The 115,343-nt window shown below is 42.7% G+C and carries 116 protein-coding genes, 1 tRNA gene and 1 riboswitch (1 of these 118 only partly in view); of the genes, 92 read left to right on the top strand and 25 right to left on the bottom strand.

Annotation, left to right across the window (positions count from 1 at the left end; genetic code table 11):
• Positions 1-480, top strand: partial view of an STAS domain-containing protein gene (locus tag ACQKFG_RS16355; RefSeq protein ID WP_427560664.1) — the 3' portion only. Its footprint begins 375 nt before the window's first position; only the last 480 of its 855 coding nucleotides appear in the window; its start codon lies off the left edge, out of view; it ends in the stop codon at positions 478-480.
• A gap of 62 nt (positions 481-542) precedes the next feature.
• On the opposite strand, the gene ACQKFG_RS16350 is transcribed toward ACQKFG_RS16355, so the two are convergent.
• The 4 genes from ACQKFG_RS16350 to ACQKFG_RS16335 form a co-directional block, all read right to left on the bottom strand.
• The gene (locus tag ACQKFG_RS16350; protein ID WP_427560661.1) at positions 543-2,195 is read right to left on the bottom strand and encodes a glutamine--tRNA ligase/YqeY domain fusion protein; all 1,653 of its coding nucleotides are present in this window, start codon (positions 2,193-2,195) and stop codon (positions 543-545) included.
• Between the two features lie 307 nt (positions 2,196-2,502).
• Positions 2,503-3,240: an amino acid ABC transporter ATP-binding protein gene (locus ACQKFG_RS16345; protein ID WP_286182402.1), complete on the bottom strand. Its 738-nt coding sequence runs from the start codon at positions 3,238-3,240 to the stop codon at positions 2,503-2,505.
• 11 nt (positions 3,241-3,251) lie between these two features.
• The gene (locus ACQKFG_RS16340) at positions 3,252-3,917 is read right to left on the bottom strand and encodes an amino acid ABC transporter permease (RefSeq protein WP_076368450.1); all 666 of its coding nucleotides are present in this window, start codon (positions 3,915-3,917) and stop codon (positions 3,252-3,254) included.
• 26 nt (positions 3,918-3,943) lie between these two features.
• Positions 3,944-4,723 carry a transporter substrate-binding domain-containing protein gene (locus tag ACQKFG_RS16335; protein WP_098370270.1) on the bottom strand — a complete coding sequence of 260 codons (780 nt, stop codon included), beginning with the start codon at positions 4,721-4,723 and terminating at the stop codon, positions 3,944-3,946.
• Positions 4,724-5,161: 438 nt separating this feature from the next.
• Here ACQKFG_RS16335 and purU point away from each other — a divergent pair, with 438 nt between their 5' ends.
• Positions 5,162-6,064 (top strand): formyltetrahydrofolate deformylase, encoded by a 903-nt coding sequence (gene purU, locus ACQKFG_RS16330; protein WP_192207324.1) that lies wholly within the window; start codon positions 5,162-5,164, stop codon positions 6,062-6,064.
• A 54-nt stretch (positions 6,065-6,118) separates the two neighbouring features.
• Here the strand turns inward: purU and ACQKFG_RS16325 are convergent, their stop codons facing one another.
• From ACQKFG_RS16325 to ACQKFG_RS16315, 3 genes are all read right to left on the bottom strand, one after another.
• Positions 6,119-6,775, bottom strand: coding sequence for an SIMPL domain-containing protein (locus ACQKFG_RS16325; RefSeq protein ID WP_192207323.1), 657 nt, complete (start codon positions 6,773-6,775; stop codon positions 6,119-6,121).
• Between the two features lie 141 nt (positions 6,776-6,916).
• On the bottom strand, positions 6,917-7,111 hold the full coding sequence (locus tag ACQKFG_RS16320; protein WP_076368446.1) for a YwbE family protein: 195 nt from the start codon (positions 7,109-7,111) through the stop codon (positions 6,917-6,919).
• 109 nt (positions 7,112-7,220) lie between these two features.
• Positions 7,221-8,741: an FAD-dependent oxidoreductase gene (locus tag ACQKFG_RS16315; protein ID WP_427560653.1), complete on the bottom strand. Its 1,521-nt coding sequence runs from the start codon at positions 8,739-8,741 to the stop codon at positions 7,221-7,223.
• Between the two features lie 1,198 nt (positions 8,742-9,939).
• Between ACQKFG_RS16315 and ACQKFG_RS16310 the strand changes: the two genes are divergently transcribed.
• Positions 9,940-11,136 carry a ParM/StbA family protein gene (locus tag ACQKFG_RS16310; RefSeq protein WP_057278235.1) on the top strand — a complete coding sequence of 399 codons (1,197 nt, stop codon included), beginning with the start codon at positions 9,940-9,942 and terminating at the stop codon, positions 11,134-11,136.
• Positions 11,137-11,144: 8 nt separating this feature from the next.
• Positions 11,145-11,687 carry a hypothetical protein gene (locus ACQKFG_RS16305; protein WP_427560650.1) on the top strand — a complete coding sequence of 181 codons (543 nt, stop codon included), beginning with the start codon at positions 11,145-11,147 and terminating at the stop codon, positions 11,685-11,687.
• Between the two features lie 95 nt (positions 11,688-11,782).
• On the opposite strand, the gene ACQKFG_RS16300 is transcribed toward ACQKFG_RS16305, so the two are convergent.
• Positions 11,783-13,075, bottom strand: a complete 1,293-nt coding sequence (locus tag ACQKFG_RS16300) for an NCS2 family permease (RefSeq protein ID WP_427560647.1) — start codon at positions 13,073-13,075, stop codon at positions 11,783-11,785.
• 296 nt (positions 13,076-13,371) lie between these two features.
• Here ACQKFG_RS16300 and ACQKFG_RS16295 point away from each other — a divergent pair, with 296 nt between their 5' ends.
• Genes ACQKFG_RS16295 through ACQKFG_RS16285 form a run of 3 tightly spaced genes read left to right on the top strand, consistent with a single transcriptional unit; the run spans position 13,372 to position 17,106 of the window.
• Positions 13,372-14,961 (top strand): DEAD/DEAH box helicase, encoded by a 1,590-nt coding sequence (locus tag ACQKFG_RS16295; RefSeq protein ID WP_427560644.1) that lies wholly within the window; start codon positions 13,372-13,374, stop codon positions 14,959-14,961.
• A 15-nt stretch (positions 14,962-14,976) separates the two neighbouring features.
• Positions 14,977-15,885, top strand: a complete 909-nt coding sequence (locus ACQKFG_RS16290) for a phosphotransferase (RefSeq protein WP_427560641.1) — start codon at positions 14,977-14,979, stop codon at positions 15,883-15,885.
• A gap of 33 nt (positions 15,886-15,918) precedes the next feature.
• Positions 15,919-17,106, top strand: a complete 1,188-nt coding sequence (locus ACQKFG_RS16285) for a class I SAM-dependent methyltransferase (protein ID WP_427560638.1) — start codon at positions 15,919-15,921, stop codon at positions 17,104-17,106.
• A 106-nt stretch (positions 17,107-17,212) separates the two neighbouring features.
• On the opposite strand, the gene ACQKFG_RS16280 is transcribed toward ACQKFG_RS16285, so the two are convergent.
• The gene (locus ACQKFG_RS16280) at positions 17,213-18,763 is read right to left on the bottom strand and encodes an ABC-F family ATP-binding cassette domain-containing protein (protein ID WP_192207317.1); all 1,551 of its coding nucleotides are present in this window, start codon (positions 18,761-18,763) and stop codon (positions 17,213-17,215) included.
• A 214-nt stretch (positions 18,764-18,977) separates the two neighbouring features.
• Between ACQKFG_RS16280 and ACQKFG_RS16275 the strand changes: the two genes are divergently transcribed.
• Positions 18,978-21,170: a DNA topoisomerase III gene (locus ACQKFG_RS16275; RefSeq protein WP_349728628.1), complete on the top strand. Its 2,193-nt coding sequence runs from the start codon at positions 18,978-18,980 to the stop codon at positions 21,168-21,170.
• Between the two features lie 146 nt (positions 21,171-21,316).
• On the opposite strand, the gene ACQKFG_RS16270 is transcribed toward ACQKFG_RS16275, so the two are convergent.
• Positions 21,317-21,481: a hypothetical protein gene (locus tag ACQKFG_RS16270; RefSeq protein ID WP_427560634.1), complete on the bottom strand. Its 165-nt coding sequence runs from the start codon at positions 21,479-21,481 to the stop codon at positions 21,317-21,319.
• Positions 21,482-22,102: 621 nt separating this feature from the next.
• Between ACQKFG_RS16270 and ACQKFG_RS16265 the strand changes: the two genes are divergently transcribed.
• The gene (locus tag ACQKFG_RS16265) at positions 22,103-24,091 is read left to right on the top strand and encodes an acyltransferase family protein (protein WP_192207314.1); all 1,989 of its coding nucleotides are present in this window, start codon (positions 22,103-22,105) and stop codon (positions 24,089-24,091) included.
• Positions 24,092-24,299: 208 nt separating this feature from the next.
• On the opposite strand, the gene ACQKFG_RS16260 is transcribed toward ACQKFG_RS16265, so the two are convergent.
• Positions 24,300-24,373 (bottom strand) — tRNA-Arg (locus tag ACQKFG_RS16260).
• Positions 24,374-24,577: 204 nt separating this feature from the next.
• Between ACQKFG_RS16260 and ACQKFG_RS16255 the strand changes: the two genes are divergently transcribed.
• The 21 genes from ACQKFG_RS16255 (at position 24,578) to ACQKFG_RS16155 (ending at position 41,772) form a co-directional block, all read left to right on the top strand.
• Positions 24,578-25,450 (top strand): polysaccharide deacetylase family protein, encoded by an 873-nt coding sequence (locus ACQKFG_RS16255; protein ID WP_427560630.1) that lies wholly within the window; start codon positions 24,578-24,580, stop codon positions 25,448-25,450.
• An 88-nt stretch (positions 25,451-25,538) separates the two neighbouring features.
• Positions 25,539-25,711: riboswitch (cobalamin riboswitch) on the top strand.
• Positions 25,712-25,870: 159 nt separating this feature from the next.
• Complete coding sequence (locus ACQKFG_RS16250; protein WP_427560627.1) at positions 25,871-26,842, top strand: ABC transporter substrate-binding protein; 972 nt, start codon at positions 25,871-25,873, stop codon at positions 26,840-26,842.
• Positions 26,805-27,860, top strand: a complete 1,056-nt coding sequence (locus tag ACQKFG_RS16245; RefSeq protein WP_076368413.1) for a FecCD family ABC transporter permease — start codon at positions 26,805-26,807, stop codon at positions 27,858-27,860. The genes ACQKFG_RS16250 and ACQKFG_RS16245 overlap by 38 nt, the downstream gene beginning before the upstream one ends.
• Before the next feature lie 6 nt (positions 27,861-27,866).
• Positions 27,867-29,339 (top strand): heme ABC transporter ATP-binding protein, encoded by a 1,473-nt coding sequence (locus ACQKFG_RS16240; protein WP_349728633.1) that lies wholly within the window; start codon positions 27,867-27,869, stop codon positions 29,337-29,339.
• Positions 29,336-30,301, top strand: coding sequence for an adenosylcobinamide-phosphate synthase CbiB (gene cbiB, locus ACQKFG_RS16235; RefSeq protein ID WP_427560622.1), 966 nt, complete (start codon positions 29,336-29,338; stop codon positions 30,299-30,301). Before ACQKFG_RS16240 ends, cbiB begins: the two co-directional genes overlap by 4 nt.
• The gene (cobD, locus tag ACQKFG_RS16230) at positions 30,276-31,349 is read left to right on the top strand and encodes a threonine-phosphate decarboxylase CobD (protein ID WP_427560619.1); all 1,074 of its coding nucleotides are present in this window, start codon (positions 30,276-30,278) and stop codon (positions 31,347-31,349) included. Before cbiB ends, cobD begins: the two co-directional genes overlap by 26 nt.
• A complete protein-coding gene (locus ACQKFG_RS16225; protein ID WP_427560616.1) occupies positions 31,322-31,897 on the top strand; it encodes a bifunctional adenosylcobinamide kinase/adenosylcobinamide-phosphate guanylyltransferase in 576 nt (191 codons plus the stop codon). The genes cobD and ACQKFG_RS16225 overlap by 28 nt, the downstream gene beginning before the upstream one ends.
• Complete coding sequence (cobS, locus tag ACQKFG_RS16220) at positions 31,894-32,685, top strand: adenosylcobinamide-GDP ribazoletransferase (protein ID WP_427560613.1); 792 nt, start codon at positions 31,894-31,896, stop codon at positions 32,683-32,685. The genes ACQKFG_RS16225 and cobS overlap by 4 nt, the downstream gene beginning before the upstream one ends.
• Positions 32,643-33,260, top strand: coding sequence for a histidine phosphatase family protein (locus ACQKFG_RS16215; RefSeq protein ID WP_427560610.1), 618 nt, complete (start codon positions 32,643-32,645; stop codon positions 33,258-33,260). Before cobS ends, ACQKFG_RS16215 begins: the two co-directional genes overlap by 43 nt.
• 5 nt (positions 33,261-33,265) lie before the next feature.
• A complete protein-coding gene (locus tag ACQKFG_RS16210) occupies positions 33,266-33,640 on the top strand; it encodes a bifunctional adenosylcobinamide kinase/adenosylcobinamide-phosphate guanylyltransferase (RefSeq protein ID WP_427560607.1) in 375 nt (124 codons plus the stop codon).
• Between the two features lie 14 nt (positions 33,641-33,654).
• The gene (locus ACQKFG_RS16205; protein ID WP_063234218.1) at positions 33,655-34,239 is read left to right on the top strand and encodes a cob(I)yrinic acid a,c-diamide adenosyltransferase; all 585 of its coding nucleotides are present in this window, start codon (positions 33,655-33,657) and stop codon (positions 34,237-34,239) included.
• A gap of 2 nt (positions 34,240-34,241) precedes the next feature.
• On the top strand, positions 34,242-34,736 hold the full coding sequence (locus ACQKFG_RS16200) for an ECF transporter S component (protein ID WP_192207307.1): 495 nt from the start codon (positions 34,242-34,244) through the stop codon (positions 34,734-34,736).
• Positions 34,733-35,431, top strand: coding sequence for an ATP-binding protein (locus ACQKFG_RS16195; RefSeq protein WP_369619694.1), 699 nt, complete (start codon positions 34,733-34,735; stop codon positions 35,429-35,431). Before ACQKFG_RS16200 ends, ACQKFG_RS16195 begins: the two co-directional genes overlap by 4 nt.
• Before the next feature lie 51 nt (positions 35,432-35,482).
• On the top strand, positions 35,483-35,695 hold the full coding sequence (locus ACQKFG_RS16190) for a hypothetical protein (RefSeq protein WP_427560602.1): 213 nt from the start codon (positions 35,483-35,485) through the stop codon (positions 35,693-35,695).
• Between the two features lie 52 nt (positions 35,696-35,747).
• On the top strand, positions 35,748-36,023 hold the full coding sequence (locus ACQKFG_RS16185) for a hypothetical protein (RefSeq protein WP_427560599.1): 276 nt from the start codon (positions 35,748-35,750) through the stop codon (positions 36,021-36,023).
• Positions 36,024-36,131: 108 nt separating this feature from the next.
• Complete coding sequence (locus ACQKFG_RS16180; protein WP_342614846.1) at positions 36,132-36,272, top strand: hypothetical protein; 141 nt, start codon at positions 36,132-36,134, stop codon at positions 36,270-36,272.
• A 22-nt stretch (positions 36,273-36,294) separates the two neighbouring features.
• On the top strand, positions 36,295-37,839 hold the full coding sequence (gntK, locus tag ACQKFG_RS16175; RefSeq protein WP_427560596.1) for a gluconokinase: 1,545 nt from the start codon (positions 36,295-36,297) through the stop codon (positions 37,837-37,839).
• 97 nt (positions 37,840-37,936) lie between these two features.
• Positions 37,937-38,413 (top strand): Cys-tRNA(Pro) deacylase, encoded by a 477-nt coding sequence (gene ybaK, locus ACQKFG_RS16170; protein ID WP_063234213.1) that lies wholly within the window; start codon positions 37,937-37,939, stop codon positions 38,411-38,413.
• Between the two features lie 86 nt (positions 38,414-38,499).
• The gene (locus ACQKFG_RS16165) at positions 38,500-39,618 is read left to right on the top strand and encodes a PRK06851 family protein (RefSeq protein ID WP_427560592.1); all 1,119 of its coding nucleotides are present in this window, start codon (positions 38,500-38,502) and stop codon (positions 39,616-39,618) included.
• 166 nt (positions 39,619-39,784) lie between these two features.
• Entirely contained in the window at positions 39,785-40,651 is an 867-nt protein-coding gene (locus ACQKFG_RS16160) for a Cof-type HAD-IIB family hydrolase (RefSeq protein ID WP_192207303.1), read from the top strand.
• 26 nt (positions 40,652-40,677) lie between these two features.
• On the top strand, positions 40,678-41,772 hold the full coding sequence (locus tag ACQKFG_RS16155) for a PQQ-dependent sugar dehydrogenase (protein WP_427560589.1): 1,095 nt from the start codon (positions 40,678-40,680) through the stop codon (positions 41,770-41,772).
• Positions 41,773-41,777: 5 nt separating this feature from the next.
• Here ACQKFG_RS16155 and ACQKFG_RS16150 read toward each other — a convergent pair whose 3' ends face one another.
• On the bottom strand, positions 41,778-42,104 hold the full coding sequence (locus tag ACQKFG_RS16150; protein WP_427560586.1) for a hypothetical protein: 327 nt from the start codon (positions 42,102-42,104) through the stop codon (positions 41,778-41,780).
• A 151-nt stretch (positions 42,105-42,255) separates the two neighbouring features.
• On the opposite strand from ACQKFG_RS16150, the gene ACQKFG_RS16145 reads away from it, so the two are divergent.
• The gene (locus ACQKFG_RS16145) at positions 42,256-42,675 is read left to right on the top strand and encodes a MarR family winged helix-turn-helix transcriptional regulator (RefSeq protein WP_228467576.1); all 420 of its coding nucleotides are present in this window, start codon (positions 42,256-42,258) and stop codon (positions 42,673-42,675) included.
• An 18-nt stretch (positions 42,676-42,693) separates the two neighbouring features.
• On the top strand, positions 42,694-43,899 hold the full coding sequence (locus tag ACQKFG_RS16140) for an MFS transporter (RefSeq protein WP_427560583.1): 1,206 nt from the start codon (positions 42,694-42,696) through the stop codon (positions 43,897-43,899).
• A 145-nt stretch (positions 43,900-44,044) separates the two neighbouring features.
• Here the strand turns inward: ACQKFG_RS16140 and bshB2 are convergent, their stop codons facing one another.
• From bshB2 to pdxK, 3 genes are all read right to left on the bottom strand, one after another.
• A complete protein-coding gene (gene bshB2, locus ACQKFG_RS16135) occupies positions 44,045-44,710 on the bottom strand; it encodes a bacillithiol biosynthesis deacetylase BshB2 (protein WP_098370231.1) in 666 nt (221 codons plus the stop codon).
• Positions 44,711-44,807: 97 nt separating this feature from the next.
• The gene (locus tag ACQKFG_RS16130; RefSeq protein ID WP_076368396.1) at positions 44,808-45,155 is read right to left on the bottom strand and encodes a YojF family protein; all 348 of its coding nucleotides are present in this window, start codon (positions 45,153-45,155) and stop codon (positions 44,808-44,810) included.
• 124 nt (positions 45,156-45,279) lie between these two features.
• Positions 45,280-46,107 carry a pyridoxine/pyridoxal/pyridoxamine kinase gene (pdxK, locus tag ACQKFG_RS16125; protein ID WP_427560578.1) on the bottom strand — a complete coding sequence of 276 codons (828 nt, stop codon included), beginning with the start codon at positions 46,105-46,107 and terminating at the stop codon, positions 45,280-45,282.
• A gap of 365 nt (positions 46,108-46,472) precedes the next feature.
• Between pdxK and mobA the strand changes: the two genes are divergently transcribed.
• The 4 genes from mobA to ACQKFG_RS16105 are packed head-to-tail and all read left to right on the top strand — an operon-like array spanning position 46,473 to position 48,832.
• The gene (mobA, locus tag ACQKFG_RS16120; RefSeq protein ID WP_427560575.1) at positions 46,473-47,108 is read left to right on the top strand and encodes a molybdenum cofactor guanylyltransferase; all 636 of its coding nucleotides are present in this window, start codon (positions 46,473-46,475) and stop codon (positions 47,106-47,108) included.
• Positions 47,098-47,562 carry a molybdenum cofactor biosynthesis protein MoaE gene (locus ACQKFG_RS16115; protein ID WP_192207297.1) on the top strand — a complete coding sequence of 155 codons (465 nt, stop codon included), beginning with the start codon at positions 47,098-47,100 and terminating at the stop codon, positions 47,560-47,562. Before mobA ends, ACQKFG_RS16115 begins: the two co-directional genes overlap by 11 nt.
• Positions 47,555-47,788 (top strand): molybdopterin converting factor subunit 1, encoded by a 234-nt coding sequence (gene moaD, locus ACQKFG_RS16110; protein WP_098370228.1) that lies wholly within the window; start codon positions 47,555-47,557, stop codon positions 47,786-47,788. The genes ACQKFG_RS16115 and moaD overlap by 8 nt, the downstream gene beginning before the upstream one ends.
• Before the next feature lie 24 nt (positions 47,789-47,812).
• Positions 47,813-48,832: a MoeB/ThiF family adenylyltransferase gene (locus ACQKFG_RS16105; protein ID WP_427560570.1), complete on the top strand. Its 1,020-nt coding sequence runs from the start codon at positions 47,813-47,815 to the stop codon at positions 48,830-48,832.
• A 77-nt stretch (positions 48,833-48,909) separates the two neighbouring features.
• On the opposite strand, the gene ACQKFG_RS16100 is transcribed toward ACQKFG_RS16105, so the two are convergent.
• The gene (locus ACQKFG_RS16100; RefSeq protein WP_192207294.1) at positions 48,910-49,257 is read right to left on the bottom strand and encodes a general stress protein; all 348 of its coding nucleotides are present in this window, start codon (positions 49,255-49,257) and stop codon (positions 48,910-48,912) included.
• Positions 49,258-49,392: 135 nt separating this feature from the next.
• A complete protein-coding gene (locus ACQKFG_RS16095) occupies positions 49,393-50,826 on the bottom strand; it encodes a phospholipase D family protein (RefSeq protein WP_192207293.1) in 1,434 nt (477 codons plus the stop codon).
• Between the two features lie 152 nt (positions 50,827-50,978).
• Between ACQKFG_RS16095 and ACQKFG_RS16090 the strand changes: the two genes are divergently transcribed.
• The 3 genes from ACQKFG_RS16090 (at position 50,979) to ACQKFG_RS16080 (ending at position 52,579) form a co-directional block, all read left to right on the top strand.
• A complete protein-coding gene (locus tag ACQKFG_RS16090; protein ID WP_427560565.1) occupies positions 50,979-51,659 on the top strand; it encodes a uracil-DNA glycosylase in 681 nt (226 codons plus the stop codon).
• A 192-nt stretch (positions 51,660-51,851) separates the two neighbouring features.
• Positions 51,852-52,187 carry a YwdI family protein gene (locus ACQKFG_RS16085; RefSeq protein ID WP_427560562.1) on the top strand — a complete coding sequence of 112 codons (336 nt, stop codon included), beginning with the start codon at positions 51,852-51,854 and terminating at the stop codon, positions 52,185-52,187.
• A 23-nt stretch (positions 52,188-52,210) separates the two neighbouring features.
• On the top strand, positions 52,211-52,579 hold the full coding sequence (locus ACQKFG_RS16080) for a DUF423 domain-containing protein (RefSeq protein ID WP_076368389.1): 369 nt from the start codon (positions 52,211-52,213) through the stop codon (positions 52,577-52,579).
• Positions 52,580-52,655: 76 nt separating this feature from the next.
• Here the strand turns inward: ACQKFG_RS16080 and gerQ are convergent, their stop codons facing one another.
• Together gerQ and hemQ are read right to left on the bottom strand one after the other, a co-directional pair.
• Positions 52,656-53,171, bottom strand: a complete 516-nt coding sequence (gerQ, locus tag ACQKFG_RS16075) for a spore coat protein GerQ (protein WP_192207290.1) — start codon at positions 53,169-53,171, stop codon at positions 52,656-52,658.
• Positions 53,172-53,585: 414 nt separating this feature from the next.
• A complete protein-coding gene (hemQ, locus tag ACQKFG_RS16070) occupies positions 53,586-54,335 on the bottom strand; it encodes a hydrogen peroxide-dependent heme synthase (protein WP_309519622.1) in 750 nt (249 codons plus the stop codon).
• Between the two features lie 262 nt (positions 54,336-54,597).
• Here hemQ and pta point away from each other — a divergent pair, with 262 nt between their 5' ends.
• The gene (pta, locus tag ACQKFG_RS16065) at positions 54,598-55,584 is read left to right on the top strand and encodes a phosphate acetyltransferase (protein WP_427560557.1); all 987 of its coding nucleotides are present in this window, start codon (positions 54,598-54,600) and stop codon (positions 55,582-55,584) included.
• 34 nt (positions 55,585-55,618) lie between these two features.
• Entirely contained in the window at positions 55,619-56,467 is an 849-nt protein-coding gene (locus ACQKFG_RS16060) for a lipoate--protein ligase family protein (protein WP_342614837.1), read from the top strand.
• Between the two features lie 213 nt (positions 56,468-56,680).
• Here the strand turns inward: ACQKFG_RS16060 and ACQKFG_RS16055 are convergent, their stop codons facing one another.
• On the bottom strand, positions 56,681-57,427 hold the full coding sequence (locus ACQKFG_RS16055) for an RsfA family transcriptional regulator (RefSeq protein ID WP_427560553.1): 747 nt from the start codon (positions 57,425-57,427) through the stop codon (positions 56,681-56,683).
• Between the two features lie 291 nt (positions 57,428-57,718).
• Between ACQKFG_RS16055 and ACQKFG_RS16050 the strand changes: the two genes are divergently transcribed.
• From ACQKFG_RS16050 to ACQKFG_RS16040, 3 genes are all read left to right on the top strand, one after another.
• On the top strand, positions 57,719-57,940 hold the full coding sequence (locus tag ACQKFG_RS16050; RefSeq protein WP_192207286.1) for a DUF1450 domain-containing protein: 222 nt from the start codon (positions 57,719-57,721) through the stop codon (positions 57,938-57,940).
• Positions 57,941-58,177: 237 nt separating this feature from the next.
• A complete protein-coding gene (locus tag ACQKFG_RS16045; protein ID WP_349728653.1) occupies positions 58,178-59,485 on the top strand; it encodes an HD domain-containing protein in 1,308 nt (435 codons plus the stop codon).
• A 32-nt stretch (positions 59,486-59,517) separates the two neighbouring features.
• Entirely contained in the window at positions 59,518-60,027 is a 510-nt protein-coding gene (locus ACQKFG_RS16040; protein WP_076368383.1) for a YwgA family protein, read from the top strand.
• A gap of 29 nt (positions 60,028-60,056) precedes the next feature.
• On the opposite strand, the gene ACQKFG_RS16035 is transcribed toward ACQKFG_RS16040, so the two are convergent.
• Complete coding sequence (locus tag ACQKFG_RS16035; protein WP_034315897.1) at positions 60,057-60,242, bottom strand: 2-hydroxymuconate tautomerase; 186 nt, start codon at positions 60,240-60,242, stop codon at positions 60,057-60,059.
• Between the two features lie 139 nt (positions 60,243-60,381).
• On the opposite strand from ACQKFG_RS16035, the gene ACQKFG_RS16030 reads away from it, so the two are divergent.
• Together ACQKFG_RS16030 and ACQKFG_RS16025 are read left to right on the top strand one after the other, a co-directional pair.
• A complete protein-coding gene (locus ACQKFG_RS16030; RefSeq protein ID WP_427560548.1) occupies positions 60,382-61,056 on the top strand; it encodes a site-2 protease family protein in 675 nt (224 codons plus the stop codon).
• A gap of 41 nt (positions 61,057-61,097) precedes the next feature.
• Positions 61,098-61,607, top strand: a complete 510-nt coding sequence (locus ACQKFG_RS16025; RefSeq protein WP_063589657.1) for a YwhD family protein — start codon at positions 61,098-61,100, stop codon at positions 61,605-61,607.
• 150 nt (positions 61,608-61,757) lie between these two features.
• On the opposite strand, the gene ACQKFG_RS16020 is transcribed toward ACQKFG_RS16025, so the two are convergent.
• A complete protein-coding gene (locus ACQKFG_RS16020; protein WP_427560544.1) occupies positions 61,758-63,824 on the bottom strand; it encodes a transglycosylase domain-containing protein in 2,067 nt (688 codons plus the stop codon).
• 207 nt (positions 63,825-64,031) lie between these two features.
• Between ACQKFG_RS16020 and speE the strand changes: the two genes are divergently transcribed.
• From speE to argS, 4 genes are all read left to right on the top strand, one after another.
• A complete protein-coding gene (gene speE, locus ACQKFG_RS16015) occupies positions 64,032-64,859 on the top strand; it encodes a spermidine synthase (RefSeq protein WP_192207283.1) in 828 nt (275 codons plus the stop codon).
• 14 nt (positions 64,860-64,873) lie between these two features.
• Positions 64,874-65,752, top strand: a complete 879-nt coding sequence (gene speB / locus ACQKFG_RS16010) for an agmatinase (RefSeq protein ID WP_192207282.1) — start codon at positions 64,874-64,876, stop codon at positions 65,750-65,752.
• A gap of 275 nt (positions 65,753-66,027) precedes the next feature.
• Positions 66,028-66,468 (top strand): DUF1934 domain-containing protein, encoded by a 441-nt coding sequence (locus ACQKFG_RS16005; protein WP_192207281.1) that lies wholly within the window; start codon positions 66,028-66,030, stop codon positions 66,466-66,468.
• Between the two features lie 3 nt (positions 66,469-66,471).
• Complete coding sequence (gene argS / locus ACQKFG_RS16000; RefSeq protein ID WP_342614836.1) at positions 66,472-68,142, top strand: arginine--tRNA ligase; 1,671 nt, start codon at positions 66,472-66,474, stop codon at positions 68,140-68,142.
• A gap of 50 nt (positions 68,143-68,192) precedes the next feature.
• Here argS and uvsE read toward each other — a convergent pair whose 3' ends face one another.
• Positions 68,193-69,146 carry a UV DNA damage repair endonuclease UvsE gene (gene uvsE, locus ACQKFG_RS15995; protein ID WP_427560539.1) on the bottom strand — a complete coding sequence of 318 codons (954 nt, stop codon included), beginning with the start codon at positions 69,144-69,146 and terminating at the stop codon, positions 68,193-68,195.
• Between the two features lie 28 nt (positions 69,147-69,174).
• Positions 69,175-70,377 carry a cardiolipin synthase gene (gene cls, locus ACQKFG_RS15990; protein ID WP_427560536.1) on the bottom strand — a complete coding sequence of 401 codons (1,203 nt, stop codon included), beginning with the start codon at positions 70,375-70,377 and terminating at the stop codon, positions 69,175-69,177.
• A 291-nt stretch (positions 70,378-70,668) separates the two neighbouring features.
• Between cls and ACQKFG_RS15985 the strand changes: the two genes are divergently transcribed.
• The 10 genes from ACQKFG_RS15985 (at position 70,669) to ACQKFG_RS15940 (ending at position 84,565) form a co-directional block, all read left to right on the top strand.
• Positions 70,669-72,798, top strand: coding sequence for a heterodisulfide reductase-related iron-sulfur binding cluster (locus ACQKFG_RS15985; RefSeq protein WP_192208094.1), 2,130 nt, complete (start codon positions 70,669-70,671; stop codon positions 72,796-72,798).
• Positions 72,799-72,999: 201 nt separating this feature from the next.
• Positions 73,000-74,190: an acetyl-CoA C-acetyltransferase gene (locus ACQKFG_RS15980; RefSeq protein WP_349728659.1), complete on the top strand. Its 1,191-nt coding sequence runs from the start codon at positions 73,000-73,002 to the stop codon at positions 74,188-74,190.
• 31 nt (positions 74,191-74,221) lie between these two features.
• Positions 74,222-75,073: a 3-hydroxybutyryl-CoA dehydrogenase gene (locus tag ACQKFG_RS15975; protein ID WP_427560532.1), complete on the top strand. Its 852-nt coding sequence runs from the start codon at positions 74,222-74,224 to the stop codon at positions 75,071-75,073.
• Between the two features lie 35 nt (positions 75,074-75,108).
• Positions 75,109-76,245, top strand: coding sequence for an acyl-CoA dehydrogenase (locus ACQKFG_RS15970; RefSeq protein ID WP_192207275.1), 1,137 nt, complete (start codon positions 75,109-75,111; stop codon positions 76,243-76,245).
• Between the two features lie 26 nt (positions 76,246-76,271).
• Entirely contained in the window at positions 76,272-77,411 is a 1,140-nt protein-coding gene (locus ACQKFG_RS15965) for an acyl-CoA dehydrogenase (protein WP_192207274.1), read from the top strand.
• A gap of 111 nt (positions 77,412-77,522) precedes the next feature.
• On the top strand, positions 77,523-78,155 hold the full coding sequence (locus ACQKFG_RS15960; protein ID WP_098370208.1) for a TetR/AcrR family transcriptional regulator: 633 nt from the start codon (positions 77,523-77,525) through the stop codon (positions 78,153-78,155).
• A gap of 30 nt (positions 78,156-78,185) precedes the next feature.
• On the top strand, positions 78,186-81,452 hold the full coding sequence (gene icmF / locus ACQKFG_RS15955; RefSeq protein WP_427560527.1) for a fused isobutyryl-CoA mutase/GTPase IcmF: 3,267 nt from the start codon (positions 78,186-78,188) through the stop codon (positions 81,450-81,452).
• A gap of 136 nt (positions 81,453-81,588) precedes the next feature.
• Positions 81,589-81,750 carry a hypothetical protein gene (locus tag ACQKFG_RS15950; protein ID WP_427560524.1) on the top strand — a complete coding sequence of 54 codons (162 nt, stop codon included), beginning with the start codon at positions 81,589-81,591 and terminating at the stop codon, positions 81,748-81,750.
• Positions 81,751-81,963: 213 nt separating this feature from the next.
• The gene (rpoE, locus tag ACQKFG_RS15945) at positions 81,964-82,545 is read left to right on the top strand and encodes a DNA-directed RNA polymerase subunit delta (RefSeq protein ID WP_260285886.1); all 582 of its coding nucleotides are present in this window, start codon (positions 81,964-81,966) and stop codon (positions 82,543-82,545) included.
• Positions 82,546-82,957: 412 nt separating this feature from the next.
• Positions 82,958-84,565 (top strand): CTP synthase, encoded by a 1,608-nt coding sequence (locus tag ACQKFG_RS15940; protein WP_192207270.1) that lies wholly within the window; start codon positions 82,958-82,960, stop codon positions 84,563-84,565.
• Positions 84,566-84,619: 54 nt separating this feature from the next.
• Here ACQKFG_RS15940 and ACQKFG_RS15935 read toward each other — a convergent pair whose 3' ends face one another.
• Complete coding sequence (locus tag ACQKFG_RS15935; RefSeq protein ID WP_192207269.1) at positions 84,620-85,150, bottom strand: DUF2529 domain-containing protein; 531 nt, start codon at positions 85,148-85,150, stop codon at positions 84,620-84,622.
• A 315-nt stretch (positions 85,151-85,465) separates the two neighbouring features.
• Here ACQKFG_RS15935 and ACQKFG_RS15930 point away from each other — a divergent pair, with 315 nt between their 5' ends.
• The 32 genes from ACQKFG_RS15930 to ACQKFG_RS15775 all read left to right on the top strand — a co-directional run bounded on the left by ACQKFG_RS15930 (position 85,466) and on the right by ACQKFG_RS15775 (position 115,300).
• Positions 85,466-85,837, top strand: a complete 372-nt coding sequence (locus ACQKFG_RS15930) for a response regulator (RefSeq protein ID WP_034315860.1) — start codon at positions 85,466-85,468, stop codon at positions 85,835-85,837.
• A gap of 248 nt (positions 85,838-86,085) precedes the next feature.
• Complete coding sequence (locus tag ACQKFG_RS15925; RefSeq protein WP_192207268.1) at positions 86,086-86,943, top strand: class II fructose-bisphosphate aldolase; 858 nt, start codon at positions 86,086-86,088, stop codon at positions 86,941-86,943.
• 189 nt (positions 86,944-87,132) lie between these two features.
• On the top strand, positions 87,133-87,783 hold the full coding sequence (gene fsa / locus ACQKFG_RS15920) for a fructose-6-phosphate aldolase (protein WP_034315855.1): 651 nt from the start codon (positions 87,133-87,135) through the stop codon (positions 87,781-87,783).
• 208 nt (positions 87,784-87,991) lie between these two features.
• Positions 87,992-89,275, top strand: coding sequence for a UDP-N-acetylglucosamine 1-carboxyvinyltransferase (locus ACQKFG_RS15915; RefSeq protein WP_192207267.1), 1,284 nt, complete (start codon positions 87,992-87,994; stop codon positions 89,273-89,275).
• Between the two features lie 99 nt (positions 89,276-89,374).
• Positions 89,375-90,337 carry a class II fructose-bisphosphatase gene (gene glpX, locus ACQKFG_RS15910; RefSeq protein WP_192207266.1) on the top strand — a complete coding sequence of 321 codons (963 nt, stop codon included), beginning with the start codon at positions 89,375-89,377 and terminating at the stop codon, positions 90,335-90,337.
• Positions 90,338-90,656: 319 nt separating this feature from the next.
• Complete coding sequence (gene rho, locus ACQKFG_RS15905; RefSeq protein ID WP_228467574.1) at positions 90,657-91,946, top strand: transcription termination factor Rho; 1,290 nt, start codon at positions 90,657-90,659, stop codon at positions 91,944-91,946.
• Between the two features lie 149 nt (positions 91,947-92,095).
• Entirely contained in the window at positions 92,096-92,296 is a 201-nt protein-coding gene (rpmE, locus tag ACQKFG_RS15900; protein WP_034315847.1) for a 50S ribosomal protein L31, read from the top strand.
• A gap of 138 nt (positions 92,297-92,434) precedes the next feature.
• A complete protein-coding gene (locus ACQKFG_RS15895; protein ID WP_034315845.1) occupies positions 92,435-93,040 on the top strand; it encodes a thymidine kinase in 606 nt (201 codons plus the stop codon).
• A gap of 201 nt (positions 93,041-93,241) precedes the next feature.
• Complete coding sequence (locus ACQKFG_RS15890; RefSeq protein ID WP_192207265.1) at positions 93,242-93,697, top strand: hypothetical protein; 456 nt, start codon at positions 93,242-93,244, stop codon at positions 93,695-93,697.
• Positions 93,698-93,856: 159 nt separating this feature from the next.
• Positions 93,857-94,927 carry a peptide chain release factor 1 gene (gene prfA / locus ACQKFG_RS15885; RefSeq protein ID WP_192207264.1) on the top strand — a complete coding sequence of 357 codons (1,071 nt, stop codon included), beginning with the start codon at positions 93,857-93,859 and terminating at the stop codon, positions 94,925-94,927.
• Positions 94,928-94,934: 7 nt separating this feature from the next.
• The gene (gene prmC / locus ACQKFG_RS15880; RefSeq protein WP_427560515.1) at positions 94,935-95,789 is read left to right on the top strand and encodes a peptide chain release factor N(5)-glutamine methyltransferase; all 855 of its coding nucleotides are present in this window, start codon (positions 94,935-94,937) and stop codon (positions 95,787-95,789) included.
• 152 nt (positions 95,790-95,941) lie between these two features.
• Positions 95,942-96,874, top strand: coding sequence for a stage II sporulation protein R (gene spoIIR, locus ACQKFG_RS15875; protein ID WP_427560513.1), 933 nt, complete (start codon positions 95,942-95,944; stop codon positions 96,872-96,874).
• 289 nt (positions 96,875-97,163) lie between these two features.
• The gene (locus ACQKFG_RS15870) at positions 97,164-98,213 is read left to right on the top strand and encodes an L-threonylcarbamoyladenylate synthase (RefSeq protein WP_427560510.1); all 1,050 of its coding nucleotides are present in this window, start codon (positions 97,164-97,166) and stop codon (positions 98,211-98,213) included.
• Positions 98,214-98,287: 74 nt separating this feature from the next.
• Entirely contained in the window at positions 98,288-98,854 is a 567-nt protein-coding gene (locus ACQKFG_RS15865) for a manganese efflux pump MntP family protein (RefSeq protein ID WP_427560507.1), read from the top strand.
• A 143-nt stretch (positions 98,855-98,997) separates the two neighbouring features.
• On the top strand, positions 98,998-99,441 hold the full coding sequence (locus ACQKFG_RS15860; RefSeq protein ID WP_427560504.1) for a low molecular weight protein arginine phosphatase: 444 nt from the start codon (positions 98,998-99,000) through the stop codon (positions 99,439-99,441).
• Between the two features lie 374 nt (positions 99,442-99,815).
• A complete protein-coding gene (rpiB, locus tag ACQKFG_RS15855) occupies positions 99,816-100,262 on the top strand; it encodes a ribose 5-phosphate isomerase B (protein ID WP_191930440.1) in 447 nt (148 codons plus the stop codon).
• Between the two features lie 70 nt (positions 100,263-100,332).
• Positions 100,333-100,926, top strand: coding sequence for a TIGR01440 family protein (locus ACQKFG_RS15850; RefSeq protein ID WP_427560501.1), 594 nt, complete (start codon positions 100,333-100,335; stop codon positions 100,924-100,926).
• Positions 100,927-101,269: 343 nt separating this feature from the next.
• Positions 101,270-102,511 (top strand): serine hydroxymethyltransferase, encoded by a 1,242-nt coding sequence (gene glyA, locus ACQKFG_RS15845; protein ID WP_192207256.1) that lies wholly within the window; start codon positions 101,270-101,272, stop codon positions 102,509-102,511.
• Positions 102,512-102,745: 234 nt separating this feature from the next.
• Positions 102,746-103,375: a uracil phosphoribosyltransferase gene (gene upp, locus ACQKFG_RS15840; protein WP_034315825.1), complete on the top strand. Its 630-nt coding sequence runs from the start codon at positions 102,746-102,748 to the stop codon at positions 103,373-103,375.
• 23 nt (positions 103,376-103,398) lie between these two features.
• Entirely contained in the window at positions 103,399-104,541 is a 1,143-nt protein-coding gene (wecB, locus tag ACQKFG_RS15835) for a non-hydrolyzing UDP-N-acetylglucosamine 2-epimerase (RefSeq protein WP_349728672.1), read from the top strand.
• Between the two features lie 86 nt (positions 104,542-104,627).
• Entirely contained in the window at positions 104,628-106,853 is a 2,226-nt protein-coding gene (locus ACQKFG_RS15830; RefSeq protein ID WP_427560497.1) for a S8 family serine peptidase, read from the top strand.
• A 285-nt stretch (positions 106,854-107,138) separates the two neighbouring features.
• Positions 107,139-107,507, top strand: coding sequence for an ATP synthase subunit I (locus ACQKFG_RS15825; RefSeq protein WP_192207254.1), 369 nt, complete (start codon positions 107,139-107,141; stop codon positions 107,505-107,507).
• 22 nt (positions 107,508-107,529) lie between these two features.
• On the top strand, positions 107,530-108,246 hold the full coding sequence (gene atpB / locus ACQKFG_RS15820; protein WP_192207253.1) for a F0F1 ATP synthase subunit A: 717 nt from the start codon (positions 107,530-107,532) through the stop codon (positions 108,244-108,246).
• A 72-nt stretch (positions 108,247-108,318) separates the two neighbouring features.
• Positions 108,319-108,543 (top strand): F0F1 ATP synthase subunit C, encoded by a 225-nt coding sequence (gene atpE, locus ACQKFG_RS15815; RefSeq protein ID WP_034315818.1) that lies wholly within the window; start codon positions 108,319-108,321, stop codon positions 108,541-108,543.
• 148 nt (positions 108,544-108,691) lie between these two features.
• Complete coding sequence (atpF, locus tag ACQKFG_RS15810; RefSeq protein WP_192207252.1) at positions 108,692-109,204, top strand: F0F1 ATP synthase subunit B; 513 nt, start codon at positions 108,692-108,694, stop codon at positions 109,202-109,204.
• A complete protein-coding gene (locus ACQKFG_RS15805; protein WP_192207251.1) occupies positions 109,201-109,737 on the top strand; it encodes a F0F1 ATP synthase subunit delta in 537 nt (178 codons plus the stop codon). The genes atpF and ACQKFG_RS15805 overlap by 4 nt, the downstream gene beginning before the upstream one ends.
• 24 nt (positions 109,738-109,761) lie before the next feature.
• Complete coding sequence (gene atpA, locus ACQKFG_RS15800; protein ID WP_034315812.1) at positions 109,762-111,270, top strand: F0F1 ATP synthase subunit alpha; 1,509 nt, start codon at positions 109,762-109,764, stop codon at positions 111,268-111,270.
• 37 nt (positions 111,271-111,307) lie between these two features.
• Entirely contained in the window at positions 111,308-112,168 is an 861-nt protein-coding gene (locus tag ACQKFG_RS15795; RefSeq protein ID WP_192207250.1) for a F0F1 ATP synthase subunit gamma, read from the top strand.
• An 88-nt stretch (positions 112,169-112,256) separates the two neighbouring features.
• Complete coding sequence (gene atpD, locus ACQKFG_RS15790) at positions 112,257-113,654, top strand: F0F1 ATP synthase subunit beta (protein WP_192207249.1); 1,398 nt, start codon at positions 112,257-112,259, stop codon at positions 113,652-113,654.
• A gap of 25 nt (positions 113,655-113,679) precedes the next feature.
• On the top strand, positions 113,680-114,081 hold the full coding sequence (locus ACQKFG_RS15785; RefSeq protein WP_034315803.1) for a F0F1 ATP synthase subunit epsilon: 402 nt from the start codon (positions 113,680-113,682) through the stop codon (positions 114,079-114,081).
• A 341-nt stretch (positions 114,082-114,422) separates the two neighbouring features.
• Positions 114,423-114,797 (top strand): NADH-quinone oxidoreductase subunit A, encoded by a 375-nt coding sequence (locus ACQKFG_RS15780; RefSeq protein WP_076368347.1) that lies wholly within the window; start codon positions 114,423-114,425, stop codon positions 114,795-114,797.
• A gap of 26 nt (positions 114,798-114,823) precedes the next feature.
• A complete protein-coding gene (locus ACQKFG_RS15775) occupies positions 114,824-115,300 on the top strand; it encodes a NuoB/complex I 20 kDa subunit family protein (protein WP_179086075.1) in 477 nt (158 codons plus the stop codon).
• The last annotated feature ends 43 nt before the right edge of the window (positions 115,301-115,343 follow it).

Below are 115,343 nucleotides of genomic sequence, written 5' to 3'. Positions count from 1 at the left end.
CGTTGGGGCCGGCTCATTAATGGTGCCTTCGACCAATTGAGCCGTGAGTTCACAGAGCAGTATTACCTTTTGACAAAAGAACGTTTACTAGCTCAACAGGAGCTGATTAATGAACTGGGCGCACCTGTGATTCCCATTGTTGATGCCATTGCGGTATTGCCGTTAATCGGTGATATCGATACCTATCGGGCAAAGGAAATTTTGAATGCGACTCCAAGCAAATGCATTAGCAAAAATGTCACTCACTTATTCATCGATTTATCGGGAGTCTCCCTATTGGATACGATGGTTGCCCAACAGATCTATCAATTGATAAGTACCCTGAACCTGTTGGGCATTCAATCGACCATTTCCGGGATTCGTCCCGAAGTGGCCCAGACATCGATTCAGTTAGGTCTTGATTTTAGTCAGGTTTCGACACATAGTACTCTTAAGCAGGCCCTGTCCAAGCAAGGGATCAAACTTTACGAGAAAAAATGACATAAGGTGCAGAAAATGAAAAAGAACCAGATTCGCTAGGAATCTGGTTCTTTTCTGTGATTCTATAACTTGAATGAACTTTTCAACCCAACGATTTGGTTGAAGACCAAGTGATCGGCCGCAGTGAGTTTTGAATCAACATTATAATAGCCATGCCTGAAGAATTGGAATTTATTCTGAGGCTTAACATCTTTCATGTTAGGCTCGACAAATCCTTGTAAAATTTCTATAGAATCAGGGTTTACCCGGTCCAGGAATGATTTTTCTTCCTCTTCATCATTTTCCTTATCCAAGATTAAAGGCTGGTAGTTGCGGAATTCTGCTGAAACGGCTTGTGAAGCTTCGACCCAGTGCAATGTACCTTTTACTTTACGCCCAGTGAAGCCCGATCCGCTTTTCGTTTCAATGTCGTATGTGCAGCGAAGTTCAATGACGTTACCGGCTTCGTCTTTTATCACTTCTTCACATTTAATGAAATAAGCATGTTTCAAACGGACTTCATTGCCCGGGAAAAGTCGGAAATACTTTTTCGGCGGGTTTTCCATGAAATCGTCCTGTTCGATATATATTTCACGTGAAAACGGGATTTGGCGTGTGCCCATTTCCGGAACTTCCGGATTGACCTCAGCATCCAGCCATTCTACCTCGCCTTCCGGATAGTTGGTGATGACCACTTTAAGCGGATTTAGGATAGCCATAGTCCGTGGAGCCTTCAGCTTTAAGTCTTCCCGCACGAAATGATCAAGCATTTGAGAGTCTACGACACCGCTTGTTTTGGCGACGCCAATCTCTTGGCAGAATGCACGAATTGCTTCGGGTGTATACCCGCGTCTCCGCAAGCCTGAAACGGTAGGCATCCGTGGGTCGTCCCAGCCGTCCACGAAGCCCTCATCGACAAGCTGCTTCAGTTTTCGCTTGCTCATTACTGTATTGGTCAGGTTAAGACGGCCAAATTCATATTGTTTTGGCTTGCTTTCCATTTCACAATTTTCAACGATCCAGTCATAAAGAGGGCGTTGATCCTCGAACTCTAGCGTACAAATGGAGTGTGTGACTCCCTCGATGGCATCTTCAATTGGGTGGGCAAAGGCATACATTGGGTAGATGCACCATTTGTTGCCGGTATTATGGTGTTCAGTATGGGAGATACGGTATATGACGGGATCACGCAAATTGATGTTAGGCGAGCTCATATCGATCTTGGCACGCAATACTTTTGCCCCGTTTTCGAATTCACCGTTGCGCATCTTTTCAAATAGTTCAAGATTTTCCTCGACAGTTCTATTGCGATAGGGGCTATCTTTTCCCGCCTCAGTCAGCGTTCCGCGATATTCACGGATTTGGTCGGCATTAAGGTCGTCCACATATGCGAGACCTTTATTGATGAGCAGCACAGCTCTTTTATACATTTCATCAAAATAGTCGGAAGCGAAGAAAAGGTTATCCCAGTCGTAACCGAGCCATTTTACATCTTCCTTAATGGAGTTGACAAACTCCATATCTTCTTTCAATGGATTCGTATCATCGAAACGAAGGTTAGTTTTCCCATTGAAATCATCAGCCACCCCAAAATTCAAAATGATTGATTTGGCGTGCCCGATATGTAAATATCCGTTCGGCTCAGGAGGGAAGCGGGTGATGACATGATCATGTTTTCCGGACTCTAGATCATCTTTTATAATATTTTTAATAAAATTCGAAGAGTTATTTTCCAACTGAATTCGACCTCTTTCATTTATATACTTCTTTTAATTTTACCTGTATATATACCATAAATACAGATATTTTTCCATGTTCGAGCCGGAATCAGGGTTTATCTGAAACAATTCATCAAGTATTTAGTTTATACAATCAGAGCGAAAATATCCCTGAAACTTGGTTCATGCAACTTAGGGAACGATCCATCCCACGAATATAGAAAACAAATAAGCAATACAGGAAGTCTCGCCTGTATTGCTTATAATGGTGATTTAAGTTCGAGGACGAATTATTCTCGCTAATAGACAGTTTTTAGGGTGGAAATCAAAAGACTGTCGTTTGCAAAAATTCTTTTGTCCGTTCTTCTTTTGGATTGGTGAAGAATTCTTTTGGCGGGCCACTTTCGACAACCTTCCCATTATGCATGAAGACAATCCAATCACCAACTTCACGTGCAAAGCTCATTTCATGTGTAACGACTACCATTGTCATCCCTTCCAAGGCAAGTTCCTTCATCGTGGCAAGAACTTCCCCGACAAGTTCGGGATCCAGAGCCGAGGTAGGCTCATCAAAGAGTAGGATATCAGGCTTCATGGCAAGTGCACGGGCTATGGCGACACGCTGTTTCTGCCCACCTGAGAGTTTGCTTGGATAGACATCCGCTTTATCTGATAAGCCGACTTTAGCAAGCAATTCTTTTGCTTCTTCGATCGCCTGGGCCTTAGGGACTTTTTTGACGTGAGTCGGTGCCTCGATGACATTTTCAAGCACGGTCATATGCGGGAAGAGGTAGAAATGCTGAAAAACCATTCCGACTTTCTCGCGGATTTTATTAATATCAGTACTCGGTTGGATTTCCGTTCCTTCAATGAGGATTTGCCCGCTGTCTTTTTTCTCTAAATAATTCAAACAGCGAAGCAGGGTGCTTTTTCCGGAACCGCTTGGCCCGATCAGACAGACAACATCGCTATCCAGTACCTTCATATCAATATCTTTGAGTACATGCAGGTTTCCATACGATTTATTTAAATTCCTAATGCGAATCATTTCTTTTTGTTCCATTTCAATTCCCCCTATCGATCACTAATGGAAAGTTTCTTTTCGAATAAATTGACGATAATGGTCAGGAATGCCACTAGAATCAAGTAGTAGACCGCTACAATCAGTAAATAAGTCATTTCATCGAAATTATTCGAACCTAACGTAGTCGCCACGTTAAACAGCTCATTCATGGAGATGAAGGCTGCCAGTGATGAATCTTTCAGCCCGATGATGAATTGGTTGCCCAGAGGCGGCAATGCGCGACGGAAGGCTTGAGGTAAGATGATTCTTCTTAATGTAAGCGATTTGCTCATGCCAAGGGAGCGTCCGGCTTCCATTTGGCCTTTATCGATGGATTGGATCGTACCACGTAAAATTTCAGAAATATAAGCTCCATTATGGAAGGCCAAGGCAAGTGACGCCGCCCAGAAGTCCGGCAGTAAGAAGAGATTGCTGATACCGAAATATAGTATGAATATCTGTACGATTAGCGGTGTTCCCCGTACCAGGAATACATATGTATCCGAAATCCAGGCAAGAATTTTTATATTGGAAATTTTTAAAAGTGCAAATAGCAATCCGATGACGATTCCTACCAATATGGAGACTACCGTCAGTTCCAATGTGAGGAGCATGGCTCGGATGAATACGTCCGAGGAGTTAAATAATGTATCAAAAAAATGAGAAAAACTTGGCAATGTAATGACTCCCTTTCTATCAATCTTTATTCAGGCTTGGTTGTGATGTCCTCACCAAAGTATTTTTTGCTGATTTCCGCAAGCGTTCCATCTTCCCGGAGGTTTTCAAGCGCTTCGTTGATACGTGCAAGCAGCTGAGGGTTGTCGTTAGGCAGTACGATGGCTTGCTCGCTTCGTTCGATCAATTGCCTTCCTTCGACGTCGAAACCTTCCTTGGCCGCTTCCTTGCCGGTTACGAAGTCGGTGATGACGGCATCATGGCGTCCTCCGCTCAATGCTTTCAGGGCGGTGATATCACTGTCATAGGTTTTTACATTGGTTGTATACTTTTCTGCTGTGGTTGCGTACGTGGAGCCTTTAGAAGCCGCAACTTCCTTTCCCTTTAAATCTTCGACCGTTTTAATATCACTATCCGAGCGGACGAAAATTTGAGGACCTGAGTAGTAATAAGGGGTCGAAAAGGCAACATGTTTACTTCGTTGTTCATTGATTGTATGACTGGCAACCGCGGCATCTGCCCGACCGGTTTTGACACCTTCCACGATACCTTTGAATTTTATCCGTTTAGGTACTGGCTCCAGGTCCAGTTCCTTTGCTATTGCATCGCCGACCTCAATATCGAATCCGGTTACGGTCATGTCATCATTGACATAACTGAATGGCTTGAATTCGCCTGAGGCAGCGAAAACAAACTGGTCCTTATTGATCAGCTTGCTTCCATCCTCCAGCTGGTCCTTTTCAGCACAGCCGGACAGAAGACCGAGAACAGCCAGAATGGATACAATGAATGTAACTGATGATTTCATGATAATTTCATTTCCCCCTTTGAAAAAAACTAATAGAATGGTCTATACCCTTATGAGGCGGTGAAATAACCTCATTAACTAGGGAATTTAAAACGGAAATAAAAAAGGGTATCCAGATCATGCCGACATTTCATTCAAGAATCCCCTTCACTATGCATTTCATAAAGGTTCTCGGTCTTTGCCTTCATTTCCTTCCAAATTACCGGTAATTTCCTGAAATAATGACAAACATTATATGGTGGAGTAAGAAATTTAGTTAGATTCAGGTCTAGAGATGGATTTGAAAATTCACTCTATCGAAACCAAATCTAATGAATGGGATGGGGTAAAACTGGAGGATTTGTCTGCCAACAAAATTCCGTATTGTATGGACTGACTTTAATTTTGCCCTTGAATTGAAGTATAATATAGCAAAATAGAAGAAGGGCAGTTGGGAAAATGGTTAGCAACTTTGTGCAAGAACAGTTACAGGAGTTTCGCGAAAAGAATCAAGATAGAGGCCGTTTGATTATAAAGTGTCCGGACCGGCCAGGAATTGTTTCGACAGTTACTGCCTTTCTAAAAGAATATGATGCAAATATTGTTGAATTGAGTCAGTATTCGATGAATCCTGAGGGCGGTACCTTTTTCACAAGGATCGAATTCGATTGTCCGGGATTGAAGGATAGGGCAGCGGATATGAAACTGGCATTCCAGGAAGTTTCGACAGCATTCTCGATGCAATGGACATTTAACCATGTGAGTGATCTGAAGCGGACGGCAATCTTCGTTTCCAAGGAACCGCATTGTCTTCTGGAATTGCTATGGGAGTGGCAAAGCGGAGATTTATTAGCTGATATTGCGCTGGTCATCAGTAATCATGAAGATACGAGGCAAATTGTCGAATCGATGGGCATCCCATTTTATTACATTCCTGCAAATAAGGATATACGTAGGGAAGTGGAGACAAAACAGCTTGGACTTCTGGAAGAATTCAAGGTGGACCTTATTATCTTAGCCAGGTATATGCAGATATTGACGCCGGACTTCGTAGCGGCCCATCCAAACAAAATCATCAATATCCATCATTCATTTTTGCCTGCATTCATTGGAGCACGGCCTTATGAAAGAGCTTATGACAGAGGTGTTAAGCTGATTGGTGCGACTTCCCATTATGTGACGAATGATTTGGATGAAGGTCCAATCATCGAGCAGGATATTGAACGTGTGGACCATCGTGATTCTGCTGGGGATATGAAGAAAATCGGTCGTTCAGCTGAACGCAGGGTGCTGGCACGTGCCGTTAAATGGCATTTGGAGGACCGCGTCCTTGTTCATGAAAATAAGACGGTAGTCTTTTAAAGTAACCCCCCATTGTTCACAAGGGGGGGTTTTTAAGATGGAATTTACTGAGTGTTAGTACGTGTACTCCACCCTTACTGAGGCAGTGATGTTCAATTCACCAGGCTGAATCGGGGTAGTCGCCATTTTTGAAAAGGTACTTGTTTGGTAAAGCATCGGTGCTATAGTTTCAGATAGCTCTTCAACCTTATTAGGGACTGGGTTCAATGAGATTCCTAGTGTTCGGGCCATGGAGAGTGCTTTTTCGTATGCATTTTTTAAAGCGAGAGAAAGTGCCTGGTTATAGTATGCATCTGGGTTGGATAAAGAGAAGCGGATGCTGGTGATTGAATTGGCGCCGCTTCTGACAGCTGTGTCGATTATGCTGCCTATTTTCTCGATTTCGGTCGTTTGGGCTTGGATGATGTGCTGGACTTTGTAGTTCTTGAACAATTCCTTTCCATCAATAAAATCATATTGCGGATCGATTCTGTAATCACTCGTTTTCAATTGCTCTTCGGGAATGCCTGCGGATTTAAGTGATGCGATGACATTTGCGATTGCTTGGGAATTGGCTTGCTGGGCCTTTTGGGGATCCTTATCCTCTGTTATGACTCCTAGGGTGATTGTGGCTTGATCCGGAGCGGCAGATAGTGTCCCAGAGCCGGAAACTTTCAATGTATGTTCATCGTTGCGGTAATGAACCCTATCAGGGGCATTGTATTCTTGCATTTTGACACCAGCCTTTTTTTAAAAGAGATAATCTCACCCTTATTGTACGAATTATAAACGGGAAAGATGATTGAAATATCCCATTGTCATTAATTCGGTCGAATGATCACAAAAAAACACTCGGCCTGGACCGAGTGCGCATTACTTATGAATGACTTGAACCCTGCCAACCTGGCCATCAGTCAATCTTACTTTAATTCCATGAGGGTGAGTGCTTGAGTTGGTCAAAATATCCTTTACAGTGCCGCTTGTCAGTTTTCCGCTGCGTTGATCTGCTTTAAGTACAATGTCCACAGAGGCACCTGGGGTAATGTCCTTCCGATTCTTACCGTTCATTTCAATTCAATCCTTTTCAAAGTTATTTGCAACCATTCAACCATGCAGTAACTTCAGTATAAGGAAAACAGCGGACCCAGTCGACTATTAGATAAAATCACTGTGACCATCAGCGTATTTTTTTCAAAGGTTCAACAGCAGGGCCATTCAATACTTCACCAGCGATGGAGTAGCGGGAGCCATGACATGGGCAATCCCAAGTACGGTCGCCGCTATTCCAGGCAACTTCACACCCCATGTGCGTACATGTGGAATCGACAATATGAAGCTGGCCATCATGATCACGGTAACATCCGGCCTTGTCTCCATTCACCTTCACGATTGCTCCTTCATCAATACCTATGTCTTCAGGCGTTTTATGAATGATGGCCAATTTGCTTTTGATTAAATGCTTCGCTACATCAGCATTATCTTGGACTATATTCTTCATGCCTTTTAACCGGGCTGGGTCATACAAGTCCGCATAGCGGTTATCCCTTTGCAAAACCCGGTCAGTTAAGATCTTGGCTGCAATCGATCCATTCGTCATTCCCCATTTCGCATAGCCGGTAGCTATCAAAACATTTGGATTATTGGATGTCACTGGTCCGACGAAGGGGATATTATCCGGTGTCACAATATCTTGTGCCGACCAGCGGTAGGGAATGTCCTTCACATCGAAATATTGGGAACTGAAGTCCTTCAGTGCTTCATAATGCTCGATCATCGAGACTCCCTGTCCTGTTTTATGACCATCGCCGCCGACTAGTATAAGTTTTTCCCCATTGTCCAATTCCGTATAGCGAAGGGAGCGGGTAGGGCTGTCTGCACTGTAATACATCCCACCGGGATATTCCTGTTCAGTCCTGATTCCAAGCACATAGGACCTATCTACATGGACACGGGCAAAGTATAAGCCCTTTTCATCATTAAAAGGGAAGTGGGAGGCAACGATTACCTGATTGCTTTTGATTGTATGTCCATTATCCGTCTGAACGGTTGGTGGATCGCCGTCTTCAATCTTCATTGCCGTTGTCCGTTCATAAATTTCTCCTCCACTTTCGAGAATGGTCGAAATGAGGGCCGTTAAATATTTTAACGGGTGAAATTGTGCTTGATCTTTCATGATCACCGCAGCTTTAGAAGGGATGGAGAAAGGGATACTCTCTGCATAATCCCCACGAATGCCTAGCTTTTGATAGGCTTTCAGTTCATTTTGAATTTTAATTTTATATTCATCTGTATTTGCGTAGACATAGGCATCCTGTGCAGTCAAATTACATTCAATAGAATGTTCTTCTACCAAGTCTTTAATAAGCTTCATTCCATCTGCATTGGCTTCATAATAAAGTTTGGCCTTCTCTTCTCCATGATCAGTTATCAATTGGTCATAAATCAAGCCATGCTGGGCCGTGATTTTTGCTGTAGTGTGTCCTGTCGTTCCAGTTAGGATTTCGCCTGCATCAATCAGTGTGACTTTAACACCTTGTTTGGCTAGTAGATAAGCAGAAGTGATTCCAGTTATTCCGCCGCCTACTATTAAAACATCAGTGTTTATATCTGTTTCTAGTTTAGAAAAAGATGGGAAAGTTAATGCACTGCGCCAATAGGGTTCCGGAAACCGGGGAAGGTCTGTATTTTTTTCAGTCATTTAAATACCTCCATACAGTTCATTAGTAAATTGTCCATTTATTACCATGCCCAATTTCCCCATTTATACGCTTATTTTTGTAAGAAGAAAGAGTGAAAAAAATACATTATTTGGTTTGTTTACAGAAACGTATACATGTAAACAAAAATAGATGCAATGTACACAAATAAGTATACATGTTTACAAATGTGTACACATGTCTATATATCAGCTAATGCGCATTTGCTCCTATTGTGAATTATTCGAATGTTATAGCTGCTATTAATGAAGCAATGACTATCGTGGAAACTTTTTCAGCTTCCAGAATCATGAAGAGGAGGGCCGTTAAATATTTTAAAGGGGTGAAACTGTGCCTTGGTTAATGGAAGATTTACAAGGAATGGAGAAAGGGATTTCTTCTGTATAATCCCCGCGAATGGCTAGTGTCGATAGGCTTTTAGTTCTTTTGGGATTTTACTTTTATAGTTATCAGAATTTGCGTGAATATAGGTATCCATTTCAGTCAAATTACATCAATGGAATATTCTTCAACCAAGTCTTTGGTAAGTCCATTCCTTCTGCATTCGCTACATAATATATATTGGCTTTCCCTTCACCATGTTTTAGAGAACATGCAAATCGTAAATCAGGCCATGCTGTGGGTGTCCCGTTGATTCGTTAAGGATATCGCCAGCCTCTATCAATGTAACTTTGATTCCTTGTTTAGCTGAGTAATCCCTGTAATTCCGCCGCCTGCAATTAAGGCGGCAGTGGTTATATTTGTATCTATTTTAACGAAGGGGAATTTAATGCTTTGCGACAATAGTGTTCTCGAATTTGGGAAGTTTCTGTATTTTTCTCAGCTTTGAATACCTCTATACAGTTCATTAGTGAATCGCCCGTTTAGTAACGTACCCAAATCCGCTAATTATTGTAAGGAGAAAGAGTGAGAAAATACATTATTTGGTTTGTTTACAAGAGCGTGTACATGTAAACAAAAATAGTTGTAATGTACACAAAAAAGTATTCATGTTTACAAACACGTACACGTGGCTATATATAAGGTGTATACATACTTGTTCCTATTGTAAACAATTTGAAAACAATTCGACAAATATAGCTACAACTTATGAAGGATTGACTATCGTGGCAACTTTTTCTATCCTTAAAGGGAATGCTTCACTTAAAATTTTTTTCTATAAAAAGGGGATGTTTTTAGATGAGTTCTAGAATCGCAGCAGTAGACGTAGGAAATGATGCTATCAAGGCTATTTTTGGAAAGCTAGAGTCTGAACTTTATATACCGAACGTCATTGCAAAAGACATAGAAGACCGTCCGGTCATCGGGATTGAGGAACTTGATGAAAAAAACCCATTGGAAGGTATTCATATTAGGGTCCATTCACCGGCTCTGCAAGACAATAATGCGATTTATCGCGTTGGGAACTTGGCGACAAAAAGTGATAATCCTACCGAATTGGATTTAGGAAGCAGTAAATCGGAAGAAGATCAAACATTAGTCATGCTTTTTGCGGCTCTTGCATTGGACGCTGCAAAGTTGGGGGACAATGATACATTCAAAAAAGTGAATAACGTAGTGGAAGCCAACTATACGCTTGGAACAGGGTTGCCACTTCGGGAGGTCAAAGAAGGGAAAGACGTAGGGTACCGCTCGAAATTACTTGGCTCAGTCCACCAGGTGGAATTTTTAATTACCCCTAAATACCAAGGCATGAAGGTTAATATAAAATTTGATGAAGTGAAAGTCTATCCAGAGGGCTTTGCTGCATACATAAATTTGGTCATGGATAAAGATTTGAATATCATTAACCGTGAATTAATAGATAGAAGAATACTCATCCAGGATATCGGTGGATTATCGACGGATATCGCTGTCATTAAAAATCGTAAAGTTGACGATGACAAGGCACAAGGATTTAATTTGGGAGTAGCTGAAGCCCTTGAATCGATCCGTGAAGAAATCAGGAAGAAACATGGTGTCGAGCTGGATAGCAGGCGCGACGTCGTTGAAATCATCACGAAGAAAAATGATCGCAATCATATTATGGTTCGCGGAAGCAGGACAAGCGTCCATGATATCGTCGACCGCATTTTAGGTGAATTGGCCAAAAAGCAATATCGTCACCTGCGCAACGTATGGCAAAAAAATTCCCAAACGGAAATCTGCTATTTTGTAGGCGGGGGATCGATTGTCCTGAAAGATTACTTGAAAACATTGAATCAAAATTTCGATGGCTACAATATAGACTTTTTCGAAGATGAGCGGGAAAGCGTTTGGATGATGGCAAACGCCTATTATAAATTGATTTCGGATTTTAATCGCCGCCGGAATGCAAAGGAACAGAATCAGTCACAGCAAAAGAAGAAAGAACAAAGAACGGGCTCCATTAAATAGGTGAGAGAATGAAAAAAACAGCTTCTTCTGAACTTAAAAGAGGACAAGCCATCACTTTTCGTATCCCTTCGGATGTATCAGATTATACGTTAAGACAGCTGCAGAAATTGAAGGAAACGGAAAGAAGGAATTTTTCCAGTAAAATTGCCGAGTATGTTCTCGATGGAGTCGGGCAATCCTCCCATCAGGATCGGGAAATGATTGTCCTGCCCATGCCGAACAAACTAAGCAAATCTCAGCGTGATTGGCTCAAGCATTCCCACTCAGAAGCTATGCTTGGAACGATTATGTACCACCTTTTATCCGATCCTTTACGCGCTACGGCCCTGCTTGCCTCTTTGAACAATAATGAACTGAACGAGGAACTATATGTGCAGGCCGAGCCAAAAGAAAAGGTAGTGGAGGAGGTCAAGGAAGACTTACCTAAAAAAGATCTGGATGACTTTGATTGGAATTTGAATCAACCGGCACAACAAGAGGAAGAATCTGAACCGGAAGAAGAAAATCTTGACGATCTCCTGGGTGATTTCCTTGATCAAATGAACCAGTGAACATGTAGGAGGATATCTGACGATATGTCGGATATCCTCCTTTTTTTGCAGGAGTTATAAAAAAGAGGAACCACAATGGATCCCTCTTAAAATGATCAAGCCAGGAAAATAAGTTGGTAAAGGAATAAAATGGCAAACATGTACACGAACGGATGCACTTCCCGGAATTTGCCCCTTGCCATTTTTAAAATGGGATAGGAGATGAATCCGAGTGCTATCCCGTTGGCGATGCTTGATGTTAATGGCATGGCTACAATGACCAAAAAGGCTGGGAATGATTCATCAAAGTGTGTCCAGTCAATTTCATTAATGCTTTTAATCATCATGCTTCCGACGATGATCAAGCTAGGTGCCGTGATTGCCGCTACATTTGAGACAGCTCCTATCAGTGGGCTGAAGAAGGCGGTCATTAAGAAAAGGATGGCCACAACCAACGCGGTTAAACCTGTCTTGCCGCCCGCTCCTACACCAGCTGATGATTCAACTGAGGCAGCGGTCGGGCTTGTACCGAACATGGCGCCAACAGTAGTGCCGATGGAATCCGCAAAGAAGGCACTGCCGGATTTTTCAAGCTTATTATCCTTCAGCAATCCAGCTTGCCGGACTATGCCTAATAAAGCACCGGTCGTGTCGAAAAGCATTACAAGCAAAATGGAGAAGACGACGCCATAAAGGCCGTAGTTAATGACATCGGCGATGGATGTGATTGGATTGGCGACTATAATCCCTTCAGGTAATGAAGGGGTGGAAACCAGGCCGTTAATTTCCAATTGGCCTGTAAAGAAAGCGATTATGGCAGTCACGATCATTCCAATGAATATTGCTCCCTGCACATTGCGAACGATCAGCACGATCGTTATGACCAAACCAACCAATGTAAGCGCCACATTAGGATCCCTGAAGCTTCCGAGGGTAACCAGGTTGGATTCATGCTGTGTTACGACCCCTGACAAGCGAAGTCCGATGAAGGTGATGAAAAGACCGATTCCGGCACTGATTGCATGCTTCAAGTTATTTGGGATGGCCTCGATCAATTTTGAGCGGAAAGAGGTCAGGGATAAAAGGATAAAGATGATACCGGTAACAAAGACTGCAGAGAAGGCAACTGTGTATGAAATATCATGGGTTCCCAATACCGAGTATGCAAAATAAGCATTCAATCCCATTGCCGGTGCTATGACAATAGGGTAATTGGCTAAAAGGGCCATGCTTAGGGTACCGATTATTATTGCGATTATGGTTGCCGTGAATGCCTGGTCGAATGGAACGCCGGCATCAGAAAGGATCATTGGGTTTACAACGATGATATAAGCCAGAGTTAAAAAGGTTGTAAGCCCCGCAAGTACTTCCGTCTTAATATTTGAATTCCGTTCTTTTAATTTAAACATGCGGTCACTCCTTTTTTATATACAAAAAATCCTTGCACTAATCTACAAGGATGAGATGCTTACCCTTTAATTTAAAGTAAGTAGCTCGATTAAATAATCTTATAAATTATATTAGAAAAACAACTAAAGTACAATAGGATGAAAAATTTTAAGGTACAGGTTTTCTCGAAAATAGATAATGATATACTAACAATTAGCTTAGACTAAGGAATATGACATTAAGTGAAGGAAGCTGTTACCATTTCAGTGGATTTATCAGTCAATTAAATGAAGAAATTCAGAAAGTAGGCCCAAACATGACAGAATTCATCGACCTTGGCGTCAGCCCGGCGATTAACATGATATTAAAGCAAATAGGAATAACCGCTCCTACCCCGATCCAGGAAAAATCGATACCAGATATCCTTGCTGGAAGGGATGTCATCGCGAAGGCTCAAACGGGGACAGGGAAGACTTTGGCATTTTTGCTGCCAATCCTGGAAAAAGTAGATCCCGCCGCATCCCACATACAATCCCTGATCGTCACGCCAACCAGGGAATTGGCTTTGCAAATCACTGCTGAATTGAAGAAATTCTCTAATGAAATGGAAGGACTCCAAGTGCTTGCAGTATATGGCGGACAGGATGTCGAGCAACAAATGAAAAAGCTGACAAGAAACATCTCCGTGGTGGTCGCCACGCCAGGCAGGCTTTTAGATCATTTACGAAGAGGCACCATCGATCTATCACAAACTGGAACACTCGTGCTGGACGAAGCTGATCAAATGCTACATATTGGGTTCTTACCAGAGGTCGAAGAAATTATGGGACAGCTTCCAGAGGAACGCCAAACGTTGCTCTTTTCAGCGACGATGCCTGAACAGGTGCATCAATTGGCAAAACGCTATATGACTAAACCATTAACTGCCGCGGTGAAGGCCGAGCAAGTAACGGTCGAGAAAATCAGGCAGCTTGTCATCGAGACTACCGATCGTGCCAAACAGTCATCATTAATCAACATGATCAAAGAAGAACAGCCATACCTTGCAATCATATTTTGCCGTACAAAACGTCGCGTTTCGGTTTTGAATGATGCCTTGAAGGCAGCTGGATTCAACTCTGAAGAGCTTCATGGTGACCTTTCACAGGCAAAGCGTGAACGTGTCATGAAAAACTTCAGAGACGCAAAGCTTCAATATTTAGTGGCAACGGACGTTGCTGCACGAGGACTCGATGTAGAAGGTGTGACACATGTTTTTAATTATGATGTTCCCGAGGATGCAGAAAGTTACATCCACCGAATTGGCCGGACAGGCCGAGCGGGTGAGAATGGCTTGGCTGTAACTTTCATAGCAACGAAGGATTTACAGCTTTTAAGCGAGATTGAAAAAGGGATCTCCATGAAGATCGAAAGAAGGACGATTGAAGGAGTGAAAATGTTCCAACCCGATGAGGTGAGGCAAAAGAGGAAACGCTATGAAGACTCTTCTGATGAAGGTACCCGCCGACCGCGTTCGGGAGGGGGAAGGAAACACCGGGAACGGATAGATACGAGAGGACCGAATCGAGGCAGTCACCGTTCTGTAAATCAAGCGGACAATCGTGAAATCGAGAGGGAGAAACCACGGGGAGGCCGGGTGGAAAACGGCCGCGGACCTAGACGTGAGGATACACGGGGAGGCCGGGTGGAAAACGGCCGCGGACCTAGACGTGAGGATACACGGGGAGGCCGGATGGAAAACGGCCGTGGACCTAGACGTGAGGATACACGGGGAGGCAGGTCGGAAGACGGCCGTGGACCAAGGCGTGACAATCCACGAGGAGATCAAAGAGACAGCCGTAGACAAGGGCAAAGTAATCTTAGAGGTGGATCTGGCAGCAGCCCCAATAGAGGGAGAAACCGGTAAAAGGGGGAGACGGGAGTGGAAAAGCCTTGGTTGGCAGAATATCCGGTTTCGCTGGAGCTAGCAGGGAAATTGATCATGATGCAGTTTCCGGAAATCGAGTTGAAAGAGATCAAGCAACTTGGGGAGGGTTTCGATAACACGGTCATACAAATCAATGGGCAATTTGTATTCCGTTTTCCCCGCCGCCCTATTGCAGTTACGCTGATTCAGGTGGAAAATCAGCTTTTGCCTTCCATTGCAGGCACTTTTCCGCTTGCTATCCCTGAACCGATCTTTTTTGGGAAACCAAGTACACTGTATCCGTATCCTTTTACCGGTTATAAAATGGTAAAGGGGCACTTGCCTGTAGCAGGATCAGTGGCAAATAAGGCTGAATCGGCAAAAAGGTTTGCCCATTTTTTGAAGGCTCTTCACAGTTTCCCTGTGGAAAGGGCCATGCGTTTAGGTGTGCAGCCTGATGGGATGATGAGGCTTGATGTATCCTATCGTAAGAAATCGCTAATGGAAAATGTCTCGAATCTATTAAAGCTAGGATTCTTTGAACAGGCGCATGCGGTTAAGGATTTTGTTGAAACCTTAGGTGAATGGGATGTTCAGCATCCGGTTTCACTCGTTCACGGAGACATTCATATCCGGAACGTTATACTTGATGACGAAGGCGTTCTCGCGGGTATCATTGATTGGGGAGATGTTCATGTCGGGAATCCAGCCATTGATTTCTCCTTTTTATACAGTTATTTCCCCAAAGAAGTGCGCAGGGTTTTTTTTGATATCTATGGTGAAATCGAAAAGCAAACAGAGAGTTTAGCCCGGTTCAGAGCGATATATATGCTCGTTACATTACTCGTTTATGGCATAGACCGCCATGATGAAGAACTGATTGCCATTACGAGTACCGGTTTGAAATTTGCTATAGAAGAATAAGTGTCATGTTCTTTTGATGTTTAGGAGGTTCATATGAAGGCAAGTTATTATCATTCAATCACATTAATGGCGAACATGTTGGATCAAGCTAACATCCCATACCAATATACAGGTCGATCCGCTCTGTTCGTGCAAGGAGTGGACATCGGTGAGTATAAGAAAATCAATATTGATGTACAATGGGATGTCTTTAATGAGGCATTAGATCTTTTTTCCGAATACGCACCAACAAAGCCTGAAAGAAGCCCTGAGACTGCCTCCTTTCTAATGGATGTCGAGGGGATTTCTGCCGCTGTGCGCTGCCGGTTTAACACGACCATTAAAACGGACCCTTATCGTTTGTCCATCAAGATGGGGGATATGGAGGTTTGGTGCAGGTCGTTATACAGTTATCTATACGACGAAGAAATGAGAAAGTGCAGTTCCGAGATCCATGCTTACCTATCTGCCGAGCAGAAGGGGTTCACAGCGGAAAATGAACAGGCGTGGAACCAGAATAATTATTTAGCGCTGGTCAATCGTTATGGAGATCCCGTTGAATTGGCATCGAAAATCAAGCAAAACCCAAAATGGAGACTGTACCCTTTTTATAAATATTTGGGAGAAACATCCGGTAAAAAAATCACTCATTTGATGGGGTCGAACGGTATTAAAGCAGTTGCCCTCGCCATATTGGGAGCTGAAGTGAAAGTAGTTGACTTTTCCCAGGAAAATGCAATGTTTGCAAATGAGCTGGCCAGTGGGGCCAATGTCTCCATCGAGTATATCGTTTCGGATGTCCTTTCATTATCATCCGAGCATGAATCAGGAAATCAGGATTTGGTTTTAATGGAGCTCGGCGTACTTCACTACTTAATAGATCTGCAGCCTTTATTTGAAAAAATTAAAAAGATGCTGAAACCTGGAGGCCGATTCGTCCTGCATGAATTTCACCCGATTTCAACAAAGCTCATTACTTCAAATGGTAAAAAACATAAAATAACAGGCAACTATTTCGCTCCGGCAATCGAAAACAATGAGGTCGCCTTTTCGAAGCATATGCCGGATGAGGAAAAAGGGAGCCTTTCAAGAGTTGTACAGCGTAAATGGACAATCGGGGAACTGATAACGTCAATAGGTCAATCAGGGCTTGTTATTAAAGTGCTCGAGGAAGAACCGAATCATAAAGTCCATGATATTGGGCTTCCGAAAACATTTACCTTGGTGGCGGAACGAGTTTAAGCTGCATATTGAGGAAATGAAAGCTGACTGAAGGAGCCTTTTCAGTCAGCTTTTTATTTATTTCATAATAAAGGGGACGCCGCTTCTGCGACATCCCCTGAAAAAATTAATTTTGGGCCGACCATTCCTCTACATCCCATACCTTGGTTACCCAATCTTCATAGAAATCAGGTTCATGGCATACGAGGACAATCGTTCCTTTATACTCTTTCATTGCGCGTTTCAGTTCTTCTTTTGCAACTACATCCAAATGGTTGGTCGGTTCATCGAATAACAGCCAATTGCTTTCGGTAAGCATGAGTTTACATAGGCGCACTTTTGCTTGTTCCCCACCGCTTAAATGGCTCATCGGACGTGTAATATGTTCGTTTTTCAAACCGACACGGGCAAGGATCGCACGTACCTGCGGTTGGTCCAGATGCGGGAATGCATTCCATACTTCATCGATCGGCGTCGTATCGCCTGCTTTCACTTCCTGTTCAAAATAAGAAGAAAAAAGGAAGTCCCCAAGTGATCTTTTACCGCCTAGAGGATCGATTTTACCCAAAATCGTTTTTAAAAGAGTGGATTTACCAACCCCGTTACAGCCGACCACGGCAATTTTTTCTCCCCGTTCGATGGTCATGGATAGCTTTGGAAGCAATGGGCGGTCATATCCGATTTCCAGATCTTCACCTTCAAAGACATAACGGCTGCTCGCACGTGATTCTTTAAAGTCGAAGGTAGGTTTCATTGCAGTTTCTGGACGATCGATGCGTTCCATGCGATTCAATTGCTTTTGACGGCTCTTTGCCCGGCCGGTCGTTGAATAGCGCGCTTTATTTTTTGCAATGAAATCTTCCTGCTTTTTAATGAATTCGCGCTGTTTTTCATATGCGTTAATATGTTGGTTTTTATTCAATTCAGCCAGCTCAAGGAATTTTTCATAAGTTGCCGTGTAACGGGTCAGTTTAGAAAATTCAAGATGGAAGATGACGTCGACGACGCCGTTCATGAACTCGGTATCATGCGATATCAATAGAAATGCATGTGGATATTCCTTTAAGTAGCTGCTCAGCCAGCGGATATGCTCCACATCCAAGTAGTTGGTTGGCTCGTCGAGCAGCAGGACTTGCGGTTGTTCCAATAGTAATTTCGCCAATAATACCTTTGTCCGTTGTCCGCCGCTTAGGGCAGAGACATCACGGTCCAACCCGATTGCATCCAAACCTAAACCGCGTGCCGCTTCTTCAATTTTAATATCGAGATTGTAAAAACCGCCGGCTTCCAGCTTGTCCTGGATTTCACCCATTTGTTCCAAAAGTTCTTCAAGTTCTTCGGGAGTGGCCGTACCCATTTTTTCCGTAACTTCATTCAGTGCTTTTTCCTGCTCGAATAAAGGTAAGTATGCATCCCTTAAGACGTCGCGAATTGATTTACCTTTAGAAAGTATTGTATGTTGATCAAGATAGCCATATTCGACACCAGGTGTCCATTCCACCCGGCCATCATCATGGATGAGTTGTCCTGTAATGATATTCATCATCGTTGACTTCCCGACACCATTCGCCCCTACCAGGCCTACATGTTCACCGGCCATCAGGCGGAAGGATACATCCTTGAATAAGGTACGGTCGCCAAAGCTGTGTGCTAATTTATCTATAGAAAGTAAGCTCATTTTATATTGAACCTCCCAATTAATTTGAAAAAATCCCTACGTTTCATCATACTAAAATCTGCACGGGATTGCTATCTAATCTATTAATTTACATATATGTGGGTGCGGGGAGCCCTGTTCGATCTGTTTATCAATGCCATGCTGTGCATTATCGCCCTGTCATAAATTATATGAGATAATAGAGGAACCAGTTTAAAAGCGAAAGGATGTTATTATGAGTAAAACAGTCGTACTGGCCGAGAAACCTTCGGTCGGAAGAGATATAGCTAAAGTGCTGAATTGCGGGAAAAAGGGTAATGGCTTTTTTGAAGGCGAACAGTATATCGTCACTTGGGCACTAGGTCATTTGGTCACCCATGCAGATCCGGAATCTTATGATGAAAAATATAAAACGTGGCGCCTTGAGGACCTGCCCATGTTGCCGCCTACTTTGAAATTGGTCGTCATCAAGCAATCAGGCAAACAATTTCAATCGGTTAAAACACAATTGAACCGCAAAGATGTCAAGGATGTCATCATTGCAACGGATGCAGGCCGTGAAGGGGAACTTGTTGCACGTTGGATTCTCGAAAAAGCGAATGTGAAGAAGCCCGTCAAACGGCTTTGGATTTCCTCTGTAACGGATAAGGCGATCAAAGATGGATTTAAAAACCTGAAGGATGGCAAGGAGTATGAAAACCTATTTGCCTCTGCTGTAGCAAGGGCGGAAGCGGACTGGATCGTTGGGATGAACGCGACACGTGCCCTGACGACCAAGCACAATGCCCAGTTATCCTGCGGGAGGGTCCAAACGCCGACACTTGCGATGATCGCAAAAAAAGAAGAGGAAATAAAACAATTCCAGCCTAGGAAATATTATGGCGTTTCCGCAATGGCAGAAGCTAATTTGCGCCTGATTTGGCAGGATGCCCAATCAAAAGATATCCGCACATTCGATAAAAACAAGGCAGAAAAGGTTCTTGCAGCCGTGAAGGGGAAAAGTGCAGAAGTCGTTGAAGTTAACAAGTCCCATAAGAAAAGTTTTGCCCCTTCTTTATATGATTTAACTGAACTTCAACGGGACGCCAATAAGAAATTCGGCTATTCGGCGAAAGAGACGCTATCGATCATGCAGCGCTTATATGAAAGTCATAAAGTCCTGACCTATCCAAGGACGGATTCACGCTTTTTATCAACCGATTTGGTTGATACGCTAAAAGAAAGATTACAGGCTGTAAGCATTAAGCCATATGCCCAGTATGCATCGAGGATCCTGCGCAGCCCGATTAAGGTCAATAAATCGTTCGTGGATGATAGCAAGGTTTCCGATCACCATGCAATCATCCCTACTGAGCAAACACCGCTGCCGGGAAAACTGAGCGACAAAGAATCGAAAATCTATGATTTGGTCGTGAAAAGGTTCCTTGCTGTATTGATGCCGCCTTTTGAATATGAACAAACGACCATCACCGCAAAAATGGGGCAGGAGACGTTCATGGCAAAAGGGAAGGTCGTCCTCAAGTCAGGTTGGAAGGAAGTTTATGATCACCAATTCGATGAGGAAGAAGCTAAAGATGGCCTTGCAGAGCAACTGCTTCCGAACGTTCAAAAAGGTGACAATTTAACCATTTCGACAGTGAAACAAACTGAGGGTGAAACGAAACCGCCGGAACCATTCAATGAAGGGTCGCTTCTTTCGGCAATGGAGAATCCTGCACGTTTCATGGCAGGGGAAAGCAAAGAGCTCATCAAGACCTTGGGTGAAACTGGCGGGATCGGAACTGTTGCAACGCGTGCTGACGTTATTGAAAAGCTGTTCAATAGCTTCCTGATTGAGAAGAGGGGAAAGGGCCTTCATGTTACCTCTAAAGGAAAACAACTTCTTCAATTGGCACCAGAAGACCTGAGATCTCCAGCTTTGACAGCTCAATGGGAGCAGAAGCTAACCGCGATTGCAAAAGGGAAGCTGCCAAAACAGACTTTCATCGGCGATATGCGCGCCTACGCCAAAAATATCGTCCATGAAATCAAAAATAGTGACCAAAAATTCAAGCATGATAACGTGTCAGGAACGAAATGTCCTGATTGCGGCAAGCTGATGCTTGAAGTGAATAGTAAAAAGGGAAAAATGCTTGTCTGCCAAGATCGAGAATGTGGCCACAAAAAAAGTGTTTCACGTGTAACAAATGCTAGATGCCCACAATGTCACAAAAAGATGGAAATGCGCGGTCAAGGAGAAGCACAGACATTCACCTGTAAATGCGGTTTTCATGAAAAACTTTCTTCTTACAATAAACGAAGAGGGCAAAATAAAAATCAAAAAGTATCCAAAAATGAAGTCTCCAATTATATGAAAAAGCAAAATAAAGAAGAGCCGATCAATACTGCCTTGGCGGATGCCTTGGCAAAACTGAAATTCGATAAATAAAAGAAAGGAGTCCTTCACCTCTAGCTCCATGGTGATAGGGCTCTTTTTTTATGGGGTTATTTGAAATGGCGAAATTCATATAAATGAAAATGACGGCAGAAAGGGATGGAGCGAGTGCTCCATCCCTTTCCATATATCTGCTTCTGTTAAACTTCATTCAGTACGGTGCCATGTAATTCATATTCAAGTGTTTTGTCAGTGTGTGTGTTTTTATCCGAATCTACTCGTATGAGTGTACTGAATGGTTTCTGATCACCCGGACTGAAAATTGCTTCATCATTCTCTGGATTCCATAGGCTGTAAATACTCATGATCGTATCCTCCTCCTTTGGATGAGAAGACTAGTAATTCCCATACTTGATCATCATCTAACGCTTCCATTGACTCTAACGCTGATCACCGGGACTAAACACCGCTGCGTCATTCTCTTTGTTCCATTGGCTTCTGATTGTACTCATCATGCACATCATCTCCTTTGGTGAGAATGTCTTACAGTATTTTTATACCCGGATGGGACAGGTTAAAACATATATTTTTAAAAAAAGCATGATTTTATCCAGAATTCCATGTAATAAAACAAACCTCCATTTACAATCAAACAGTTTAAATTGTATTGTTCGTTTTTTTGCGGGGATGTTCTTGAATTTGACAGTTTAATAAACCCGGTCAGTTGGAGCATGCCCACGTTTTCGTTAGCCCCTGGTGGACTGACTTTTTTATAAAGTAACGTTCTATTTCAATGAAAGGAAAAGCGAGAGGGCTTCGTATCCAGGTAACGTACATTTTCTGTAAGGGGGCCTGGTTGATAAGTTGGAAGAAGCACCGAACTCGTGAAATTTAAAGAACCTTTTCTACTATATTGACAAATCATTATTGTAAAGTGATATAATTTTAAATTGTATGCATGACGAAAAAGTAGGAGATAGAATCAAATGAAACAACCATTAATTAATATTGAGAGTAAATTCAGACCCGAGATCGAAGGGTTACGCGTTGTTGCGGCACTGCTGGTAGCGGTATATCATATATGGTTAAATCGTGTTTCCGGCGGGGTTGATGTATTCTTTGTAATTTCAGGTTTTCTTATTACCACTTCAATCGTTTCCACAATTAATCGAACAGGGGAATATCGTTTTCTGCCATATGTCACAAAGTTAATGAAAAGATTACTTCCTTCTGTATTTTTTATTCTTGCAATTGTTCTCGTTTTAAGTTGGTTTTTATTACCTAAATCAATTTTAGATAAAACTATACATGAAGTATTTGCCTCCATGTTTTTCTACCAAAACTGGCAATTGGCATTTTCGAGCACGGATTATTTAGATTCTAGCCAAATGAAATCGCCTGTTGAACACTTTTGGGCTTTGTCCATACAAGGACAATTTTATATCATCTGGTTTTTGGTATTCACTTTAATTTTATTTTTAATAAAAAAATATAAATTAACTAAAGTAAAAACATTAATCAATGCTATTTTAGTCATATTATTTGTTTCTTCTTTTATATATTCGATATATTTAACCTCTGTCAATCAGCCATGGGCTTATTTCATTACGATGACACGTGTGTGGGAATTTGCTTTAGGCAGTTTGCTCTGCATCAATTTATCATCAATCAAGGTAAATAAATATATTGCTACAGTGATAGGCTGGCTCGGATTAATCGGATTAATTTTAACTGGAATAGTCTTCAATGTATCTGAAATGTTTCCAGGGTATATTGCCTTATGGCCAATGACCTGCGCATTATTCATTGTTTTGTCTGGTACACGCGATACGAAATATGGTGTCAAACGCTTTTTAGGTTCCCCGGTAATGGTGAAGCTAGGTGGAATAGCCTTTGGAATCTATTTGTGGCATTGGGTATTATTGGAGTTCTACCGTTATAATGTCCAGGAAACTCCAGGATTCATCGTTGGAACTCTTATTATCATTTCATCAATTGCCCTTTCGTTTTTAATGACTCGATTTATAGAAGAACCAATCCGAAGCTCAAAGGACAACAAATTCTCATTCAAGAGAATCGGGTTAATGGGCAGTGTGAATGTACTCTTGATTGCATCTCTTTTAATTGGAGTATATATAGATAAAAATAAGCTAGAAAATAATATAAACGATAAAAATTATCCAGGAGCGTTAGCTGTAAAAAACCCTGACGATATACCTGATCAAGAACCAATTCCGTCATATTCTGAAGTCTTTGATGATTTACCAAAAGCGCATTTGGACGGCAGTAACCAAGGGTTAAAGGAAAGTGACTTGAAAATTGGGGAATATGGCAAAACTGAAAATTACGATGCTACAATTGCCCTGATCGGCAGTTCCCATTCAGAGCATTGGTTAGGTGCCATTTTAGAAGCAACAAAAGATGACAATTATCGTGTATTGAATATGACTCGTTCAGGTACACGTTTTTCAACAGGTTATGCGGATGATGATTTGAAAGGTATCTGGGTCAATAATGTTCTCGATTATCTAAAGGATGCAGATGTAGATCTTGTCATTTCTCACGCCACAGCTTCTGATTCGCCTAATAATAAAATACAACAACAAATGGTCGATCAGCTGCAGTATGTTAAAGATGAATATGGTATTGAAGTGTTAGCGATTCGTGATGATCCAAGATATAGCTTTAACGTGCTGGAATCATTAGAAACAGATGGACTAGAAGAAACTACAAAAAAAATGAATTCAGTAGATAATCAGAAAGACGAAAGCTTTTGGAGACAATTTGAAAAAGAGAATAAATCCTTGCATAAAATTGACTTAACAGATTACTTCAAAGTAAACGGTAAATTCCAGCCCATTATAGGTAATGTTATAATTTACCGTGACAATAGACATTTAACGAATACTTATTCTGAAAGTTTCGGACCTGTTTTTGAAGAAAAAATCAATGAGATAGGTTTAATTGAAAAGTAAGTATAGCTAATTGGAATTTGTAAATATAAACAGTGGTTATCTTCAAAATGAAAAATCTGAGTCCTGTAAAGGGCTCAGATTTTTTGATATTTATATGGCTTGATGAATTTGTGATTAAATTTGTCTAATGTCTAGTGGTCCCATGATTCACAGAAAAAACCCTGCTACGATGCAGAAAACTGCATTGTAACAGGGTTTTTGAAATTAGCGTCCCAGATAGGAATCGAACCTACGACCTACAGCTTAGGAGGCTGTCGCTCTATCCTGCTGAGCTACTGGGACATATATTTAAGTCGACGACTTATTTATTATATTTCTTATAGGCAAACTTTTCAAGCTTATAGCACATACTTATGAAAAAAATCTTCATAAATGCTCAGCAGGTCGCTATGCCCTTTTGTTTTCCTATTAATTCTTTAAATGGAATACTTTATTATCGAATAGTATTCTGATACTATTATACTAGAAAAAATTAGGGGAATGATAGTGAAAAGATATAGAGTTTTATGGATGGTGGCATTGCTGGGGATTTTAATTTTACCTGGTTGTTCACAAAGGATTGTAGAGGGTATAGGCATAAAAACGGCTGCACCGATTGCGGAAGATGACATTGAAGTGGTGGAAGCGGCCGAGAATGGGACCGGTCAGGATTTGGATGGCCAAATCGATACGGGAGACTGGATAATGGCCAAGTCCGCGGTACAGCTTCCAATCTTGATGTATCACAGCATTTCTGAAGGGAATGGACTTCGGGTTCCAATTGAGGAATTCCGAGCACAGATGGTTTGGCTTAGGGAGAATGGTTACTATACATTATCCCCTGAAGAAGCATTCCTCGTTTTAACCGAGAATCGGATGCCAAGTGAGAAGTGCGTCTGGCTTACTTTTGATGATGGCTATACAGATAACTACACGGAGGCTTTCCCGATATTAAAGGAAAATGATATGAAAGCAACTGTCTTCATGATCGGGAAGTCCATTGATAAAGGTCATCACCTGACTGAAAATCAAATGGTGGAGATGAGCAGGAATGGGATTTCGATCGAAAGCCATACTATCAACCATTTGGAGCTGAACCGCATGACGGCAGTGCAGCAAGAAGCGGAAATGGTTCAGTCGAAAGAGCTATTCGACCGTATGCTCGACCAGGACACGACAGTGCTCTCCTATCCGGTTGGCCGGTATAATGAAGAGAGTCTAGCGCTGTCAGAAGAAGCGGGATACAAGATGGCAGTCACCACCGAACCTGGGGGAGCTTCAAGGGACCAAGGGATGCATGCCCTGCATAGAGTTCGGATTTCACCCGGGTTATCAGTCGATGGGTTTGCGTCACTAATTGAAAATTCTTCAAATCATTGAAGGTGGACGGGTCATTTCGAACTTGTTCAGAAAAATCATATAATAATCGATTCTTACATGGTGTATAATGAAGGCAGTGAAAATTATATACATAAGAACGATTTGGTGTCTTAATGACTTAAAAGGGAAGTTGGTGAAATGCCAACGCGGTCCCGCCACTGTAAATGGGAGCTGACGGCTGTGTACCACTGTATGAGATATGGGAAGGTGCCGTTGACGATGACCATGAGCCAGGAGACCTGCCAAAATTCGTACACCTGTAACCTACGCGGATGGGAAGGTGTGTGGCAGACCCTAAAGAAGTCCGTAATGAAATTGTTGCCATGCAAGCACCTTCCGTTTAACGGGAGGTGCTTTTTGTTTTGGGGCATCTTCCGGGATTATTAAGTGGAAAGAAATTAAATAAAAAGATTGTGGGGAATGAAAATGAAGAAAATTTTTGGTCTGATACTGTTGATGTTGCTTGTTGCAGGCATGATGGTCGGCTGCAGTGACACTACTGATGAAGGAAAAGAAAAGCAGCAAACGAATCATGCTCAACACGAAGCTTTCCCGATTACGATTAAAGATGCAACTGGGGAAAAAGTGACGATAGAACAAAAACCGAAGAAAATCGTTTCGTTGATACCAAGTAATACGGAAGTGGTCTTTGCACTTGGTTTGGGTAAAAATGTCGTTGGTGTATCCGATAATGATAATTACCCGGAAGAAACGAAAGAAATTGAAAAAGTTGGCGGAATGGAAATGAACACGGAGCTGATTGTCTCCATGAAACCGGATCTTGTTCTTGCACATGCATCAAGTGCCCATAATTCAAATGAGGGTTTACAGCAACTTAAGGATGCTGGAATAGATGTCCTTGTAGTCAATGATGCACAAAGTTTTGACCAAGTCTATGAGTCTATTGAAATGATTGGACAGGCAACGGGAGAACATGATAAGGCAAAAGAAATCATTACGGATATGAAAACGAAGCTCAAGGACATTCAAGAAAAGGCCAAATCCATAAAGGAAGCGGATAGGAAGACCGTTTTAGTGGAAGTTTCGCCTTCACCAGAAATATACACACCAGGAAAAAATACTTTCATGAATGAGATGCTTAACATTATATCAGCGGATAATGCTGCTGCTGAATTGGACGGGTGGGCAAAAATTGATGAAGAGTCGATGATTGCTGCAAATCCGGATGTCATCATTACAACGTATGGTTACTATACGAAAGATTCAGTGAGTGAAGTGACGGGCCGAAAAGGATGGCAAGGCGTAAATGCTATTAAGAATGGCCAAGTCTTTGATGTCCATTCAGACTTGGTGACCCGTTCCGGTCCACGTTTAATAGAGGGAGTAGAGGAACTTGCCAAATCAGTCTATCCGAACCAATTTGACAACTAAATGGGCGTTTGCTTATTTGATTGCGTTGTTCATTTTGTTATTCGCGATGACGATAGGCATTTCCTTTGGTTCGGTGCCAGTACCGATTCCCGTACTTATACAAATAATCGGCAAGGAGATTTTCCATTTGCCGATTTCTGCTGATCCGGATGTGATGCTTACGAATATCGTGATGAACATCCGCCTGCCGCGCGTATTGCTTGCGGGTTTAGTCGGGGCATCACTTGCGATTGCGGGTGCGGCTTTTCAGGGACTGCTCCGGAACCCGCTCGCTGATCCTTACACATTGGGTATTTCATCAGGAGCATCGGTCGGCGCCGTATTGACAATATTCTTGAATATTTCACTGCCGTTCATCGGTTTATATACTCTTCCGGCATTGAGCATCTTATGCTCAGTGCTCACGATGCTTTGCGTACTTACTTTCGCAAAAAAAATGGATCGATCGATGAAAGTGGAAACGATCATTTTAACGGGAATCATTTTCAGCTCATTTTTAAGTGCCTTCATTTCATTGATGATTGCGCTGACGGGTGATGAATTAAGACAAATCATCGGCTGGCTGATGGGAAGCGTTTCAATGCGAGGTTGGAATTACATTGCAATCATTTTGCCGTTTTTTATCATTGGATCATTGATTTTGATCATGAATACAAGTGAATTGAATGCGATGACTTTCGGGGAAGACCGGGCAAAGCACTTAGGTGTGAATGTTAAGCGGCGGAAAATGTGGATCTTGATAGCCGGTTCGACATTGACAGGGGCAGCCGTTGCCGTTTCAGGGGCGATTGGCTTTGTAGGATTGGTCATTCCTCATTTTGTCCGAAAGATTTGGGGGCCTGACCATAAACATCTACTTCCGTTGTCATTGTTGGTAGGAAGCGGATTCTTAATATTGGCGGATTTTGTGGCACGAACGATCATTGCCCCATCGGAACTGCCGATCGGGGTGATCACCTCACTTATCGGGGCACCTGCATTTGCGCTGATTTTATTAAAGAGACGGAGAGAAGGGTAAAAACGGATGCTTGAAGTAAGAGGGTTAACAGGTGGATATCATAACAAAGCTGTTTTGGACTCTGTCTCTTTTGATGTACATAAAGGGGAATTATTCGGGATTCTTGGTCCAAATGGCAGCGGAAAAACGACGCTTTTAAGCATGCTTAGCGGGGTGCTCGATTATAAAGGCGGAAGCGTACGCATTAGAGGTAGGGATTTGAAGGATTATTCGTCAAAACAACTTGCACAGGTCATTGCTGTGCTCCCTCAACATTCCTCATTAGCTTTCTCCTATACAGTAAAAGAGACGGTCTCACTTGGTCGGTATGCCCATCAATCCGGTTGGTTCCATAGTTGGTCCGCAGAAGATGAATCGATTGTCCAACGAGTTATGGAACAAACGGGAGTAGCTGATTTTCAGGACCTTCATTTTGAACGATTATCAGGGGGGGAGAGACAAAGGGTCTTGCTGGCACAGGCACTTGCCCAAGAGCCGGAAATCCTTTTTTTGGATGAACCTACGAACCACTTGGATCTCTCCTATCAAAAAGATCTTCTGGATTTAATGAGGAAAATGGCAAAAGAGCAGAAGTTGACCGTTATTTCAATTTTTCATGATTTGAATTTGGCTGGATTATATTGTGATCGGCTTATGTTGCTTGAGAAAGGGCAGATTCAGGTTGTTGATGTGCCGAACGAAGTGCTCCAACAGGAACGGATTCAGGATGTATATCATACGACGATCGAAAAACATCCACATCCCGCCCTTCCGAAACCGCAGATGTTCATCGTTCCGGAAAAGCATGGCCATGATTCTATCCCATTGGAAATCGATGTTTCTTATTTGACAGTCGGTCAAGAGATGATTCAATTGGATTCTCCGATTCCGCTTAGAACGATGTCTTCTGGAGTGACTGGTTCAGGGACGGGCTGGCATAAATATTTTGTGAATAGGCACGTCCATCATGGTTATGATTGCGAGGATCATCATGTTGAAATGGCCGACTATTTAAGGACTCATGGTTTTGAACCTCAGGAAACGGTAGGGATGATGACAGCCGTCTTTCTCGACACGGTTGCTTTCAAGCTATTTAGAGCTGAAGATTTCTCGGTTTTCATTATCGTGACGGCTGGTGTAGGCAATGCCATCGACGCTTCCTTAGCAGACCGGCATTCTTGGAGTTCCGCTCCAGGAACGATAAATACTTGGATATTCGTAAATGGCCATTTGGCAGAAGAGGCTTTCATCCACAGCATAGTTACTGCGACCGAGGCAAAGGTAAAGGCACTTCATGATTTGCATGTCATGGATAAGGTGACAAATACATGTGCAACAGGAACATCGACAGACAGCATTTTGATTGCGGCAACTCAAAGAGGGGCAAAGCTTCAATATGCGGGCACCATCACTCCGTTAGGGAAGCTGATCAGCCGCGGTGTTTATGATTGTACAGTGGAAGCAGTAAAGAATACTCGGAAACGGATTGAGGATTTATGATTTATCATCATCTTTTTGCAGTTACGCTGGCGTTTTTCCTTGATCTATTAATTGGTGATCCGCCAAATTGGCCGCATCCAGTCAAATGGATAGGAACGATGATAAGCAAGTTGGACCTGGCATTCAATAAAGGGGCATATAAGAAACGGAATGGATTCTTCATGTTAATCATCGTCGTATCGGCGGTGATATTGATTACTGGTCTTACCGTCTATTTGGCTTATCGGATCCACCCGCTTGCAGGCATCCTTTGGGAAGCTGTTGTCATTTCCACTACGATAGCTCAGAAGGGCTTGAAGCAAGCTGGGATGGATGTTTGCAATCCACTTAATGAACGGGATTTACCTGAAGCGAGGCTAAAGCTTTCCTATATCGTTGGCCGTGATACTGCTGATCTTGATGAATCCGAAATAGTCAGGGGCACCGTGGAAACCGTAGCGGAAAATACCAGTGATGGGATTACGGCACCGATGTTCTGGGCAGCATTTGGCGGTGCGCCGCTCGCGATGATGTACAGGGCGATTAATACCTGCGATTCCATGGTAGGGTACAAAAATGATAAATATGGGCAATTCGGCTGGGCTTCAGCCAAGCTCGATGATATCGTCAACTGGATTCCCAGCCGCCTCACCGGATTCCTGATGTTGCTGAGCTCGAAATCCGTCCATCATGGATTTGGTGCCAGATGGAAGATATTATTCAATGACGCAAAAAAACATCCAAGCCCGAATAGCGGGTGGTGTGAAGCAGGTGTTGCTGCCATTTTGGGAATACAGCTTGGAGGCCGGAATATGTACAAAGGAATTGTTTCCGACCGTGCGAGGATGGGAGTTCCGCTTGTTCGATTGGAAGCAAAACATATACCAAAAACGATTACCATCATGCATCGGTCATCTTTTCTATTTCTGCTGATGCTATGGCTAGGGGGACTTATTCTTGACATTACCTTCTCATGGCTCTAATCCTCATTATCTTTACGAAGCGATGGAAATCGAGATGCCTGAATCGATTATCGACTTCAGTGCCAATATCAACCCATTGGGTCCGCCTTTATGCATAAAGGAACAGTGGTCTGGGTTTTTTGAAGGAATCCTTCAATACCCAGATCCGCATGCCATTGAACTGACAAAAACAATGGCAAAAAAAGAAGCGCTTCCTGAGCAATCCGTTTTGATGGGGAACGGTGGTGCTGAAATCATCATGTTGGTAGCGAACGGATTAGCCAATAAAAGAGTGCTAATCATTCAGCCGGCATTTGTGGAATATGCTGAAGCTTGTTTGGCAGCAGGATGTAAGGTCGATTTTCACCAGCTTGATGCTCCTGAGTGGCAATTGGACTTGGATCGATTGATTCCCCGATTACCCGAATATGATGCAATTTTCTTATGTACGCCTAATAATCCGACGGGTGTTTCATTTGAGCGGGATGCAGTTAGGGAATTGATCATTGAATGCCAAAAGGCGGACTGCCTGGTAGTCCTGGATGAGGCTTTTTATGATTTTACTGAGGATGCCTTTAGTTATGCTTCTTTAATCAATATATTTCCACATTTACTCATTCTAAGATCAATGACTAAAATCTTTGCAATTCCAGGTTTGAGACTGGGCTATTTGCTTGCGGCACCTGACATCATAAAACGGGTAAGAAATTATAAACCGCATTGGAGCGTCAACCATGTGGCACTTGAAGTAGGGAAAATCTGTCTTGCAGAAGAGGCTTATATGAGAAAGACAAGAGACTATATTGCAGGGCAAAAGCAAAAACTATTCCGGTTTTATGAGGAGCAAGGGTTGAATGTCTCTGATAGCACAGTCAATTTTTATTTGGTGAAGGATGAATCCTTATCCCTTTTCCCCTTTTTGCTGAAAAAAGGAATCGTACCGCGCCATACCTATAATTTTCCCGGTTTGGATGGAAGGTGGCTTCGGTTTGCAGTGAAGAGTGAACATGATAACGAAGCATTGATGGAGGGGGTAAGACAGTGGGTAAGGCAAGGCTCTGTTTTATAACCGGGGGTGTCCGTTCCGGTAAAAGCAGCTTCGCAGAAAGAAAAGCCCTGGAGTATGCACTCCAAACGGATGGGAACTTGCATTACCTGGCCTGTGGCCGTAACAGTGATGTGGAGATGGGTGAACGCATCCTTAGGCACCGGAAGGATAGAGAAAGCAGCCCGATTGCTTGGAAAACTTCCGAATACGCAACGGATATTACAAGGATAGGGGAGGACATTGATCAGGATTCCATCATTCTGCTCGATTGTCTGACAACCCTGCTTGATAACGAGCTATTTGGCCCTGGTATTCCGCTTGAAGAAGAATTTTTAGATAGCGTTTTTTCAAAAATAATATCCGGAATCAATGAGATAAGAAAACAATCCAGCTGTTTAATAGTCGTGAGCAATGAATTGGTGCAGGAACCGATTTTCCAGGATGATTTCCTTCATATATACGGAAAAACACTGGGCCAGCTTCATCAAACGATCGTCGGGCAGGCCGATGAAGCCTATCTTGTAGAAGCAGGAATTCCATTGCGGAAGAAAGGGTGCATGCAGGAATGAGCGGAGTGATCGGGTTTTTAATTAACCTGCAGTTCTTTACGGTTTTTCCAATAAAGAAGCAGCTTCCGATGGAGAAGAAATATATTCACCGTGCCATTCAAACCTTTCCATTGGTAGGTCTTTTGCTAGGCTTGATATTGGGCGGTGTTTTGTATGCGCTCGTGGAATGGACCCCATTGTCATCGCTTGCGATTGCCTTTTTCCTTTGGTTTTTGACGATGGCATTAACGGGAGGTTTGCATCTCGATGGCTGGATCGATGCAAGTGATGCTTTTTTTTCCTATCAGGATAAAGAGCGGCGATTGGAAATCATGAAGGATTCCAGGACAGGTGCATTCGGTGTCATCTCCGTCATAGTCCTATTGGCCGCCCGGTTTCTATTTATCTATGAAATTGTCGAAAGGGTAAATGAATGGACATACTTCTTGATCATTGCCCTTCCACTCTTAAGCAAATGCGTGATGGGTTATTTGCTCATCCGGATGCCGCTGGCTAAAAAAGAGGGGCTTGGTGCTTTTTTTCAAAGTGCAGTAAAGAAAAGCAGTTTGCCCATTTATTGGGTGTACCTCCTTGTAAGTCTGGTGGTTGCCTGGATCATCGATTTTAAGCTTGTCACCTTGTTTTTCATCATGTGTCTGGCTGCGGTATTTTTCCTGGTTTATATAAAACGTAAAATCGTCAGTTGGTTCGGTGGGATAACGGGGGATGTACTGGGGGCATCCGTGGAAGGGGTTGAGCTTTGGTTATGGCTGATATTGTGGCTATTACACTACTTCGCCATGGGCTGACGGAAGCAAATGAGCGAAAGGCATACTTAGGCTGGACCGATTCCCCATTAAGCATCAAAGGAGAAAAGGAAATACTGGAATTAAGAGGCTCTTACCCAAAGTATGAAAAAATTCACAGCAGTGATTTGCCCCGCTGTGTGGAAACTGCACGACTGCTGTTTCCACATGCAGTTCCGGTCAAAAATCCTTTGTTCCGTGAAATGAACTTCGGCAGTTGGGAAGGTCGGACATATCAGGAGTTGAAGACAGATCGAGATTATCTTAATTGGCTGGAACATCCCATGGAGGCCCTTGTGCCCGGGGGTGAAAGCTATCCGGCATTTTCCGAGCGTGTGAATAATGGCTGGAACCATTTGATTGCCTGTAAGGAAAACCGAATTGCCCTAATGACACATGGAGGGGTAATTCGTGATTTACTGGTCCGCTATGCCCCGAAGGAAAAGTCCTTTTTTGATTGGGGAATTTCCCATGGCAAGGGTTATGAGCTGATATGGGAAGACCGGGAAAGCTTAAGGAGGGGAGAACGCTGCACTTTGTTACAGGAGGCGCCTATAATGGAAAAACTAAATGGGTAAAGCAATTGTATGGTTTGGAAAATGATGTCCTTTGGCTATCCGGTTATCGAAAAGAACAGCCTGAATTGATTGGTTTTCAAGGCAAGACTGTTGTATTGCAAGGGTTGGATGCATGGATTCAGCAAGATGCAGAAAAGATGGATTCAGATTCGATTCGAAAAAGATGGAAGGAAATCATGGCTGATTGGCGAATATGGGAGAAAGAAAAGGATGAACACAATTGCATTGTGATCGGTTCTGATATCTCCAAAGGCATTGTCCCGATCGAAGCAAAAGATCGCAGATGGCGCGATGCCTGCGGATGGGTCTTTCAAGATGTAGCATCCATATCCAGCCGCGTTGATATCATCTGGTATGGAATGAACCAGCAAATAAAGTAGAGGAGGCAATTGGGATGAAAATCTATACACGTACAGGGGATAAGGGACAAACAAGCGTAATCGGAGGTCGGCTTGATAAGGATGACATCCGTGTTGAATCTTATGGAACGGTCGATGAAGTGAATAGCTATATCGGCCTTGCGGTGACAGAATTGGATTCAGCGATATTTACGGATGTACTGGCCGATCTAGAGAAAATCCAGCATGAGTTGTTTGACTGCGGCGGTGATTTGGCAACCGTTTCCGAGAAGGCCCCACAGAAGCTGACGGAGGAGGCCATTACCTATTTGGAAGAACGAATAGATGCCTTCATACTTGAAGCGCCGGAATTGGAAAAGTTCATCCTGCCTGGCGGCTCAAAAGCGGCTGCAACCATTCACATCGCCCGTACCGTTACAAGAAGGGCGGAACGATTGGTCGTTTCATTGATCAAGTCTGGTGCGGCCGTTTCACCATTATCACTTCAATATTTAAATCGTTTGTCGGATTACTTCTTTGCTGTTGCACGTGTGATCAACTTCCGTCTTGGTGTGAAAGATGTGGAATATATCCGCAGCGCAAATGTATTCCGTGGAGGGAAAAGAAAGGAAAAAGAGTAAACATGGATGTAAGAAAAATTAGTGCAATTGCTATATTCATTGCCTTATCGGCGGTAGGGGCAATGATTAAAATCCCTTCCCCGATCGGGAGTATCGCCTTGGATAGTTTTCCGGCCCTTTTGGCGGCTGTCATACTTGGACCGGTATCGGGGGCTATTGTAGCTGGGCTTGGCCATATCATTTCAGCGTTATTCGGCGGCATGCCACTTGGGCCATTCCATTTTTTGATCATGGTCGAAATGGCGGTCCTGACATGGATGTTTAGCATTTTATATATAAACGGAAAAAAAATAGGCGCATTTTTCCTCTTCTTTATCGGTAATGCCTTCATTCTAGCCCTGCCTTTCGCATTTCTGATCAGCCCTGGTTTTTACACGTTATTGGTTCCGGGATTGACGGCAGCGACGGCGGTAAATGTAGCATTGGCTGGCCTTTTACTGCCACGCTTGGAGCCTGTCTTGAAAAAAATGATTTTTAAAGACGGACTCGCAGAATGAGTGATTCATTGATTTTGCCATTTTCCGAATCAGATTCTTTGATTATTTCAAGTGATAATAGCGGCGGAATCGGCCTGAAGGAAAAAGATCTTGTCCATGTCCCTTATGAGGTCGTTGGATATTATTCCTTTCGGGTTGCCGCTATGGAATGTTTGGGCGCTGGCGGGAGTCCAGTATCCGTCGTTCTAAATAATTTCTGCGGCGATCAGGCCTGGGAGGACTTGACCAGGGGTGTCAGGAAGGGGCTGAATGAATTGGGAATGGAGGATCTCCCCATTACAGGCAGCACTGAAAGTAACATGCCGCTTCTTCAATCAGCACTTGGACTTATGGTGATCGGTAAACGAACGAATGAATCCGTTAAAAAGCAGCATCCTTTACGGAAAATAGCTCTGATCGGCAGGCCGCTCGTTGGAGAAGAAGTAATGGACCAGCAAGATTGGGTCGCGCCGTTATCTTTATATAAAAGCCTTTGTGAAATGGAAGGTGTTCAGGCACTTCCAGTCGGTTCAAAAGGGATAGCATATGAATGGGGGCATCTGGATCAAAGTGGTGAAGGTGTTTCCGTGCATATAAGTAATAAAGTCGATATTGCAAAATCATCAGGACCATCCACATGCTTCCTCATTGCTTATCCTGAACAACTGGAGGAAGAAATCAAGCACCGATCTGGTCCTCTTTTTATTGGTGAATGATATTTCAAGACTGAATCAGGTATCGAGTTTAGTTCACAATGAACTGGTTCGATGCTTTTTTCTTTGAGAGCCCGCTTTTATGGATTCCTTTCCTTTCTTGATTTAAGATGTTTAGTTTTCTTGATCATTATCATGGCCAAAGTAAAATGGCACCCATGTATTGCGTTACTTCTCGCCTCCGTCGTTTTAGGGATTATCGCACGTATGGATATTCCGGATGTTGCAGATGCTGTTCAGACAGGGGCAGGTAATAATTTTGGTTAGATAGTACTCATTGTCGGTTTAGGTACCATGTCTGGAAAGGCGATGGCCAAGTGTGAAAATAGGAATTCCCATGTTAACTGGTCCTGTTTTTGGTTCCTGCATATCTAAAAGAATGGATGGACAAGCACCCGAGGGGTTAGCGGATCAATTCTCCAATATACATAACCGTGAGCACCCAGGTTTCGGCATTACCTTGATCATGATTTTAATGCCGTTCTTACTAATGTTGATCGGAGCTTTCGGTGCTGTGTTTGGTGAAGATTCAATATTGGAAAACCGATCATCCCCTTATGTTTCTGTGGTAGTTTCATTCTTTACATTAGGTTGAGCTAAAGGTTTTAATAAAGAAGAGCTAAGCAGATTCATGGCCGCCCTGCCTCGCCCCAACTCGATCCAACATCTTGATTATTGGAGCCGGCCATGCATTTAAAAATGCATGGGGGTGAAGCTGGGATTTTGGATAATCAAAAAGCTTTTTTTAACAGGCGCGCAAACGTTAAAGTCTTGGACGGTTATGGAAACGATTATATCAGTCGTTTCACTTATCCTAATCTTACTATTGAATTCAATTGTTTAAGAGAAAGGAGCATGATGTAAATATGGGACATTCAGGTTATATGATGGGAATCGATATTGGTACGACGAGTACGAAGGTCGTTCTTTTTTCTAAAGGGGGGGAGGTTGTCCAATCTTGTTCGAGGGGATATCCTCTTCACAGTCCAACTCCTTCCGTTGCGGAACAAGATCCCGAGGAGATTTATAAAGCGGTCATCATTGCAATAGGCGAGGTTATGATTGCAAGCGGAATAGAAAAGCAAGAACTGGGCTTCATATCCTTCAGTTCGGCGATGCATAGCTTGATTGCAATTGGTAAAGACGGTAACCCGCTGACGAATAGCATTACATGGGCAGATAATCGAAGTGTTGCCTATGCGGGGAAATTGAAGGCTTCGGAACAGGGGATGCAATTGTATCACAGAACGGGAACACCCATTCACCCAATGTCGCCAATCACGAAAGTAATGTGGTTAAGAAATGAGCATCCCGGGATTTTTAACGAAACGGAAAAATTTATAGGAATAAAAGAATACATCATCTATAAATTTTTCAATGAGTATGTGATGGATTATTCACTCGCATCTGCAACGGGCATGTTCAACTTGAATGACCTGAAGTGGGATGAAGAGGCACTCACCATCGCTGGAATCGGGGCTGACAAGCTTCCGGCGCTTGTCCCTACGACCCATATCCTCTCAGGCTTAAGTGAGGAATTAGCTGCAAAAATGAACATTCATGCTGGTACCTCGTTTGTGATTGGCGCGAGTGATGGCGTACTTGCCAACTTAGGGCAAAACGCAATCAAGCCAGGTGTTCTGGCAGTGACAATCGGAACGAGCGGTGCGGTAAGGACCGTCAGTGACCGGCCGCTTACCGATCCCAAAGGCAGGACATTCTGCTATGCCCTTACTGAGAATCATTGGGTAATCGGCGGACCGGTCAATAATGGGGGAATCACCTTCCGATGGGCCCGCGATCAATTGGGCCGTATGGAAATCGAAAAAGCGAAGGCTTCGGGACAGGACTCCTATGAGATTCTGACGGATATGGCTTCTAATATTGCACCTGGTTCAGATGGGTTGATATTCCACCCGTATATGGCAGGGGAACGGGCACCATTATGGAGTGCCGATGCAAGGGGCTCCTTCTTTGGGTTGGCGCTTCATCACACTCGTGACCATATGGTCCGGGCAGTGCTGGAGGGTGTCATGTATAATTTGTACAGCGTCCTTATTGCTGTAAAGGAGCTGACTGGTGCTCCCGAGAAGATTCATGCAAGCGGCGGATTTGTCCGGTCGAAGCTCTGGCGCCAAATCATGGCTGACATATTCAATCAAAACGTGACAATTCCTGAAAGCTTTGAGAGTTCGAGCTTAGGTGCCGCCGTTCTTGGATTATATGCTTTAGGCGAAATCGAAGGCCTTGATGAGGTTGAGGGTATGGTTGGTGAAACGAATGAACTTGTCCCAATCGAAGAGAACGTTAAAGTGTATGAAGAGTTAATGTCGATTTATTTATCCGTGAGCAGGCAATTGGAAGGTGACTACAAGAGGATCGCTGATTTCCAAAGACGCCATTTAGAATAATTTGTAGGGAAAGCACAGATGAATAAGCACTGTGCTTTTCTTTTTGCCAGGTCTTTAAAATGGTAAGATGGTAGAAAACGATAAGGGGAATCTTCTTATGGGAGCCAGTAAAACGAATGCAATGCGAATTCTTGATAACAAACGTATAGAGTATGGCATGATGAGTTATGATGCCCGCGATGGAAAAATCGACGGGATCACTGTTGCGGACAAGATCGGAAAAGCGCCGGAAACCGTTTTTAAAACGCTTGTTACCCATAACGGACCGCAGCAGCTGTACGTATTTGTCATCCCTGTAGCAACCGAACTGGACTTGAAAAAGGCAGCGAAGGCCGCAGGTGCAAAAAAAATTGAAATGCTTGCGGTTAAAGATCTGCAAAAATACACAGGGTACATTCGGGGAGGCTGTTCCCCGATCGGAATGAAAAGGCAATACCCGACCTTTATCGATGAAAGTGCAACAAACCTGCCTGAAATCATCGTAAGTGGAGGGAAAATCGGTACACAGATTGTATTAAAACCGTCAGAATTCCTGGAAGTCACCCAAGCGGAATCTGTAGCCCTCATAAAATAAAATGTTTGCCTTTAGGTATTCACCTATTGGGTCTTTTCATCATACGCTGTCTTGAAGTTATCTGTATTGTGAGGGAGAGTGTGAAAGTGACAGGAAAAGTGATGAATTATTTTGCTGGGGGCAATACGGCTAAAGGTTTTTATAGCTTATATGATTCCAATTTAAAAGGTCTGGAAAGATTATTCATATTAAAAGGCGGACCTGGTTCCGGTAAATCGACTATTATGAAAAAAATCGGCCAAGAATGGCTGGATAAAGGCTTTGACATCGAGTATTTACATTGTTCATCCGATAATGATTCCATTGATGGAATCATCATACCGGCTTTGAAAATCGGGATCGTGGATGGGACCGCCCCGCATGTGATTGAACCGAAGGCACCAGGGGCCATTGAGGAATATGTCAATCTAGGAGCAGCCTGGGATTCCCAGCAGCTGGCTTCTGAAAGAGCGGCTATCATAAAGTTGACGAATGCGAGAAGCAAGAGTTTCGATAAGGCATATGCCTTATTCGCTGAAGCATTGAAAATACATGATGAATGGGAAGACATTTATAAGGCAAATATTGATTTCGCAAAATTGAATGGGCTGACCAATAAATTGATAGAAAGCTTTTATAGAGATATCGTCCTTAATAAAAAGTCGGATGTTCGTCACCGATTCTTAGGTGCAGCTACACCAAAGGGTGCAGTTGATTTCATCCCCAATATTACTGAGGGAATACAAAAACGTTACTTTTTAAAGGGACGTCCAGGTTCCGGTAAATCAACGATGCTGAAGAAGATTGCAAAGGCGGCGGAGCAAAGAGGCTTTGATGTAGAAATATATCATTGTGGTTTCGATCCGCATAGCTTGGACATGGTAATCGTCCGGGAGGTTGGAATCGCCATATTTGACAGCACATCGCCGCATGAATATTTCCCGAGTTGTGGAGGGGATGAAATCATTGATATATATAAAACGGCCATCCTGCCAGGAACAGATGAAATATATGCAGAACAGTTAAAGGATGTTTCCACTAGGTACCGGACGAAAATGAATGAAGCGACAGCAAATCTGGCTAAGGCAAAAGAGCTGCATGACGAACTCGAAAAGATTTATGTAAAGGCAATGGATTTTACAGCCATCGACGACATTCAAAAAGACATCCAAGAACAGATTATTGAACGGGCCAAAGATGTCGATAGAAAAACGATACTACATTAAGAAAACAAACTGCACCTATCTTAATTAGGTGCAGTTTATTTATATACATAATCGGATTTTTTAATGACTGAAGTCACACCAAGAATATATACGGGTTTGTTAAACGTGTTTATCCTCGATCTTTCGGTTAAAATAGGGATTATATTGAAAAAAGGGGCCGATTGAATTGATAAAGACGATTGCGATTGATATGGACGGAACATTGCTAAACAAAATGCAAAAGGTCAGTGAGGAAAATAAACATGCCATCCAGAAGGCGCAAAGCGAGGGTGTGGAAGTGATCATTGCTACTGGAAGATCTTATGTGGAAGCTAGGTTCGCCTTGGATGAAGCAGGCATCGTTTGCCCTGTCATCTGTGTAAATGGTGCGGCCATCTTCACGGAGGACGGAAAAATTGCCGCTTCCAATCCAATGTCAGCTGCCACTGCCAAAATGGTCGCTGAATTCCTCGAAGAACAAGGGATTTATTTCGAAATATATACGAGCCAAGGGATTTATTCTAAAGACTATGAAAATGCAATATCTGTTTTGGTTGATGTATTCGTTACAGCGAATCCTGACATTGACCCTGAGGACATGCGGAAATATGCAGAGCAGCGTTTACAGCTTGGACAGGTAACTTCCATTTCCGATTATTCCGAGTTATTCAGCCGTTCGAATGAGGAATATTATAAAATCCTCAGCTTCTCAAAGGACTTAACTTTATTAAATCAAATTGCTTCGAAATTGAAAGGACAGGGAGTTACAGTCACTTCATCGGGACGTGAAAATGTGGAAATCATGAGTGAAACAGCCCAAAAAGGTACGGCATTAGAAACATATGTGAATGGAAAATCCGGCTCGATGCAGGAAACGATGGCTATCGGGGATAATTATAATGATATATCCATGTTTGAACGGGTAGGTTTGTCTGTCGCAATGGGAAATGCCCCGCTCGAAATTAAAAAACTGTGTGATGAAGTAACTGGCAGGAATGATGAAGCCGGTGTCGCGGAGGCCATTTTAAAGGTGCTTAAACAGTCAGCCTATTAAACTCATGAATCAAAGGGGGAAAGATTTTGAAAAAATCGCTCTTTTTTTTCCTTATGGCTACATTGATTTTAACTGGTTGTACCATGAATGATGGCGACAGCAAACCCCAGACGAATCCTGACAATGAAGTGACGGGCACTTTAGGGGAAGACCCGGATGTGCTGGTAACGAACCTGCAGGCCCCATGGTCGATCCAGAAGAATGGCGACACAATGTATGTGTCGGAGCGGGCAGGAACAATCGTTGAATGGGACGAGGATAAGATGATACGGCAAAAGGTCAACCTTAAAAAGACATTGTCAGCTAAAGCGGAAGCCGGGTTGCTTGGATTTTTGCTAGCTCCCGATTTCTCTAAGAGCGGGCAAGCCTTCGCCTATTATACCTATGAAGAAGGCGGGGACTCCATCAATCGAATCGTCATTTTAGAAAAAAATGATGATAAATGGCAGGAGATGGAGACCTTAATCGACGGAATACCAAGCGGGGACTACCACCATGGTGGCAGGATCAAGATTGGACCGGATGATAAGCTATACGCAACAACAGGCGATGCAAGAAAGGCTGAAATCGCACAGGACCTGGATTCTTTAGGCGGGAAAATTCTGCGCATGAACCTGGATGGCACCATTCCGAAAGATAATCCTTTCGGGAATTCATACGTCTATTCAAACGGTCACCGCAATCCACAAGGTCTGGCCTGGGATGCAGCAGGACAGTTATATGAAAGTGAACACGGAAATTCGTCACACGATGAATTAAATAAAATTGATCCAGGTAAGAACTATGGCTGGCCAGATATAGAGGGCGAAGAGCAAAAACCTGATATGGTAACACCATTGATTCATTCCGGTGAGAATACATGGGCTCCATCCGGCATGGCCCATTTTGACGGAAAGCTCTATTTTGCAGCTTTAAGGGGCGAAGCGCTTAAGAGTTATGATGTAAAAAGCGGAAAACTGACTAATATCATTACAGGCTCAGGAAGGATACGTGATGTATTCGTTGATGAGGAATTCCTTTATTTCATAAGCAATAATACAGACGGCCGAGGAAATCCTGATGAAAAGGATGATAAACTTTATCGTTTGCCACTATCTAGCTTAAAAGGAAATATGCCCTGAAGTTATCATGAGAACTCGGAGATGTGGATTTGTTCGAATGAAATCATTCCGCAACGCAAGGATCGAATATCGGAAGCCCCGCTTTTTAATAGCGGGGTTTCCTTTTTGTTTATGGCCTTGAAGCATCGACCACGAAGAGCAGGACATGGCCTAGGTTTGACCCAAACGATTTCGCCAAATTCACGAGTAAAAGCGCGAAACTCACGAGTATTCGCTCCAAATTCACGAGTATTCGACTCCAAATCCACGAGTAAAAGCGCGAAACTCACGAGTAACGTCCAAACCCACGAGTATTTACTCCAAATACACAGTATTTCTCTCCAAACTTCCAATTAAAAGCATGAACCTCCTGAATTTTGTCCTGAAGCAATGGAGAAGCTTAGGAAACAGTGTGCATACGATTATACGTTCAGCCGAAAGCTAGACATTTCTAATGAATGGGTGTATAGTTACCTAGGTAACTACTTTACAGGAGGAATACCTTTGTCCTTTAATAATGGTTTTTTTCATCATAACTTACAATTTTCGAGGTCATTTACCAAAAAGTTAAATGAACAATTGGCCAAGGTTGATCTTTTTCATTCCCAATGGTCGATTGTATATTATCTGAGTCAGTTTGGCTGTTCTACACTTGTTGAAATAAGCACATATCTAGATGTGGAGAAACCGACGGTAACCAGGACGGTAAACCGGTTGGAAGAACTTGATTTGATTGAACAAGTCCCAGGGAAAGATAAGCGGGAACGGAGAATACAGTTAACGGAGTCGGGTTTAAGGACTTATCACGAGGCCAAAAAGGTAGTTGAAGAATTTGAACTTCAATTAATGAGCGGTTTGGCTGAAGAGGATCGAGAGGCAACGTTACGAACGTTGATTTTCCTGAAGGAAAAATTAAAACAATAGTAAGGAAGAAGGATTGAAATGAATCACAAACCGAAACTGTGGACGAAAGACTTCCTGATTGTCTCGTCTGCGAACTTTTTTTTATTTTTAACTTTTTATGTCTTGATGGTGACATTGACCATTTACACGATGGATAACTTTCATGCGTCGCAGGCACAAGCCGGACTTGCTTCAAGTATTTTTGTTCTCGGGGCTGTGCTTGTCAGACCGATTGCAGGGAAAAAAATTGACAAGATTGGCCGCAGAAAGATGTTGCTTGGATCGTTGGTTCTATTCCTGGTCGCATCCATTGGCTATTTCCTGGTGAATGGTTTATCCCTCTTATTGATTGACCGGCTTATTCACGGTTTTGCTTTTGGCCTTGCCACAACGGCGACTGGAACGATTGCTGCAGATATCATTCCGAATGAAAGACGCGGGGAAGGTACAGGTTACTTTGCCATGAGTACAAACTTGGCAATGGCATTCGGTCCATTTATTGGATTGCTGATAACACAGCATTTCAGTTATTCCATCATTTTCTATGCAGCCTCCTTATTTGCCGCATTTTCTTTAGTTGCATCATTATTCATGAATGTGCCTGAAGGGGAAAAGGGTGGAGCCTCAACACAAAAAGGATTTAAAATCAGTGATTACTTTGAGAAAAGGGCACTGCCCATTTCCATTTTTATCGGATTTGCCGGATTTACCTATTCGAGCATTTTGTCCTATTTAACGTCTTTTGCAAAGGAATTGGATTTAATGGATGCGGCAAGCTTTTTCTTCGTCGTATTTGCTGTATTCCTTTTGGCGTCCCGTCCGTTTACAGGACGTATGTTTGATGTGAAGGGGGAAAATGCAGTCATTTACCCATCGCTCTTACTATTTGCCGTCGGTATGGTCATCCTCAGCCAATCCCATCACGGTATCACGCTTCTGATTGCCGGCGCCTTAATCGGAGTCGGGTATGGTACGTTCCAATCAAGCTGTCAAGCGATTTCGATTAAGGAAGCTCCATCAAATCGGATGGGATTAGCCACATCCACGTTTTTTACAATGTATGACTTCGGTATTGGTGTCGGCCCGTTCCTATTGGGATTCCTTATTCCATTTACAGGGTTCAAAGGGTTATTCATGGGAATGTCGATCTTTGCATTCATTCTTATTGGCATTTATTTCTTGGCGCATGGAAAAAAAGCTTCGGCAAGAACGAAAATGCAGCATGAAAAACGCTTGTCCGCCTAATTTTTTTCAATAGGATTGTATAAAATGAAGAATATTGGGGATGCTTATATTATGATTGATTTTCCAAGTATCCCCCTTTTCTCCGCCTGTAATCGACAGGCGTTTTTTTTATGCCATAAAAAAAAACCGCCTATTGGCGGTTTTCTTAAAATTTATAGGTCCATAATCGTTCTTTGCGGATCCAGTCCAGAAAATCTGCATCCTGATTTTCGAATTTCTCTTTCCAATCGATCACCATTGCCTGCGTTTGCGAACGGTGGGCAGTGAATGCAGCTACCTTTTTTTCTTCGACGGCAGAGATATCCTGGATGATGTCAGGCTGTCCCAATTCGTCAATGCAGTTATTCGAGAAAGCGACACAATGAAGTTTAGGTCTCTCTTTCTCTTCCATCCTTTCCACTGCCCGAACCACAGCACGTGCTGTCGCCTCATGGTCTGGATGGACACTGTATCCTGGGTAAAACGTAATGATCAATGAAGGGTTCAATTCATTGATGGCATCGGTAAATAATGAAGTCAGCTTTTCATCATCTTCAAATTCAATCGTCTTATCACGCAATCCAAGCATGCGTAAATCTTGGATGCCAATCGCATTTGCTGCATCGATCAATTCCTTTTTACGAATTTTAGGTAGCGATTCCCTTGTTGCAAATGGAGGGTTTCCTAAATTACGTCCCATTTCTCCTAAAGTTAAGCATAAATAGGTGACAGGAGTGCCCGCTTCTCTATGAAGGGCAAGCGTTCCGGAGACCGAGAAGGCTTCATCATCGGGATGTGGGAATATAACTAATACATGGCGTTCTTTTTCCAAGGTATATTTCTCCTTCCGTTCTACTTACAGTGAGTATGGTTATCGGTGAATGGGAGTTTCCATCGGAATCATATGATATATATCAAGCAAGTTGTCATCATTCAAAGGGAGTGGGACTGAGCTGCATGGAGACAGCGAGCTTTCCGGAAAAATCAAGGCCTGCCAATAGCAATCTCCCCTGTTCATCCAATTCGAAGTGGTTAACGCCTTCTGCATATACCCAGCCAATATTGAGCTTCAAGCCGATGCGGTAGGGTCCATCCCCAACTATCTTCCCATGTTCATACTGTATAAAAGCATTACGAATATAGGCACCTGCCGAAAAGAAAGCTTCATCTACATGAGTGGCATAGGCGCCATTTGTCGTTTCAAGGTGAAGATATACATCTTGTCCTGCGAAAGAATCAATGGCATTTTGCACCTCTGTACGGTCTATAGGTTTCATTCTATAATTTCCTCCTTAACTGGGCGGCTAGATAAGCTTTTCCTTCTTTCCATTTTACTAAATAAAAGCAAAAAAAGCGAAAAAGGCCGCTCGATGAATTTGAGCAGCCATTAAACTTGATGTTTTATTTTTGTGTTTTTTCTGCAATTCCATATTTATGGTATGCACCATGATTGACAGGTCCGACATAGTCATTCATTTTCCAAGAATGGCGAATCGCCTCGGTAATGAAGTCTTTAGCAATGAGGATAGCCTCACGCGGGCTTTTCCCTTCAGCCAATTGGGCTGCAATAGCTGCAGAAGAAGAACAGCCGGCACCATGTGTATTGGTCGTTTCGATTTTTTCTGATTCAAGGATTTCGAATTCTTTTCCATCATATAAAAGGTCGATGGCTTTATCAAGATCCAGCTTATTACCGCCTTTGATCAAGACATATTTTGCACCAAGTGCATGAATCTTCTCAGCTGCAGCCCTCATGTCATCAATCGTCTTGATAGGCGCAGTTCCCGCTAACTGAGCGGCCTCAAACAGGTTTGGCGTGACTACAGTTGCGCGTGGAACAAGCAGTTCCCGCAGAGCTACGGCCGTTTCAGGGTGCAATACTTCATCTTCACCTTTACATACCATAACTGGATCGATTACGACTTTGTCCAGCTTCAGCTCGTCTATTTTACGGGCAACAAGTTCAATGATTTCCACTGATCCAAGCATTCCCGTTTTCATTGCGTCAATGCCGATTGATAAAATCGTTTCGATTTGGGCTTCCAAAACTTCGACCGGTGTAGGGAATACATTATGCGACCAGCCATTCTTCGGATCCATCGTCACGATTGTCGTTAAAGCGGACATACCGTAAACGCCGAATTCTTGGAATGTCTTTAAATCTGCTTGAAGACCAGCACCGCCGCTCGAATCAGATCCGGCAACTGTCATAGCTCTTTTCATAGTCATTATGTGACCTCCTCAGGAGAATTAGTTTTCGATATTATCAGCATACCAGTTAATATCCTATTTTTAGAATATACCAAAATTTCTTATATGTAAAACTTAGTCTTCACCCTATTATGAGTGTCTTAGAGAAAGAAGTGCAATGGTTACGCATAAGTCATTTTTCGGACCTGTAATTCTGGAAACCGGATGGACGGGAAGCCTGCTTTTTGCTTTGGACCCCAATTTCCATCCTTTGATATACAAAGTAAAGTTTGAGAAGGTGTCATTATTTTCAAAGTTGATTTAAAATATTTAAATATAGCGGACACATTTAGTATAGCTTTACCGTTCTATGCTGGATTAAACCCAAAAAGGGAGGGATTCTTGTGGAATGGACAATGTTGCTTTTAGCTGGTGGGAAATCAAGTCGTATGGGAGTGAATAAGGCCCTGTTGACCATAGGTGGCGTTGTGAACATTTCAAGAGTGGCATCCGAATTGAAAAAGGTATCAGAAAACATCATGGTCATTACGAATACTTTTGAAGAATATCATTTTTTGCAACTTCAACTCATTCCGGATTTACATAAAGATCAAGGACCGCTTGGCGGATTGCATGCAGGGTTGACCTCATCGAAAACGGAGCTTCAGTTTCTTGCAGCCTGTGATATGCCGTTTGTGAGTGCAGAAGCCATAAAGGATATCATCTCCCATCATGAACCTGAATTCGATGCTGTCGTCCCAGAAATAAATGGCAGGCTCCAGCCGCTTTTTGCTGTTTACCATAAAAGGTGTCTTCCTGTATTGACGGAGTGTTTATTAAAACATGAATTAAAAATGAGTCTATTTTTGGAAAAGATTTCGGTGAAAGTCATGAAAGAAACCGACTTTAAGTTATATCGCGAGAATCCTGAACATTTTCAATACCTTTTTTTCAATATGAATACGATGGAAGATTATCAAGAGGCAGGTTATATTGATCAAACTGAATTATATATAAAGGATGGTAGACATGAATTATAATATTTCAAAAGAGCCGATTGTCATCCAGGAAGTGATTGATAAAGTAGTCAAGCGAAATGCAGGTGCCGTAACGACCTTTATTGGTACAGTGAGGGAAATGACGAAAGGAAAAAAGACTCTCTTCTTAATTTACGAAGCGTATGAGCCGATGGCCATCAAGAAATTGGAGCAAATCGGATCTGAAATCAAGGAACGTTGGCCTGATGCGGAAACGGCGATCACCCATCGTGTAGGTAAACTTGAAATCACGGATATCGCAGTGGTTATTGCCGTAAGTACGCCACATCGAAATGATGCATATGAGGCGAACAGGTATGCGATTGAAAGAATTAAAGAAATCGTCCCAATCTGGAAAAAAGAACACTGGGAAGATGGGGAGACATGGGTAGGAAACCAGTTGGAAACCGTTCCATATCCATCGGGGAAACCGGAAAAGGGGGATATTGATGATTAATGTACTTTTATTTGCCCAATTGAAAGATGAGCTAGGCAAAGAGACTCTTTCTATAGAAGGAAATGGAATGAGTGTGGCGGAGCTAAAAGGAAAAATGAAGGTGGATTTTCAATTGGAAGGTTTAGAAACCGTGATGACGGCAGTCAATGAAGAATTTGCCGATGATGACACGCTTCTATCTGATGGAGATACAGTTGCTTTCATTCCACCAGTAAGTGGAGGCTAAAGCGTTCGGAAGGGAGGATTCACGGTGAAAGAGCGATATTCAAGGCAGACTTTATTCACCCCCATTAGTGAAGGGGGCCAATTGAAAATTATGAAGAAGCATGTCTTGCTTCTTGGTGCAGGGGCTTTGGGATCAGCTAATGCCGAGGCCCTCACTCGGGCAGGAGTAGGAAAGCTTACCATTGTCGACAGGGATTATGTCGAGACCAGTAATTTACAGCGGCAACAAATGTATACGGAACAGGATGTCGAGGAAAAACTGCCAAAAGCAGAAGCGGCAAAGCGTCATTTATTTGATATCAATCATGAAGTTGAAGTGAATGCCATCATCATGGACGCAACTGCCCAGAACCTCGAACAGTTGCTTGGTGATGTTGATTTGATATTGGATGCAACCGATAACTTTGAGACACGGATGATCATTAATGATTTATCACAAAAGCTTCATATACCGTGGATTTATGGGGCATGTGTGGGGAGTGTTGGCATGACTTTGACGATCCTTCCCGGACAGACTCCATGTTTGCACTGTTTGCTGAAAGCAATCCCCATTCAAGGAATGACCTGTGACACAGGAGGGATCATATCACCAGCTGTAACGATGGTAGTGGCACACCAAACTGCCGAAGCCTTGAAAATCCTTGTTGAAGATTGGGAATCGGTACGTCCTGCACTTGTTTCTTTTGATCTGTGGAGAAATCAATACCAAACCGTTAAATTGACAAAAGCAAAAAAGAAAGATTGTCTCTCATGCGGAGAGCAGAGGACGTACCCCTTTTTAACACTGGAAAATGCAACGAAAACGGCTGTTCTTTGCGGGAGGGATACTGTACAGGTAAGGCCGCCAAAACCTTTGGAACTTCAACTCGAGAAACTGGCCAAAGATCTGGACGGCAGCGGTTATTTGGTGAAATTCAATCCATTTCTTCTCTCTTGTGAAAGAGCTGGGGAGCGTATCGTCATTTTCAAGGATGGCCGGGCGTTGATTCACGGTACGAAGGACATGGTCCATGCAAAGGCCACGTACCAAAGCATCCTGGGATAATGAGTATAAAAAACGAGGCTGCCGGTTAAGGAGCCTCGCTTTTTTATGAATTCATATAGGGTAATGGTTAGCGGGGATTAGTGTGTAACCCCGTCTTTATTATCTTGTTTGGAAGCAACGATGACTACTTTTCCTTCGTCAAGCACTTCCTCGTAACGTTCTGCCTCCATATCACTAAGGCCAAGGTTGCTCATTCGGTTACGAAGTTCATCTCCGCGTGATTTAAAGAGATTTCCGACGGTATCAAGGAAACCTTGTTCCTTCATGCCTACATCTTCTGTATTTGTATTCTCGGTAAGGTGTTTTGAACGGGTTTTATCATGGGCAAACAAATATACATCGTCTTTCGTATAACCTGATGTAACTAATTCATCGATTTTTTCCTTTGCTTGTAAACCGTTTTCCACTACATGTACTTGATACATATAAACTCCTCCTTGAATTTAGTGAGATTCTCTTGAATATAGGTAATTGGAATCTTGTTTATTACAGTTGCTGTGCAGCTATAGTAATATATAACCTCATTTGGGCACTGATAAACATTTATATAAAAGAAAATTTTAGTAAGTGGTGAAGCGGAACACCTTCTGAATGCGGTAGGTCAAGTATTTAAAGACAGGCAGTTTCTTCTGGTATTCACTGTAATCCACCGTGTATGTTCCATTTTGATTTGTCCAGAGTCTTTGAAAATAGCTATCGACGTCCTTGGAGACATCCGCATCATTTGGAGCATGGATTTCAACATTCGCTTCAAGATTATAGTCATCTAGATTGCGTGACGTATAATTAGCCGATCCTCCAAGGATAACCGTTTCATCAGCTCTTTGGATCATCATCAACTTTGTATGGAACTGTTCTTTAGCTGTTTTGTACCAGCGGATCGAGATGTTTTCATCCCCCAGTTTTTCGAATTCGGCGGCAACCGGAAGATTGGGAAGCCCGATTTTTTCACTTCCGAAAGCGTTTTGGTTCGGATCTAGTATCATTTGAACCTTCACACCCCGTTTAGCTGCATCCGTTAATGCCTCGACAACCTCGCGATCGGCAATATAGAACATGGCAAGATGGATGTTGTCCCCCTTTTTTGCATCCTTAATTGCCTTAAGGACATGTTTATTGATTTTTCCTTCCGTTAGCAGTTGTACCGATATCGGTCCTTTATCTGCTGATGTCCCTTTAAATTCAGGAAATGACTTCGGTCCTCCCGAGAATTTCGAAGCGGCTTCTTCGGCTTTAACAAAATCTCCGATGATATTCCCATCCATCTGGAATGCAATATTGGAATGGAATCCACTTGCGTCATGAGGATTGGCAGATGAGATGATGGCCGTTTTTTCAGTAGCGACCACTTTTCGGTGATTGGCTTTGATATTCATCAGTCTAAGATAAGAACGCAAGGTGACCTTTGGTGCGCTTTTAGCCATTGGATTCACAATCCAGCCTTTCCCGCTTTCACCGAACCATTGGAAAAAGGTCCGATATACACCTGAATAGAGAGGATTCGGATCCCGGAGGCGGTCTAAGTTGGTAACAATGACATCAATGCCATTTTTCTTCATCGTTTCCAACGCCTCTAGCTGGTAGGCATTATAGGAAGTATTCACTTCGTCAGTAATGAAAATGACCTGGAGGCCAGGTTTCTTTTTCTTTTGTTCAACGAGATTATCCTTCAGAGTCTCGGTTAGCTTCGGGAAGTTTATCTTTTCATCATAAAAAGCATTAAACAAAAACATGTCGATTACGATATAAGAATCAGCCTCTTCTATGGCTTGATTTATGGTCTTGAAAATTCGCTGCTCATGTTGTAGATCCCCTTGTTCATCGTGATAGGAAAGGTCATAGATGAAATCGATATCCTCGACATGGTGAACCTTTCCTTCATAGGAAATACCATCGGGGAGAGGCTTGTAGCTGTTATAGGCGATTACGAGTGCAAGGACGATCAAAATGCTGATAAGCAGATAAAATCGTTTTCTTTTGTACCATTTTTTCATAGGGAATCCTCCACATGGTTAAATTAGCTTGCTAACTTTCTATTTTCCCAATTTTGGGGTATATAGAAACATAAATCGTAATCTATGGAAAAAGGCAAGGCATGAAAGTTTGATATAATATACTTTCAAAAAGTGGAGAGGGGCTGTGGCAGATGGCAAAGCAGTTATTAACAAATGATTGGTGGCCTCTATTGGAAGAGGAATTCAAAAAAGAATATTACCAGGAGTTAAGGGGATTCATAAAGCAAGAGTACAGTCAGCAGGTCGTTCATCCCGATCAGGACGATATTTTCAATGCACTTCACTATACTTCTTATGAAGACGTAAAGGTTGTCATCCTTGGACAGGACCCTTACCATGGCCCTGGTCAAGCACATGGCCTTAGTTTTTCAGTTAAGTCGGGGGTCCGCATCCCGCCTTCTTTAAGAAATATTTTTAAAGAGTTACACACAGATCTGGGCTATGAGGTTCCGAATAATGGTTACCTAGTCGAATGGGCAAAACAGGGAGTGCTTCTATTGAATACCGTCTTGACTGTCCGTGAGGGAGAGGCCCACTCACACCGCGGAAAAGGATGGGAAATCTTTACGAACCAAGTTATTCGCCTATTGAATGACCGTCCGAAACCTGTTGTATTCATCCTGTGGGGGAAACCTGCACAAACCAAAATCCCATTAATTGATGAGACCCGTCATAAAATCATTAAGTCTGTACATCCGAGTCCGCTGTCGGCATCCCGTGGTTTCTTTGGCACCAAACCTTTTTCCACAACAAATCAAATGCTGGTGGAAATGGGGGAATCCCCAATTGATTGGAAAATCTCGAACCGATGATATGGGCAAGAAAACGAAACGGGTGAATTGTATGGCGTGCCGCCATTTCTATATAACTTGGGATCCCAGTTTTCCAAAGGGCTGCCGTGCTTTTCAATTTAAAACATCAAACCAGCCTTCTCTTGATGTCTTTCATTCTTCAGGACAGCCATGTTTGAAATTTCAAGCCAAGCCAATTAAGAGGTAGGAAATATGCAAGGTGTTTTCTTCTCTAATTTTTGCTATGCTAGTTATGATAGTTTTGACCTGTATATAGACGAGGTGGTAAAGTTGGATATTTCATCAAGACAAATGTTGGATAAAATCGAAGAGCTTGTTTTAAAAGCGAAACAGGCAAATTCAGAGGATAAGGTGCAGGGGTATGTAATCGCCATTAAGTCCCTTTGTGAAGTAATGGTGGATGAAAAAGCGGCGAACATCAGCATGCCGAAGCCAATCACATTGACCCAGCCCGTTATGCCGGCTACACCGAATGTAGAACCGGTTAAAATGGATGAAGCCAATGGGGAGTCCTTGTTCGATTTTTAAATGAGGGAAGGGGAGCGAAATAATTGAAACTGTTCATCATTTTAGGTGCATTGAATGGGTTTATTGCTGTGGCACTAGGTGCATTCGGCGCACATGGACTGGAAGGGAAAATTCCTGATAAATATTTAGAAACCTGGCAAACCGCTGTTCAATATCAAATGTTCCATGCAGTGGGTTTATTGGTAATCGGTTTATTGGCTGGGAAAATCTCAAGTCCGCTGATCAACTGGTCCGGCTGGCTTATGCTAATAGGAATTATCCTGTTTTCCGGAAGCCTATTCGTTCTAAGCGTTACGCAAATCAAAGTCCTTGGGGCCATCACACCGCTTGGCGGGGTTTCATTCTTGGTTGCTTGGGTTTTGATGATCATTGCTGCATATAAATACTTGTAATGAAAAAATTCATTCCAATATAAGAAGAGCCTCAAAATCAAATGGATTCTGAGGCTCTTCTTTTTTTGGATTTTCTTCACCTTGGCGAATAGGTGGCAAGCCCAGCGCCTCCAAATGGATATTCATATTCGATTTCTTCATCAAACGTTATATAATCTAAGTATACCATCGGGATTAAGTATCGTTTTCCCGTTTGAGGGTCGCTTATGATCAAGTGATCGCGTCCTGCAGCCTCGATGATTCCTTTGAAGATCTTAGCATTCCATTCCTTGTTGTTTTCAAATGTTGTATAAACAGTGGCTAATTTCCCTTTATTCAATCGCAAGATGTTCTCGATGTATGACGCTTCGATCGGGAGCATGCCAGGTATCTGTGGTCCGGAAGTGGCTGGACTCACCTGCATCGGCATTTGTTGTGGCGTGCCTGCCATAGTGGGCTGTTGTGGCTGGAATCCTTGCTGTTGATATCCTTGCTGCGGGTAACCTTGTTGCGGGCTAGGATTCTGCTGCCTTAGTTCAGGCTCATTATTCTCATAGGGATAATAGGGGCTTCCCCCGTACGGGTAGTTACCATAAGGATTATTTTGTGACATTGCATTCCCTCCTAAATTCAAGGTTTAGTTGATGCTGTGGAATTTGGACAATCCAAGAGTGTGGACTGGGAGAAACTGTGCGATTTATAGCGACCGGTAGTATTGTATATGTTTTCTGGACAATCCCCGGGTGGCTTAAAAAACCACAATGAAAGTTAAGCGATACATAACGGCTGCCGTTCATGATATAAATCTTATTCTCTTGCCGGCCAATGAATAGAAGTAACGTTCCTTCACCTCGCTGGAGTCAGGAATTGCCTTGATCAATTTTCCTGAAGCTGAATGGGACTGTGAAAAAATAAATTCATCACTATTGAAAATGTATGGGATGTGGATTGGATTTATTCCACAGCCGGGGAAAAATAAAAAGGAGGGGACGCAAAAAAAGCTTCCGGAAACCGGAAGCCCATCGTCTTATACGTATAGGAATGAAGGTACGTTTTCTTCCGGCAGGATATTGCCTACAAAGAAAGAACCAAATGCAGCGTAACGTGCACTCACTTCATCAAAACGCATTTCATAGATTAATTTTTTAAATTGAAGGACATCATCTGCGAAAAGTGTAACGCCCCATTCATAATCGTCAAAACCGACAGAACCCGAAATGATTTGTTTTACTTTACCGGCATAACTGCGGCCAATCAAGCCGTGGGAACGCATTAAGCCTTTGCGATCTTCCATGGAAAGCATATACCAGTTATCATCGCCATCACGACGCTTGTCCATTGGATAGAAGCATACGTGTTTCGCTTTTGGAAGTATCGGATAAAGTCTTGAACGAACATGAGGGTTCTGGTAAGGGTCCTCACCATCTCCTCCAGCTAAGTAATTGCTCAATTCCACGACGGAAACGTATGAATAAGCGGGAACAGTATATTCGGCAAGCTTCGTTTTATTGAATTCGTTTTCAATTGCATTCAATTCTTCCATGGTTGGGCGGGCAAACATAAGCATGAAGTCCGCTTTCTGACCTACGATGGAATATAGGGCATGGCTGCCTTCATTGTCGCTTTGTGTCATATTCCATTTATCCAGTAAACCTTGGAATTCCGAGATGGCCAATTGGCGTTCGTCGCTTGATAACGTTTTCCAAGAAGCCCAGTCGATTAGACGGAAATCATGTAAACAATACCAGCCGTCCAGTGTTTGTGCTGCTTCACTCATTACGATCACTCCTAAGTCTTATTATAACTTTAATATAACATAGTTTCAGTATAAGGAAATTTATATCAACCCGCAAACACCATCACTGTTTTTCGGTGTTCAAACAATTTTCAAATTTGCGGCGGATTGGCTGGGTACCAAAGTGGCTGGAAATTACCTGGCTGCTAGAGTATTCTTAAAAGAAGACGACTATGGATTTTCACCGGATGGTTAAATATTGAAGGAAAGAGGGAAAACGTATCTAAAAAAGGAGGAAGAGCCAATGGGTGATTTATTTGAAATACTGGAAGCGAAAGTTATGGGGCATAATTTAAAGATCGTTTTTCCAGAAGGTCTGGATGAACGGATTTTGGGAGCGGCAGCAAGGCTTGCCAAAGCTAAGTTGGTGACACCGGTATTGATCGGGGATATCGGGTTGATTCAAGAGAAGGCAAAAGATATGAAAATCTCCCTTGATGCAATCGAAATATATGATCCGAAGAATTATATCATGATGGATGAAATGGTTGAAGCGTTCGTGAAGGTCCGTGAGGGTAAAGCGACAGGGGTACAAGCACGTGAAATATTAATGGATGAGAACTACTTTGGAACCATGCTCGTCCATATGAAACTGGCACATGGAATGGTGAGTGGTGCAACGCATTCGACTGCCGATACGGTTCGCCCCGCCTTAAAGATCATAAAAACAAAGCCAGGCGTCCAAAAAACATCGGGAGTATTCATCATGGTCCGGGATGAAGAAAAATATGTGTTCGCGGATTGTGCGATCAATATAAACCCCGATTCCCAAGATTTAGCTGAAATTGCTATCGAAAGTGCGAAGACCGCACAAATGTTCGATATCGAACCGCGTGTTGCGATGCTGAGCTTTTCGACGAAAGGGTCCGCAACATCCCCCGAAACCTTAAAAGTGGCTGATGCTGTCGATTTGGCAAAAGAAAGGGCCCCTGAAGTCATTCTTGATGGGGAATTTCAGTTTGACGCGGCTTTCGTTCCTTCGGTAGCAAGAAAAAAAGCGCCGGACTCCCTTATCCAGGGGGATGCGAATGTTTTTATTTTCCCAAGTCTCGAAGCAGGGAACATTAGCTATAAGATGGTACAGCGCTTGGGTGGCTTCGAAGCGGTCGGTCCGATCCTACAGGGGCTGAACCGTCCGGTGAATGACCTTTCGAGGGGATGCAGTGAAGAGGATGTATATAAACTGGCTGTCATTACAGCGGCACAGGGATTTGTGGCGCAGTATCAATAGGCAGCCTGAGGATTAAATGTAGAGGGAGATTCGTATGAGTGAAACAGATTCATTATTAATGCAGCAAGAGTGGAGGATTATTGATCAATCTTCCGTTGGGCCTCAGTTTCCAGCCCTGGAGTCCTTTGCGATGGATGATACATTTTGTGCTTCCGTAGGGTCAGGTAAATCAGCGGCCGTAGCGAGGGCGTGGGTACATCATCGAACCATCGTCATGGGTATTCAGGATACGAAGTTGCCTTTTCTTAAAAAGGGGTTGGATCATTTAGAAGAACATGGTTTTCAGGCCATCGTGAGGAATTCCGGGGGGCTGGCAGTCGTGCTGGATGAGGGTGTCCTTAATTTGTCGCTCATTTTTCCTGAAAACGAGCAAAAAATTGAAATCAATCGTGGATATGATGCCATGTGGGAGCTTGTCCAATTGATGTTTGCCGATTTCCCGGTCACGATGGAGGCAAGGGAAATCGTCGGTTCCTATTGTCCTGGAAGTTATGATTTAAGTATTAATGGGCAAAAGTTTGCCGGGATATCCCAACGCAGGATCCGCAATGGCGTAGCGGTGCAAATCTATTTGTGTGTCAATGGAAGCGGGGCTGAACGTGCCAGCCTCGTGAAGGGTTTTTATGATGCAGCTAAAGGAAATGCAGAAACCAAATTCGCTTATCCTGATATCGTCCCTTCGGTAATGGCGTCCCTAACGGAATTGTTGGGCGTGCAATTGAGTGTTCAGGACGTTATGCTTAGATTCCTGCATGTATTGAAGGAACATAGTGAAAGGATATTCTCTGACACTCTTTCCGTTCAGGAATGGCCGATGTATGAGGCATACTTGACAAGAGTGGTGGAACGTAATGATAAAGTTTTCGCTGCATTAAAGGATTGATATAAAGAAACCGTTCCAGTAATTCAGGATCGGTTTTTTTCATTAAATACGACTTTAGCATTCACTGAAACTGTAAAAGGCCTGTATGATAGGCGGAGTTCTTGAAACAATGAAAAAAAAGAGCCTTGTCGGCTCCCTTTTTTAAGATAAACATGGGTGAAACGGCCTTTGGCATGTGGTTGATCTATTATAACTGAACCCCACATTATCTTATTATTCGGCCATTTTTTCCAAATTGCCATTCCGGTCCATCTTGAACTTCGTTGCCGGACGTTCCTCTTCCTCTAACAAGACCAGCTTTCTTGCCCGATTCATGATATTCATCAAAGTTTCATAATCTTCCTGCATCAAGCCGCTGTTTTGTTCCAGGTGGCTGATTTTATTCTCCAAATCTTCGTTTCGCTTTTTCAGCCCTTTAATTTCAAGCTTCAATCTTTCATTTTCGGTTTTTAATACTTCAGCTTGAAGCATGCGGACGTTCATGGATTCCAAATAAGCGATGACGGCTTCAAGGCTCATGGCCGTTTCAAGAGTCACTGGCGTGTGCTGTGTCTTAGGAGCGAGGGCTTCGGCCACAACGAATTCCTCTGCTGCTTCATAATTGGTTGTATCGACTTCGGATTTCACCTCTAGTTCCTCTTCTTGTACATGGGGAACCATTATGTCGGAAATCGTTGGGGACGGCGGTGTATAAAGAAGCCGTTTTTTCCCTCCTTGATCTTTTCCAAGGATCCTTTGCCGCTGCTTACGCTGTTTCTTGGCAAGGGAAAGCGCTTTATCATAATTATGGCGGACAACTGCATTCCAGCGGAATCCGCATGCTGCAGAGGTGCGATTCAACTTATCTCCTACTTCTTCAAAAGCATTAAGCTGAGTGCTGCCTTCCCGCACATGGCGCAATACCGTTTCAGCCAAAAGTAAATCATCTTCTTCTGTCCAGGCGTCTTGACGAACCTTCATTTCTACATACTCCCTTTCTGGTAACTTTTAAAATAAGTAACTATATAAAATATCGTGTGGCAGTGATTTATGGAGTGTTCTACTAGCATTTTGGACAAAATCTGGATTTTTTATACAAAAAGGTTAAAAGGATACTAGTTTTTTGTTTAATTACATCCTTTTACAGTGGCTGCCCTTTCCTATTCACATGATCAAGCCCTCTTGATATTCATAAGTAGAAGCGGTAAAATACCCTTTAGTCATATAAATGGATGAAAAATAGTTTGTTATGGAAAGGATGGTGACCGGAGGATGTCCAATGAATTCAGAGTGTGCGATGACTGCTTGGCGGTAAACGTTAAAACATTGATCCCGCGTCTTGAAAAGCTTGATCCCGACGCGAAAATTGAAGTGGGCTGTCAATCCTATTGCGGTCCTGGCAGAAAGAAGTCTTTTGCCTTTGTCAATAACCGTCCAGTTGCTGCACCGACAGAAGACGAGTTACTAGATAAAATCAATAAAAAACTAAAGTAGGATCCATGATATATAGGTAGAGTGGATTGTTTGCTTAAGATAAATGGAACAAGTGATCATCACCCAGAATTCAACACACTGCGGTGATTTTTTATTTTCTTATTTTCAAGACAAAATCAGACTGAAACTTCCGTTTTCTTACAAAGGGACCTCTCTTGCTAGCAAGGTGGATGTTAGGGTTTTTTGTCAAAACACGCTATAATGAGTGCATCGAGATTATGAAAAAGAGGGAAGTTCATGGAATATTCCGGCGAAAAATTACAAGAAGAAAAGGTATTCAAGGACCCGGTGCACCGATATATACATGTTCGTGACCGGGTTATATGGGATTTAATAGGGACGAAGGAATTCCAGCGTCTTAGAAGGATCAAACAGCTGGGAACGACTTATTTGACCTTTCATGGTGCGGAACATAGTCGGCTTAGCCATTCGCTTGGAGTATATGAGATTGTCCGGAGAATCGTGGATGATGTTTTCGAGGGCAGACCGGAATGGAAACCTGAGGAACGGTTACTATCCTTATGCGCAGCACTGCTGCATGATTTGGGACATGGTCCTTTCTCTCATTCTTTTGAAAAAGTGTTTGACCTGGATCATGAGCAATTCACGCGGCAAATAATCCTCGGCGATACGGAAGTGAATAAGATCCTCCTTAGAGTTGGACGTGATTTTCCTAAAAAAGTGGCAGAAGTCATAGCGAAAACCTATAAAGGCAAATTAGTAGTCAGCCTGATTTCAAGTCAGATCGATGCCGATAGAATGGATTATTTACAGCGTGATGCTTACTTCACTGGCGTTAGTTATGGACATTTCGATATGGAAAGGCTTTTGCGTGTAATGAGGCCAAGGGAAGAACATGCCGTCATAAAACAAAGCGGGATGCATGCGGTTGAGGATTACATCATGAGTCGCTACCAAATGTACTGGCAGGTTTATTTCCATCCAGTTACGAGAAGTGCGGAGGTCATACTTACCAAGATTCTACATAGGGCGAAGCATTTATATGAATCCGGTTATGAGTTTGCTCAAGAACCGCACCATTTTTATTCATTGTTCAGGGGAGAAGTGACTTTAACGGACTACTTGAAAATGGATGAAGCGGTGATGCTCTATTATTTCGAAGCATGGGAAGAGGAGAACGATGCGATTTTAAAAGATTTATGCACTCGCTTCGTTAACCGTAAACTATTTAAATATGTGGAATTCCATCCATCGAACAGTCAAATGAACAGGTTGATGGAATTAAGGACGCTATTCAAGAAGGCAGGCATCGATCCGGATTATTATCTTGTCGTCGATTCTTCATCAGATCTGCCGTATGATTTTTACCGGCCAGGTGAGGAAGAGGAGAGACTGCCGATTCACTTGCTGAAAAATAATGGCGAAATTCGTGAATTATCGCGTGAATCCGAAATTGTCGATGCAATTTCAGGGAAAAGAAGAACGGATCATAAGTTGTATTATCCAGCGGATTTATTGCGTGATGAATCTACGAAGAAAAATATAAAAAAACAGATTCGTAAGCTTTTGGAGCTATCGGATTAAAGTGGTACATTTTTGGTGAGGAGTGACGAGCCTTGTTTAAGGATCATGCAAACATTATCAATGCAATTTCTACTGCAGGTGAAATCTCGGGTCGGAAAAAGTTGCAAAAAATCGTTTATATCGCGAAGAAGCTTTCCTTCCCATTTCATGAAAAGTTTCAATTTCACTTTTACGGACCGTATTCGGAGGAGTTGACCTTACGGATTGAAGAGCTCTGCGAAATGGGTTACTTGAATGAAGTGAGGGAAAAAAAAGCAGGCTATTATCAATATTGTTATTCGATAACGGATGCTGGCCAGGATTTCCTATCCATACAGGAAGTGGAGATGCCGGCACTTGAGGCATGCTTATTGGATATGAACGAACAGAATGCCCGGTTTTTGGAGCTGGTTTCAACGGTATTATACTTCGACACGCTTGAAAAAGAGGAAGTCACCGAGAAAATTTTCACGCTGAAAAGCAAACAAAAATATACGCTTGAAGAAATTGATGAGGCATATGAATATATTGAGCAGTTAAAAACAAAAGCTAAGCCGAATTGACGGCTTAGCTTTTCCCCATTATGTAAAGCTTATAAATCGCTTTTACGGACACCGGCTACTGCTAAATGATTTTTTGACATTTCTTCAATGAAAATCGTCACGGCTTCAGCTGGTGCTCCAGTTGTTTCCGTAACGGCTGCAGTCACCTTTTCGACTAAAGCCTTTTTTTGTTCGTCTGTACGGCCTTCAAGCATTTTGACTGTTACATATGGCATCTCTTTTCACCCCTTCCTCTCTTATCTTGTAGTGTTTCACAATGGAAAAAGAATTGCAAGACACGGAAGTCAGAGTTTTTTCACTTCTTGGACTTTTGATGTATACTAACGGTAATAAACAATGGGGGAGAAGCTATCGATGCAATTCTTGGAGCAAATAGAACGGTTTTTGGTTTATCCTTTGGAGCAGCTTCCCTATGTCATTGTGTCACTGTTAATCGCATTTACGGTTCATGAATTTTCCCATGCTTATGTGGCCTATAAGTTCGGTGACCCGACTGCAAAGAATGAAGGAAGAGTCACATTGAATCCGATTTCCCATTTGGATCCGATCGGAACATTGCTGATATTAATAGCCGGATTTGGTTGGGCGAGACCTGTACCGGTTAATCGTTTTCATTTCAAAAATCCAAAATTGGCAGGAGTGCTCGTCTCTTTTGCCGGTCCGTTCAGTAATTTGATTGTTGCAATTTTGGGGTTTTTGATTTTTTACGGATTGCTTGCAGCAGGAGTTGGACCTGATTTACCGTTTTTCGTCGAGCCGTTCTTAAATATACTCATAAATTTAAATGTCCTTTTATTTGTATTTAATCTGATACCGCTGCCGCCGCTCGATGGTTATAGGATCGTACAGGATCTTGTTTCAGCTGACTTGCGGGCAAAAATGACCCAGTATGAACAATATGGCTCCCTTATTTTTTTGATTCTGATCATCACACCGCTGGGCGATTATACAATCAGACCGATTATGGATACTGGTATTAAATTTGTAGGAGGCATCCTGAGTCAATTTTTTTCACTTTTGTTTTTTTAATCAATAATAAGGAATGACAAACGATAAAGGGGGATACAAACATGGAAGAACAACCAAAGAAAAAGGTCGGCTTTAATATTATAAAAAACGACCCTACAGAAGGTCATGGCGGATATGGAGCAGGGGTTTTGACGCTCGATAATATTTCTCCGGTCATCATCGATGTGGATGCAGGTGAAGCAGAGGTCGATATCGGCGCGATGCATGCAAGAAGTGCAGTGGAAAAAGGGATCAAGTTTTTAAAGACTAAAGAGGAAGTCCCGAATGCCAAACCTTACTGGCTTGTTTGGGTGACCATTGAAGCCACTCAAAACGGTCCTCACTATGCAGGTGTGACGGCATGTGAAATGATGGTCGACAGGTCAATTAGACGCGGTTACAAATCGCTTCCGGAGCATGTTAACCGGATGGATAAATCGCTGAAACGAAAAATCATCGTCGAGGACATGGACGATAAATCAAAGCGTGTGCTTGCAGACTTCCTGAAAAACCATGATGCAGGAATGTGGGAGCGTTCTTCAGATCAGCTGAAGGAATCATTGACGGTTTGAATCTTGTTTAATGGATGAAATGTTAAGTTTAGTGAAAAATGCACTTGTAGGAAAGCGATAAAATCAGTAAACTTAAAGACAGCAGTTTAGTCACTGTGGAACTAGGACAGAAAAACCCCCGAAGCCGCTGCCGGCTTCGGGGATTTTTCGTTATCCCCAAGGTTTTAAGACTTTTTTGTACCACGGGGCCTTTTTATGTTCTTCTTTTGGGGCATGTTTCGGATCCTCACCCTTAAAGTGCTCGGCACAGTATTCAACAGGCTCGGTTCCTTTAACATAATAAGTCAATCTTGAGACAGGACAATCCTTTGTGGCCAATTTTCCGCTTACCGGATTCACGTTTACCCCGATCACATTTTTGGTTTCCTTAAACGATTTTGCCGGTTTCCCTTCTAGACCCTTTTCCATATAGGAAGCCCAGATTTTCTTTGCATAGCCTTTTTCAGCAGGGATCTCGATCTTTTTGCCTTGATCATATCCAGTCCATACTCCTGCTACAAGCTCCGGTGTGTAACCGATCATCCAGCTATCCGTCGGGGTGGAGCCTGATTTGCCGGCATATGGGCGGGTCAGCTGGGAACTGATGGTGCTACCGGTCACTTTCGTATAGCCATTTAAGGTTTTATCGAAAACACCTGTTAGCATCTGGGTCATGACAAATGCCTTGTCCTCATCCAAAATCTGTTCCGGTTTCTCATTTTCATCAAAAATCACTTCACCTTTTTGATTTTCAACCTTTTTGATAAACACGGGCTTAACCTTCTTGCCGCCGTTGGCCAGAATGCTATATGCGTTCACCATTTCAATCGCCCTTACACCCGACGTACCAAGTGCCAGGGAAGGAACCGCATCCATCTTTGCCGTGATTCCGAAACGATGCGCCGTATCGACCAATGTCTGTTCCCCAAGGAACAAGTGCGTTTTTACGGCGAAGATATTATCGGAAAGAGCAATGGCTTGGGCCATCGTGATTTCGCCTTCCGCATATTGATGGTTGTAATTATGCGGTGTGTAAGATGAGTGACCATCATCGAAAGAAAATGTAGTTGTCTCACTCTTTAAGGTGGTGGACGGTGTGAACCCGTTCTCCAGCGCTGAATAATATAGCAATGGCTTCATGGTTGAACCAGGCTGGCGAACGGCCTGTGTAGCTCGATTGAATGGCGACTCGGAATAATCTTTACCGCCGACGAGCGCACGGACCTCCCCGGAATCAGGATCCATTGCCACGATCGAGGCTTGAATGCCTGAAGAGTTGGGTATGGTATTGGAAAGAGCCTCTTCGGCGGCATCCTGCTGGGTTTCGTCCAGAGTAGTATAGACCCTAAGCCCGCCGAGCTCGATCGTCCGGTCATCCAAATGAAGCTGGGACTTTAAAGCTTGTTTGACGGCATCTTGGAAATAGGGAGCGGTCTTATTGGTGACCGTTCCGTGCTCGCCCTTTAATGTAAGGGATGTCCGTAACGCTTCCGCAATATTTTTTCCTGAAATGTAGTTTTTGTTTTTCATGGCTTGCAGGACAACTTTCTGCCTGGATTTCGCTTTTTCAAAGTTATCCAATGGTGAATAGTTTGACGGCCCTTTTGGTATTCCGGCCAGCATGCTCGCTTCAGGAAGAGTCAAATCCTTGGCATCCTTGCCAAAGTAATATTGACTTGCAGCTTGGGCTCCATATGCGCCGTGGCCATAGTAAATCGTATTTAAATAGCCTTCTAGAATTTCCTTTTTGGAGTAGTTCATTTCTAAACGTATCGTATAAAAAGCCTCATTAAACTTACGCGACCACGTTTTGTCATGCCCAAGAAACAGGTTCCTGGCATACTGCTGGGTTATAGTGCTTGCACCCTGGACTTTGGACATTGCCTTAATATCAGCAAGGATGGCACCGCCGATCCGCTTTATATCAAATCCATTATGAGTGTAAAACTGGCGGTCCTCAACGGCGACAGTCGCTTGGATGAGCTGTGGTGAAATCGACTCCATTCCGGCCCAATAACGTTTCTGGCCATTATCTGTTTCACCGATCACATTTCCATTATCACTATAATAGAGAGTGGACTGCGGTACGACCAAAGGGGGAGGACCTAATATTTTTGCATAAATCAGTAAGGAGAGAAGCAATACAAAGAGTATCGTGAGCCCGATTGTGGCAAGGATGATGATGGCCCGTACATATTTAGTTGTCCTTTTAAATCGTTCGCTTGGAATCAATTCCATTGCTTTCACCTCTCTTATCAGGTAAGAATCTAGTATCTATTACTATTATGGAAAAAAAAGAAAATTTTAAACATAAGAACTGCATTTATGAAATTTATCTTGCAATTCTGCTAGATTCGTCTATAATTTTTCTAGCTAATGACTATACCGATTTTGGGGAACCTATAAGGTAACTGACAATATGAAATGGAAAAGGAGCGTTAATAAATGAGCATTTGGTTTACTGAAAAACAAACAGAGAATTTTGGTATTACGATGAAAGTGAATCGTACTTTACATACGGAGCAAACTGAGTTTCAAAAGCTTGATATGATTGAAACGGAAGAGTGGGGCAATATGCTATTGCTGGATGACATGGTAATGACTTCACAGCGCGATGAATTCGTTTACCATGAAATGGTAGCCCATGTTCCTTTATTTACCCATCCTAATCCAGAAAACGTTTTGGTTGTAGGCGGAGGGGACGGAGGAGTTATCCGTGAAATCCTAAAACACCCAAGCGTAAAAAAAGCTACATTGGTTGATATCGATGGGAAAGTTATCGAATACTCAAAGAAATTCCTGCCTGAAATTGCAGGCATGCTTGAAGATCCGCGTGTAGACGTACAAGTTGGGGATGGTTTCATGCACATCGCCAAAAGTGAAAATGAATATGACGTGATCATGGTTGACTCGACTGAACCTGTCGGACCTGCTGTCAATTTATTCACAAAAGGTTTTTATGCCGGGATTTCCAAAGCTTTGAAAGAAGACGGGATTTTTGTGGCACAATCCGACAACCCTTGGTTTAAAGCGGACTTAATTCGCGATGTACAACGAGATGTGAAAGAAATATTCCCAATCACTAGCCTGTATTTAGCGAATATCCCGACATATCCAAGCGGCCTTTGGGCATTCACGATCGGGTCGAAAAAATATAATCCATTAGAAGTGACTGAAGATCGTTTCCATGAAATGGAGACTAAATATTATACAAAAGAACTTCATAAAGCAGCATTCGTTCTGCCTAAATTCGTTCAAGATTTAGTGAAATAAGGGAGGCGTGGACCATGAAATTCGATGAAGCTTATTCAGGCAATGTATTCATTAAAAGCCACCCTGTTTTTGAGGAATCAGAAGCTGTACTATACGGCATGCCGATGGACTGGACGGTAAGTTTCCGTCCGGGTTCTCGATTCGGCCCTACCCGGATTCGTGAAGTTTCGATTGGTTTGGAAGAGTACAGTCCATATTTAGATCGTGAATTAGAGGAAGTTAAATTCTTTGATGCCGGGGATATTCCATTACCATTCGGCAATCCGCAGCGCAGTATCGATATGATTGAAAAATTTGTCGACAGCGTGTTGGATGCAGGTAAGTTCCCAATGGGCATGGGAGGGGAACATCTTGTCACATGGCCAGTCATTAAAGCCATGTTCAAAAAGTATCCCGATATGGCCATCATCCATATGGATGCCCATACAGATTTACGTGAGGATTATGAAGGGGAGCCGCTTTCCCATGCGTCCATCATCCGTAAATCCGCAGAACTTATCGGCCCGAAAAATGTATACTCTTTCGGCATTCGTTCCGGTTTGAAGGAAGAATTCCAATGGGCAAAAGAAAATGGCATGCACATCTCTAAATTTGAAGTTCTTGAACCTCTGAAAGAAGTACTGCCGCAGTTAGCTGGTCGTCCTGTATATGTGACGATCGACATCGATGTTCTTGATCCTGCGCACGCGCCAGGGACAGGAACCGTTGATTGTGGAGGCATCACTTCCAAAGAGCTTTTGGCTTCGATTCATGAGATAGCACGGTCCGAGATTAATGTAGTCGGCTGCGATTTAGTAGAAGTGGCACCGATTTATGATCCATCCGAGCAAACTGCGAACACGGCGAGCAAGCTGATTCGCGAAATGATTCTAGGTTGGGTTCAAAAAGGTTAATGATGGAAGACTTGACTGTTCCCGTTTTTTTTGCGGGAATGGTCTTTTTTTATCCATTCAGGAAAAGAATTTTATTCCTGAAGGACCCTTTTTGAATAATTCCGCCCCAATGAGTCATTATTGCGTTAAAATCAAATGAATGGCAACAACATGATTTCGACAGTTTATCCCCACACTTTTGGATTTACACTTTATTTTCCGCTCCAAGTTGAAACTTCCTTGAAGAATATTTATACTTATAAAGTTAAGAACGACATGATGAAGGAAGTGTAGCTTTGACTCTTCATGATATAGATAAGCATGCTATTAAAGTGACTTTACAGACAAAAATCATGCACGGCTCAGAAACGGAAACGTATGAGCTGGTGACATTTGGTACAAAAATGTATAAAGGTGCAGATTTATATTTGCAATATAAAGAGGAAAATGAAGCCGGTCAAACACAAACGACCATCAAGCACAAACCGGATGAAACGATCCTGCTTAGAAATGGCGCCATTAAAATGAGGCAGCTTTTCCGCCTGCAGGAAGCGACAAATGGACATTATGAAAGTATATATGGCAGGTTAGGATTACGGACGACCGCGAAGAAGATACATCATCAATGGGATGAACAGACCAAACAAGGGAAACTTGTCCTTAAATATACGTTACATATGCAGGGAAGCGAACCCGGTCAATATGAGATGACGATTTCCTACAAGGAGGAAGCATAGCGCATGAATATAGTAAAAGAGGTACAGGAAAAACTGAAAGAAGAGATTAAAGCGGCAGTCATTAAAGCTGGGTTGGCAACGGAAGAGCAGATTCCAAATGTTGTATTGGAACTGCCAAGAGATAAGACACACGGAGATTATTCCACGAATATGGCCATGCAATTAACGAAGATTGCAAAGAAAGCGCCAAAGATGATAGCAGAGGCAATCATCGAAAACTTTGACAACTCAAAAGCATCCATCGAAAAAATTGAGATTGCAGGACCTGGTTTCATCAACTTCTACATGAATAATTCCTATTTGACAGAATTGGTTCCTGTCATTTTGAAAGTGGATGAAGCATATGGGGAAAGTGACTTTGGTAAAGGCGAAAAAATCCAAGTGGAGTTCGTTTCCGCGAACCCGACCGGTGATCTTCACCTTGGTCATGCCCGTGGTGCAGCAGTAGGTGATACATTATGTAATGTTCTCTCTAAAGCAGGTTATGATGTTTCACGTGAATACTATATCAATGACGCAGGAAACCAAATTAATAATTTGGCCATTTCTATAGAAGCCCGCTATTTCCAGGCGCTTGGCCTCGAAAAGGATATGCCGGAGGGCGGCTATCATGGCGAAGATATCATTGGCATCGGTAAAACGCTTGCCAGTGAATTTGGGGATAAATATGTAAATGCCGATGAAAAGGAACGTTTTGAATTTTTCCGTGAGTATGGCTTGAAATATGAAATGGAAAAACTGAAAACGGACTTGGCTAATTTCCGTGTCGGATTCGATGTATGGTACTCCGAAACATCTCTATATCAAGACGGTAAAATTGATGAGGCACTCAAAGTGTTGAGGGACAGGGGCCATGTCTACGAGGAAGATGGGGCTACATGGTTCCGCTCTACTGAACTAGGCGATGATAAAGACCGGGTGCTTATTAAGCAGGATGGGTCTTACACATATCTGACACCGGATATTGCCTATCATCGTAATAAATTGGAGCGCGGCTTTGAAACGCTGATCAATATCTGGGGTGCAGACCACCACGGCTATATACCGCGTATGAAAGCGGCAATCGAAGCATTGGGGTACAAACGCGAGCAGCTTGAAGTGGAAATCATCCAGCTTGTTCACCTGTACAAGGATGGCGAGAAAATGAAGATGAGTAAGCGTACCGGTAAAGCGGTTACGATGCGTGATCTTATTGATGAAGTGGGTCTCGATGCAACCCGTTATTTCTTTGCGATGAGAAGTGCGGATACTCATATGGATTTCGATTTGGATCTTGCGGTTTCACAGTCCAATGAAAACCCGGTTTATTATGCACAGTATGCCCATGCCCGGATTTCTAGCATTTTACGCCAAGGTGTGGAACAAGGGATCAGCTATGAGGGCGTCACTGATTTCTCTGCCCTAGCTACTGAAAAAGAAGTGGAGCTTTTGAAGAAATTAGGAGAATTCCCGCAGGCAATTGCGGAAGCAGCCGAAAAACGGATGCCTCACCGCATGACGAATTATATATTCGACCTGGCTTCTACATTCCACAGTTTCTACAATGCAGATAAGGTTTTGGATGTTGAAGAGATGGAAAGAAGTAAGGCGCGTTTAGGACTGGTCAAATCCGTCCAAATTACCTTAAAGAATGCATTAGCCATCATCGGGGTATCGGCACCGGAAAAAATGTAATGGAAAAAGCGGCTGTTTCTAACGAAACAAGCCGCTTTTTTTTAGGTTAATTAGCACTCGACGGCACCGCCGCTCACCCTTTTTACACCACGAACCTTAGCTATATCTTCAATCAGCTGCAACATTGCCCGATCCTTCATCTTGGCCTCGATCATGAAATCGACGTCCTGTCCAAGACCCTTCAGCACTTTAAAAAGGGGCATGATGAAGTCCAAATCGATATAATCTGCATGCGAGCGAAATTCACCTGCCGATTTTGGGGATGAAATATGAATCTTTGGTACCGCTCCTGCTTGTCTCCAAGTGGTGAATACCTCGGTGAGAAGTTCGTTAAGCGGCTCATCTGAAAGATTTGCGAGATGATGGTGATAATCGAATACAAGTGGGATGCCTTCCCCCTTACATACGCTCAGGGTTTCAGATGCTGTATAGGTTTTATCATCATTCTCAAAAGTCATTCTTTCCTTGACGTGCATAGGCAGCGATTTAAGGTTGTCATGAACCCTTACAAGGGCGGACTCTTTATCACCATAGGCCCCACCGACATGGATATTGATGAAAGAGGTGTCCGCAATGCCCATTGCATCAAGCATTTTATAATGGAACTCCATATCTTTTACGGCATTTTGTGTAATCTCGGGTTTTGGGCTGGTAAACAGAGTAAACTGATTGGGATGAAAGCTGATCCTCATCTTGTGTGCAGTGGCCCAATCGCCAAGCTGTTTCCACTCTTTTTTTAAAGGTGTAACGAAATCCCATTCTAGTTCGGGATGTGTGGCTAAAGGAACAATGGAACTGGACATCCGGTATATTTCTATTTGGTGTGCCGTGTTATATTGAAGGACCCTTAAGGTATTTTCAATGTTCTGCCTTGTCACATCCAGTAGTTTTTCCATTCCTTTTTCGGCGCCAAGTGAACTATATCGCTTGTAAGTAAGTGTCTTAGCCGGAGAAGCTTCCCATAAACAGGTGGCATTGGATACGAATCCAAATCTTATTTTCATTATATTTTTCTCCTTGAGGAACGGGATGTCAAAGAAAAGGAGAAAGCATGGCAGCCAGCGATTCTTTTGCTGAACGGACTACATTGATGTTGGAAAGCGCGTCCCCGTTTAGCAGCTTGGATTCGGCTAGGTCCACCGCCAACTCCTTTTCTACATCTTCTATGAATGTCCGGTCAAATACGATGCAATTGATTTCACTATTTAAAAAACAACTGCGTTTATCAAAATTAGCCGTACCGATATCACACATTATATCATCGATCAGAATCACTTTAGAATGGTAGAACCCTCTTTGAAATTGCATGATTTCAGCCCCTTCTTTTATTAGTACCCGGAAATAGGGAAAAGAAGCCTCCTTGACAAGGGCATGGTCTGAAATTTCAGGTACGATGATCGTAACGGAGACATTGCGTGCAAGTGCTTCCCTTAATTCTTGAAATAAAGTTTCACTGGGAATGAAATATGGAGTCCCGATAATGATTTTTTTAGTGGCTTGCCGAATTATGTGTGTAAGTGACTGTTCAAGATCACTGCCATTCGTGACGACAAACTGCTGTGCCTGCGTTCCGGGAGTCAATGTCGGGAAATAAGCAGGCGTTCCTCTGTAATCCTCGTTTGTATCATAGAACCAATCCGAGAGGAAGACTTCCTGAAGGTCCTTTACCCCTTCCCCGGTCAGTTTTAAATGGTAATCTCTCCACGGGTTCAGCTTCTCCCCTTGGTTTATATACTCCTTACCGATATTAAAGCCGCCAAGATAGCCGATTTTTCCATCTATCACCGTAATCTTACGGTGATTTCTTTTTTGTATTGTATAGAAAAGGAAGGGGAGTTTCGGCTTAAAGCTGAAAGAAAAATGAACACCGCTTTTAGTTAGCTCCTGAATGATTTGGCGGGACATCTTTTTACTTCCTACCCAATCGGCTAAAAGACGCACTTCCACGCCCTCTTCCGCTTTTGATTGCAGTAACTTCAAAAAGTCCTTGCTGAATTTATCATTTTTTACAATATAAAAAAGAATATGGATTGAATCCTTAGCTTGCTCTACTTCCTTCATGTAATCATCAAACAGGAGTTTCCCTGATGTGAATACAGTCATGTCGCTGTTCCGAGTCGGGTATTTTATGTTGGTTGCGTGCTTCAAATAACGCTTATGCCCTATCTTGAAATCAACCCAGCACCAAGAGAAGATCAATAAAAATATAGAGGCAATCGTAGTGATTATCTTCAAAAAAATCCCCCCTAAATGATTATATTTAGTTTGGCTCTAATTCCCTGTTAGTAACCATTAAAAAGTGGGGAGAGGATTTCATTTTTTTAGAATGAAGAAGGGTAATACGAGAAACTGTCGAATTATAATATTAAGATGCAGAAAAATTAAATGGTTTTAGAAAGAAAAAAGTTGACTGAATGCTCATTCATTATATAATGGAATTAATTAAATTTCAGAAAAATGCCAAATTTCCCAAAAAGGTACCTGGCATTTTGCAATTTACTAAAGAGGGGGAAAGTCTGCATGGAAATGAATGGTTTACTGTGGATCAACTTAGTTGCATTCCTGCTTGTAACCGCTTACGCCGCCGGTTTGTTTGTCTACTTGATAAAGACCCGTATAGCTTATATAAAACTTGGCAAAAAAGTGGAATTTGATAACCGTGTGAAAGATCGTCTTGTTAAAATAGGGGTTTATGTATTTGGACAGAAGAAGCTCTTTAAAGATAAAAAGAGCGGGATCATTCATGCCATGTTATTTTATGGTTTCATTTTAGTGCAATTTGGTGCACTTGACTTTTTCGTTAAAGGCTTAAGGCCGGGGTGGCATTTACCGTTTGGCCCTGTTTATCCAGCCTTTACTTTCTTTCAGGAAATTGTAACGCTTACTGTTCTTGTTGCAATCCTGTGGGCGGCATACCGCCGTTATGTCGAAAAGCTCGTTCGCTTGAAAAGGGATTTCAAAGCAGGTTTGGTTGTCATCTTCATCACCGGTATCATGATCACCGTATTACTGGGGAATGGAATGGGAATGATCTGGCATGGACACGATGCAACTTGGTCAGAGCCAGTCGCATCAAGCATCGCTTTCCTATTCGGCTGGATGGGGTCAACAGCGGCAACAGTCGTTTTTTATGTAGCTTGGTGGCTGCATTTACTGATCATATTATCTTTCCTTGTTTATATCCCGCAATCTAAGCATGCACACTTGATTGCCGGTCCAATAAATGTTTTCCTGAACCGGCTGGACAATCCGGGGAAATTGAAACCGGTTGATTTGGAAGAAGAGGTTTTCGACAAAGAAGGCAACCAATATTACGGTGCCAAATATATTGAAGATTTGACGCAGTACCAAATGGTGGACCTCTATGCCTGTGTGGAGTGCGGGCGCTGTACGAATATGTGTCCAGCTACAGGCACCGGTAAAATGCTGTCACCGATGGATATCATAATCAAGATGCGTGACCATTTAACAAATACAGGCGCTGCCGTTACAACGAAGCAGCCATGGGTGCCATCTTTTGTTTTTGGGAATACGAAGGGAAATAAGATAGCTTTGGCTGGTGCCGCACAGGGGGCGCAGGAATCTGCTGCAGCAACCGAGGCTTACAGTCCGAGCCTGATTGGCGAAGTCATAACGGAAGAAGAGCTTTGGGCTTGTACCACATGCCGGAATTGTGAAGATCAATGCCCGGTAATGAATGAACATGTCGACAAAATCATCGATATGCGCCGTTACCTAGTGTTGACAGAGGGCAGACTTGATCCTGATGCGCAACGTGCCATGACGAATATTGAGCGTCAAGGAAACCCGTGGGGACTGAACCGTAAAGAGAGGGAAGATTGGCGAAGCCTTCGGGAAGATGTCAGCATACCTACCGTGAAGGAATTGAAAAAGGCAGACGAAGAATTCGAGTATTTATTCTGGGTAGGTTCAATGGGATCGTACGATAACCGTAGCCAGAAGATTGCCCTTTCCTTTGCTAAACTATTGAATGAAGCGGGCGTCAAATTTGCAATTCTCGGAAATAAGGAGAAAAACTCAGGGGATACTCCGCGTCGATTGGGTAATGAGTTTGTCTTTCAGGAGCTTGCAATGAAAAATATAGAAGAATTCCAGAAGAATGAAATTAAGAAAATCGTGACGATCGATCCGCATGCATACAATATCTTTAAGAATGAGTATCCGGATTTTGGCTTGGAAGCGGAAGTGTACCATCATACTGAACTGTTAGCCACACTTGTCAGTGAAGGCAGGTTGGTGCCTCAGTATCCCGTGAATGAGACGATTACATTTCACGATTCCTGTTACTTGGGAAGGTACAATGAAGTTTACAGCCCGCCTCGTGAAATCTTGCAGTCCATCGATGGTGTGAAACTTATTGAGATGGAGCGTAATCGCGAGAAGGGAATGTGCTGTGGAGCTGGAGGCGGTTTGATGTGGATGGAAGAGGAAACAGGAAACCGCATTAATGTGGCCCGTACCGAACAAGCGCTAGCCGTCAGTCCAACAGTGATCAGTTCAGGTTGTCCTTATTGCCTGACCATGCTATCTGATGGGACGAAAGCAAAAGAAGTTGAGGAAAATGTTAAAACGTATGATGTAGCTGAACTACTGGAAAAAGCGGTCATTGGTGAAAATAAATCGATTGCCTCTTAATTTTAAATGGAATTGCCTGCTTCTTCTAAATGGTTAGATCAAATGGAAGCAGGCAATATTTTCAAATTTTTTATAAACTAAATATTTTCATTTTTGAGAAAAATGTGTAATATAATATATTATAAAGCGCTTACAACACTATTTTTTTTACTCCAAATTGAGCGAGCGTTCAATCAATGTTACTTATAGGGGGAAATAATGATGGCGAAAACAGTGATTATTAGCGGTGTGAGAACACCTTTTGGTAAATTTGGCGGCGGTCTTAGCAGTTTGACGGCATCACAACTTGGTGGAATAGCGATCAAAGAGGCACTTGTTCGGGCAGGGATCGAAGGCGGCCTGGTAGACGAGGTCATCATGGGGAACGTGCTTCAAGCAGGCCAAGGCCAAATACCGTCCCGTCAGGCGGCCCGACATGCTGGATTGCCTTGGGAAGTGAAAACGGAAACCATTAATAAAGTATGCGCATCAGGACTTCGCAGCGTCACATTGGCTGATCAGATCATTCGCTTAGGAGAAGAAGAAATCATTGTTGCCGGCGGAATGGAATCGATGAGCAATGCGCCTTATATCCTTCCGAAAGCAAGGTGGGGACTAAGGATGGGTGATGGGGAACTGAGGGATACGATGATTTCGGATGGACTAAGCTGCAGCTTTACGGGCGTCCATATGGGGACTTACGGAAACAGTACTGCCGAGGATCTTGAAATCACCCGTGAGGAACAAGATAGCTGGGCTTACGAGAGCCATCAAAAAGCGATAAAGGCAATCGATGGCGGTATTCTCGCAGAAGAAATCATTTCCGTACAGGTGCCGGTACGAAAAGGCGAACCAATTACCATCGAACATGATGAAGCTCCTAGAAAAGATACAACTGCCGGGAAGTTAGCTAAATTAGGTCCAGCCTTCAATAATGAGGGGACCATTACGGCAGGTAATGCACCAGGTGTCAATGATGGGGCAGGTGCACTCGTATTGATGAGTGAGGAACGTGCGGAAAAAGAAGGGAAAACACCTTTTGCCTATATTTTAGGTCATGCAGAAGTAGCGGTGGAAGCAAAGGACTTCCCTAAAACGCCAGGTTTGGTCATAAATGAACTCCTTAAGAAGACAGATAAATCGATAGAGGAAATTGATTTGTTTGAAGTGAACGAAGCATTTGCAGCGGTTGCACTGGCCAGTGGAAAAATTGCCAACATCGAGCCGGGAAAAGTGAATGTTAATGGAGGGGCTGTAGCATTAGGTCACCCAATCGGGGCGAGTGGTGCCCGCATCATCATAACGCTGATGCATGAGCTGAAACGCCGCGGAGGGGGATTGGGCATCGCAGCGATCTGCAGTGGCGGCGGTCAAGGAGATGCCATTTTAATTGAAGTGCCTAAGCAAGGATAATAGTTTCATAGATAAATGAGGGGGGATTTTCATGGGCATTCAAAAAGTGATGGTCATTGGTGCGGGACAGATGGGATCTGGCATTGCCCAGGTCTGTGCAATGAGCGGTTACGAAGTTCTTTTACACGATTTAAAAGTTGAATATGTGGAAAAGGGGTTAGGGACAATTACCAAGAACCTTTCCCGTCAGGTTGAAAAAGGGAAAATGGAATCCGGGGAGAAAGATGCAATCCTTTCCCGGTTGACTTCATCGACGAATTTGAAAAATGCGGCTGAGGTAGATTTAGTGATTGAAGCTGCGGTGGAAAACATGGAAATAAAAACAAAAATATTCGCCGAGCTGGATGAAATCACACCGCAACACATCATTCTTGCCTCCAATACTTCTTCGCTTCCGATAACCGAGATAGCCGCTGCCACGAAAAGGCCGGAAAAGGTAATTGGCATGCATTTTATGAACCCCGTTCCAGTCATGAAGCTGGTTGAGGTCATTCGAGGCCTTGCTACATCGGATGAAGTTTATAAAGAAGTCGAAAAGATGGCTGAATCCTTGAACAAGGTACCGGTGGAAGTCAATGATTTTCCAGGTTTTGTAGCTAATCGGATTTTAATGCCGATGATCAATGAGGCCATCTATACACTATATGAGGGCGTAGCTACTAAAGAGGCGATCGACGACGTAATGAAAATGGGAATGAACCATCCGATGGGCCCGCTTACTCTAGCTGACTTCATTGGGCTGGACACGTGCTTGTATATAATGGAAACCCTTCACCAAGGGCTGGGAGACGATAAATACCGACCGTGTCCGCTGTTAAGGAAATATGTAAAAGCTGGGTGGCTAGGCAAGAAATCAGGACGGGGCTTTTACGAATATAACTAATCATGGAAAGATGTGCAGCTATGGGGGGATGAAGGATGGATTTCAAGTTTACAGAAGAACAGGAAATGATGCGGAAAATGGTAAGCGCTTTTGCGGAGAAAGAGATCACTCCTCATATCGAGGCAATGGAAACAGGCGTGTTTCCAAAAGCGATTCTGCAAAAAATGGGTGAGCTTGGTTTGATGGGAATTCCGATTTCAGAAGAATACGGTGGCGCGGGTATGGACTTCATGTCTTATATCATTGCCATCAATGAGATTTCCAAAGTAAGTCCCACTCTCGGCGTCATACTGTCCGTACATACTTCTGTTGGAACAAATCCAATCGTTTATTTTGGAACGGAAGAGCAGAAGCGAAAGTATGTGCCCAAGTTAGCCGCTGGTAAATATTTAGGCGCCTTTTGCTTGACTGAGCAAAGCTCAGGTTCCGATGCTGCGAGTTTGAAATCGAAGGCAGTGGCAGTCAAGGAAGGCGGAGAATATCGAATAAATGGGTCCAAGGTTTTTATCACCAATGGCGGGGAAGCGGATGTGTTTATTGTTTTTGCTTCAACCGACCCTCAGAAGGGAAGCAAGGGAATCTCTGCTTTTGTCGTGGAAAAAGGGACGCCGGGCTTAATCATCGGCAAAGATGAACGTAAAATGGGCCTTCATGGCTCGAGCACCGTGCAGGTAACGTTCGAGGATATGAAAATCCCTACAGCCAATCTCCTTGGCAAAGAAGGTGAGGGCTTTAAGATCGCAATGGCCAACCTGGATGCTGGAAGGATCGGGATTGCCGCTCAAGCGCTGGGAATTGCTGAGGGTGCCATGGAACATGCTGTCAAATATGCAAAAGACAGGGTGCAATTCGGCAAACCTATTGCACAACAACAAGGAGTTGGTTTCAAACTGGCCGAAATGGCAACGGGCATAGAGGCTTCGAGGCTACTGGTCTATCGGGCGGCTTATTTACGCTCGCAGGGATCGAAGTGCGGTAAAGAGGCGGCAATGGCTAAGTTATTCGCTTCGAGAACGGCTGTCGATGTGGCGATAGAAGCGGTCCAAGTGTTCGGAGGCTATGGATATACAACCGAATATCCGGTTGAACGCTATTTCAGGGATGCAAAGGTAACTGAAATTTATGAGGGTACCAGCGAAATACAGAGAATGGTCATCAGTAAGAATCTATAATCACGAAAAATTTGGAGGGCATATTCATGCAATTTAAACTAACGGAAGAACATGAAATGATCAGGAAAATGGTGCGCGACTTTGCCCAGAATGAAGTGGCTCCGACCGCTGCCGAGAGGGATGAAGAAGAACGATTTGACCGTGAGATCTTCGATAAAATGGCTGAGCTTGGATTGACTGGGATTCCATGGCCTGAGGAATACGGCGGAATCGGCAGCGATTACTTAGCATATTGCATAGCGATTGAGGAACTTTCCCGCGTTTGCGCATCCACTGGGGTGACTTTATCAGCCCATACTTCGCTCGCAGGATGGCCAATATATAAATTTGGGTCTGAAGACCAAAAACAAAAATACCTTCGCCCGATGGCACAGGGTGAAAAAATCGGTGCATACGGACTGACTGAACCTAGCTCAGGCTCAGACGCAGGCGGTATGAGGACGACTGCAAAGCTTGTAGGTGATGAATATGTCATAAGCGGTTCAAAAATCTTCATTACGAACGGCGGGATCGCGGATACATATGTCGTCTTTGCATTGACGGACCCTGAATCGAAACAAAAAGGAACGAGTGCTTTTATCATTGAAAAGGACTTCCCAGGCTTCAGTGTTGGTAAAAAAGAGAAGAAGCTTGGAATCCGTTCATCACCGACCACGGAAATCATCTTTGATGAGTGTCGAGTGCCTAAAGAAAATCTCCTTGGAAAAGAAGGAGAAGGCTTTAAAATTGCGATGATGACGCTTGATGGCGGCCGTAATGGAATTGCAGCCCAAGCTGTAGGCATAGCGCAAGGTGCATTGGATGCCGCGGTTGATTATGCAAAAGAGCGCGTCCAATTCGGCAAGCCAATTTCTGCACAGCAAGGAATCGGTTTTAAATTGGCGGATATGGCAACGGGTGTTGAGGCTTCAAGGCTATTAACCTATCAGGCAGCGTGGTTGGAATCAGTGGGCCTTCCTTATGGAAAAGAATCGGCGATGTCCAAACTTTTTGCTGGTGATACAGCAATGAAAGTGACGACGGAGGCCGTGCAGGTTTTCGGGGGTTATGGATATACAAAGGATTATCCAGTGGAGCGGTATATGCGCGATGCGAAAATAACCCAGATTTACGAGGGTACACAGGAAATTCAAAAGCTGGTCATCTCACGTATGGTTACTAAATAAGGTTGAAACTGAGGTTTTCCGATGAGGCACTGCCTTTACCGGAATTCCCTTTTCAATTTCTTCAGAATGTCTTTGAAAATTGAATAACGGGCTTTCAAAAGGAGTTTGGAAATGGAAAAAAGAGAGGTTCTTGCATCTGTAAAGGATGAGCGGCTGGTTGAAAAAAGGCGTACACAAATGATTAAAGGAGCAGTTACCCTTTTTAAGGAAAAGGGATTTCACCGTACGACTACCAGGGAAATTGCCAAAGCTGCAGGCTTTAGTATTGGCACTTTATACGAGTATATCCGAACCAAGGAAGATATATTATATCTCGTTTGTGACTTTATCTATGATGAAGTCCAGGAAAAGCTTCAGAAAGAAATAGAACAGAGTGACGGGACACTTGAAAGTTTGAAGCTGACGATCGCCTATTTTTATAAAGTGATGGATGATATGCAGGACGAAGTGCTGGTCATGTATCAGGAAGTGAAGGCCCTGACGAAAGATGCTTTACCATATGTTCTGAACAAAGAAATTCGGATGGTTGGCATGTTCGAAAAAGTGATAACGAAATGTGTCGAGAATGGGGAGCTCTCGTTAACGGAAAAACAAATAAGCCTTGTTTCACATAACATTTTCGTTCAGGGACAGATGTGGAGTTTTAGAAGATGGGCTTTGCATAAACAGTATACGCTTCAAGAGTATGTTGAACTGCAGACGCAATTATTGATTCAAAATGTATCGGGTTCCAAAAAGCACTGATATAAATAAGTTTCAATAAGGAGGAGCTATATGAGTACAGTTGAGGTGTATAAACCGAAGAACCATATTAGATTCGTCACAGCTTCGAGTTTATTTGATGGGCATGACGCATCCATCAATATAATGAGGAGAATCCTTCAGTCCAGCGGGGCGGAAGTTATTCACCTAGGTCATAATCGTTCGGTAGAAGAGATCGTGAATGCGGCCATCCAGGAAGATGTTCAAGGCATAGCCATGTCATCTTATCAAGGCGGACATGTGGAATATTTTAAATATATGTATGACCTGCTGAAGGAAAAGGGAGCCGAGCACATTCGGATTTTTGCCGGGGGCGGCGGGGTCATCATCCCAAGGGAAATTAAAGAACTGCATGATTATGGGATTGCCCGTATTTTTTCGCCTGATGAAGGACGGGAATATGGGCTTCAAGGAATGATAAACGTATTGATGGAGGAATGTGATTTCTCGACAGTCAAACCATCTTTACAAGAACGTTTTGATGAATTGATTGCTGGGGGAACAAATGCCATTGCCCAATTTATTACCTTTGCCGAAAATAGACTCGATGTTTTACAGGAATCAGCGGCAGCGGTGGAGAGTCTTTTTGAGCAGATCAAGACTTCCGAAAAGAAGGTTCCCGTTCTAGGAATTACAGGGACTGGCGGCGCTGGAAAAAGTTCATTGACGGATGAATTGATACGAAGGTTCATTAACGAAATTCCAGACGAGAGAGTCGCCATCCTATCTGTGGACCCGACCAAACAGAAAACGGGCGGTGCCCTGCTGGGTGACAGGATCAGGATGAACTCGATCTTTTCAGAGCGTGTTTATATGAGGAGCCTAGCCACGCGCCATTCAAAAAGTGAGTTGTCTTTGGCGATAAAAGATGCCATTTCAGTCGTGAAAGCAGCTGGCTTCGATTTAATCATCGTCGAAACGAGCGGAATTGGTCAGGGAGATGCAGAAATTGCAGAAATATGCGATGTATCCATGTATGTAATGACGAGTGAATTCGGTGCACCTTCTCAACTTGAAAAAATCGATATGATTGATTATGCAGACTTGATAGTCATTAACAAATACGAACGCAAAGGCTCCGAGGATGCAAAAAACCAAGTTCAAAAGCAATACCAAAGGAGCCGTACACTTTTTGATCAAGATCCATCGGAAATGCCAGTATACGGTACGATCGCTTCCCAATTCAATGACCCGGGCACCAATGCATTATTCGCTGCCCTGATTGAAAAGCTTAATGAAAAATCAGGGACGGTTTGGAGTACGTCCTTTTCGAAAGAAGCGGATGTTTACAAGCAAAATGTCATCATTCCTAATGACCGTCGGTATTATTTACGTGAAATCAGTGATACGGTCAGATCGTATCATAAGCGTGCGGCTGACCAGGTACGTATTGCCCGGAGGCTTTTCCAGCTTGAAGGGGCAATTGATGCAATTAAGGAAAATGATAACAACGATGAGATGGTGTCTTCTTTAGAAAAACTGAAAAAGGAAACCGCTTTGAATTTATCACCTGAATCTAAAAAAATCCTTTCTGGATGGATGGATTTAAAAGAAAAGTATGCAGGAGAGCAGTTTGTAACGAAAGTCAGGGATAAAGAAATCGTAACAAAGCTGAAAACCAAAAGTTTATCAGGTTTAATGATTCCGAGAGTATCACTTCCTAAATACGTCGATTATGGAGAGATCTTAGGATGGGTATTCCGTGAAAACGTTCCGGGCTTCTTTCCTTACACAGCGGGAGTCTTTCCATTCAAGCGTGAAGGGGAAGACCCGAAGCGGCAATTTGCCGGTGAAGGATCGCCCGACCGAACCAACAGGCGTTTTCATTATTTGTCAAAGGATGATACCGCTAAACGGCTTAGTACGGCTTTCGATTCTGTAACTTTATATGGCGAGGACCCTGATCACCGGCCTGATATCTATGGAAAGGTAGGGGAAAGCGGAGTCAGTATCTGTACGTTGGATGACATGAAAAAGCTGTATGCAGGCTTTGACCTTTGCCACCCCTCAACATCTGTTTCCATGACCATCAATGGACCGGCACCAATCATTTTGGCCATGTATATGAATACTGCAGTCGATCAGCAGATTCAACGGAAAGAAGAAGAGTTGGGCCGTCCCCTTACTGAAGCCGAAGCTGAAGAAGTGCAGGCTTATACCCTTCAAACGGTACGCGGAACTGTTCAAGCGGATATTCTGAAAGAGGACCAAGGTCAGAATACATGCATCTTCTCTACGGAATTTGCTTTAAGGTTAATGGGGGACATTCAAGCATATTTTATCGATCGGAAGGTCAGGAACTACTACTCTGTATCCATTTCCGGTTATCACATTGCAGAAGCGGGTGCCAATCCCATTTCACAGCTGGCCTTTACATTAGCGAATGGCTTTACTTACATCGAATATTATTTAAGTCGAGGAATGAATATTGATGACTTTGCCCCGAATTTGTCGTTCTTCTTCTCAAATGGACTCGACCCGGAATATACGGTTATCGGGAGGGTGGCGAGAAGGATTTGGGCGACAGTCATGAGGGATAAATATGGTGCGAATGACCGTAGCCAGAAGCTCAAATACCATATACAGACTTCTGGGCGCTCCCTTCATGCGCAGGAAATTGATTTTAATGATATCAGAACGACGCTTCAGGCTTTAATGGCACTGCAGGATAACTGTAACTCCCTGCATACTAATGCGTACGATGAAGCCATCACGACGCCTACCGAAGAATCCGTGCGCCGCGCAATGGCCATACAAATGATCATTACAAAGGAGCATGGTCTCTCAAAAAATGAAAACCCGATGCAAGGTGCCTTCATCGTAGAGGAATTGACGGATCTGGTTGAAGAGGCCGTCCTGCAAGAGTTCGATCGCATCAACGATCGAGGCGGTGTCCTGGGTGCAATGGAGACGCAGTATCAGCGCGGGAAAATTCAGGATGAATCGATGCATTACGAAATGAAAAAGCATACGGGAGAATTGCCAATCATTGGTGTCAATACGTATTTGAATCCAAATCCTCCTTCCGAAGAAGCGGTGAATAGCATGGAAATTGCCCGTGCAACAAAGGATGAAAAAGAAGGGCAAATCATGAATCTCCGGGCATTCCAGGAAAGAAATAAGGGGTTCTCGGATGAGGCGCTAACTAAACTGAAATTGGCAGCAATGAATGGGGAAAATATCTTTGCCGAACTCATGAACTGCGTGAGAGTGGCCAGTCTGGGTCAGATAACGAGGGCGCTATATGATGTAGGCGGTCAATATCGAAGGAATATGTAAATCAAGAAGGGGCCCGAACGTTTAAGGGCCTCTTTTTTAAATAATTCCCCTCTTTTTTAACAAAATGAAGATTTTACCTTATAATTATTTGGAAAAGGGGCAAAAATGAAGAATCAGCCCTATTGGAGTTGAGGAAATGAACCTGAAAATGATTGTATTAATCTTAGGTTACATTCTTGCCATCATTTTTTTATTTGAACTGTATGAGCATCAACTGGGCGCCATTTCTTTTTTTATCATGACGGTTGTCTTTTTTACCGCAGCCTATCGTCAGAAATCCAAAAAGAAAAAGGAATGATCTATACCTTTTTGGTTTTCTTTGAATGATAGACAATTAGGTAAATGTGTGAAAGTATCATATAGAACTAGCATAAACCCAATTAGATTGTTTATAATGGAGTATATGTCTAGCAGGAATTGTCGTTATTTTATCGAAATACTGTTTTAGATTATTTTTTTATGTGAAAAAACACGGAATTCAGTGTTTGAATAGAGAAGGGAAGTGCGGAATTTGAGTTTAAAACAATACTCAAAAGAGCAATTGTTGGAAATGTCCTTAATAGAGATGGCATATGATTTGTTAGTGGAAAGAAATGAACCGATTCCATTTAAAGACTTAATAAGTGAATTAGCTTCACTGCACCATTTATCTAAAGCGGAAGTGGAAAAGAAAATTGCACAATTCTATACGGATTTAAATGTGGATGGCCGTTTCACTTCACTTGGTGACAACCGCTGGGGATTGAAAACATGGTACCCGGTTGACCAAATCGAAGAAGAAGTCGTACATGTTGTAAAACCTAAAAAGAAAAAGAAAGCCAAAAAGGCAGCTGTCGTTATCGACGATTTCGATGAACTGGAAGACGAAGACCTTGACTTTGAAGAAGATATCGATGATCTGGACGAGGATGAAGATGACGACGATGATGATATTCTAGGTTCTCCAGTCATCGACGAAGTGCTTTTGGATGATGACGTGGATGATGACGACGATCTGGAAGAAGAAATAATCGAAGATGATGCATTTGTCCTGGAAGATGATGAAGATGAAGATGAAGACGCAGATGACTTGGATGAAGAGGATGAGAAATAAATAATCGCCCTTGACTTTTTGAGGCGAAATTTGTAGAATCATTTTTGGGCTCCTTAAAAAAGGACACAATGATTAAATTATATCGCTCCCTTACTTTTATTGTAAGCGGAGCGTTTTTGTTTTTAATGATGGAATGAATAAATGACATCATTTTTTTATTTTTAAAAATGATTTCTCGTAGAATTGTAAAAACTATAGAGAACATTATTATGTTTACGTCATTTAAGGAAATTTATTCTTGTTCATGTATCCTGCATGACTCTCTCTAAAGACCTTTAAGTGATTAATGGTTTGTACTGGTTTACGGTTTTTTAGCTTTTAACCGCCCATGTGGCGGAAGATTCGATTCAGGTTCCGATTCAATGATATGAAGAACAGAATTGGAAGAAAACATTCTATAGGAGGATATAAGATGACAAAATATATTTTTGTGACAGGTGGAGTAGTTTCTTCCTTGGGAAAAGGGATAACGGCCGCTTCTTTAGGTAGATTATTAAAAAATAGGGGATTGAATGTTACGATCCAGAAGTTTGACCCTTATATTAACTTGGATCCTGGTACGATGAGTCCATATCAACATGGTGAAGTGTTTGTAACGGATGATGGTGCTGAAACGGATTTGGATTTGGGACACTATGAGCGTTTCATTGATATCAACCTTGGTAAACACAGTAATGTGACTACAGGAAGGATTTATTCAACCGTCCTTAGGAAAGAACGCCGTGGCGATTATCTAGGTGGAACGGTTCAAGTCATTCCCCATATCACGAATGAAATTAAAGAACGCGTTTTCCGTTCAGGCAATGAAACGAATGCTGATATAGTCATCACTGAAATTGGCGGTACTGTAGGGGATATCGAATCTCTTCCATTCCTTGAAGCGATTCGCCAAATCAAGAGTGATATCGGCATCAATAATGTTATGTATATCCATTGTACACTGGTTCCTTACATCAAAGCTGCTGGTGAAATGAAAACAAAACCGACACAGCATAGTGTAAAAGAATTACGCAGTCTGGGCATTCAGCCAAATATCATCGTTGCACGTACAGAAAGCCCGATTTCACAAGATATGAAGGATAAAATCGCTTTATTCTGCGATATCGATAAAAAATCCGTTATCGAATGTCTTGATGCGGATACACTTTACTCCATCCCTCTTGCGCTCCAAGCACAAAATATGGACCAAATCGTTTGTGACCACTTGCAATTGGACTGTGGCGAAGCGGATATGGAAGATTGGAAGGAACTAGTCAAAAAGGTGACTTCTTTATCGAAGAAAACGAAAATCGCCTTAGTCGGAAAATATGTTGAATTACAAGATGCTTATCTTTCTGTAGTGGAAGCACTTAAGCATGCTGGTTACGCATTTGATGCAGATGTTGAAATCGACTGGGTGAATTCCGAAGACGTAACTAAAGAAAATGTTGCTGAACTTCTTCAAGATGCAGATGGAATCCTCGTCCCTGGCGGATTTGGAGATCGTGGAATTGAAGGGAAAATTGCAGCGACCGAATATGCCCGCACGACAAAAAAACCATTCTTCGGAATATGCTTAGGCATGCAGTTGGCGTCCATCGAGTATGCACGCAACGTCCTGGGATTGCCAGAAGCGCATTCAGCTGAAATTAAGGAAGATACTCCAGATCCAATCATCGATCTTCTTCCGGAGCAGAAGGATGTAGAAGATTTGGGCGGAACACTGCGTCTTGGTCTGTATCCATGTAAGCTTATCGAAGGAACTAAAGCGTACGAAGCGTACAACGACGAGGTCGTTTATGAACGCCATCGTCACCGTTATGAATTCAATAACCACTACCGTCAAGCTATGGAAGAGGCAGGATTCGTGTTCTCCGGTACAAGTCCAGATGGTCGTCTAGTTGAAATCATTGAACTAAAAGATCATCCTTGGTTTGTGGCTTCTCAATTCCATCCCGAATTCACGTCACGTCCTAACCGTCCGCAGCCGCTATTCCGTGATTTTGTCGGTATGTCATTAAAGCACGGCAAAAACCTTTAATAAATAAAAAAAACAGCCCATGTGGCTGTTTTTTTTGTGTTTTGGATGAAGACATCATTCTTCATCTTCATATTCTTTTATGATTTCTTCAAGAGTGAATTTAATCCCATAATAAGCGAAAAGAGCGGCAATGAGGGTAGGGTACCCATATCGATTTCCAGTTTCATCGGGAATCAATCCCCGTTGGATGCGTAGATCAATATGAACGTCAGCCAACTCCAAAAGAGAATCTTCTTCAGAAGGGACGGATGTAGAAACTGCAACAAATGGTATATCTTTTTCCTTGAGTTGTTTTGCCAGCATCAATGCTTCAGAATCGGCCGAATGGCGGCTGAATATAAGAAATCGATCTTCCCTGGAAATGGTTTCTCCTAATTCATATCTTTTTGCCTTGGGAAAGGGTTCTGCCCCATTCAAAGCCTCGGCAGTGACGCCCTGCATTTCACCAAAACCATGAATGAACACAGAACCGTCCCCAACCGCAGCCTGAGCGAGCAAGCGTCCGGCATCCTCCATTTCAAATGCCTCATTTTCAATCATTTTTTTAAATAAACCGCTTATCTGTGTCGAGAAAATTTTTAACATGATCAGGGACTCCTTTAAAAAATAATATACTTATTATAATGGACTTTCCTTTGCATTGACAGGTTTCAGGGCTATTGACCCGGAAGGACTGAATTTACTAAATCGGTCGAAAAAACAAAAAAATTGAAATTCCTTTTAGCCATAAGGCAGGAATTTTGTTACAATTATCGAATATGAACATAGAAATCATGATGGAATAAATGCGTTGGATCTCAAGTGATTTAACGCAATCTATGTAACTACCCTTTTTCGGGTATTATGGCCGAATAGGCTAATATATTTTATTGATGAATCGGGAAGGGGAGAGGTGATAAAATGCCAGGGAAAATATTGATTGTTGATGATCAATTCGGGATTCGTATTTTATTGAACGAGGTTTTACATAAAGAAGGGTATGAAACATTTCAAGCGGCTAATGGCATTCAAGCCTTGGAAGTGCTAAATAATCATTCACCTGATCTGGTATTGCTGGATATGAAGATTCCGGGAATGGATGGCATTGAGATCTTGAAAAGGATGAAAGTCGTCGATCCGGACATCCGGGTTATCATCATGACGGCATATGGTGAACTTGATATGATTCAGGAAGCAAAGGATTTAGGGGCAATGACACATTTTGCAAAGCCGTTTGATATTGATGATATTAGAAAGGCCGTTCGAGAATACTTACCGATTCAATCAAGTTAACGGTCTTGAAAATTTAATATTATTGACGGGGAAATTGCCGCGGCTATCTTTTTTTAGATGGGCCGTGTTTTTTTGGAATAAAATTTGAGGCATGGAATAGTGCTAATTGTTGCTGTTTTTTTGATGTATTGATATCCTAAAAGAGGAGAGATATTCTGATTTATAAGCGTATGCTACTTTGGTTTTAGGGAATATCTAGAAAGAATTAACTTTAAAAATCATAACATCCACTAGTAGGAGGAAATCAAATGCCTTTAGTTTCTATGAAAGATATGCTTAATAAAGCTCTTGATGAAAAATATGCAGTAGGTCAATTCAATATCAATAACCTTGAATGGACTCAAGCTATTTTAGCCGCTGCAGAACAAGAAAAATCTCCAGTCATCCTTGGTGTTTCCGAAGGTGCTGCCCGTCATATGGGTGGTTTTAAAACGACTGTCATGATGGTTCAAGGATTGTTGGAAGACATGAAAATCACTGTTCCTGTGGCGATTCACCTTGACCATGGTTCAAGTTTTGATAAATGTAAGGAAGCTATCGAAGCCGGATTCACTTCAGTAATGATCGATGCTTCACATCATCCGATCGATGAAAATATCGAAACAACCAAGAAGGTTGTCGAATTCGCTCACGCACGGAATGTTTCGGTTGAAGCGGAAGTGGGCACGGTTGGCGGACAAGAAGATGATGTAATCGCTGATGGAGTCGTATATGCAGACCCTCAAGAATGTGAACAGTTAGTTAAAGAAACGGATGTCGACTGTTTTGCTCCAGCTTTGGGATCCGTTCACGGACCATACAAAGGTGAACCTAACCTAGGCTATAAAGAAATGGAAGAAGTACGTGATTTAACGAAGAAACCACTTGTTCTTCATGGCGGTACAGGCATACCCACGAAAGATATCCAAAAAGCCATTTCACTTGGAACATCAAAAATCAATGTGAATACGGAAAATCAAATTGTGTTCACAAAAGCGGTTCGTGAAATTTTGAATAATGATTCTGAAGTGTACGATCCACGTAAATACATGGTACCTGGCCGTGAAGCCATTAAAGAAACTGTCATCGGCAAAATACGTGAATTCGGTTCAAACGGCAAAGCATAATTTAGAAACGTAACATAAGGGTTCCATCCCCTTAAATGTAAGATGATAAAGGCTATATTCCCATTGGGGGGGCTCCCCCCTAATGGTTTCTTTTAGATGCAGGGCTGAATCCGGGCTCCATTTTTAGAACAATTAGAATTCAGAGGCATATAGGGAAATAAAAAATCGATTACATACGGAGGATATTTTATGAAATTCTTTATAGATACAGCAAACATGGAAGAAATCAAACAAGCGCACGAACTTGGCGTTTTAGCAGGCGTTACGACTAACCCGTCCCTTGTTGCAAGAGAAAAGGGAGTTTCTTTCCATGACCGGCTAAAAGAAATCACAAGCCTTGTTAAGGAATCCGTTTCTGCTGAAGTCATTGCGCTTGATTTTGAAGGAATGATGGCTGAAGCCAAGGAACTCGTTGCCATTGCACCTAATATCACGATTAAAGTGCCAATGACCCCAGACGGCTTGAAGGCTGTTTCAGCACTTACAAAACAAGGTGTCAAAACGAATGTCACGCTTATTTTCAGTGCCAACCAAGCTTTATTGGCAGCTAGGGCAGGAGCAACTTATGTATCGCCATTTTTAGGACGCTTGGACGACATCGGCCAAAATGGACTTGATTTAATTTCGGATATTGCCGACATATTTGCGATCCATGATATCAATGCTGAGATCATTGCAGCTTCCATCCGCCATCCAATGCATATTACAGAAGCAGCTCTTAAAGGGGCACATATTGCAACAATCCCTTATAAAGTTTTAATGCAATTATTCCACCACCCATTAACGGATAAAGGGATTGAAGCTTTCTTGAACGATTGGAATTCACGTACTGAAGCATAATGCCTTGCCGCTAAGTCGCTATAGATTGCACCTTTTTAATAAAATTAACATAAATTAGAAATTTTTATCTTTTTTTTACATGAATTTTCTACTTTTGTGTAAACTAAAGAACTAGATAGTAAATGTTGTCGGATTATGCAATTTTCCTGTGGTAAAATATTACTTTTGAAAGTAGCTTCTAAGTGCTTAGCGTGGAAGGGAGTTTATTATGGAAAAACTTAAAATTGCCGGTGGCTATCCTTTAAAGGGAAGCATTCGTGTCAGCGGAGCAAAAAATAGTGCGGTTGCCCTTATTCCGGCAACAATTTTAGCGGACTCTCCCGTAACGATTGAAGGCCTGCCTGATATCTCGGATGTACAGATGCTGAAAGCGTTAATGGAGGAAATTGGCGGTGAGGTATCCTTTGATGAAGGAGAAATGACAGTCAATCCAAGCAGGATGATTTCAATGCCTCTCCCCAATGGAAGGGTCAAGAAGTTACGTGCCTCTTATTATTTGATGGGAGCAATGCTTGGTAAATTCAAAAAGGCAGTGATTGGCTTGCCTGGAGGCTGCCATTTGGGACCCCGTCCGATAGATCAACATATTAAGGGGTTCGAAGCACTAGGCGCTCAAGTGACGAATGAACAAGGAGCCATTTACCTTAGGGCGGACGAGCTCCGGGGAGCACGCATATATTTGGATGTCGTTAGTGTAGGGGCAACGATCAACATCATGCTTGCCGCCGTTTTGGCCAAAGGCCGCACTGTGATTGAAAATGCCGCGAAAGAACCGGAAATCATCGATGTTGCCACACTGTTGACCAATATGGGAGCGAAAATAAAGGGTGCAGGAACGGATATCATTCGTATTGATGGTGTGGAAAGTTTGCATGGGTGCAAGCATACGATCATACCGGATCGGATTGAGGCCGGTACTTTCATGATTTTAGCCGCTGCTGTTGGTGAAGGGATTCTGATCGATAATGTCATTCCCCAGCATTTGGAGTCATTGACTGCCAAATTAAGGGAAATGGGGATTAATATTGAAGCGGGTGATGACCAGATATTTGTCTCACCGGGAGAAAAATATAAAGCCGTTGATATCAAGACATTGGTTTACCCTGGATTCCCAACAGATCTTCAGCAACCTTTCACTTCCCTCTTAACAAAAGCAAGCGGTTCTAGCATGGTGACCGATACGATATACGGGGCACGGTTTAAGCATATTGATGAACTGCGACGCATGAATGCGAAGATCAAAGTCGAGGGCAGAGCAGGCATCGTCGATGGTCCTGTCCAACTTCATGGGGCAAAAGTGAAGGCAAGCGATTTACGTGCCGGAGCAGCTCTTGTAATCGCTGGTTTAATGGCTGAGGGGATTACGGAAGTGACTGGGCTTGAACATATAGATCGCGGATATAGCCATCTTGTTGAAAAACTTTCTGGTTTGGGAGCGACGATTTGGCGTGAAGAAATGACGCAAGAAGAAGTGGAGCAGCTTAAAAGCTGATCCCTTTTCTTGTTACCTCATTGTGTTACTATATATGATATAATGTGTTATACTAATATATAAATAAATCATGCTAGTGTACATGAGGGGGAACCGGAAATGGAAAGAAGTTTATCGATGGAGCTTGTCCGCGTAACAGAGGCGGCGGCACTGAATTCAGCTCGTTGGATGGGAAGAGGAAAGAAAGACGAAGCAGATGATGCAGCAACAACTGCAATGCGGGATGTTTTCAATACTATTCCCATGCAAGGAACGGTTGTAATCGGTGAAGGGGAAATGGATGAAGCGCCAATGCTTTATATTGGCGAAAAACTTGGTACTGGTCTTGGGCCGCTAGTGGATGTTGCTGTTGATCCTTTGGAAGGAACGAACATCGTTGCATCTGGCGGCTGGAATGCATTGGCTGTATTGGCGATAGCCGATAAGGGGAACTTGCTTCATGCCCCGGATATGTATATGGATAAAATAGCTGTCGGACCCGAGGCTGTTGGCCAGATTGATATCAATGCTTCCGTCTTGGACAACCTGAAAGCGGTAGCCAAGGCAAAGAATAAAGATATCGAAGACGTGGTTGCAACAGTATTGAACCGTGATCGTCATTCGAAGATCATTCATGAACTTCGTGAGGCGGGGGCACGTATCAAGTTGATCAACGATGGAGATGTAGCGGGAGCCATAAATACGGCCTTCGATCTTACCGGTGTCGATATCTTATTCGGTTCTGGCGGGGCTCCAGAGGGAGTTATTGCAGCCGTTGCCTTGAAATGCCTTGGAGGGGAAATTCAGGGTAAGCTCGTTCCTCATAGCGATGAAGAAGTGGAACGCTGTGGGAAAATGGGCCTTGATTTAGGAAAAGTCCTCAGAATGGAAGACCTTGTTCGCGGAGATGACGCAATTTTTGCTGCAACAGGTGTGACTGATGGAGAACTTTTACGCGGTGTACAATTTAAAGGACATTACGGTGAAACACAATCCGTGGTCATGCGTGCTAAATCCGGTACCGTTCGATTCATTGATGGGCGTCACAGTCTTAAGATTAAACCGAATGGCTTGATTGACTGATAGCGTGTTTTAGAAAAATCACTTTTAAAAAGCGAGCGGTTTCATCGCTCGCTTTCTCTTTAAAAAAATTTAAGTTGAATAATTAAAATAAAAAAAGTAAAATAAAGCTTGGTCTACTATTAATAAATTGAAAATCTGCCCTTTCACTCCAAACTTCAAGAAGCCTTCAAATAATTTTCTTCTTTACATGTAAAAATGTATCATCCTTTCTAAGAAAACTCTGGTCGGGTACATGGATTGAGGTTTTTCTTCCATCTAACAAACCATTTCTTTTTCAGTATGGGTGAAAACGTTTAATTAATAAAAGTGTGGTGTCATAATGAATTTAACTATTTCTAATTTAGAAAACATGAAACTAAAGGATCTATATGAGCACGCGCGTGAATATAAAGTTTCCTATTACAGCAAACTTTCAAAAAAGGAACTTATATTCGCTATCCTGAAAGCACAAGCTGAGCAGGATGGTCTCCTATTCATGGAGGGCGTTTTAGAGATCATACCTTCAGAGGGCTTTGGTTTCCTGCGTCCAATTAATTATTCTCCAAGCTCGGAGGATATTTATATTTCTGCTTCACAGATCCGCAGGTTCGATTTGCGAAATGGAGATAAAGTGTCCGGTAAGGTAAGGCCTCCAAAAGAAAACGAGCGCTATTATGGATTGCTGCATGTCGAAGCAGTCAATGGCGATAATCCGGAATCGGCTAAAGAGCGTGTCCACTTTCCGGGTTTAACGCCGCTGTATCCAAACAGGCAAATTAAACTGGAAACGACACCAAAGAACTTATCGACCAGGATCATGGATGTGCTGGCACCGGTCGGTTTTGGGCAGCGTGGTCTGATTGTCGCACCGCCAAAAGCCGGTAAAACGATGCTTATCAAGGAAATTGCCAATGCGATAACCACAAACCATCCCGAATCGGAATTGATTGTGCTGTTGATCGATGAACGCCCGGAAGAAGTGACGGACATTGAACGTTCCGTCGCAGGAGACGTGGTAAGTTCAACTTTCGATGAAGTGCCGGAAAACCATATCAAGGTGGCTGAGCTGGTATTGGAACGAGCCATGCGCCTTGTGGAGCATAAACGGGATGTCATCATATTAATGGACAGCATCACCCGGCTTGCCCGTGCATACAACCTTGTCATTCCGCCGAGCGGGCGTACACTATCAGGGGGTATTGACCCTGCTGCATTCCACCGTCCAAAACGCTTTTTCGGTGCGGCGAGGAATATAGAGGAAGGCGGCAGCCTGACAATCCTTGCTACAGCATTGGTAGATACGGGTTCAAGAATGGACGATGTCATTTATGAAGAATTTAAAGGTACGGGCAATATGGAGCTACATTTAGATCGTGCACTTGCCGAAAGACGCATCTTCCCGGCAATCGATATTCGTCGCTCGGGCACTCGTAAAGAAGAATTGTTAATTCCGAAGGATCGCCTGGATAAACTATGGGCCATTAGGAAAACGATGTCAGATTCACCTGATTTCTCGGAGAAATTCCTTCGCCGTCTAAAACAGACAAAGGGTAATGAAGAATTTTTCAGTAAGCTGGATGAAGAGATGACAGAAATGAAAAAGGGGCCAGCGAGCGTAAAACGTTCTTAAACCCTGTAAGAAACAAACAGTTGCACAACTAGTCTTAAGTTGTTATAATGAGTTCATGTGTTTTTACAATAAATGTGAGGGTGCTATTCCCTCAACTTGAAGTATATAACTCTGTTTCGAATGATTCAGGGCATAAGGAGCTGAAAAGAATGAAAACTGGAATTCATCCAAATTATAAGCTTTCAAAAGTAATTTGCTCTTGCGGAAACACTTTTGAAACTGGTTCAGTTAAAGAAGAGATCAAAGTTGAGACTTGTTCAGAATGCCACCCATTCTATACTGGTCGTCAAAAATTCGCTGAAGCTGGCGGACGTGTTGATCGTTTCAACAAAAAATACGGTATTAAATAAGCCGGACTTTTTAAAAAACAGGCAAGTATTTTTCTTGCCTGTTTTTTCTTTTCCATAAACAAGTAAGAATTTATATAAAGCCGGGTCGACTTCAATTATGGCCAAGGGATCGACAGGTGGAAGGGAGTAGCTGTTTCCATGTATGTAATGAAACAAACAGGCTGGATCGAGCTTATTTGCGGAAGCATGTTTTCAGGTAAATCTGAGGAATTGATTAAACGAGTCAGCCGTGCTCAATTTGCTAAAGAGCAAATAGCTGTATTTAAACCAGCTATTGATAATCGCTATGCGGAAGAGGCTGTCGTATCACATAATGGCTCTTCTGTGATGGCAAAACCGATTGCCCATTCAACGGATATTTTTAAGTATTTGGACAAGCCCCTGGATATCATTGCAATAGATGAAGTGCAATTTTTTGATCATGAAATTATCGGGGTTGCCCAGCATCTTGCGGACAGCGGTTATCGAGTGATCATGGCTGGACTCGATCAAGATTTCAGAGGTGAACCATTCGGTCCTATGCCTGTTCTATTATCGCTTGCAGAATCGGTGACTAAGCTGCAGGCTGTGTGTGAAGTGTGCGGATCGCCTGCGAGCAGGACACAGCGATTGATAGATGGGGAGCCGGCCTCCTATGATGAGCCGATCATCCTTGTGGGTGCATCGGAATCATACGAGCCCCGCTGCCGCCATCATCACGAAGTTCCGGGTAAGCAGGCTGTTGGGATTAAAGAACATATTTGAATGATGGTGCCCTATGATCCACTGAGATCGTAGGGTGCTTTTTTTATGAAGAAATGGTTGGGAATGATTATAAGGGGCGGAAAAACTGCCTGAGGTTGCATGACCAATACATGGAAGGGAAATAAAAGATAAATATTGCCCCATTTTGGGCAGGCTAACGGGGAAATGTTCTTCTTAACCAGTCAAAATGGAGGGAAAAATATGAAATCGAAACTGCTTATTATGACGGCCTTTCTGTTTGCTGTACTAACGGCATGCGGTCAAAATGACAATGCAATAAATAATGATTCGGAATATGGGGATCAATCCCGTGATGGCAGGGATTTTGTTGGCAAGGGTTTAAATCAGGTATCCAATAAGGATTGGGACAATGAAACGGAACGACCATCAGATCAGGTCCTCAACACACCTCATCATACATCCAATAATTCTCCATCCATGGGGCAGCAAATTGATAAAATCCGCGAAGTCATCGAATCGGAAACTAATTATGAGGCGGGCTCCGTTTGGTTTAATGGAAATACCATACATGTTACAGTCCATGATAAAGGCAAAATCAAGACGGAAAAAGAAAGAAATGAGGAATTGCAGCGAATACAAGGCATGATAAATAGGGTTGTGCCACAATATAATTTAGATGTCAAATTAAAGAAATAACGACATTTTTGAATCCTCTTTGACGTTGATTATTCACCTATACTATAATTAACCTAGAAGTGAACTGAGCTGGGGCACTAAGTACTTATTTATAGTTAGAAAAGATGGATTACTTCCAATTCGTTTCAGATGTTTTGGAAAATTTATGAGGTGAATAATTTGTTTGATCGTTTACAAGCTGTAGAAGATAGATATGAAAGATTGAATGAACTATTGAGTGACCCGGAGATCATTAATGACTCTAAGAAGCTAAGGGAATATTCTAAGGAGCAATCCAGCATTCAAGAGACCGCATCGACTTATAAGGAATATAAAGCGGTTCGTGAGCAACTCCAGGAAGCGAAAGCTATGATGGAGGAGAAACTTGATGCGGATATGCGTGAAATGGTAAAAGAAGAGATCAATGAACTTGATGAGACCATACAAGGCCTTGAGGGTAAACTGAAAATATTGCTTATTCCGAAGGACCCTAACGATGATAAAAACGTGATCATGGAGATCCGCGGAGCAGCAGGCGGAGATGAGGCGGCATTATTTGCGGGTAGTCTATACCGAATGTATAGCCGTTTTGCCGAGGTGCAAGGTTGGCGGACCGAAGTCATTGAAGCTAGTCCTACAGGGCTTGGCGGTTACAAGGAAATCATATTCATGATTAATGGAAATGGTGCTTATTCAAAATTGAAGTTCGAAAATGGAGCACATCGCGTTCAGCGGGTACCTGAAACTGAATCAGGCGGACGGATTCATACATCTACAGCCACGGTTGCCGTATTACCTGAAGCTGAGGAAGTGGAAGTTGAAATCCATGATAAGGATGTTCGTGTCGATACTTTTGCATCAAGCGGTCCTGGAGGGCAAAGTGTCAATACGACAATGTCAGCGGTGCGCTTGACTCATATTCCGACTAATACGGTTGTATCCTGTCAAGATGAAAAATCACAAATCAAGAACAAAGAAAAAGCGATGAAGGTTTTGCGCGCCAGGGTGTACGATAAAATCCATCGCGAAGTACAGGCGGAATATGATCAAAATAGGAAGCTTGCCGTTGGAACGGGCGATCGATCCGAAAGGATTCGCACTTATAACTTCCCGCAAAACCGCGTTACCGACCACCGTATTGGTTTAACGATTCAAAAACTGGATCAAATCATGGAAGGTAAATTGGATGAAGTCGTTGATGCATTAATCATGGAAGACCAATCTTCAAGGCTGGAAAATGCAGATGAGTAACTCTGCCGTGAAAGTGTTCGGAGCCCTTAAATGGGCTTCTTCTTTTTTAAAGGAAAATGATCGTGATGTCAATGCTGGGGAAATTCTGTTACAGCACTTTTTAAAACAAACTCGCTCCCAAATGCTGGCCAACCTTCATGATGAGCTTAGTGAAGCGGTTTTTGGGCAATTTAAGGCCGCTATTGAGCTGCATGCTGAGGGAACGCCCATCCAATATATTATCGGCCATGAAGAATTTTATGGACGGACCTTCTTTGTGAATGAAGAAGTGCTCATACCGAGACCTGAAACAGAAGAATTGATTTATTATACTTTACGTAAAATCCCAGCCATTTTTATGGAGGGACAGAAGCTTTGTTTAGCTGATATTGGGACCGGCAGCGGCGCAATCGCCATAACAATGAAACTTGAAAAGCCAAACTTATTGGTGACCGCCACGGACATAGCGGAACCATCGCTTGAGGTGGCGCGGAAAAATGCCGAAACGCTTGGTGCCGAAGTGGGGTTCACGCAAGGTGATTTGCTTTTGCCTTTCATAAACAAAAAACAGAAGGTGGACGTCCTTTTATCGAACCCGCCATATATACCAGATGATGATCATGAATCCATGTCAGTAGTCGTGACAGGTCATGAACCGCATCGTGCATTATTTGCCGGTATCGATGGGCTGGATTTTTACCGCCGCTTTATGGAGCAGTTACCTCTGATCATGAAGGTGCCTGGGCTGATCGGTTTTGAAGTGGGTACTGGACAGGGTGAGGCGGTTGCCGATTTATTGAAGCGAGCCTTTCCTGCTGCAGAAGTATCCATTACAAATGACATTAATGAAAAAGATCGAATGGTCTTCGCTGTATTAAAGTGATCCGTCTTCCCATGTGAGACGGATTTTTTTATGGAAACCATCCTCATTATCCTTTGGAATCTATATTTCCAGCTATCAACATTTTTTATTTTTTTACTAGTTTAAGATAGCTGGAAAATGGTGAGACTAATTCATGTGAGGGGGCGAAGGCGATGAAAACTAAACATTTAGCCATTATTTATCTATTAATCTTAACTATAGGAACGATCGTAAGTATATATATGCCTAAAGCGGAGATGGTCGGTGCAGAAGATACGAAGGTGATCCCGGATGAGGCGATTCGTCTGCGGATACTTGCTAATAGTGATGCAGAAAAGGATCAAGCGGTTAAACGGCTGATTAGGGATGAGGTAAATGAAGATATCACAAAGTGGGTCGAGGAACTTACTTCTTTGGATGAAGCGAGGGATGTGATCACCTCGCATCTGCCGGATATCCAAGCGACGGCTGAGGCAGTTATAAAGGAACAGGGTATGGAGCAGTCAGTTAAAGTGGATTTTGGACAAGCGGAATTTCCGACAAAACTCTACGGGCAGTATTTATATCCGGCAGGGGATTATGAAGCGGTGATTATCACGCTTGGGGAAGGGGAAGGCGCAAATTGGTGGTGTGTTCTATTTCCCCCATTATGTTTCCTGGATTTTTCAAATGGGACGGCTGTAAGTCAAAGTCCGATTGTCGAGGATGAGGGTGAAGGATCGTTGAATTCGGAAGGGAAGGCGCATGCTGCAACAAATGAAGAGGGTGAGCCCGTTGCAGCGGAAGAAGTTGAAGAAGAAGTGCTGGTTGAAAAAGAAAAAGAGCCCGAGGAAGTGGTTGAAGAAAAGGTAGTGGAGGAGAGCGTAAAAGAAGTATCGGAAGGAACGCTAAAAGAAAAGGTTACAGAGCCGGAAGTAAAGGAAGAAGTGACAGAAGTAAAAGACAAGGAACAAGTGACGAAAAAAGCCATTGATGGGAATGTTGAAGAAAACCAGGTTGAACTTGCGGCATCAGATAAACAAGGTCAACAATTATATGAAGGGGAAAAGGAGCCTGAGGTGGAAGTGAAGTCCCTGTTTGCAGAAATCTTCAATGATCTATTTTAAAAAGGGGGCAGATGCCCTCTTTTTTTAAAATCAGATAATTTCGTAAACATATCCACAGGGTTATTAACAAAAAATCAAAAAAGTCTGTCATTAATCATTAATATCCACAAACTTATCCACGGATTCGATGTGGTTATCCCCAATTTGTGGATAACACTTGAATTATGTGAATACTTCTTTTATACTTTCAAAGTATCTTAAAGTGAATTTATTACAATAATTTGAGAATATCGTTCATATAAAAGCAATTATATAAAATAAGAAACGTTAAAAGGCGATGGTGTTCAAGATGAAGACGAAAATTTGGTCAGTGGATAAAAATGTGGATAATTTACAAAGTTATCCCCAGATTACAAAATCAGCTGAATTATTAAAGGCAAATCAAGTGGTGGCTTTTCCTACAGAGACTGTTTATGGACTGGGGGCGAATGCCAAAAATGACGAGGCAGTCAAAAAAGTGTTTGAAGCGAAGGGGCGTCCGAGTGATAATCCTTTGATCGTTCACATAGCCTCCGATGACCAGTTGTCAGATATTGTAGAAGAGATTCCGGAACAGGCCAAGAAGCTGATGGCAGAATTTTGGCCGGGTCCTTTGACTTTGATCATGAAACGAAAACCGGGCCAGCTATCAAACCTTGTGACAGCTGGATTGGACACGGTGGCTGTCAGGATGCCAGATCATCAGGTTGCCCTAGGCCTTATTCGTGCAAGTGATTTGCCCATTGCGGCTCCAAGTGCAAATACTTCCGGGAAACCAAGCCCCACTTCAGCGAAACATGTTGAAGCTGACTTGATGGGCCGGATTGCAGGTATAGTCGATGGCGGGACTACGGGTGTGGGCTTAGAATCCACAGTACTTGACTGCACTGTGGAAGTACCTGTTATTTTAAGGCCTGGCGGGGTGACCCTGGAACAGCTGGAAGCGGTAATAGGTGAAGTCAGGCAAGATGTCGCGTTGAAGAATCAGGAAACAGCGCCAAAAGCCCCGGGCATGAAGTATACCCACTATGCTCCGAAGGCCCCCCTATATTTAGTCAAGGGTAATCAAACTTTCCTTCAGCAGCTTGTGGATGCAAAAAGAACTGACGGGTTAAAGGTGGGCATCATAGCGGCTTACGAACATCAACAGGATTATAAGGCGGATTACGTGGTTGTCCCAGGTTCATTAGCGGATTTACATACTGTTGCAACAGGCTTATATGATGCTTTAAGACAGTTTGACGAGCTGGAGGTCGATGTCATTTTTAGTGAAATGTTTCCTGACCATGGAATAGGAGCGGCGGTCATGAACCGGCTTGAGAAGGCTGCAGGTCATCAAATCATCAAGGAACATGTGTAATAAGGACTGATTTATCCTTCTATTTCTTTTCGGACATGCATAACATGTAGTAGGCACGTCCGAGGGGGATTTGAATGAATACATTTGCTGGAGAAATCATCACCTTATTGCTAATGGCATTCGCGCTGGGAATGGATGCCTTTTCAGTTGGCCTAGGAATGGGAATGTTTAAGCTAAGGTTGAGGCAAATACTTTTTATAGGGCTGACAGTAGGCATTTTTCATATTTGGATGCCCTTGCTTGGAATGGGGGCGGGCCGATTCATTTCAGAAAAATTCGGGACCTTTGCTACATACGCTGGCGGTCTATTGTTGATCATTCTTGGTATACAGATGTTTATCCCTGGTAAAAAGGATGGAGCTGGTGCCAGGGAAAATAAGATGCTGGCTCCTGTCGGAAAAGGTCTATTCATTTTTGCCATAGGGGTAAGCCTGGATAGCTTCTCGGTAGGATTGACACTGGGAATTTACGGTGCAAAAACGATTTTAACCGTTCTTTGTTTTGGGTTTGCTGCCACCCTATTAACGTGGGCTGGCCTTTTACTGGGTAGAAAAATGCAGGGCTTGGTTGGCGTGTATAGTGAGATTCTTGGCGGAAGCATCCTGTGTGCGTTTGGATTGAAATTATTGTTCTCTTTTTGATCCGCTTGAATTCATATCGTTACTTCCTCAACTGTTCCGATTACTGGAGCGGTTTTTATTTTTCTTCGGACATAATGAGAGTGATTTTTTTGACTATAATAAACGGGCGATAGCTTATAATGAATAAAAAAGGAGGCGTTAAAATGATCCGAGTATTATTTGTATGTACAGGTAACACATGCAGAAGCCCGATGGCAGAAGCGATACTGAAACATAAGAATATTGCGGGTGTTGAAGTGAAGTCCGCAGGCGTGTATGCTTCATCAGGCCAGGATGCTTCGCTGCATGCTAAAAATGTATTGGTTGAAAATGACATAGTGCATAATCATCATTCAACGCCCTTATCCGAGAAGGAAATGGAATGGGCAACTCATATTTTCACCATGACGGAAGGGCATAAATCTGCCATTACCCGTGCGTACCCCCAAATGATCGATAAGACTTTTACTTTAAAGGAATTCGTTATTGAGGATAAATATGATAGAGATATAATAGATCCGTTTGGCGGTTCTGAAGGCATTTACCGGGAAACGTTCAGGGAGCTGCAGGAATTATTAGAAGAATTAGTCAAAAGGCTTAAAGAATGAATGGGTACATAATGTGGTCGCTGAAGTAAAAAGATATTACTAAGCTTGTTGACCGTCAGTGCAAAGTGTAAGAATCAAGGCAGTCTCAAGGCTGCCATTGCAGAATAAGCATCTGCTGGAGCGGAAGAAGTGACGGCCAGGACAAGCGAATAAGCTCTAGTCATGGAAAATGTCGAAAAATCGGCAATGGAAATTTTAAAGTGAAAGCGGAAAAGGGTTAACAGGACCCTTACCCACTTTCACACTTGACATTTTACTGCAGGAAGCCCGAGTTGGTTTCCTGCTTCTTTGCGGGGAAAAAGGATGGACATCCTTTATCTTTTCATAATTTTGTGACACAATAAAATCAAACGAGAAAGCTAAGGAGGATTATGATGAAAGTTGCGATTGCTTCGGATCATGGTGGTATACATATCCGTGAAGAAATAAAGAATTTATTGAATGAGTTACAGATTCCATTTGAGGATTTTGGCTGTGAATGCAGTACGTCGGTGGATTATCCTGATTATGCCTTGCCGGTTGCTGAAAAAGTAGCGCGGGGTGAGTTCGATCGGGGCATTTTAATCTGTGGAACAGGAATTGGAATGAGCATTGCTGCAAATAAAGTCAAAGGAATACGATGTGCATTGGTTCATGATGTCTATAGTGCGAAATTGACCCGTCAGCATAATGATACCAATATGTTAGCGATGGGGGAACGTGTCATTGGCCCGGGTCTGGCCAGGGAAATTGCCCAAACATGGCTGACTTCGGAATTTGAAGGCGGGCGTCATCAAAACAGGATCGGTAAGATTGCGGAGTATGAAGGTAAACATAACTAATTTCTATGGTTTTTTGGAGAGAACCCTTTTCTACCGATAGCAAGTTTTCTTATTGAAAGGATGCGTTTGCATGAGAAGTGATGCTACATTTTCAAATGAGCTTGGGATATGGGAAAACCAGTTTCGGGAACTTTTACATGAGTTTCAAGAACAGACAGATTTAAAAGAGAAACAGCTACTGGTGATCGGCTGCAGTACAAGTGAAGTGATCGGGAAAAGGATCGGTACTGAAGGTACGCTCGATGTGGCAGGGATGATTTTTTCCGTAGTTAGGGATTTTCAAGGGAAAACGGGTGTTCAGGTTGCCTATCAATGTTGTGAACATCTAAACAGGGCCTTGGTTTTACAAAGGGAAACCGCGGTTCGATATGATTATGAAGAAGTTTCGGTTGTACCTGTAAGAACAGCTGGGGGATCGATGGCGACGTATGCCTATCAGCAATGGAAGGATGCTGTCGTTGTCGAGCATATTAAAGCGGATGCGGGGATTGACATTGGGGACACCTTCATTGGCATGCATCTGAAGCATGTGGCGGTTCCGATTCGCTCTGCCATTAAAGAAATAGGGCATGCACATGTGACCATGGCAAAAACACGTCCGAAACTGATTGGCGGGGAGCGGGCCGTTTATCAGGACATTTCTGATAATAAGAGTTGTACTTAATGGGTAAGGGGGACAGCATTTCTCGGATGGGGAATGCTGTTTTTTTAATTGAATGAGAGCGAAATCGTAAAGCCTTTATAGTACTAATAGAATAGTGATTTTGCTTATGGAATATAGGGTTAAAGAGCTAATTAGCATAATTTTAATGTTAAATACGAACGTTATTAAAAGAAAAAACATTTAACGTTCGATAAAATTAGACTATCACTTCTAAATTAGACATGTTAAAATGGAGTAGAATTTTCTAATAACTATTGGTAAGGCTTTTTCATGCTTTTTTGAAGGCATGTTGCACATAAATACTAAAAAGCGAATCACGCACAATTTGAGGAGGAATTACGGAATGAATCGTTTAGCAAAGCAAGATGAGCAAGTGTTTAACGCAATTCAACTGGAATTAGGGCGTCAAAGAAGTAAAATTGAGCTTATTGCTTCTGAAAACTTCGTGAGTGAAGCTGTCATGGAAGCACAAGGATCGGTCTTGACTAATAAGTATGCAGAAGGATACCCTGGAAAACGTTACTATGGCGGATGTGAGTATGTAGACATCGTTGAAGATCTAGCACGTGAGCGTGCGAAAGAAATTTTCGGAGGGGAGTATGTGAACGTACAGCCCCACTCTGGAGCTCAAGCCAATATGGCCGTTTACTTTACTGTTCTTCAAACTGGAGACACAGTGCTTGGGATGAACCTTTCGCATGGAGGTCACTTAACACATGGAAGTCCAGTTAACTTCAGTGGCGTTAACTATAATTTTGTTGAATATGGTGTAGACGAAAAAGATCACCGTATCGATTACAATGATGTATTGGAAAAAGCGCGTCAGCACAAACCTAAATTGATCGTAGCGGGTGCGAGTGCATATCCGCGGGAAATTGACTTCAAGCGATTCCGTGAAATTGCAGATGAAGTCGGGGCTTATTTAATGGTCGATATGGCGCATATTGCAGGTTTGGTTGCGGCTGGATTACATCAAAGCCCGATTCCTTATGCTGACTTTGTAACGACAACCACTCATAAAACACTTCGCGGACCACGCGGAGGGATGATCATCTGTAAAGAAGAATTCGGTAAGAAAATCGATAAATCCATTTTCCCTGGAATTCAAGGCGGCCCGTTGATGCATGTTATATCCGCTAAGGCTGTTGCATTCGGCGAAGCGCTTCAAGATGAATTTAAAGTATATGCACAACAAATCATCGATAATGCTAAACGTTTGGGCGAAGGTTTGAAGAAAGAAGGGTTCACCCTTGTTTCTGATGGAACGGACAATCATTTGATTCTTCTTGATGTGCGCTCTACTGGATTAACGGGAAAAATCGCAGAACATGTTTTGGATGAAATTGGTATTACCGTGAACAAAAATGCGATTCCTTATGACCCGGAAAAACCATTCGTTACCAGCGGTATACGCATTGGGACTGCGGCGGTGACATCACGTGGCTTTGGATTGGAAGACATGGATGAAATAGCTGCAATCATCGGACTTGTTTTGAAAAATAATGAAGACGCAGCTAAACTTGAAGAAGCAAAACAGCGTGTTGAATCATTAGCGAGCAAATTTGAATTATATCCTTCATTGTAATATCGTAGCTGCTCCCTTTTAAAGGGAGCGGTTTTTTTTATCTTATTGTAAGGGTGGTGTTAGAAGAATCCGAATAGTGAAAATAGGTCTGACATCTAAACCTTTATTGAAGATTGAAACTTTTTTCTGTAAAATAGGTTGAAGTGAATTTTAAAAGACACGAAAATTTTTCTATTCGATTAGGGAAATTATAAAAAAGCGCAAAACTAAGCAATGGAATTGGAGAGATGCTAAATGGGAAAAGTTTATGTTTTCGATCACCCGTTAATTCAACACAAATTAGCCTATATACGTGATATAAATACAGGAACAAAAGAATTCCGTGAACTAGTGGATGAAGTTGCATCATTGATGGCATTTGAAATCACGAGGGATATGCCACTGGAAGAGGTGGAAATCCAAACGCCTGTAAGCACAGCGAAAGTGAAAATGCTTTCTGGTAAAAAAGTGGGTATCGTCCCGATTTTACGTGCAGGCATAGGGATGGTGGACGGGATCATTAAGCTGATTCCTGCTGCAAAGGTCGGACATGTTGGACTTTACCGTGATCCTGAAACATTGAAACCGGTGGAGTATTATGCCAAAATGCCAAGCGATTTGGCAGAAAGGGAATGCATTGTCGTTGACCCGATGTTAGCCACTGGCGGATCAGCCATCGAAGCGATCCATTCCATTAAAAAGCGCGGTGCAGTCAATATTAAATTCATGTGTTTGATTGCAGCTCCAGAGGGTGTAGAGGCATTGAAAGAAGCCCATCCTGATGTTGATATTTATATTGCGGGTCTTGACGAAAAACTGAATGAACACGGGTATATCGTTCCAGGTCTTGGAGACGCGGGAGATCGTTTATTCGGCACAAAATAAGGAAAGAAACTGAGGTGTCACGAATGAATGAACCGATAAAAGTCATGACCATTTTCGGAACGAGACCAGAAGCTGTCAAAATGGCTCCCTTAGTACTCGAATTTCAAAAACACCCAGAATATTTCAAGCCGATCGTTGCTGTTACGGCTCAGCATCGGCAAATGTTAGATCAAGTTCTCGAACTATTTTCCATACAGCCGGACTATGACTTGGACATAATGAAGGAAAGGCAAACGCTTGCTGACATTACAACAAGAGCATTAAATGGTCTTGATTCAGTAATGAAGGAAGCTAAACCTGATATTGTTCTTGTACACGGTGATACAACCACGACGTTTGTCGCAAGTCTGGCAGCTTTTTATAATCAAATTGTCATTGGGCATGTTGAAGCGGGGCTGCGCACATGGAATAAGTATTCCCCCTATCCGGAAGAGATGAATCGGCAGCTTACTGGTACTATGGCAGATTTGCATTTTGCGCCGACATCGAAAGCGGAGGAGAATCTGCTTAACGAAAACAAGAAGGATAATATCTTCGTGACGGGGAATACGGCAACAGATGCTTTAAAAACTACTGTGCGTTCCACATATTCCCACCCGGTTTTAAATGGACTTGGAGAAGACAGGCTCATTTTGCTTACCGCCCATCGCAGGGAAAACCTTGGAGAACCCATGAGGAATATCTTTAGGGCCGTAAAGAGAATCATTGCTGAGCATGATGACGTTCAAGTGGTATATCCTGTCCATTTAAATCCGCTTGTTCAGGAATTGGCAAACGAAATTCTCGGGGACGATCCGCGGGTTCATTTGATTGAACCGCTGGATGTATTGGATTTCCACAACTTCGCTTCAAGAGCCTATCTGATTTTGACTGATTCTGGAGGAATCCAGGAAGAGGCACCGTCACTTGGTGTACCTGTCCTAGTTTTAAGGGATACGACTGAACGTCCCGAGGGGATTGCTGCTGGAACCTTAAAATTGGCGGGTACTGATGAAAAAAACATATATAACTTGGCACATGAATTGCTTACCGATCAAGAGATGCACGAAAAAATGTCCAAAGCTTCCAATCCTTATGGGGATGGAAATGCTTCGGTCCGCATCGCTGAAGCCATCCGTTACTATTTTAAGCAAGCAGACATGCCGCCAGCTAGATTTGACTCATAAAAAAGGAAAAGCCATGCGCTTTTCCTTTTTTTATTTGCATACTCCAAGGTTGTTGAGAAAAGATAACTGCTAAGGGGATGATTATGTTGGGAAAGAAAACGTTTATAGTATTTGTTTTCCTTTTTATATTTATTTATCAAAATGAAAAGGGATTGGCATCCGTCATTCTGCCGCCTTTACCAAAACTATCTGAATCTAAGGAAGTAACGGTTGTTGTCACGATGGATAAGGTGTTTCAACGAAAAAAAATCGAAAAACTGATTGAAAAATATCCGTCCCTTCAATTAAGGAATGTTTATTCAGTTGCCTTGAATGGATTTTCCGTTCAGGGGAAAATGAATGAGATAGAACAACTCAAAAAGGAGGATGAAATTCAGGCTGTAACGGAAGTATCCGTTTATCAAGCGGTGTTGGATAAAAGTGTCCCATACATAGGAGGGGGAAGGGCCAGGGGTTTCTTTGATAAGGAGAATCACCGGATTACCGGGAAAGGGGTAAAAGTAGGAATCATAGATACCGGCATCGATTATACACATCCGGATTTGCAACGTGCTTATAAAGGAGGGAAGGATCTGGTAGATGGTGATGAAAATCCGATGGAAACCAAAAATCAAGGCGACCTGGATACATTACATGGGACTCATGTGGCGGGCATCATTGCAGCCAATGGAAAAATGAAAGGCGTCGCACCAGAAGCGGAGATATATGCATATCGAGCTTTGGGACCAGGTGGTGCAGGAGATACAGACCAAGTCTTGATGGCTATTGAGTCAGCCATGAAGGATAAGGTGGATGTATTGAACCTCTCTCTTGGCAATAACGTAAATGGCCCTGATTTACCTATTTCCCTTGCTTTGAATAAGGCTGTGGAAAGCGGCATCGTTGCCGTGACATCCAACGGGAATTCCGGTCCGGCTGTATGGACCGTAGGCTCACCCGGAACAGCGGAAAAAGCGATTTCCGTTGGGGCATCGACGCCTCCCTTAAGGGTTCCGTATATGATTTACGGGCTTGGGTCGAAAAAGCATCAATCGCATTTAACCGTGTTTCAAGGCTCTAAAAAATGGAACCTGACGTTTTCCGAGGATGTCATATTTGGGGGTCTGGGCAATGAAGAGGACTTGAAACATGTTCGGGATAAGATTGTGTTGATGGAACGTGGTACACTTACTTTCCAGCAGAAAGTATCCAATGCAGAAAAGGCAGGTGCAAAGGGGGTAATTGTTTATAATAATACAAGCGGGACCTTTACTGGAAGCTTGGAAAAAGAAATGAACATCCCGGCTGCTTCTATTAATAGAAGAGATGGATTGCAGCTAAAGCAAATCATGGAGCAAGGACAGAGCAAAACCGTTCAATTTGTTTATAAGAACGAGCAGGATAAGCTCGCAGATTTTAGCTCCAGGGGCCCGGTAACCGTATCATGGGGAATAAAGCCTGACGTATTGGCACCGGGAGTGGAAATTGAAAGTACCATCCCTAAAGGATATATGTCCTTGGATGGAACAAGTATGTCCGCACCGCATGTTGCAGGAGCATGCGCCTTAATCCTGCAAAAACACCCCGAATGGAATCCTGAGCAAGTGAAATCTGCATTGATGAGCACTTCCAAACCATTGAGGAAATCTACGAATCAATTGTATCACACATACGAACAGGGGGCTGGACGCATCCAGGTCGACGAAGCATTAAAAGCGGACACGCTCTTGAGTCCGAGTTCATTGTCCTTTGGGATGTATACGAAAAAAGAAGGAATTGAAGAACATCATGAAACGATAGTCATAGAAAATACCGGAACGGAAATGAGGAAGTACTCCTTCATGGTTCCGTTGAAAGAGACGGGACTTACTTGGGAATTGCCAAAATCCCTTACTTTGAATCCGAAGGAGAAAAAACGGATAAAAGTGGGGCTTCAGGTCAACCCAGCCAAGCTTAAAAAAGGAGTCTTTGATGGATACCTCATAATAATGGAAGGAACCAAAAAAATATCCCTTCCTTATTTATATGTAAAAGAAGAGCCTGATTACCCAAGGATAATGGGATTCGACTTTGGCCAAGGGGACCAGAAAGGCACATATCGATACGAAATGTACCTTCCGCGCGGGGCTGAAGAATTCGGTATTGCCCTTTATGAGGAAGATAGCTTGAAATTCGCTGGATATTTGGATTGGTCCAAATCAGCACCTTCCGGTTTGATCAAAAAAGATGTATTGAAAAAGAACTTACCGCCTAAAGGTGTGTATAAAGCGATAATTTTTGCGAGAAAGGGTGGAAGGGAAGATCGGATAGAAAAGACGTTACTTATTGAGTGAATAGAGGTTAATAAGTAAAATAAAATGGATGTCAATAGTATAAAAAAGATAATTTGTGAACAATTCGTTAATAATTACAAACCTGTGACAAATTTCACTAACCACTCATTGACAATGATTCTAGCCTATTGTATGCTAACTAAGGATGTAAAATGAGAGGGGTTTCATACGTTAATAACGTGTCAAATAGAAGATGGTTTTTGACCTTCTATTTGGACTTGTTACGGGCAAATTCCCTAGCTAAACACAGATACTACAATATTTCTAGGGAGATTACATGACAAAATGCTAGAATTGGAAAAAATGTTCAATAGGCAGCTAAAATACATGTTGTATTTAATGGGTATTTATATACTCGGGGTGGGCTTCACTTCACATGATTCAGTCTTCCAAGGATTATTGCTTGGAACTGCCTTCAGCCTATTTATATTCTGGTCAATGGTCAAAAAGAACAAAAAGTTCGCCCAAGAGGTTGCCGAAGGCAAGAAAACGCGCTCCCTTGGTAGTTTAACTAGAATGTCTGTAGCGGGTTTAGCTGCAATTATTGCATTGAGATATCCTGACGAGTTTCAAGTGGTCTGCGTGGTATTGGGATTAATGACAGTTTACTTTGTCATTATGATAGATTATTTTATGCAAAACATACGTAGGTAGTAAAGAAGAGAGGTGAATACTGTTGAATCATGAAGCTCCTATGTGGGAATTTATGGATACTGGAATACATTTCAACTTGGCTAATGTTCTTATGATGACTATCGCAAGTCTCATTGTCTTCATTATTGCTGTAGCAGCAACTCGAAAACTTGCGATGAAGCCAACAGGAATCCAAAACTTTATCGAATGGGTTATGGATTTTGTGAAAAACATCATCAACAGCAATATGGATTGGCGTACGGGTGGTCAGTTCCTTATGTTGGGAATGACATTAATTTTGTACGTATTTGTTTCAAACATGTTAGGATTGCCGTTCTCAATTGTAATAGGACATGAACTTTGGTGGAAATCACCTACATCTGATCCAGCAATAACTTTAACCTTGGCAGTTATGGTATTGGGTTTAACTCATTATTATGGTATCAAGATGAGAGGCATGAAAAATTATGCCAAGACTTATGTCCAACCAATGGGTTTCTTGTTTCCGTTAAAGATTATTGAGGAGTTCGCTAATACGTTAACTCTAGGATTGCGGCTTTACGGGAATATTTATGCGGGTGAGTTACTATTAACTTTACTTGCTGGACTAGGAACAAGTGGTGTTGTGGGTGCAGCCACTGCTGCACTACCAATGTTAGCTTGGGAAGGATTTAGTATCTTTGTCGGCTCCATTCAAGCTTTTATCTTTACTATGTTAACGATGGTTTATCTTTCCCATAAAGTAAGTGACGACCATTAATTATAAATATTGTTCATTATGAACATTATATTGATGAAAAAATAAAACAACATTTCAAGGAGGAAATTTATCATGACAGGTTCTTTAGGTCTTATAGCTGCTGCTATCGCAGTTGGATTAGGTGCACTAGGTGCGGGTATTGGTAATGGTCTTATCGTAGGGCGTACAATTGAAGGAATGGCTCGTCAGCCAGAAGCTCGTGGTATGCTTCAAACTACAATGTTCGTTGGTATTGCGTTAGTTGAGGCACTTCCAATCATCGCTGTAGTTATCGCGTTTATTGTAATGGGTAAATAAGATAACTTGAAAAAGTTCAATAATGGCGAAGATGATCCAAGGAGAACCTTCGCCATTGCTCTGTGTTAAATGACATTTATGACAGTGATACTGTCAATCGAAAATACAGAACTTCAATAGTGAATCTCATGAAGGGAGTGAACCGAGCGTGTTAACAAGCAATTATGTTCTTGGTCAAGCATTTAATGGTGGGGATATCATATACCAGCTTGTAATCTTTATTATTTTGTTAGCGTTGCTTAAGAAGTTTGCATGGGGTCCGCTAATGGGCATCATGAAAGAACGTGAAGAGCATGTTGCGAATGAAATTGAAGCAGCTGAAGTTAGTAGAAAAGAAGCACTGAAATATTTAGAAGAACAGCGTGAAATCGTAAAACAATCTCGTACTGAAGCGGGACAACTTATAGAGAATGCTAAGCAGCAAGGCGAAGCACAACGCGAAGATATCATTAAACAAGCGCGTGCAGAAGCTGAGCGTGTTAAAGAATCAGCAAAACGTGAAATCGTTCAAGAGAGAGAAAAAGCAGTTGCCGCCTTACGCGAGCAAGTAGCTTCATTATCTGTTATGATCGCCTCTAAGGTGATTGAGAAAGAACTTTCATCAGCTGATCAAGAAAAACTAATCAATGAATATATTCAAGAGGCAGGAGAAGGTAAATGAGCGATATAACTGTAGCAGGACGTTATGCTGTAGCTCTTTTCCAAATTGCGAAAGAGCAAAATCTCATTAACCAACTTGAAGAAGAGCTTCGCATAGTGAATGAAGTTTTCACAAATGATAAAGAGCTATTGAACTTCTTGGCTCATCCTAAAATGACTAGCGATGCAAAAAATACATTGCTTGCAAATGCATTTGCAAGTCTTTCGTCTTCCGTTCAAAATACTGTAATGTTAATGGTGGAGCGTCATCGTACAGGTGAAGTGACTGCTATGGCACAAGAGTTCATTGAACTTGCGAATGAAGAAAATTCAGTAGCGGATGCGACTGTTTATACAGTTAATCCTTTAACTGAAGCTGAAGCGGAAGCTGTGTCTTCAGCTTTTGCTGCAAAAATCGGCAAACGTAATTTGCGTATCACTAATGTTACGGATAGCAATATTCTTGGCGGCATCAAACTTCAAATCGGTAACCGTATTTATGACGGCACGATAAGCGGGAAGCTTGATCGCCTTAGCAAACAACTATTAGGTTAATATTCACAGATAGGGGTGAAATTCATGAGCATCAAAGCTGAAGAAATCAGTGCGCTGATTAAAAAGCAGATTGAAAACTATCAGTCGGAAATTAAAGTAAGCGATGTAGGTACAGTAATCACTGTTGGTGATGGTATCGCTCGCGTTCATGGTTTAGATAATGCAATGGCTGGGGAGCTCTTAGAATTTTCTAATGGTTCAATGGGATTGGCACAAAACCTTGAGCAAAATAATGTAGGTGTTGTTATTCTTGGACCATTCAGAGACATTCAAGAAGGCAGTGAAGTACGCCGTACTGGCCGTATCATGGAAGTGCCAGTTGGAGAAGAATTAATCGGACGTGTCGTGAATCCGCTAGGACAACCATTAGATGGTCTTGGTCCAATCGCTACAACAAAAACTCGTCCAATCGAAAGCCCTGCAACAGGTGTTATGGACCGTAAATCTGTTCATGAACCATTACAAACAGGGATTAAAGCGATCGATGCTCTAGTGCCAATCGGACGCGGACAACGTGAGTTAATCATTGGTGACCGTCAAACTGGTAAAACATCAGTTGCGATCGATACAATCCTTAACCAAGCTGACCAAGACATGATCTGTATTTATGTTGCTATTGGTCAAAAAGAATCAACAGTTCGTGGAACAGTTGAGACACTACGTAAAAATGGTGCACTAGATTACACAATTGTTGTATCTGCATCAGCTTCTCAACCAGCACCACTTTTATATCTAGCTCCATATGCTGGTGTGACTATGGGTGAAGAGTTCATGTTCGCTGGCAAGCACGTTTTAGTGGTATATGATGATCTTTCTAAACAAGCATCAGCATACCGTGAACTTTCCTTGCTTCTTCGCCGTCCTCCAGGTCGTGAAGCATTCCCTGGGGATGTATTCTACTTGCACTCCCGCTTACTTGAGCGTGCAGCTAAATTGAATGACACTTTAGGTGCCGGTTCAATTACTGCGCTTCCATTTGTTGAAACACAAGCAGGCGATATCTCTGCTTACATTCCAACAAACGTTATTTCCATCACAGACGGACAAATCTTCTTACAATCCGATTTGTTCTTCTCAGGTGTACGTCCTGCGATTAACGCTGGTCTTTCCGTATCCCGTGTTGGTGGATCTGCACAAATTAAAGCGATGAAAAAAGTTGCGGGTACATTACGTCTGGACTTAGCTTCTTATCGTGAATTGGAAGCATTCTCTCAATTCGGTTCTGATCTTGATGCTGCTACTCAAGCAAAACTTAACCGTGGTGCTCGTACAGTTGAAGTTCTTAAGCAAGATCTAAATAAACCAATTAAAGTTGAAAAACAAGTCATGATTTTCTATGCATTGACTAAAGGTCATCTAGATGATATTCCAGTATCGGATATCCTTCGTTTTGAAGAAGAATACTATGTGTTCCTAGATCGTTCTCATCCAGAATTATTAGATCACATTCGCACAACTAAAGGTCTTCCTGAAGACGCTGCTATCGTTGCTGCAATTAACGAGTTCAAAAAGAATTTCGTTATTTCTGAATAATAAGGTCTAACTAATTTATAAAGGGTGGTGAGAATGAATGGCCTCTTTACGCGATATTAAGTCTCGGATTACTTCAACGAAAAAGACGAGTCAAATTACTAAAGCGATGCAGATGGTATCTGCTTCTAAAATGAACCGTGCTGAAGCTAATGCTAAGGCATATGTTCCATATATGGAAAAAATTCAAGAAGTAGTATCAAGTATTGCGAACGGAAGTACGGGTGCATCTCATCCAATGCTTGTCTCACGTCCAGTGAAGAAAACCGGTTACCTGGTAATCACATCGGACCGCGGATTGGCAGGAGCATACAACAGTAGCATCCTTCGCCACGTTCATAAAACTATTCTTGAACGCCATAAATCCAATGATGAGTTCGTCATTATCGCAATCGGAAGGGTTGGCCGTGATTTCTTTGTCAGCCGTAATATGCACGTAGAGCTTGAAGTAACTGGGGTTCCTGATCAGCCGTCTTTCGCTGACATTAGCTCCCTTGCTAAATCAACAGTGAATTTGTATCTAAATGAACTGTGTGATGAGCTTTATATGTACTATAACCATTATGTCAGCCCAATCCAGCAGGATGTAACGGAAACGCAAGTCCTTCCTTTAGCTGACTTTAATACTTCCAATGCAGCATTGACTTCTTATGAATTCGAACCGAATGCAGAAGAAATTCTTGAGGTATTACTACCTCAGTACGCAGAAAGTTTAATTTATGGTGCTTTATTAGATGGTAAAGCAAGTGAGCACTCTGCACGTATGACTGCAATGAAAAATGCAACCGATAATGCGAAAGAATTGATCGATTCGCTTTCATTGCAATATAACCGTGCACGTCAGGCCGCAATTACTCAAGAAATCACGGAAATTGTCGGCGGTGCAGCAGCTTTAGAATAAAATCATAAAAGGGGACGGTCGGCCCGGACGAAGCTTGGCCGTTCCATAATCTCGATAGTCGTTATAAGCAACGTTAGGAGGGAAAACGATGAATATAGGACGCGTTACTCAAGTTATGGGTCCGGTTGTTGACGTGAAATTCGAAGACGGACAACTTCCTAAGATCTATAACGCGTTAAGAATCGAAAATACAGCGTCTGGTACAGGACTAACTCTTGAAGTAGCCCTTCAACTAGGTGATAATACAGTTCGTACTGTAGCAATGTCTTCCACTGATGGTTTAACTCGTGGTGCAGAGACTGTTGATACAGGAGCTCCAATTTCCGTTCCTGTAGGTGAAGTGACTCTAGGCCGCGTTTTCAACGTATTAGGGGAAAACATTGACCTATTTGAACCACTTACTGCAGAGGTGCGTCGTGATCCAATTCACAGACAAGCACCAACTTTTGAGGACTTATCAACAACAGTTGAAATTCTTGAAACTGGTATTAAAGTAGTAGATTTACTTGCTCCTTACATCAAAGGTGGTAAAATCGGTCTCTTTGGTGGTGCTGGTGTAGGTAAAACTGTACTTATCCAAGAACTTATTAATAACATCGCACAAGAGCACGGCGGTATCTCTGTATTCGCTGGTGTAGGTGAGCGTACTCGTGAAGGAAATGACCTTTTCTACGAGATGACTGATTCTGGTGTTATTAAGAAAACAGCGATGGTATTCGGACAAATGAACGAGCCACCAGGAGCACGTATGCGTGTAGCTCTAAGTGGTTTGACAATGGCTGAATATTTCCGTGACGAACAAGGACAAGACGTTCTTTTCTTCATCGATAACATCTTCCGTTTCACTCAAGCAGGTTCAGAGGTTTCTGCCCTTCTAGGCCGTATGCCTTCAGCGGTAGGTTACCAACCAACGCTTGCTACAGAAATGGGTCAATTACAAGAACGTATCACTTCAACTAATAAAGGTTCTGTTACATCTATTCAAGCGATCTATGTACCTGCCGATGACTATACGGATCCGGCTCCAGCTACAACTTTCGCTCACTTGGATGCAACAACTAACCTTGAGCGTAAGCTTTCTGAAATGGGTATCTATCCAGCAGTTGATCCATTGGCATCTTCTTCTCGTGCTCTTAGCCCAGAAGTCGTTGGAGCTGAGCACTATGAAGTGGCCCGTCAAGTTCAATCAACTTTACAGAAATATAAAGAACTTCAAGATATTATTGCGATCTTGGGTATGGACGAGTTAAGCGAAGACGAAAAAGTAATCGTTGCCCGTGCTCGTAGAATTCAAAACTTCTTGTCACAAAACTTCCACGTGGCTGAACAATTCACTGGTCAAAAAGGATCTTATGTACCAGTTAAAGAAACAGTCCAAGGATTCAAAGATATCCTAGCTGGAAAATATGACGAACTTCCTGAAGATGCTTTCCGTCTAGTTGGCCGCATCGAAGAAGTTGTTGCTAAAGCAAAAGAAATGGCTTAATTAAAGGGACCTAGGAGGGAATGAAATGAAGACCATTAAAGTCAATGTTGTTACTCCCGATGGCCCAGTATATGATGCAGAAGTTGAAATGGTAAGCACTAAAGCTAAAAGCGGTGAGCTGGGAATCATGGCTGGACACGTTCCAACTGTAGCCCCGCTTACCATTGGTGCTGTCCGTCTTAAGAATGGAAGCAACACAGACTATGTAGCTGTAAATGGTGGCTTCTTGGAAGTTCGCCCTGATGTGGTAACCATTTTGGCTCAATCTGCTGAAAGAGCTGAAACTATCGATCTTGCACGCGCTCAAGCAGCAAAAGCCCGTGCTGAACAAAGATTGCAGAACAATGATGGATCAAATGATGCCAAAAGAGCTGATTTAGCGCTTAAACGTGCCATCAACCGAATCCAAATTGCAGAAATGCGATAACTTTAATTTATGAAAACACCTGATCAAACCATTCGTGGTAAGATCAGGTGTTTTTTTATTCAAAAGGTTTTTGAGGATTATTGGCATTTAATATAGGAATTAGTAAAAAAAGGTCGAATTATAGAGTAAAGTATTTTCCATTTTATACCTTAACTCGTCGACATGATTTTATCCTAATGTTATAATGTATACGCTTACATTTATTACTTCATATCCCCTCCTTTCACGTTGCTTCTAAAAGAGTGTTACCCTGCATAATATTTAAAACGCTATCCAAAAAGAAGACAAGCAAATTTGAATCGTACCCATTTAACATGATTTATCCATAAAGGGAGATGAACATGGGACAGCTGCATATTTACCAAAATAATTATTTAATTGTATTTGTTTTCCTTTGTCTCGGCATTTTATTACCTGTGATCGCATTATTTCTTGGTAGACTGCTAAGGCCTTATAAGCCGACAGATATGAAATATACGACGTATGAAAGTGGGATTGAGCCTTTTCAGGATTCAAGGGTTCAATTCAATGTCAGGTATTACCTATTCGGATTGATGTTCGTCATATTTGATGTAGAAACGGTTTTTCTTTACCCATGGGCGGTTGCCTATGATGAACTCGGACTGTTTGCATTGATTGAAATGCTGTTTTTTGTCCTGATCCTAATGCTTGGGCTAATTTACGCTTGGAAAAAGAAGGTGTTAAAGTGGAATTGAAGCTGGATGAACTTACCCCAAAAGAAATGGAAGAAATACGCCATAGCATTTTTTTATCCACACTTGAGCAAATAAAAGGCTGGGCTAGAAGTAACTCACTCTGGCCAATGACTTTCGGTTTGGCATGTTGTGCAATTGAAATGATGGGTGTCGGTTCCTCCCATTATGATTTGGACCGCTTTGGTTCATTTTTTCGGACATCACCCAGACAATCGGATGTCATGATTGTTTCAGGAACGGTAACGAAAAAAATGGCGCCAATAATAAGTAGATTATACGAACAAATGCCAGAACCGAAATGGGTTATTGCAATGGGATCCTGTGCAACTGCTGGTGGGCCTTATGTTCACTCTTACTCAGTGGTCAAGGGGGTAGATCAAATTGTACCTGTCGATGTATATATACCGGGTTGTCCCCCCAATCCAGCTGCACTTATTTATGGGATCAATAAATTAAAAGAAAAAATCCGTTACGAAGCGAAAACCGGAAAGCGGGTGATATAGATGAGTGAAAAGGAGGACTTGGCAAAGCAAAAAGCGGAGGCCG

The sequence above is a fragment of the Peribacillus sp. NPDC076916 genome (assembly GCF_050269675.1).
GTDB lineage: Bacteria > Bacillota > Bacilli > Bacillales > DSM-1321 > Peribacillus > Peribacillus aracenensis.
The sequence above is the reverse complement of the archived record's forward strand: the minus strand, read 5'-3'. Positions and strand labels throughout refer to the sequence as shown.

Bases quoted from the DNA above. Each gene is read 5' to 3' on its own strand.
- ACQKFG_RS16295 (WP_427560644.1), top strand. From the start codon at position 13,372: ATGACAGAATTCATCGACCTTGGCGTCAGCCCGGCGATTAACATGATA.
- ACQKFG_RS16140 (WP_427560583.1), top strand. From the start codon at position 42,694: ATGAATCACAAACCGAAACTGTGGACGAAAGACTTCCTGATTGTCTCG.
- ACQKFG_RS15980 (WP_349728659.1), top strand. From the start codon at position 73,000: ATGGCGAAAACAGTGATTATTAGCGGTGTGAGAACACCTTTTGGTAAA.
- uvsE (WP_427560539.1), bottom strand. From the start codon at position 69,146: ATGAAAATAAGATTTGGATTCGTATCCAATGCCACCTGTTTATGGGAA.
- ACQKFG_RS15785 (WP_034315803.1), top strand. From the start codon at position 113,680: ATGAAGACCATTAAAGTCAATGTTGTTACTCCCGATGGCCCAGTATAT.
- ACQKFG_RS16060 (WP_342614837.1), top strand. From the start codon at position 55,619: ATGAGTGAAACAGATTCATTATTAATGCAGCAAGAGTGGAGGATTATT.
- atpA (WP_034315812.1), top strand. From the start codon at position 109,762: ATGAGCATCAAAGCTGAAGAAATCAGTGCGCTGATTAAAAAGCAGATT.
- ACQKFG_RS16020 (WP_427560544.1), bottom strand. From the start codon at position 63,824: ATGGAATTGATTCCAAGCGAACGATTTAAAAGGACAACTAAATATGTA.
- ACQKFG_RS16300 (WP_427560647.1), bottom strand. From the start codon at position 13,075: ATGTTTAAATTAAAAGAACGGAATTCAAATATTAAGACGGAAGTACTT.
- atpD (WP_192207249.1), top strand. From the start codon at position 112,257: ATGAATATAGGACGCGTTACTCAAGTTATGGGTCCGGTTGTTGACGTG.
- ACQKFG_RS16310 (WP_057278235.1), top strand. From the start codon at position 9,940: ATGAGTTCTAGAATCGCAGCAGTAGACGTAGGAAATGATGCTATCAAG.
- ACQKFG_RS16195 (WP_369619694.1), top strand. From the start codon at position 34,733: ATGAGTGATTCATTGATTTTGCCATTTTCCGAATCAGATTCTTTGATT.
- fsa (WP_034315855.1), top strand. From the start codon at position 87,133: ATGAAATTCTTTATAGATACAGCAAACATGGAAGAAATCAAACAAGCG.
- ACQKFG_RS16325 (WP_192207323.1), bottom strand. From the start codon at position 6,775: ATGCAAGAATACAATGCCCCTGATAGGGTTCATTACCGCAACGATGAA.
- ACQKFG_RS15860 (WP_427560504.1), top strand. From the start codon at position 98,998: ATGATCCGAGTATTATTTGTATGTACAGGTAACACATGCAGAAGCCCG.
- ACQKFG_RS15865 (WP_427560507.1), top strand. From the start codon at position 98,288: ATGAATACATTTGCTGGAGAAATCATCACCTTATTGCTAATGGCATTC.
- ACQKFG_RS16285 (WP_427560638.1), top strand. From the start codon at position 15,919: ATGAAGGCAAGTTATTATCATTCAATCACATTAATGGCGAACATGTTG.
- ACQKFG_RS16345 (WP_286182402.1), bottom strand. From the start codon at position 3,240: ATGGAACAAAAAGAAATGATTCGCATTAGGAATTTAAATAAATCGTAT.
- ACQKFG_RS16265 (WP_192207314.1), top strand. From the start codon at position 22,103: ATGAAACAACCATTAATTAATATTGAGAGTAAATTCAGACCCGAGATC.
- ACQKFG_RS16205 (WP_063234218.1), top strand. From the start codon at position 33,655: ATGAAAATCTATACACGTACAGGGGATAAGGGACAAACAAGCGTAATC.
- ACQKFG_RS16090 (WP_427560565.1), top strand. From the start codon at position 50,979: ATGGCAAAGCAGTTATTAACAAATGATTGGTGGCCTCTATTGGAAGAG.
- ACQKFG_RS15890 (WP_192207265.1), top strand. From the start codon at position 93,242: ATGAAATCGAAACTGCTTATTATGACGGCCTTTCTGTTTGCTGTACTA.
- ACQKFG_RS15895 (WP_034315845.1), top strand. From the start codon at position 92,435: ATGTATGTAATGAAACAAACAGGCTGGATCGAGCTTATTTGCGGAAGC.
- ACQKFG_RS16095 (WP_192207293.1), bottom strand. From the start codon at position 50,826: ATGAAAAAATGGTACAAAAGAAAACGATTTTATCTGCTTATCAGCATT.
- ACQKFG_RS15870 (WP_427560510.1), top strand. From the start codon at position 97,164: ATGAAGACGAAAATTTGGTCAGTGGATAAAAATGTGGATAATTTACAA.
- ybaK (WP_063234213.1), top strand. From the start codon at position 37,937: ATGGGAGCCAGTAAAACGAATGCAATGCGAATTCTTGATAACAAACGT.
- ACQKFG_RS15925 (WP_192207268.1), top strand. From the start codon at position 86,086: ATGCCTTTAGTTTCTATGAAAGATATGCTTAATAAAGCTCTTGATGAA.
- ACQKFG_RS15780 (WP_076368347.1), top strand. From the start codon at position 114,423: ATGGGACAGCTGCATATTTACCAAAATAATTATTTAATTGTATTTGTT.
- ACQKFG_RS16215 (WP_427560610.1), top strand. From the start codon at position 32,643: ATGGCTGATATTGTGGCTATTACACTACTTCGCCATGGGCTGACGGAA.
- wecB (WP_349728672.1), top strand. From the start codon at position 103,399: ATGAATGAACCGATAAAAGTCATGACCATTTTCGGAACGAGACCAGAA.
- ACQKFG_RS16190 (WP_427560602.1), top strand. From the start codon at position 35,483: ATGCTTTTTTCTTTGAGAGCCCGCTTTTATGGATTCCTTTCCTTTCTT.
- argS (WP_342614836.1), top strand. From the start codon at position 66,472: ATGAATATAGTAAAAGAGGTACAGGAAAAACTGAAAGAAGAGATTAAA.
- ACQKFG_RS15775 (WP_179086075.1), top strand. From the start codon at position 114,824: ATGGAAGAAATACGCCATAGCATTTTTTTATCCACACTTGAGCAAATA.
- cbiB (WP_427560622.1), top strand. From the start codon at position 29,336: ATGATTTATCATCATCTTTTTGCAGTTACGCTGGCGTTTTTCCTTGAT.
- ACQKFG_RS16240 (WP_349728633.1), top strand. From the start codon at position 27,867: ATGCTTGAAGTAAGAGGGTTAACAGGTGGATATCATAACAAAGCTGTT.
- ACQKFG_RS15940 (WP_192207270.1), top strand. From the start codon at position 82,958: ATGACAAAATATATTTTTGTGACAGGTGGAGTAGTTTCTTCCTTGGGA.
- ACQKFG_RS15825 (WP_192207254.1), top strand. From the start codon at position 107,139: ATGCTAGAATTGGAAAAAATGTTCAATAGGCAGCTAAAATACATGTTG.
- ACQKFG_RS16115 (WP_192207297.1), top strand. From the start codon at position 47,098: ATGAATTATAATATTTCAAAAGAGCCGATTGTCATCCAGGAAGTGATT.
- rho (WP_228467574.1), top strand. From the start codon at position 90,657: ATGAATTTAACTATTTCTAATTTAGAAAACATGAAACTAAAGGATCTA.
- pdxK (WP_427560578.1), bottom strand. From the start codon at position 46,107: ATGACTATGAAAAGAGCTATGACAGTTGCCGGATCTGATTCGAGCGGC.
- ACQKFG_RS15950 (WP_427560524.1), top strand. From the start codon at position 81,589: ATGAACCTGAAAATGATTGTATTAATCTTAGGTTACATTCTTGCCATC.
- icmF (WP_427560527.1), top strand. From the start codon at position 78,186: ATGAGTACAGTTGAGGTGTATAAACCGAAGAACCATATTAGATTCGTC.
- moaD (WP_098370228.1), top strand. From the start codon at position 47,555: ATGATTAATGTACTTTTATTTGCCCAATTGAAAGATGAGCTAGGCAAA.
- ACQKFG_RS16035 (WP_034315897.1), bottom strand. From the start codon at position 60,242: ATGCCATATGTAACAGTCAAAATGCTTGAAGGCCGTACAGACGAACAA.
- ACQKFG_RS16055 (WP_427560553.1), bottom strand. From the start codon at position 57,427: ATGAAGGTTCGTCAAGACGCCTGGACAGAAGAAGATGATTTACTTTTG.
- ACQKFG_RS16280 (WP_192207317.1), bottom strand. From the start codon at position 18,763: ATGAGCTTACTTTCTATAGATAAATTAGCACACAGCTTTGGCGACCGT.
- gerQ (WP_192207290.1), bottom strand. From the start codon at position 53,171: ATGTCACAAAATAATCCTTATGGTAACTACCCGTACGGGGGAAGCCCC.
- ACQKFG_RS15935 (WP_192207269.1), bottom strand. From the start codon at position 85,150: ATGTTAAAAATTTTCTCGACACAGATAAGCGGTTTATTTAAAAAAATG.
- pta (WP_427560557.1), top strand. From the start codon at position 54,598: ATGGGTGATTTATTTGAAATACTGGAAGCGAAAGTTATGGGGCATAAT.
- ACQKFG_RS16130 (WP_076368396.1), bottom strand. From the start codon at position 45,155: ATGAAACCTATAGACCGTACAGAGGTGCAAAATGCCATTGATTCTTTC.
- speE (WP_192207283.1), top strand. From the start codon at position 64,032: ATGAGCATTTGGTTTACTGAAAAACAAACAGAGAATTTTGGTATTACG.
- ACQKFG_RS15850 (WP_427560501.1), top strand. From the start codon at position 100,333: ATGAGAAGTGATGCTACATTTTCAAATGAGCTTGGGATATGGGAAAAC.
- spoIIR (WP_427560513.1), top strand. From the start codon at position 95,942: ATGAAAACTAAACATTTAGCCATTATTTATCTATTAATCTTAACTATA.
- cobS (WP_427560613.1), top strand. From the start codon at position 31,894: ATGAGCGGAGTGATCGGGTTTTTAATTAACCTGCAGTTCTTTACGGTT.
- purU (WP_192207324.1), top strand. From the start codon at position 5,162: ATGGTTAGCAACTTTGTGCAAGAACAGTTACAGGAGTTTCGCGAAAAG.
- ACQKFG_RS16180 (WP_342614846.1), top strand. From the start codon at position 36,132: ATGGGGGTGAAGCTGGGATTTTGGATAATCAAAAAGCTTTTTTTAACA.
- speB (WP_192207282.1), top strand. From the start codon at position 64,874: ATGAAATTCGATGAAGCTTATTCAGGCAATGTATTCATTAAAAGCCAC.
- rpiB (WP_191930440.1), top strand. From the start codon at position 99,816: ATGAAAGTTGCGATTGCTTCGGATCATGGTGGTATACATATCCGTGAA.
- ACQKFG_RS15805 (WP_192207251.1), top strand. From the start codon at position 109,201: ATGAGCGATATAACTGTAGCAGGACGTTATGCTGTAGCTCTTTTCCAA.
- ACQKFG_RS16320 (WP_076368446.1), bottom strand. From the start codon at position 7,111: ATGAACGGTAAGAATCGGAAGGACATTACCCCAGGTGCCTCTGTGGAC.
- ACQKFG_RS16275 (WP_349728628.1), top strand. From the start codon at position 18,978: ATGAGTAAAACAGTCGTACTGGCCGAGAAACCTTCGGTCGGAAGAGAT.
- ACQKFG_RS16045 (WP_349728653.1), top strand. From the start codon at position 58,178: ATGGAATATTCCGGCGAAAAATTACAAGAAGAAAAGGTATTCAAGGAC.
- ACQKFG_RS16315 (WP_427560653.1), bottom strand. From the start codon at position 8,741: ATGACTGAAAAAAATACAGACCTTCCCCGGTTTCCGGAACCCTATTGG.
- ACQKFG_RS16250 (WP_427560627.1), top strand. From the start codon at position 25,871: ATGAAAATGAAGAAAATTTTTGGTCTGATACTGTTGATGTTGCTTGTT.
- rpmE (WP_034315847.1), top strand. From the start codon at position 92,096: ATGAAAACTGGAATTCATCCAAATTATAAGCTTTCAAAAGTAATTTGC.
- ACQKFG_RS15985 (WP_192208094.1), top strand. From the start codon at position 70,669: ATGAATGGTTTACTGTGGATCAACTTAGTTGCATTCCTGCTTGTAACC.
- ACQKFG_RS16085 (WP_427560562.1), top strand. From the start codon at position 51,852: ATGCAAGGTGTTTTCTTCTCTAATTTTTGCTATGCTAGTTATGATAGT.
- atpE (WP_034315818.1), top strand. From the start codon at position 108,319: ATGACAGGTTCTTTAGGTCTTATAGCTGCTGCTATCGCAGTTGGATTA.
- ACQKFG_RS16030 (WP_427560548.1), top strand. From the start codon at position 60,382: ATGCAATTCTTGGAGCAAATAGAACGGTTTTTGGTTTATCCTTTGGAG.
- ACQKFG_RS15970 (WP_192207275.1), top strand. From the start codon at position 75,109: ATGGATTTCAAGTTTACAGAAGAACAGGAAATGATGCGGAAAATGGTA.
- ACQKFG_RS16025 (WP_063589657.1), top strand. From the start codon at position 61,098: ATGGAAGAACAACCAAAGAAAAAGGTCGGCTTTAATATTATAAAAAAC.
- ACQKFG_RS16050 (WP_192207286.1), top strand. From the start codon at position 57,719: ATGTCCAATGAATTCAGAGTGTGCGATGACTGCTTGGCGGTAAACGTT.
- ACQKFG_RS15975 (WP_427560532.1), top strand. From the start codon at position 74,222: ATGGGCATTCAAAAAGTGATGGTCATTGGTGCGGGACAGATGGGATCT.
- ACQKFG_RS15960 (WP_098370208.1), top strand. From the start codon at position 77,523: ATGGAAAAAAGAGAGGTTCTTGCATCTGTAAAGGATGAGCGGCTGGTT.
- ACQKFG_RS16305 (WP_427560650.1), top strand. From the start codon at position 11,145: ATGAAAAAAACAGCTTCTTCTGAACTTAAAAGAGGACAAGCCATCACT.
- gntK (WP_427560596.1), top strand. From the start codon at position 36,295: ATGGGACATTCAGGTTATATGATGGGAATCGATATTGGTACGACGAGT.
- ACQKFG_RS15795 (WP_192207250.1), top strand. From the start codon at position 111,308: ATGGCCTCTTTACGCGATATTAAGTCTCGGATTACTTCAACGAAAAAG.
- ACQKFG_RS16100 (WP_192207294.1), bottom strand. From the start codon at position 49,257: ATGTATCAAGTACATGTAGTGGAAAACGGTTTACAAGCAAAGGAAAAA.
- upp (WP_034315825.1), top strand. From the start codon at position 102,746: ATGGGAAAAGTTTATGTTTTCGATCACCCGTTAATTCAACACAAATTA.
- hemQ (WP_309519622.1), bottom strand. From the start codon at position 54,335: ATGAGTGAAGCAGCACAAACACTGGACGGCTGGTATTGTTTACATGAT.
- glpX (WP_192207266.1), top strand. From the start codon at position 89,375: ATGGAAAGAAGTTTATCGATGGAGCTTGTCCGCGTAACAGAGGCGGCG.
- ACQKFG_RS16270 (WP_427560634.1), bottom strand. From the start codon at position 21,481: ATGAGTATTTACAGCCTATGGAATCCAGAGAATGATGAAGCAATTTTC.
- ACQKFG_RS15965 (WP_192207274.1), top strand. From the start codon at position 76,272: ATGCAATTTAAACTAACGGAAGAACATGAAATGATCAGGAAAATGGTG.
- ACQKFG_RS15930 (WP_034315860.1), top strand. From the start codon at position 85,466: ATGCCAGGGAAAATATTGATTGTTGATGATCAATTCGGGATTCGTATT.
- ACQKFG_RS16335 (WP_098370270.1), bottom strand. From the start codon at position 4,723: ATGAAATCATCAGTTACATTCATTGTATCCATTCTGGCTGTTCTCGGT.
- glyA (WP_192207256.1), top strand. From the start codon at position 101,270: ATGAATCGTTTAGCAAAGCAAGATGAGCAAGTGTTTAACGCAATTCAA.
- ACQKFG_RS16200 (WP_192207307.1), top strand. From the start codon at position 34,242: ATGGATGTAAGAAAAATTAGTGCAATTGCTATATTCATTGCCTTATCG.
- ACQKFG_RS15915 (WP_192207267.1), top strand. From the start codon at position 87,992: ATGGAAAAACTTAAAATTGCCGGTGGCTATCCTTTAAAGGGAAGCATT.